Genomic DNA, 114,994 nt, shown 5'->3' with positions numbered 1-114,994 from the left:
CACAGTGACCCCCGCGACGACGACTCCTACTTGCCGCAGGGCCGCAGTGCCCGACGCACGCACCGTCACGCCGATCATGAAGAGTGCCGTGTACGGCGCCAGAAAGCTCTGCGGACTGCCTACCACCCGATCGGCCAGCCACCATGCCACCAGAGCCGCGATTGCCGACTTGGCTGCGGCCACCAGCCAGGGACCGCCGATCTTTCGCGCAACTGAACTACCCCGCATCCCGGTGTGCTACCCGCACAGTGGACCGGCAAAACCCATACGTCGATGTGTGAAGTCGCAACCTTCGGGTATCGCACACAACAGCAGAAATCGGTGCAGCCAAAGCCGTTTCGTCTGCTCTACCCTCCCGTGCCAGCGCATGAGTCGCCGACTCGTGCCCCACGGGTCTCGAAAGGCTCCCGATGTCTACAAGAAATACCGTTGTCCGCGCTCTCCACGACGTTGGCGGTGCGGCGTGGTTCGGCGGTTCGCTGATGGGCGCCATCGGCGTCAACGGTGCAGCAACCGCAGTGCACGATCCCCGCGACCGTGCACGTGTAGCCGCAGCAGGCTGGGCGAAGTGGTCGCCTGCAAATGCCGTCGCAGTCGGCGCGCATGTGATCGGTGGCACCGGAATTCTGCTCGCAAATCGCGAGAGGGCCAAGCACCAGCAGGGCGTCACCGCCAATACGACCGCGAAGATCGTCGTTACCGGTTATCTCTAGCGCCGCATCAGGATGAAGGCACGGTAGGCACGGCGTGTCGGTCGCCCTGTCCCTCATGGTTATCTAATAGCGTCTATGTCACAGGTGGGACAGCCATAGGAGTGGCGATGTCGTGTGCTGTAGAGAAGGTCATTTCACCGACGACGGGGCAGTCGGGTTGGGTGATCGTGGACGAAGAATCCATGCGCCCGGTCGCGGAGGCTTCCGAGTGGGTGCTGTTCATGCAAGGCGCCGGAAGGTCACCTCAAACAATCCGCGCATACGTTCCTCGGGTCTGTTGGTTCTTGAACTGGACTGCCGGTCGCGGACTGGATTGGCACGAGATTCGCGTAGGTGAACTCACTCGTTTCAAATTCGCCGTCGAACACACCCCAACCGTCCACTACCGGCTGCGCTCCGGCAGATCGGTCAACGCAGTGATGACCGCTGTCGTCGAATTCCTCAGGTTCTGCGGAATGCGTGGATTGGTCTCCGCAGATGTTGTTTCTGGGCTGTCCCAGCCCAAGTACCTGGCCTACGCACCCCGCGATTTCCACGAAGGTGAATCCGGTCAGCATCGGCTGATTCGTGCCAGAACCCTCAAAGCGCCGGAAGTCGTAAAGCCTCCGGAAATTATTACTGAAGAACAGTTTTCGCATGCTCTGAACTCCGCGAACACCGAACGAGACCGTTTTCTGGTGCTGTTGCTGGTTCGTTCCGGACTCCGAATCGGAGAGGCATTGGGTTCGCGCCGTAGCGACCTGCATTTCCTTCCGACCTCGGTTCATCTGGGATGCCAGGAACGTGGACCTCATGTTCATGTTGTTCGGCGTGAAGGCAATTCGAACGGTGCCCGCGCTAAAGGACAATCCCGAGTCGTACCGGTCAGCGACGAGGTGGTCACTCAGTATCGCGAGTACCTTCTCGAACGAGACAGCGTGCCCACCGCAATGACCTCGGACTTCGTGTTCGTCAACCTTCTCGGGCATCACGCCGGTTCGCCGATGTCGTATTCGAACGCAAAACAGATTGTGGAAAGGATCGGCAACCGTGCCGGTTTCCGATTGCGGCCCCACATGTTCCGGCATACGGCAGCCACAATCTGGACGCGCAACGGCACCGGTATCGACGTGGTTCAGTCGTTGCTCGGTCATGTGAGCCGAGCATCGACCGCGATCTATCAACACCCCGACGCGGAGGACCTGAGGGCGGCAGTGGAAAGAGTGGGCATATGAGCATCACCGCTCTACCCGTCGAGTCAAGAGCCCTCTCGACTGGAAACGAACAGACCTGGAAAGCGTGGTTGATCGAACGAATCGACCCGCAATGGCGAGTCGCGGAATGGGATTCACGCCGACAGGTATTCACCGGAGACGTCGACAACGAAATGACAGCGGTCTATCTGTGCCGAGTCGACCGATGCATGACGGTCGTGGAAATCTTCGACCGCCGTTGCAGGCGGTGCGAACGCCACCGCAAGCTCAACGGGACCTCACCTTCATTCTTCGACCGGACATTCGACCCCGATTCGGTTCCACGAAGAGACGAAAAAGCCTTTTCGAAAGTCGATTTCGAACTCAGTGAGGTGAACGGCACTGTTGCGGCGGAGATTATTTACGGAGTGCAGCAGCGTGACCGTGATCAGATCATCTTGGTTCCGATGCGGATCCGCAGCATAGTTTCCCACCTCCCACCGGATTGTCGCTCACTGCTCGATGTCGCCGGAAATCGCCAGTTCGAGAAGGCACTCGGAGCTGCAGCCGGTGGTGTGTTCCGGTCGTTGGTCACACATCTGCAGCGGGCGCACGTCGTGTACTCCGGTACTGATCCCACCATGGCCGACGTGTGGAAACCTGCCGTCGTGGGCCTGCAAGCTGCTCCGGACCGGCGATACAGTGCGGCCGGTGGCGTTGTGGACTTCCGAGAGATCAGACAGCGATGGCTTCGAGAGATCACCAAACAATTCGGCCGCGAGGTACGCCCACCCGTGACGACACTGCGGCACACCGTTCATGCCGCCGAAATCGCTTCACGGCAACTCTCGCTGCGCACGAACGGCGATCACCCCGAACTACTCGACCACGGTGACATGAGCGCTGTCGTCGAGGGTTTCCGCACCAGCGCCGATCGAGAGGGCAAGCCCCATTCCTTCACCCATCGACGATCATTGCTCGGGTGGTGGCGCCGACTTCTCGAGTTCTCACGCCGCACGGGCGCAATGGATGACATCCCCGGCTCCTTCGCACTCGATCTGCGTTCGCACACAATTGCCCAGGTCGAGACCAGCGAGGACGACTTCGGACGCACGATCCCCGAACATGTCATCGCACAACTCGATCAACACCTCGAGCTGCTGGGTAGGCACTCCACGTACTCCGCGCCGGGCTGGAACCCTGACGACTACGCCATGATGTATCAGACGGTCTACCAGATCATCCGGGACACCGGTCGACGCCCGAGTGAGATCGTCGGGCTCAAACGCTCATGCCTGGACTGGGTCGACGGCAAGCCCACACTCGTCTACGACAACCGTAAACGTCGCAGAATGGGGCGTAGATTGCCGATCAGCACTGCAACGGCAACCGTGATCGACCAATGGCTCGACCACCTTCAATCGCTGTCTGTTCCGGACACACTGTGCGACTGGCTCTTTCCCACGCCGGGAACCCGCAACAACATTCGCCGCGGGCACTTGAGCGGTGCGCAGTTCGGGTCCCGGGCCTTCGCCATCTGGATCGATGCAATCCCGGAACTTGTCGACGAAAGACTCGACGATGACGGAAACCCAGCTCTCTACGACAGATCAATGATCACTCCTTACGGATTGCGGCACTCCTACGCTCAGCGGCACGCTGACAACGGCACACCGGTGGACGTCCTACGCGAATTGATGGATCACCGCAGCGTCGACACGACCATGGGATATTTCTCCGTCACACTCAAACGTAAACGCCAAGCCACCGAGGAGATTTCGAAGTTCGCGATCGACAGGCACGGACGACCGGCGGGATTCACGTCGGTAACGGAGTACGAGCGACAGTCGGTGGCCGTGCCCTTCGGAAACTGCACCGAACCCTCGAACATCAAAGCCGGCGGCCAACACTGCCCGATCCGATTCCAGTGCGCAGGATGCTCCTTCTACCGACCGGACCCGTCCTACCGGCCCGCAATCGAGCAGCATCTCGCAGAGCTGCGCACAGACAAAGAAACTGCAATCGCCACCGACTCCGCGTCGTGGGTGATCACCAACTTCGACGCCCAAATTCACGCGTTCACGGACGTCATCTCGTCGATGGACGCAATGCTTGCCGACCTGCCCGCAGACCAACGCGCGGTCATCGACAACGCCTCCCGCGAACTGAGGAAAGCGAGGACCGCAGCTGCCTTCATACCGCTCGAGTCCGTAACCACCCACACGAACGAGGACGAACAACGATGACTGCCGATGACCGTGACATACGAACCCAACGGCTCATCGCCTCCCGTCGACGTGACAGCGCTGACAAACAACGCAGAACGCTGACAGTCATCGCCGACCTCTCATCCGCTGGCGAACGCATCAACATCAGCGAAATAGCGCGTCGCGCAGGCGTTTCTCCATGGTTCATCTACAACACCGCAGCAATTCGAACCGCCGTCGAACGCGCCACAGAAGAGCACTCCCACACCGCCACCAGAAGCAGCGCCGGACGCACGTCCGCTACGGCGGACAGTCTTCACGCCGAACTGTTGATGGCGCGTGAGGAAGTTCGGGCGCTACGAACGGACCGAACCAAGCTCGAGACCAAAGTGCAACTACTACTCGGCAACCAACTCGAACACCTGCCGCACGACACACTGCTCGCCCGTATCCACGAGCTCGAACAGATAGCAGCCGAGCTGCGCTCGGACCTCGACTCCGAACGCAGACGCGCCGACACCATGACAACACGAACCGAAGAACTCCAGGACGAGCTCACCGCCGCCCGCGCCTCACTCAAAAGGATGGTTCAAAGCGTTTCTCCAGCACGACGAATCGAAGCAATCGGCACATAAGAACACACCCCAGCAAGCATCGGAATCTACGCGGAACTGTGAATCAACACGCGGACAATACGGCAGACATCGCATCCTTCTCTGCTTGAGTCACCCACAGGCGGTAGACCGACTTCACCGTGATCTGCTTCGAGACGTAGGTGCATCGGTACGCCTTGTTCGGGGGAAGCCAGGATGCGGCATCGGAATCAGACTTCTTCGCGTTCGTCGGTCCATCCACCGGGATCAGATTTCGGGGATCGTTCGCCAGATTCGTGCGCTCCTGAAGACTCAATTGTTGCGCACCCTTCTGCCACGAATCGCTCAACGCGACCACATGGTCAATCTGAACCGCAGTCGAAGTATCCTGTCCCCGAACAAAATTGATCGTCTTTCCAGTGTAAGGATCAGCCAACGTGCCAGAGAGAACAACACATTGCTTCTTTCCTTCTTTGAAGACCACGTCAGTCAGCCGCGAAGCCAACAGATTATTGCGCGTATCGCACCCGTCATGCCCGAACTCCACATCGACATCATCAGACCATGCCTGACCGAACTGATCTCTGCTGTAACCAGTTTTCGGAGCACGCCCCTTCACCGGAAGCGTCTCCAACAGCGCAACGGAAGAAGCCACATCAACATCGTGCTGACCAGGGCTATCCACAGACAACGATCCTGCTGGGATCACATCCGCCAACGTCGTACTGCAACCGGAAATCGACAACCCGACCAAGGCAGTGACGGCAACCAGGAGGGAACGGGAACGCACCAAGCGACTATGCAACGTCAAACTCCTAAATCATATGCAGTGCAGAGGATCTGCACTCTTATCAACAAAACTCATGAGGATGATTGTCGGGAAATCCCGACATCAGACCAGGTGTGCTACACATCCACCGAACCCAATCAACCGGCCACGTGCGTGATTGAACATGCCATCGTCCCTATCCGTGCGGTCGAACCGGTCGACCGTCACACGAACTGACCATCGTCACTCACATAACTCACACCGTCGACATCGAACAATGGGGGCCTACCAGCAAGGTTTTGAGATATGTCAAAACTGCGTGCAGATAATTCGGGTGTCGCACTTGCAGCAACTGTCTACAGCGGTCTCCTCGGAGCGAAAACAGCCGAGGCCGGCGGCCGTCCGGTCGACTCGGCAACCGAGCCGGCAGCGGGTACACCGCCGGAAGCTGCTGCTGCACAGAAGCAACTGCAGTACCTGCAGTGGGCACTCCCGGTTCTGACCGGCGTGATCGTGATTCTGGGAGCACAACAGGGCGAGCAGCAGCGGCCCGCTCGGATTCTCTCCGGCGTCGCGGGCAAGATCGCGGCGCGCGCCAACTGACATGCTCCGCCGAAGCACCGGGCCGACATCTCCACTCGGGCAGGCGAATTACTTCGCCAGGTGGTCGGAACTGCACAGCAATATCGATCCGGCATCCACACGGTTCCTTGCACCCTGGCTACGGTCGATGTACTCGCTCGGTCGGCCCCTCGTCGCACGTGGAGTATCTCCTCACACCGTGACGTCGGTCGGCGTCGCGTTGGCCGTCTCGGCCATCGCGGCGTCGGCCGCCGGCTCTCGGTGGCCGTTGCTCGCCGGATTCATCATTCTGCTGTCGGCGGTGGCGGACGGTGTGGACGGCGCCGTTGCGGTCATCGGTCAATCCGAAAGCCGTTGGGGTTACGTACTGGACACGGTCGCGGACCGGTGCAGCGAATTGTGCTTTCTCGGATGCGCATACGTCCTGGGTGCGCCCCCGGCATTGGTGGTTGCAATTGCCGCACTGACGCTGCTTCACGAGTCCGCGCGCGCCCGCGCTGCTGCCGCCGGATTGGACGAGATCGGGATATTGACGGTGTGGGAGCGGCCATCACGAGTGATAGTGGCGTTGGTAGTCACCATCGGCTGTGGGCTCGCCCCCGGCGCAACGGTTCTCGTGACTCTGATGTCGAGCGTGGTCGGTGTCGGCCTCGCACTCATCGGTTTCGTTCAGTTGATGGTCGTTCTGCGTCGCCGGTTGCGCTGACTTGATCGTAGGAATAGATCGCCACCCAACCGACCAGCACCAAGACATGCAAGAGGAACATCCACAACGCAACTGCGATACCGCCGCCGATGACATCGAGGCCACCGAACGGCGCTCCCAAGTCGACCGGTATCGCGAGGAACAGCACGAAACCTTGCACGAAGCCCGCGATGAACGACGACGCCACCAATGACCCGACGATCAAGACCTGCCACCGAATTCGATGCGGTGCGATAGCCCCGTATACCCACCCCAGCGGCACTGCGAGCACCAGCCACAGGCACTGAAACCCCAACCAGACTCGCAGTGCGAGCTCCCCGGGTCCTCCGTCGGTCGTGAACTGTCTCAAGCCGGCCGAGGCCGCGAGGAGCACCGACAGTAGAACCGGCGCCAACAGCACGAACGGCAGCACCAGCACACGTCCGCGCCAGCCCAGAAACCGCTCGCTCACCGGAGTGAACTGGGTCAGCGCACGACGCAGACCCTCGCCGTAGAACGTGGCAGGAAACAGCGCGACCACGATACCCAGCGGACCCAGACCAATTCCGGCTTGGACCAGTGCGGACAGCGCTGCCCGAGCACCGAGGGTGTCCGGCAACAGCACTGCCATATCTGCGAATCGATCGACGACCCACTCGCTCGAGGTCAGCGCACTGGCCGCTCGAGTGGTCAACAGGAGCAGAGGGACGATTGCGATTGCGGCATAGAACGTCAATCCGCCGGCCACGAGTGCCGTGTCCTGACGACCCAGATCCGCGCGCGCCATTCGTGCCGCGACGATCAGGCGCACGGCGACCACCCTGGTTCCGGGCGCAGCACTACGGAGGACGTCGACCATGGTGCCTGCATGTCCGCAACGACGGTGCACGAAACGCCCTCAGCCCCGGGCGATCAGACCGGTAGGTCGGTTCGCCCGGCACGAGTCTGCACATTCGATTCGCAGGATGTCGGGGCTATGCTGGCTTCAGTCCCATCCGCTGAGACCCGAGGCAATCGACATATGAGCGTGATACTGCGCCGCACGAGTGCAGAACCACATCGCTTCGTGTCTCGGTTCGACACGCGTACCGCGATGGTGATCGTGAGCGCGTCGGGCGCGCTCCCGCTGCTGGGGATAGCGATGTTGTCCCCCACATTCCTCAAACCTGGCGCTTTCCCGCTGTTGTCCGCGATCGTCGCGTTCACGGCAGTCACCGTCTTGTCCGCAATCAAGATCGGCCGCCTGACCGATACGCAGTTCGCCATTCTTGGATCGGGTGGCATGGTCGGCGTCGCGGTCTCCGCTTATTTGATCGCGGACCCGTCCGGGACCCGCGCGGTCACATCGATGCTCGCGGTGGTGCCTGCAATTGCGGCCTCCGGGTCGCCGCCACGGGTGACCGCAGGGCTCACCACGGCGTCGGTGCTGCTCGCCACCTGGCTATCGGTGCTCACTCTGTCCGATTCCGGTCTTGCGGTGACGTTCGTCGCCGTCGGCGCAGCAGTGACTGCAGTTCTCGTCCCAGTCATCTTGATCGCGGCCTTGCGACGATCACTGCTCGCGGTCAACGGACGCCTCAGCGTGCTCGCCAACACAGATCCGCTGACCCGGTTGCTGAACCGTCGCGGAATGCTGTCCCAGGTCGAAGCACTCCTGGACAAGGCATGCAGCAGCCGGGGCCAACTATGGGCCTACGTTGTCGACATCGACCATTTCAAGGCGGTCAACGACAGCCTCGGTCACGCCGCGGGCGATCGAGTTCTGGTGACCATCGCCGATGCACTCAGGCACGCTACCGACCGGACGGGTTCACAGGAGGCCATCGTGTCCAGGATCGGCGGCGAGGAGTTTCTCATCCTGACCGAGCTGCAACCGAGGACCCCACTGGAAACTGCCATTCTCGAGCGCGTCAGATCGGAATGCGATGTCACGGTCAGTGTCGGTTCGGTGACCGTCGACGTCCGGGCATCGTTGGACCCGCGATTGAGCTTCGGCGCGGCGGGTGAGAGTCCACACGTAGAGCACGTCATCGACACGATCATGCATGCTGCCGACAACGCGCTCTACGACGCGAAGACAAGCGGGCGAGACCGAGCGTCCCACGCCGGTGCCGTCCTGGTGACGTGGGAGGCGCACACCCCCGAAGAACGCGGCGAGTTGGCCGCGGAGGTCGTACGTCGCGCAATGCCGTGATCGGGCGTCACGCGACCGCCGAGGACACCGCACGTCCGCACAGGGCCTGTGCGTCGACCACCATCGCCGCCCAGACCGCAGCTTGCGCTTCCCGGGCAAACGTCTCACGATCCCACCACATCAGTCGCGTGCGGTACTGATCACTGGGATATGCAGCTGCGGGAACGTTCACGTCGATGCGTCCGCCGGACGACTCCCACTGCCGAAGGACGTGGTCGGCGGCACTGGCGAACAGGTACCGGCTACCGGTCAGTTCAATGGTCGGCAGCGCAGTCCTGGCCAGCATCGCCGAGACCTCCCTCCCTGGGCTTCCCTTGCCGACCCATGCACTCTTCATCTCGACGATTCCATGTGGCAGCCTCGACCGAAGTTGCCCGGCAACCACGTCGAGACCGGGCGAGTGTTCCCATTCCGTCAGCACGTGGGACTGCTCGATCAAGGTATAAGGCCCCTGGGCACGGACCCCGCCGAGCATCTCACCGGCGCGGTCGAGGACCACGTAGAACAGAGTGGTGGTCGCCCCGGACGCCACTTCGTCGATGTCGAGGGCTCGGGTAACCCCATGACGTGAGTAGGACGCCCACGCACCGTCGACATAGCGATCCCACAGCTCGGGTGCAGCGGCGGGAGTTGCCGCGACGAGTGACATCTCACCGTCGGCGGACACACTCGTGCGCGGTCCGAACGACGCGTCGAGACGGCCATTGCCTACTCCCCGCCCCGGCCAGTTGGTTCGAACATCTCGGCCTTTGCGAAGAAGGGTCGACGGGAATCTGGGACTTGTCGCGTGTACAACCACGTTCTGCTCCTTGGTGACGGGAAACGGTTCCTTCTGGAACCGGTCGAGGACAACTGCCGTACGGCAGTACCCACATTCTTCCCGTTAGCCCCGGTATTTTTCCCGGCTAGACACTCTCGGAGGCCCCACGAGTAGGCAAAACTGATGAGATGGCACACAGCCGAACTGGTATGTACCCAGAACCCGCTGACGATATTTGTGTCAGGTCACGAGCAAGTTCGTGGCTCCGCTCGTGCGAGAAACTGTATTCGTCGACTACTTTGACGGCAGCAGGCCGAACCAGCGCCGCAACGAACGTGCAGAGGATGAACTTCGATGGTTGTGCCAGAGCATCACGTATTCGATCCAGCCAGCAGCGGCGAGCGCTCGAGATACGACCGATTGGTCGAACTCGGCGGAGTGCACCTGCACGACACGACGGCGACTCAGCTGCAGTCGCTTCGAGCGCTTCTCCCGACCCCGCCCGAGGATGTACTGGACGAGGAAGTTCGCTGGGTTCACTATCCCTGGCGTCGCGCGGTCGTGCGTGTCCTCGGGCCCAGAGGATTTCGACTTCTGAGGCTGGACCGGAACAGAAACAAGATCACTGCTGCAGAGCAGGCAGCGATGGCCCGGCTCCGCGTCGGTGTCGTGGGCCTCAGTGTGGGCCATGCCGTTGCGCACACACTTGCTATCGAAGGATTGTGTGGCGAGCTACGTCTCGCGGACTTCGACGATTTGGACCTGTCGAACCTCAATCGTGTCCCCGCCTCACTCTTCGATCTCGACATCAACAAGACCGTCGTGGCAGCGCGCCGAATCGCCGAACTCGATCCGTACATGTCCGTGGTGACGTTTCCCGATGGTTTGGTGGAGAGCACATTCGAGTCGTTCATGGACGGCCTCGACATCGTGATCGACGAATGTGATTCCCTCGACACGAAATTGGTGCTGCGCGAACACGCACGCCGACGCGGAATTCCAGTGGTGATGGAGACCAGTGACGGCGGGATTCTCGACGTCGAACGCTTCGATCTGGAACCCGAGCGGCCATTGCTGCACGGTCTGCTCGGAGACCTCGACGCGTCCGCCTTGAAGAACATAACTCCCGAGCAGAAGGCACCTCTCGCCGCCCGAATTCTCGACCCGTCGAAACTGACTCCGCGCATGCTCGCATCTGTCCCCGAGATCGGGCGAACACTCTCTACGTGGCCTCAGCTCGGCAGCGACGTCGCGCTCGGCGGGGCATCCGTCGCTGCCGTCGTCCGTGCGTTCGGACTCGGTACGCCACCGCCGTCCGGCCGGGTTCGAATCAATCTCGACGCCCATCTGGCAACAATCACGGAGGTCGAGCCCCCGGCGAGTGCCGACCCGATCAGCCCTGCCAACCAACCGCGGTGAAAGGCGCCCCGGTCGTGATCCGACCGACGATGCCTGCGTGCGCGAAGTCCTTCGCCGTCTTCACTGCGTCGGACACCGATGCGCCCTTTGCCAGTTCGGCCGTGATCGCCGCGGCAAAGATGCATCCAGCGCCGGACACTCTTTCGTTGCCGATCTTCGGAGCGCGCAACACCGTCACGTCCTCGCCGTCGAAGAACACGTCGACAGCGTCGTCGCCTCGCAGGCCAGCGCCTCCCTTCACTGCGACGTAGCGGGGACCGAGATCGGCAATCCTGCGTGCCGCCTCGACGAGATCGTCGACAGTCTCGAGTGCCTCCATGCCGGACAGCGTCTGCGCCTCGAACAGATTGGGCGTGATGACGGTGGCAAGCGGAAGTATGTCGCTGCGAAGTGCATTGTCGGTGTCCATGGCAGCGCCAGGTTCTTGTCCCTTGCAGATCAAGACCGGGTCGACGACGACGTGACGCCACGGCTGCTGCCTGAGTGAGTCGGCAACGGTACTGACGGTTTCGGGAGTGCCCAACATGCCGATCTTGACGACGTCGAGGGCGTGCGCCGACGTGGCGGCCTCGATCTGATCGGCGATCACAGGTCCGGCGATGGGGACGAAACGATGTCCCCAATCAGCCTTGGGATCGAAAGACACGATGCAGGTGATGGTCCCGACGCCGTAGACCCCAAGCTTTTCGAAGGTCTTGAGGTCGGCCTGCAAACCTGCCCCACCAGTGGCTTCGGAGCCTGCAATGACGTAAGCGATCTTCGACATGCGCCCATTATTGCCGAGTGCCATCGGACGGATGGAAGCGGACGCGGACAGATCGGACGGAAGGGGCACCGCGTCCGTTTCGTTACAATCGCTGCAATGACGAACGTTTCCACTGTCGCCGCCGCAGGTACCGAACTCGGCGGAGTCGCCGGATGGGCCGTAAGCCTCATGGAGGCCATCGGCGGTCCCGGGGCCGGCATCGCGGTTGCCGCCGAGAACTTCTTTCCGCCGCTGCCGAGTGAGATCATCCTCCCGCTCGCCGGCTTCACGGCGTCGCAAGGCGGAATGACCCTGTTCGAGGCGTTGTTCTGGACTACCGCAGGCTCCGTCGTCGGCGCCCTGGTGTTGTACTGGCTCGGAATGAAGCTGGGCCGGGATCGGATGTACGCGATCGTCGAGCGGATACCGTTCGTCGGAGCCGGTGACCTCGCCAAGGCCGAGGACTGGTTCGCCCGGCACGGCCGGTCGGCGGTGTTCTTCGGCCGGATGATCCCAGTCGTTCGGTCCGGCATCTCCATACCTGCGGGGGTCTCGCGAATGCCGGTCGTACAGTTCACGATCTACACGACACTCGGAAGTCTGCTCTGGAACTCGATTTTCGTGCTTGCCGGCTACCTCCTCGGCGAGAATTGGCACTATGTGGAGGACTACGCGTCCGTCTTCCAGTACATCGTCATCGGTGTGGTCGTAGTGGCGGCCGGGTTCTTCGTCACCAAGAAGATCAGGGCCGGTGTCTAGGGCGAGCCGAACCGCAGCAGCACTTTGCTCGACCGGGACGCGTCTCGCGCCAGCCCGAATGCGGCGAGCGCGTCCGCAGCAGCAAATTCACCGGTGATCACGGCGGACACGTCGAGGGAGCCGTCCGCGAGCGCTTCGACGACCGAGTCGATCTCGTCGTTGAACCGGAACGATCCGACGAGTTCCAGCTCGCGAGTGATCGCCAGTGAGATGGGGACCGGCTGATCACCGGTAGGTAGCAGGCCCACCATCACGAGCCGACCGCCACGAGTGGTGCCGGCAATTGCCGACGCCAATCCTCGGTGATTCCCGGAGCATTCGAACGTCACGTCGGCGTCGACATCCGCAATCGCGTCTGTGTTGCGCGCGTCCATGGTGTGCGTGGCCCCGAGTGCCCGCGCAACCTCGAGCGAATAGTCCTCGAGATCCACCGCGACGATCTCCGACGCGCCGTTGCGCTTGGCCACCGCGACCGTCAGCGCCCCGATCGGTCCGGTGCCGACGACAAGTACCGTCTTGCCTGCAACTTCGCCCGCGCGCGCGACCGCGTGCCAGGCGACGCTTGCCGGTTCGGCGAGTGACGCGATCCGAAGGTCGAGGCTGTCGGGCACCACGCGAAGCATCCGGGTCGGGATTGCCACATGTTCGACGAAGAGTCCGTCGTTGTGTGGAATCTGCGCGGCGCTCCCCATGTACCGGCAGCCGGGCGACAGGTTGGGACGGTCCGCCGGATATCGCACACTTCCAGGGGCAGGGGTCGCAGGATGGACGGTCACATGCGTACCGACCGCGGGCCCACTTCCATCGGCGGCCGCCACCGTGACAGTCCCCGAGGCCTCGTGGCCCAATCGCATGGGCGCCTTCAGAATGGACTCGCCCGCGGCGCCATGCTGCCAATAGTGCAGATCCGAACCGCAGATGCCGCCGTATGCGATGCTCACGAGCGCTTCGTTCTCGGCCGCAGCCGCAACGGCCACATCTTCCACACGGATGTCGTCGGCGCCGTGTGCGACGACGGCAATGGCTGTGGTGGGCATGGACACGGTGGGGAGGGTCATCGTCGTTCCGTTCTGTGGTGAGGTCATCGCGTCACCGCTTCCTCGGCGGTGAGCAAGTCCAGTTCTTCTCGTTTGGGCATTCCCTCCCAGTCACCGGCCACCGTGCACGCGAACGCGCCCACCTGCACGCCGACTGCGAGACGCTTCTGCGGCAGCGAGCCCGCGAGCCTTTCTGCGAGATAGCCTGCAACGAATCCATCACCGGCACCGACCGAATCGACGACGGTGACGGGAACGGCGGGCGCTCGATACAACTCGCCGTCTACGAGGGCAAGCGCACCTCGCTCGCCCAGCTTCATCACTGCCTCCTTCGGCCCCATGCTGCATATCCGACGAGCCATGTCGGTCGGCGTACCGTCTCCCACCGCTATGGCAGCTTCGTCGGTACCCGCGAAGACTATGTCCGACTGCTCGATGATCCGCCGGTACACGGGGGTTGCTTGCTCTTTCGACCACAACGCCTGTCGATAGTTGAGGTCGAACGAGACGGTGACTCCCTCGGCGTGCGCCAATTCGACATAGTGCAGAGTCGCCTTCAGCGCCGAGTCGGACAACGCCGGAGTGATGCCGGTGACATGAAGGTGAGATACGTTCGCCCACAGAGCTTCCGGAACATCGCCGATCTCGAATCGAGAGCCGGCGCTCCCTGCCCGGTAGTACCAGACCCGGGTTGCGGTCGAGGTTCGCCTTTCCTTGACCATGAGACCGGTCGGAGCCTCACTGTCACGGACCACGTGCACGTCGAGCCTCTCGGCATGCAGTTCCCGCTCGACGCGGTCGCCGAAGCTGTCCGAACCGACCCGGCCCACCCAGGCAACATCGACGCCCAAGCGGCGCAACGCGATTGCGAAGTTCGATTCCGAACCACCGATGCCGAGTTCCATTGTTGCCGTGTGGGCCAGCGGGCCGGTGCCGACCGCACCGACGAGCGCCATCGTCTCGCCGAAGGTCAGTACGGTCATCGTGCTGATCTCCCCTTGTTCACGGCGTCGACGAACTGAGCGCATCTGGCTGCCAGGGCGCCAAGATCGCCTCCGCGCAATGCGTCCCCCAGCAGGGGGCCTCCGACGCTCACGGACGACGCGCCCGCACGGATCCAGGCTTCGGCCTCGGCAAGTCCGACTCCTCCCGACGGGACCACCTCGATGTCGGGAAACGGTCCACGCAGGTGCGCAAGGTATTCCGGTCCGAACAGCGATGCGGGGAAGATCTTCACCGCGGTCGCGCCTGCGCTCCATCCGCTCCACAACTCGGTGGGCGTCAGGCCACCGGGATAGATCGGTATCCCGGCTTCGACGGCGGCCGCGATGATACCGGAATCGGTTGTAGGAGTAACGATGAAGTCCACTTCAACTGCGTCCGCTCGCCACACCTGTTCCACTGTCGTCACCGTACCGAGTCCGATCTGTGCACCCTCTGGCGCTTCGGACCGCACGTGCTCGAACTGATCGAAGGTGCCCGGCGTACTCATCGTCAGTTCGATGCCGCCGATTCCGTTGTCTACGAGGGTTCGGACGACCGGGCCGTACGCCGACGCATGCTCGGCTCGCAGAACCGCGATGATGGCGGGTGCGTGCTCGGTGACAGACATGTGATCAGACCTTCTCGAGGACAGGATCGGTTGCATTCGCGAGGTCGGTCAGATCGCGGTCACGCGTCTCGGGAGCGAACATCGACGCGACGAGCACCGATATCGCCATGATCATCATGTACACCGCGACCGGTACCCAGGATCCGGAGAAGGCGGTGATCAGTCCGGCGCAGATCAGTGGGGCGACGCCGCCACCGAACACCGATGCGAATTCACGACCGAGGGTCACGCCTGCGTAGCGGTAGCGCGCTCCGAAGATCTCCGGGAAATAGCTCATCGTGACGCCGACCGCACCCTGGCACGCCAGGATGAATCCGATGATCATCGCGACCGTGATCAACAGGTGCGAACCGGTGTTCAGCGCCATGAAGGTAGGAATGGGCAGAATCACCAACAAGCTGACGATACCGATGTAGACCGGCTTGCGCCCCACCGCATCCGACAGTCGACCGAAGCCGTACGCCGCGATGCCGCCGCAAATTGCTCCGACGAGAAGAACTTTGGGAATGAAGGTCGGGTCGATCGCAAGGTCGTTCTTCATGTACGAGGCCATGAACACCTGATACGTGTAGGACTGCGCGCTGATTCCGACAGTCATGAACATGACGATGAACAGTGGCTTCTTGCCGTTCTTGAAGACCTCCTTGACCGGTGCCTTCGGGCGCTCCTGCGCCGCCTTGAGTTCCTGGAAGACAGGAGACTCGGTCAGCTTGCGACGGATGATGAACGCTGCGATGGTCACCAGGATGCTGCTGAGGAAGACCAAGCGCCAACCCCACGACATCAGCTGCTCGTCCGGGAGCAGCTGCGCGAGGATCCAGGCGATCGCTCCCAAAGCGGTTCCCAGCGCCGCACCGGTCATGACGAGCGCGGCGAGTCGACCACGTCTACCGATCGCCGCAGTTTCGGTGAGTAGCGTTGCACCGCCGGATTGTTCGGCTCCGGCTCCGAATCCCTGCAGGAATCGACATGCGACAAGAAGAACAGGGGCCAACAGCCCAACTTGCTCGAACGTGGGAAGCATGCCGATTGCCATCGTGGCGCCACCCATGAGCATCAACGTGGCCACGAGTACCCATTTGCGGCCCAGTCGGTCACCGTATCTGGAAAAGAACAAGCCACCGAGCGGACGGGCCAGGAAGCCGACCGCGTACGCACTGAAGCTGGCGATGATGCCGGCCGCGGGCGAGATGTTGGGGAAGAAGAGCTTGTTGAAGATCAGTGCAGACGCCGTCCCGTAGATGACGAAGTCGTACTGCTCGAGGGTCGTACCGATGAGGCCGGCCCATGCGGCTCGGCGCACTGCCGAGGGATCGTGAGCCGGCCCGGATTCCTTGTGGGTCGGCGAAGCGCCTGTCGTTGTGTCCATGTCAATGTCCTCGTTCTGGCCGGGTCGACCGGCGGAAAAAGAGAGGGTGGGGGTATCGATCAGTGATGAGCTGCAGGAACGGTCGCGTGACGCGCGCTCGATGTCGCCGCTTCTACGGCGGCCGCGCGTGGACCGTGCCGTACGATCATATCCACGTATTCTGCTGTGCGTGATAGGAATTCGCCGAATTCACCGAGCTCGCTCGGGAAGATTTCTCCGTCGGTGAAGACACTCTCGACGAATTCTTCGATGGACGCTGCCGAATCGGCAAGTCCTGCCAGTCGCGGTCGTGCGGGGTCGGCCATGGCACGTGCGTGCGGACCAGGATCGAAATTCTGCGGCGGCGCGATACAGCACAGGTACGCCGCAACAGTGAGGGAGAGATGCTGTGGTACGACGCCGTTGCGCAGGTGCTCCAACGCCGGGGCAGGAATCCGCTGCGCCAACTTGACGGAGCCATCGGATCCTACCTGTGATGTCCTATGTCCCAGTGCCGAATTGGACCATCGCATGAAAAGTTGTGCGATGTAGTCGTCGATGTCGACTGACTCGGGAACGGGGACGGTCGGTAGGTACTCGTCGACCAGTACTGCCCTGGCCGCCGCCTCGACGAAGGGCTTGGCCGTCGAATCGGGAATGGTTCCTTGCCCGTCGAGTGCACCCAAATAGGCTATGAGCGAATGGGTTCCGTTGAGCAATCGAACCTTCATCAACTCGAACGGTTCGACGTCGGAGGTGAACCTCGCACCGGCGACCTCCCAGCTGGGACGTCCGGCCGCGAAGAGGTCCTCCAGGACCCACATCGTGAACGGCTCGGCGGGCACCGCGATGGAGTCGGTTGCCAGAAGCGCTGAACTCGACGCAGCGTTGTACAGCTCACCGCTCGCGGGGACGATGCGATCGACCATCGAGTTCGGAAACTGCACCGAGTGCGCCAGCCAGTCGAGAACGTCCGTCGCACCGGACCGTTCGAGAAATTCGTGAACGAGTGCGGCTGTTCGCCGACCGTTGGACAGCACGTTGTCGCAGCTGGCGATCGTGATCGGTGCGCCGTGAGTCCGTGCTCGGAGCGCAATCCCCCGCGCGATCTGTCCGATCGTCGTCGATGGGGCCGTCTCGTCGGCCAGATCACGCTGCACCGAGAGAGACTGGACGTCCAACGTCCCGGTTTCGGGTGAAAACGTGTAGCCGTGCTCGGTGACCGTGACGGTCACGATCTTGACCTGTGGGTCGGCGATTGCTGCGACAACCCCCTCGGGGTCCTCGGCGGCCACCATCACACCCGTGTGAGATCCAGGAACACCGACCCTCGACCCCGTCGGCGAAATCTCCACTACGCCGTAGAGCAAATCTTGCTCGAGCATGGCGTCGACGACCGAACGAGAGCGATGTGCAACCCCGAGAATGCCCCACGGACCGCCGTGCTCGGCGAGCGCGCGCGCCGTGTAGACGGCCTGATGCGCTCGATGAAAGTTACCGAGGCCGAGATGGACGATCGACGTCCCCTCGGGCCGATCGGGCATCGTGAGCAATTCTGCGGACACTGCACTGCGCGAAAGCTTTCGGATAGTCACCGTGCTCACCAATCTGTCATGGAGCCGTCGAGCCGACGCGCGACCGGAAGGTACGCGGGCTCGTAGGGGTACCGTGCGGCGAGTGCCTCGTCGAAGTCGACTCCGAGCCCTGGCGCCTCACCCGGCGTCAGGTAGCCGTCGGCGAACGACCACGCGTGCGGGAACACCTCGTCGACCAGGGGGCCGTAACCCATGAACTCCTGGATACCGAAGTTCGGAGTGGACATCCCCAGGTGAATACTGGCCGCCATCGTGATCGGCGAGACGTCGGACGGACCGTGCGGTCCGCAGCGGACCTGATGAATCTCGGCGAGCGCGAATATCTTTCGCACGTGACTGATTCCGCCGGCGTGGGCGATGGCCACGCGAATGAAGTCGATCAAGTTCTCCGAGATCAGCTGCTGGCAGTCCCAGATCGTGTTGAACACTTCGCCGATCGCGAGCGGCGTCGTGGTGTGATTGCGTACCAGACGAAGCGCATGCTGGTCCTCGGCTGGTGTCACGTCTTCGAGCCAGAAGAGATCGACCGCTTCGAGGGACTTCCCCAACCTGGCTGCCTGCTGCGGAGTGAGTCGGTGGTGGGCGTCGTGCAGCAACTTCAGTTCGGAGCCGACATGTTCACGTACGGCAGTCAATACCCCGGGAACATGGTTGAGGTACGCGTCGGTGTCCCAGACCTCTTCCACCGGGTGTGCCCCGCGCCCGGCAGGCTCGTACCCTGCCGCGCCTTTGTGTACGCCGTAGACCGACTCGAGCCCTGGCACTCCCGACTGGGCGCGAACCGCCCGAAAGCCCTGTTCACGCCGCCTGTCGACGGAGTCGAGCAGCTCCGGCACGTCCCAGCCGGTCGCGTGGGTGTACGACAGTATGCGGTCGCGAACCGCGCCGCCCAGCAGCTGGTACACCGGCTGCCCGAGTGCCTTTCCCTTGATGTCCCACAGCGCCAGGTCGACTGCGCCGATTGCAGACATGGTCACCGGTCCACGGCGCCAGTACACACCCCGATAGAGGTACTGCCAGGTGTCCTCGATACGCGCCGGATCGCGGCCGAGGAGAAGCGGGGCAACGTGGTCGCGTAGATACGACGCCACGGCCAACTCGCGGCCGTTGAGGGTTGCGTCGCCGTAGCCGACGACGCCGTCCGAGGTGGTCACCTTCAGCGTGACGAAGTTGCGCGTCGGGCTGCAGACGATGACCTCTGCGGCAACGATACGTTCACTCACGATGCGGACACCTTCGAGGTCGACAAGCGCGGTCCCGTAACGAGATTGGACAGCGGCTCCGCCCGAACGAGTCGACCGATGTTTGCGGTGATGTCGTCCACCCGACCTTCGAACGTCTCGCTGGTGATACCGGACGAATGCGGAGTCATGACGAGGTTGTCCAACGTGTGGAACGGATGAGCCGACGGTGCGCCGAGACCGTCCGAGTTCGGATAGTCGTACCAGACATCGATCGCAGCGCTGCCGAGCGCGCCCGAAACCAAAGCGTCGTACAGGGCTTCTTGCTGCACCAGCGGTCCGCGCCCGACATTGATGAGCACTCCGTGCGCGCCGAGCGCTGCAAGTTGCTCGGCACCGATCATCCCGGCCGTACCGTCGTTCAACGGCGCGGACACCACGACGATGTCGGCCTCCGTCATCAGATCATCCAGCCGATCGATCGCTCCGGCCCAGGAAAGCCCGTACGCATGCGCGTCGACGGATCCGGTGCCGGTGACGGCGATTCCGGTGCAACCGAATCCCTTTATCAGGGACCATGATTGCGCGCCGATGTGGCCGAATCCGACGAATCCGACGGTTGCAGAACCGAAGGTATCCGGCTGGTTCAGTGCCGTGTCGTACACGGGGGTCGCCCAACGTCCCTGTCGCAGTGCTCGGTCCTGCCCGAGAAATCCGCGTCGGAGTACAACCGCGGTCGACGTCACGTATTCGGCGATCGAGCGTTCGTGATGGAACGTGTTGGCAACGAGAGTGTCTCCGGCCAGTGCGTCGAATGCGACACCGTCGGTACCGGCACCTGCGACATGAACGAGGCGCAGCCTCTGGGCAGCCGACGCCAAAGCCGAGGTGAACTTGCCCCCGACGTATACCTCCGCGTCGGTAATGTCTGCAACAAGAGCCTGCTCGTCGAAGTTGCTGTGCCACATCACCTGACAGTTCGATTGAAGCTGACTCTCGAAGCGCTCCCGATGCGGGAGGAGATTGGAATCGGCCACGACGATCTTCATCTAAGACTCGTCCTTTCGTGTGAGTCCAGCGCGGTCACGGGGAGGCCCGGACGAAACGCGTACGACCAATTGAGTGGGAAGATGCACCACGCGAGGCTCCGAATCCGGTTCGGTAGCGCGCTGGAAGACAAGGTCGGAACTGACGAGCCCGGCCCGGCCCATCGGGACATTGATGCTTGTCAGCGCCGGATGTGCAAGCTCGGCCAGAGGTGAGTCGTCGATGCCGATGACGCTGAGATCATCCGGCACCGAGAAGCCCATCGAGCGAACGCCATTCATGACGCCGATCGCCATGGGGTCGTTGTGGGTCATAACCGCGGATGCTCCGGTCGCGATGACACTCGCCGCTGCCGCATGTCCACCCGCGAGAGTTTCCTGCTGCCAGCCGAGTATCTCGATTTCGATATCCCGCGCTGCACCGAACTTCTGGATTGCCTCGACCCGGCGGGAGTTGGACCAGGACAGCGGGGACCCTTGAACGTATGCGATGTGCGAATGCCCCAGCGCCACGAGATAGTCGACGGCCTGTCGGATCCCGTCCTCCGAATCAGCTACGACACAATCGCATTGGTCGGACAACCGGTTCACCAAGACCAGCGGTGTGTCCCCTGCCAACTGCACGATGTCCTCCGCCGGCAGTCGCGGTGCGCACACCACAAGAGCGTCGACACGCGACTGCAACTCGCCGATCACCTCGCGTTCGCGGTCGGCACTGCCGTCGGTGTCGGTCAGCACGACGGTCTGTCGACGATGCCAGCCCTGCGCCTGAGCCGACTTGACGAAGCTCGCGAAAACGGTATGACCGATGTCGGGTACCACGACCGCGACGGTGCTGGCCGCACGACGCACATCGGACGTGCGACCCGACGCCGCGCTGTAGCCGATCTCGTCGGCCGCGGCGATGATGCGCGCGAGCGTGTCGGCGCCGATTCGGTCGGGTGCGCTGAAGGCCCGCGACGCGGTGGAGAGCGAGACACCCGCTCTCTCCGCGACCTGAGTCAATGTCGGTGCCATGCCTCACCCTGTCTGCTCGTTGTGATTGCGAGCACAACATTGACATAGTTTGCGCAATATTGTCAACGAGTTGCGCAAACTTGCAGCGAGGCGGCTCCAAAAGTCAGTCGAGCAGCCCCGCAGTACGCAGGGCAGCACGGACATCTTCGTGGTGCCAGGCGTCCAGTTCGACGAGCGGCAGCCTGATGCCCCCTGGCATGAGTCCCATTTCTGCGAGCGCCCATTTCACCGGAATCGGGTTCGGCTCGGCGAACAGAGCGCTGTGCAGGCCCGCGAGAGTGGTATCGATCTCCGACGCCGTTTCCGCATCCCTGGCCAGCGCCGCTTCACACATTCGAGCCATGGCATCGGGCGCGACGTTGGCGGTCACCGAGATGTTCCCGTTGAATCCCGCCAGCATGCTGGCCCGAGCCGTGCTGTCGTCGCCGGAGTAGAGCGCGAAGCCCTCCAGTTCGAGCGCCACCAGTTCGCGAACTCGATCGAGGTCACCAAGCGCTTCCTTCAACCCGACGATGTTCGGAATTTCGGCCAGTCGTGCGACGGTCGACGGCAGCATGTCGCATCCGGTCCGTGCCGGGACGTTGTACAGGTATTGCGGAATGTCGACGGCTTCGGCGATCGCACGGAAATGTCGGTACAGACCCTCCTGTGGAGGCTTGACGTAGTACGGCGTGACGAGCAGGGCGCCATCCGCGCCCGCTTTCAACGCAGCTCGGGTCAGTTCGATGGCCTCGGATGTCGAGTTGGCACCTGTCCCGGCGATGACCGGAACCCGTCCTGCCACTGCGTCGATAGTGCGTCGGATGACCTCGGTGTGTTCGGTGACCGACAGGGTGGAGGACTCACCGCTGGTCCCGACGGACACGATCGCCGACGTACCTCCGATGACTTGGCGCTCCACCAGTCGGTCGAGGGCCTCGTAGTCGACCTCTCCCGTCTCGGCCATGGGGGTGACAATTGCAACGATGCTGCCGGTGATCACGCTTCTGACGCCTTCCGTCGTGAGGGTCGAAACTCCGTTCCGAATCGTAGACGACGTGCGCCACTGATCCGGCGCCGACAGACGACTGTGAGCTGATGCTCGGATCGGATAAAGTCTGTTGGCCGATCGAGGCACGATGGTCCCCGTGCGGAAGGACAGTGTGGATGCCGAAATCGTCGAATGGCTTTCGGCCGTCGGACACGACGGCACTACTCGCCGAGTTGGCTCGGACCCTGCGCGATTCCAGGCGCTCGATGCCGGAGACTCTGGACGAGATCCTTCGATCTGCTCTCATCTTGATCACGGGCGCAACCAGTGGGTGCATCACCACCGTGAACAAGGGCAAGCGAACCGTAATTGCCTCCACCGATCCGCGTGCAGAGCGGTTGTGCCTGCGTCAGTACGAACTCGACGAAGGACCCGCGGTCACCGAGGTGCGCCATCACGACGTCGTCGTTGCCGCGGATCTCGACGTGGAGAACCGGTGGCCACTGTTCGCCTCCAGTGCCGTCGACGAGGGCATCAAGTCGCTTGCCGCGTTCGAGCTCTACAGCAACGCCGACGATCTCGGTGTACTCGAGCTCTACAGCAATACCGCCGGAGCGTTCGATGCGGATGCAGTCACAACCGGTGAAGCACTCGCCGCGCACGCCGCCATCGCGATGCTCGCCGCCCGAGACGATCAACAGTTTCGTGCCAGCCTGGCCAGTCGGGACATCATCGGACAGGCCAAGGGGATGATCATGGAGCGTTACGACATCGACGCAGTGCAGGCTTTCGAGCTGCTGGCGAAGTTGTCACAGCAACAGAACACCCCACTACATCGCCTCGCCCGGGAACTGGTCGACATCGACCACCCGACCGTCTCCGAGTTCTGAGCAGCGAACCTCGGTTCGTCACCGGGGGTTTCGAGTTGGGCCCGTCGAGGCATGCGCACAAGGGTGCCGTTGCTCAGCAGCGATACCCGCGGACGGGTGCGTGGTTGAGCACACAGCTATGCAACCGTCCGTCGCGACATCCATCGCATCAGTCCGTCCGTACCTCGCAGAGCCGTCGAACGGCCGACTCGATCACACGGCATCGCCGATCCAGTTCAGCGTCGGACGAGACCGCCATCTGTCCCGGTGTGGTCAACCAGGCCGACACGATCCCGAACAAAAGGGTCATCAGGTCCTCGGCGGCGACATCCGCATTGAGCGTGCCGTTCCGCTGGGCCTGAGCCACCTCGGCCGCACGGGCGTCCAGGACGCCTCCGATCGTATCGTCGCCTTGAAGACACGACGCCTGTTGTAGCTGCGCCCACAACAGAATTCGATGCTCTTCGGGTTCCGAACACAGATGCCGGTACACGCGTGCAGCAAACTGCCCAAGATCATCGACGGTGAACGGCACTGCGTCGGCGAAGCGAGCGAAACCGTCGGCGACCGCTGCGGCGAACAGCGATTCCTTGTCCCCGAAGTACGCGTACAACCGTTCTTTGCTTGCGCTCGCGTTGGCAGATATCCGGTCGACGCGTGCGCCGGCGAGTCCGTACGCTGCGAATTCGGTTCGGGCAGCGGCAACGATCCGCGCCCGAGTCGCTCCTGCGTCAGCTCTCATGTGACCGACCTTACTACGTTCCAACCAACTAGTTCGTTTGACTGCAGCCTGACTGCCCCATAAGTTACGAGTGATACTTCTGCGCCCGAGACTCTCAGCGAACTTCAGTAGGGAAACGATCATGGACCAGCAACTCGACGGGCACGCGCCCGCCGCGAATCCGAACTACGAGCGCCGATGGCTGGTGCTGTGCATCGTCGCCATCACTCAGCTCACGATCGTGCTGGACGGCACCATCGTCAACATCGCCCTGCCACAGGCGCAGCTGGATCTCGGCATCAGCGACGGCGCCCGCGCCTGGGTCATCACCGCGTACGCACTGGCTTTCGGCGCATTGCTGCTACTCGGTGGGCGTATTGCCGACTACTGGGGTCGCAAGCGTTCGTTCATCGTCGGCATGGCAGGTTTTGCGGTCGCCTCCGCCGTCGGCGGTTTGGCGCAGGAGGGGTGGCAACTGTTCGTGGCACGCGCAGGCCAGGGCGTCTTCGCGGCCCTGCTCGCTCCCGCCGCACTGGCCATCCTGACCGTCACGTTCACCGAACCCAAGGAACGCGCAAAGGCATTCGGCGTGTTCGGTGCGATCGCCGGTGGCGGCGCAGCGGTCGGTCTTCTGCTCGGAGGCGTGCTCACCGAGTATGCGAACTGGCGTTGGTGCCTGCTCGTGAACATCCCAGTGGCCGTATTCGCCATCGCCGCCGCAGTGCCCTTCGTGAACGAGAGCAAGGCAGAAGGAAACACCCGCTACGACCTGCCCGGTGCCATTCTCGTCGCGCTCGGTCTTGCCTCACTGGTCTACGGCTTCACCGAGGCCGAAGACGGCTGGGCGACCGTGTCCACCATCTCGTTCATCGCCATCGGACTGCTGCTGCTGGCTGCCTTCGTCGTGGTGGAGGCGAAGTCGGATCATCCGCTGCTTCCACTCAGCGTCTTGCTCGACCGCGATCGAGGCGCGGCGTACATCGGTTCCGCTGTCATCGGCGCTGCGCTATTGGGTGGCACGTTGTACCTGACGTTCTACTTCCAGATCGTGCTGGAGATGAGTCCGGTAGTTGCCGGCGTCGCATCGTTGCCGATGACTGCGGGCATTCTGGTCACCGCTGCCGTTGCATCGGCGCTGATGCCGAGAATCGGACCGAAGCCGATGATGGCTGTGGGCCCACTGGTCTCGGCGATCGGCCTGGCATTGCTGACGCAGATCGGTGTGCACACCTCCTACTGGACTCACGTCCTGCCCGGCGTTGTCCTCCTCGGTCTCGGTCTGGGATTGCTGATGGTTCCCATGCAGAACGTGGCGCTGATCGGCGTGCCCGATCACGACGCAGGAGCGGCCAGCGCGCTGATCAATGCAACACTGCAGGTCGGTGGAGCGCTCGGCGCTGCCGTGTTCACCACCGTGTACACCTCCAGCAAGTCCTCGTACCTCGCCGACAATCCGGCCCCGACTCCCCCGGCGGGCGTCCCCGCGGAAGCGCTTGCAACGCAGGAAATTCCGTCCGACGAGGTTCTCGCATCACTGCCGGAGCCCATCAGGGAATTCGTCACGGCCACCATCGATCACGCATTCTCGGCCGAGGTCTCAGGCTACGCATGGGCCTTCGGCACGGCCGCGATCATGGTCGCCCTCGTCAGCCCGGTGGTGGTGTTGCTCGTCCGCGCGAAGAAGGACGACGTCAAGGTCAGCGATACCCCTGTGCACATCGGGTAGTAGTCCTGGGTCCTGCGATCGTCGAATTTGCCGACGCGTCGAGCCCGGATGTGAGATCTTAAGATCTCACGATCCAGGTCGGCGTGCGGCAACCGACTGTGCCCCACGATCGAGTACGGAGTAAGCGGATAGTTCGCCGTGAGGCGACTGCCGCGACTACTGGTAGCAAGTGAGTGTGTCCGGAACGCGAAGGCATCTTCGATGACCAACTCGGCAGAACGTGCAGCACAACTCGACCTCGTATCGCGTCTGAAATCGGCCTACCCCGAACTTCCCGACGCGCCCACCCCGGATCTGATCGACCATTCCCGATACGCGGCGTACCTGAAACCGTCCCATGATGTCGGCGGTGAACCCGACGCACCGATCAAGTACGAGAACAAGGAATACGAACACTGGGAACACCTGACCTACGTCATCTGCGAGGTTCTCGCGTGGCGAGGAGTGTGGGTTTCCGAGGAACGTCGGCGAATAGGGAACGTCGACGTGGGTCGAGCGGTCTATCTCGGCCTTCCCTACTACGGCCGATGGCTACTGGCCGTCGCTCGCATTCTCACGGAGAAGCGGTATATCAGTTCCGGTGAACTGAGCGACCGCATGGAGAAGGTCCAGCAGCGCTACGAGGGCGGGTTGAAGGGCGCGATGCCAGACGCTCACCCGGCGTTCGAAGGCGATGGGTCACAGATCGCGCGCAATTCTCATCACATTCATGCCCTCGGCAAGGGCGATCCGCAGGTATTCGCCGGGCGAGCAGGCACTCCGAAGTTCGCGGTCGGCGATTCCGTGGCGGTTCGAGACTTTCCCGTTCTCTTCTACACCCGCACTCCCGAATACGTGCGCGGCGCCACCGGCGAGATCGCCGCCGTGGCATACGAAAGTCCAGCCCCGGAGGACGAAACCTGGGACCGTCCAGATGCGACTCCGGAGTGGTTCTACGTCGTTCGATTCGACCTCGCACACCTGTGGGACGGCTACCGGGGACCGGCCTCGGACTCCCTGCAGACCGAACTCCCGGAGCGCTGGCTTCGATCGAGCTGAACGCACACGACATTCACGGTCCACACCCTCTGGAGGCAGCGTGTCCGATCACGATCACGACCACACCCGCACCGTGGCACCCATGGTCGACGAAATCACCGACTTCGAGGTGCTCGAAATCGCCCTTCGCGAATTGTGCATCGAAAAGGGCATTTTCACCGCCGAAGAGCATCGACACTTCACCGAATTCGCGGAGCAAATCGGTCCGACGCCCGCCGCCCGTCTGGTTGCTCGTGCGTGGCTCGACCCTGCCTTCCGGCAACTCGCTGTCACCGACGCGATGGCCGCAAGCCGCGAGGTCGGAGTGGATTGGATGGAGCCGACAGGTTTCGGAACGCCGAGCGACTTCACCGCCTTCGAGATTCTCGAAGACACACCCACCCTTCATCACGTCATCGTCTGCACCCTCTGCTCCTGCTATCCCCGGCCGATTCTCGGTAACTCACCGGAGTGGTACCGGACGCCGAACTACCGGCGCCGTCTGGTCCGATGGCCCCGGCAAGTTCTTGCCGAGTTCGGACTCGTGCTTCCCGAGGACATCGCCGTCCGAGTGCAGGACTCGAACCAGAAGCACCGATTCATGGTGATGCCGGTTCGCCCAGCCGGAACCGAGGGATGGAACGAGGATCGACTGGCGGAGATCATCACTCGCGACTGCTTGATCGGGGTTGCACTGCCCACCCCGGGAGTGACCACCAACGTGATCACCGGCACCAGGCCGGCCATCCATCCTGCGAGCAGAGCAACGGCCGAGGACGCGTCATGAGCTACACCGAGATAGCAGTACTGAACGACATAGTTGCCCGCGACCATGTCTGGCCTCGAATGGCAGCCAAACACGGCGTCAGCAACCCGCTACCGCCGTGGAAGTCGAGTCTGGATGCTCTGTGCGACGTCCTCGATCGAGCATCGTGCGACACCGACATTCCAGATTTCTCGCAGCGCCGGAACGAGGAGGACGACATGTCCGCGTCGACGTACGCCGACCTCCCCTATCCGGAGAACCAGCTGGTCGCGCTCGCGCACTCACTGATCGCACGCGGCGTCATCGACGAGGAAGAGTTGCGCCAACGCCTCGTTGTCGTACGCGAACGGCTGGAGATGCAGTAGGACCGACGTCATTCGTCACGGCTTCAGAATCACCTTCACCGCACCGTCCTGCTTCTTCTGAAAGATCTCGTACGCATGCGGCGCTTCATCGAGCGGAAGTTCATGGGTGGCGAAGGTATCGACTCCGAGAGGGTCCTCATCGGTGAGCAGGGGCATGATCTGCTCGACCCACTTCTTCACGTTCGCCTGACCCATGCGGAGCTGAATCTGCTTGTCGAACATCGTCAACATCGGAAGTGGATCGGCCATCCCTCCGTACACGCCGATCAGCGAGATGGTGCCGCCGCGGCGGACGATGTCGATCGCGGCGTAGAGCGCACCGAGCCTGTCGACCCCTGCCTTCTGCATCATCGGCTTGCCTATGAAGTCGGGCAACATCCCGGTGATCTGCTGAGCAGCTTTCGCTACAGGTGAGCCGTGGGCTTCCATGCCGACTGCGTCGATGACGGAATCGGTGCCCCGGCCGTCTGTCATGTCACGAATGACATCGCCGAGTTCGCCGGCATGCTGCCCGAGATCGACGATCTTGATCCCACGTGCCTGCGCGCGGGCCAGCCGCTCCGGAACTCGATCTACTGCGATGACGTCGTATCCGAGATGCGTTGCGATGCGGGCCGCCATGTCACCGATCGGACCGAGCCCGAGAACGGTGACGGAACCGCCGGCGGGAATCTCTGCGTACGCCACTGCCTGCCAGGCAGTAGGGAGGACGTCCGAGAGATACACGAACCGCGAGTCCGCGGGGCCATCCGGCACCTTGATATGAGTGAACTGGGCTTGCGGTATGCGAAGAAGTTCGGCCTGACCACCGGGGACGCTGCCGTACAGTTCGGAGAAGCCGAACAGTGCCGCACCCATTCCCTGATCTCGAACCTGAGTGGTCTCGCACTGGGTGTACAGCGCCTTGTCACACATATAGCAACTGCCGCAGGATATTTGGAACGGAACGACAACCCTGTCACCGATGGCTAGGTTTCCGACCTCGGCGCCGACCTCGCGGACGATTCCCATCGGCTCGTGTCCCAGAATGTCCCCCGGGTTCATGAACGCACCGAGCACCTCGTACAGGTGCAGATCCGATCCACAGATGTTCGTCGACGTCACCTCGATGATGGCATCGGTCGGCTTCTGGATGACCGGGTCGGGCACTGTGTCGACCCGAACGTCTCGCTTGCCGTGCCACGTTACTGCTCTCATGCGAAGTTCTCCTCGATGTGGGTACGGATGTGGGGTACGTCGGAAGTCCGTTCATCGCTTCACCGACCCGACCCATCTCGACTACCCCATTCGAGCCGACTCACACCAATGCCTGCGTATCGACGTCGTCCGGCCGTCGGTGTTCGAGCCTTCAGCGGTACGCATCGGCCAGAACGACGCGGGCAGCGTCGGCAAGGGCGTATCCATGACGATCTGCCCGAAGCCGCAGATCCTCGTCTGCGTCCTGCAGAACTGCACCCTGCGCAACCAAGACACCGAGAGCCTGATCGACAGTCCTCCGATCGTCGAGATCGATTGTCTCGCTGTATATCTCCGAGTCGTTTGCCCACAGGTGGACGTCGAGCTTCACCACGTCCGGATCCAGTCTGAGCACGAAGACTACGTCTGCGGCCATGTCCACGAACGCTCCCGGAGCGCCCGCCAACAGCAGAAGCTCCGAACCCACCGTCGCGTGCGACTCCGCAGGCAGTGGTATCCACACCGAAGCCTGCACGGAATCACTGCCACTTCCGGTCGTCGCGGCAACTGTGAACGGGTAGTCGTCGACCCACACCGTGAGAGTCACCGAGACCAACGACTCGACCGACTCCTCGGCAGCGGAAACCAATTGCTGCAGAAGGACGCCAAGATCGATGGCTGGATCGGCACACACCTCGGTCAGCGAGTCGAGGGCGAGAGCCAAATTCGAGGAAATCTCCACGAGAGCATCCGAGGCGACCCGACCGCCGGTCATTCTTCTGGACTGCACACGCTCGAACGAGAATGCGACGCGTCGACGCGAGCGACGGGTCGGGACCCGCCCCATAGATGTCGACACCTTGACCCTACGCGGACCGAGAGCACTTCGGTAGAGACCAAGTTCGGGACAGCTCGACAGTGCCCGCGCCCGCTTGACAGAACCGGACATCGGGTATCAAATTGAGGGGCTGAGCACACAGCCGAACCGGGATCGACGCCCTCGCCGCAAGGTCATGTCGTCGACAGATTTCTTCTTCGCCCGGGTTCTGACCGCAGCGCGGGCTATACACCGTCGCTTCGTGGCTTCCAGGGCTATCGCGCACCAATCGGGACATGCCGAAGGACAGCTGTCCACGAAACGCGCCTCAGCTCGGAAAGCGGGGACTCCTTGTCGACCGAATTCGCACACGCACCATCAGCATTCGCCCGAACCCTCGACCCGCTGACACAATTGGAGCCAGGTATGGTCCAAGGGGTCGACTCGGGCCCGGACCTCAACGGACGGACCGTTGGCGCCGATGCGCAGGCGTTGGCACAAGCTGCCCTGGATCTGTACACCCAACGCTCCAGCATTCAACTCACCTCCGAAGCTGTCACGACCGCCGCAGTGCGGTTGATCCACGGGGCCGACGGCGCGTCCGTAGCTCTACTAGCCGGCAACGGCACAGTGCGATCGAACGTATCTACCGACGCACTCGCAGCCGCCATGCAAGGTATCCAGGACGACGTCGGCGAAGGTCCTACCCGCCAATCGCTGCGCACCAGGGAAACAGTTCTGGTGTGCGACTTACGCGGCGAAACCCGTTGGACGAGATTCACTTCCGCGGCTGTCGACAATACGGAGGCCAGGTCGGTGCTCGCCCTGGCCTTGTGTGCGGGCACCGATGTACTCGGTGCACTGACCGTGCATTCCCGCGCGATCGGTGCGTTCTCGGCTCACGCGGTCGCCGGGGCCACCGCGCTGGCAGCGCACTGTGCCCTGGCTCTGATGACCTCCACCCACGAGGAACAGTTCGCCCGCGCGCTCGCATCTCGAGATGCGATCGGGCAGGCAAAGGGGATGATCATGGAGCGCTACAACATCGATGCACAGCAAGCCTTTGCGATGTTGTCGACCATCTCGCAGAACACGAATACCCCGGTCAAGGTTTTAGCCGAGCGCCTTACCTCCCGCAGATAGATCGACGACGGATAGTTCGACGACGCGCCTCGTCACGCTTTGCGGCGTGCCTGGGCGCGTCGCTGGGCGTCGTCGAAAATTGCCTGTGCAACCTCGGACAGCTTCATGTTGTCCTTCTGACTCATCACACGTAGCTTTGCGAATGCTTCGGTGCTGGAGCAGCCGCTTCGGCTGACGATAATGCCGATGGCATGGTCGATGACCTTGCGATTGGTCAGTGCCTTCTCGAGCTGGTGTGTCAGCAGCAAGGCGTTGGACAGCGTCCTGGCGTTCTGCACCGAGACGGCGGCGGGTACCGCGAACAACTCGCCTAGCGCAACAGCACGCTCGTCGAATGCGTTCTTGTCGTGCGCGTAGACGTTCATCGCCCCGAGCACGCCGTCGGCCGCGATGAGCGGCAGCGACAGGACACTGTGCACACCCAACCGTCCGACACGCGGTCCGAAACGTGGCCAGTTCCCGTCGCCGCCGAGCGAGTTGGATCGAACCGTCCTGCCCTCTGCGGCTGCCGTGATACACGGCCCCTCACCAAGGGTGTACTGGATGGTGTCGACCTCCACGACGAATTCGGCGGTAGCGACGATCGTGTCGCGACGGTCACCGTGCTGCAGGGTCAACCCGGCGCCGTCGGCACCCGGTATCGCATTGACTGCGAACTCTGCAATATGGGTGAGCATCTGCGGAAGCGTCAGGCTGTTCATTGCCAGCCCAGAGAGTGCGGTCAAGCTGTCTCGCAGGTCGTCGATCTCGTTGACTTCGGCTGAACGGACTCCGTTACCGTTCGTGCTCAGATCGATGTTCTGAGCACCGTAGTGGTTCGGGCTGTCTGCGAAGTCGTCGCGGGCCATGAGCGTCCTCTGATCGGTTTACGCACGCGCGCATCCGCGAGACGTGTGTTCTCAGTCCAGCGTAGCCCTGAGTATGGAGGCGCGGACGGGGAATTCTCGGCCACAGGCGGATAGGCGAATCGGCTGGCACCCGACGGCAAGCGGCAGATGGGATTCCTCGCCGACCCGCAACCCCTGGGCGACAATGCGTCTGCACCGGTACCTGACCCAAAGCTGTACTCCACCTACGACGGCCCTAAGGGCGATCCGAGGTCAGCGGCCCTCGGGACCGAGAAGGGCGTAATGGGCAAGATCAAGGACGCTCTGGACCCGGACGAAAGCTGATTCGATCGGACCCGCGTCCGTTCGGACGTCGGGTTCAGAAGAGGCCGAAAATGCGGCCGATCAGACCTGCCGCGATTACGACGGCGAGCAAACCCACCAGGCTGATGGCGATGATCGGCGCGGCCAGGGTGCGCTGCGGTGGTTCGTGTTGCGGGCCGCCGACGCTCGATTCTGCGGGAGGAGTGTCGCCCTGCACGACGCTGCCACCCGACTCCAGCCCTGCGGTGTTGTCCGGTTCGGGGTTTTGCGGTTCGACACTTGCGATCTCGGGCTCATGTTCGGTCATCGACTTCGGTTACCCCAGGTGACCGCACTCAACCACGATCGTGCGCGGAGTCTCTGCCTCCAACATTCCGTAGTGCGAATTGTTCCCCTGCTGTTCATGTTGCGGCCTGGTGGTCCACGATTCAATTCAAGGGTGAAGCTCATTCCACCGTCGTTGCGAGGGTATCGACGAAGTTGGCTCGGCCGTGACGTGCTCGCCGGGGGGACGCTGGCGGCGATCGCCATCCCGGAAGTGATGGGATACACCTCTATTGCCGAGACACCGATTGCGTCCGGGCTGTACACGATCATCTTCCCAACGATCGCGTTCGCGCTGTTCTGCTCGTCGCGTCTGTTGGTCGTCGGCGCGGACTCCGCTACCGCTGCGATCCTTGCCGCCGGGATCACCGGTCTCGGAGTCGCCGGACTGTCCCCGAATACCGAAGAATGGCTGGCCTGGGCCTCGCTCACTGCTCTCGCGTGCGCGCTGATGTTGTTGGTGGCTCGCATACTTCGACTCGGGTTCCTCGGCGACTTCCTCAGCACTGCCGTTCTGGTCGGGTTTCTCACCGGTGTCGGTGTGCAGGTACTGACCGAGCAAATCCCCACAATGTTGGGTCTGCCTGACGCACAAGGCCACTGGCTACGCCAACAATGGGCAACCCTGACCGATCTCGCCGACGTGAATTGGCGCGACGCGGCCTTCTCCTTCGGCACCCTCGCAGTGATCGTCGCATGTAAGCGGAGTGCCCCGTCGATTCCCGGTGCGATGGTCGCCGTGGTTCTCGCGATCGTCGCTTCGAACTACTTCGACGCCTCAGCTCATGGCGTCTCGGTAGTCGGCGCCATGACCGGCGGACTCCCTACACCAGGCTTACCGTCGTCCGTCAGCCTCGAACAAGGAATCGGCGTTCTGTCCATCGCATTTTCGTGCTTCATTCTCATCGTGTCCCAATCAGCCGCAACTTCACGCAGTTATGCCATGAAGCGCGGCGAGCGAGTGAACGTCAACCAGGACATCCTCGGGTTGTCGATGGCCAACCTGACCGCAGGGGCAACCGGAACCTTCGTCGTGAACGGCAGCCCGACCAAGACAGAGGTCCTCGCCGAACACCACGGCCGAACGCAGATCGCGAACATCACCATGGCCCTCTGCGCTCTCGGAGTTGCGCTGTTCGCCACCGGACTCCTCGAACAAATGCCGCTGTCGGTGCTCGCGACGGTTGTCTTCCTCATCGGCATCGGCCTGGTCAACGTCACCGGTCTTCGACGAATTCGAGCCTGGCGACGAAGCGAATTCTTGATCGCCGCCACAACAGCCGCTGTTGTCGTACTGGTCGGCGTCGAACAAGCGGTTATTCTCGGCATCGCATTGTCCATCGCCGAACTCGTCCGCCGTCAATATCAACCGGCACGTTTCGTCATGGATCGGGACGACTCGGGCAATGCACGCTATGTCCAGGCGAAGCTTGGACTTCAGAGCGCACCCGGATTGCTCGTCTTCCGGTACGGCGCTGACCTGTTCTATGCCAACGCAAGTCGTTTCACAACCGAAGTGGAAGCTCTCGTTGCTGCAACTCCCGACCCGCTGCACTGGATGGTGCTCGATTGCTCGTCGATCAACGACATCGACTACTCCGCGGGCGAAGCCCTGAGCGGCTTGGTCGACTACGTCCACGCTCACAACATTCACTTCGCGCTTACAGGCCTCGACCCGGCATTGACACGAGTACTCACCGAGTACGGCGTGTACGGCAAGATCCGACCCGACCGAATCTTCTCCTCTGCCGACGAGGTCTTCGCCGCATACCAGCAAGGCTCAGCAGACGGGAACCAGCCTCGCATGTGAACGGCAGGGTCAGCGGGCGCGCAGCGCAACTCGTGTCTGTGTCTGTGCGGCTCCACACTCGCTCTTGAGTCGGCGTAGCAGCAGATCCAACGCACCGGTATCGGGGACGTACGCCCGCAACAGGTAGTCGTACGGGCCGGTCATGTGGATTGCCTCGACGACCTGACGCACGAGCTCGATCCGCGTGGTGAAGGTGTCGTAGTCGATCGCTGGATCGAGGCGGACGTCGATGAATACCTCGAGGCCGCCACGAGGACCGCCTGCGCTCTGCCCTTCGAGAAGGGTGTAGCCGAGGATCACGCCCTCGTTCTCCAGCTTTCGAACCCGCGCAGCCGTGGCGTTGGTGCTGAGTCCGACCATACGGCCGAGCTCACTGAACGAACACCGGGCATTCTCCCGTAGAAGCCCGAGAATATGCTCGTCTACGCTATCCATAGCCAGTAGATTAACTGCTGGGCCGCGATTCCGTCGGCGCCCTCGAAGTCGACTCCGCACAGTGGTCACATGGTGAATGACATATGGACCCCGGCAGCCGCAGGCGTCCTTGCCGGTCTCGGCATTGCCATGCCGATGGGCGCAATCGCGGCGCTGTTACTGCGCGAGGGGCTGGTCAACGGGTTCCGGGTGGGGGCCTCGGCGGCGGCGGGAGTAGCAACGGTCGACGTCGCCTATTGCACCGTCGCTACGCTGACCGGCGCGACATTCAGTCGCGCAATCGATGATCATCGCGGAGCCTTTCTGCTCGCGTCGGGAGTGTTGATCGTTGCCATCGGAATCAGGCAGCTGCGTCAGGGGCTGAAGCAGCGTCAGCGAGCAGCTGAGGAGATCGACCGAGTCTCTGCGGCTAGGGCATTCGCCCGTTTCGTCGGACTCACCGCGATCAACCCGATCACCCTGGTGTATTTCGTCGCGCTCTCCGGCGCTGTGACGGTCTCCGGCGGTTCGTGGGTCGGGGCGGCCGTGTTCGTCGTCGCGGTCGGCGCGTCCTCCCTCTCCTGGCAACTCCTCCTGGCGGGGGTGGGTTCACTCTTCGGCGCATCGGTGAGCCTGAGGGCGACTCGCACCGTCGGCGTCATCGCTTCGCTTCTCGTCGTCACTTTGGGTGCTGTGGTCCTGGTCAACGGCGTCGACGCACTCGGACACTGATCCTCGAGGTTGCGCGCCTGCGGACTCCAGTTACATACTTGAGCTAATAGTTGTAGAACTACAAGCATTAGGATCGCCGTGGATGAGTTGACCAAGCACCGCCGCTATCTCGTGTTGGCGATCTGTTGCTCGAGCCTGTTCCTCGTCAGCATCGACAACACGATCGTCAATGTCGCGCTTCCCTCGATCCGCGCCGATCTGAACGCATCGGTCGCCGGCCTGCAGTGGATCATCGATGCGTACACACTCGTGCTCGCCGCGTTGTTGATGCTCGGCGGTTCGAGTGCGGATCGGTTCGGCCGCAAGCGCTTCTTCATGATCGGCACCGCAACGTTCGTGCTGGGATCGCTACTGTGCAGCGTTGCACCGTCGCTGGGATGGCTTGTTGCCTTCCGGACGCTGCAAGCCGTCGGCGGTTCGATGATGAACCCCGTCGCGATGTCGATCATCACCAATACCTTCACCGATCCCAAGGAGCGAGCCGGGGCCATCGGCGTCTGGGGCGGCGTCGTCGGCATCTCCATGGCCGGCGGTCCGCTGATAGGTGGGGCACTCGTCACCTCGGCAGGATGGCAGTCGATCTTCTGGGTGAACGTCCCGATCGGGCTGGTCGCGCTGTTCATGACCTGGAAGTTCGTGCCCGAGTCGAAAGCAGCGCACGCACGCCGCTTCGACCCGGTCGGCCAAGTCCTGATGATCGTGCTGCTCGCGAGCCTGGTTTTCACGATCATCGAGGCGCCTGCAGAGGGATGGTCGTCGACGGTGATCCTCGCGTCGGCCTCTATTGCTGTTCTGTCGCTTCTCGGGTTCCTCTACGTGGAATCACGACAGAAGGAGCCGCTGGTCGAACTGGGATTCTTCCGCTCCGTTCCGTTCTCCGGAGCAACGGTAATCGCTGTGTGCGCGTTCGCGTCTCTCGGCGGCTTCCTGTTCCTCAACACGCTGTATCTGCAAGATGTGCGCGGCTTTTCGCCGTTGCATGCCGGGCTGTACACCCTACCGATGGCATTGATGACACTCGTCTTCGCTCCGATCTCCGGGCGGATCACCGGCTCCCGCGGACCGCGGTTCTCGCTCGTGGTGGCAGGCGTCGGGTTGACCGTGTCGTCGATCATGTTGACGCAGTTGGGTCCCGACACCTCATTCATGTGGCTTGCGTTGTCGTACATCGTCTTCGGGATAGGCTTCGGCATGGTCAATGCTCCGATCACGAACACAGCCGTATCGGGAATGCCGCGCAGCCAGGCGGGAGTAGCGTCGGCGATCGCCTCGACGAGCCGACAGGTCGGGCAATCACTCGGCGTCGCGGTAGTGGGCTCGATCGTCACCGCCGGATTGGTAGGCAGCTTCGAGGACGGTTTCGTCGACGCGGCCCAACCTGCGTGGTTCGTGATGCTGGCCGCGGGTGTGACCGTGCTGGTACTCGCGGTGCTGACGACCGGCCATTGGGCACGGGGAACCGCACAGCGCGTCGCAGACCGGGCGCCGGAGTTGGTCTCGTGAGCGCAGAGGACATCTGGTCGGATATCCGGACCCTCGTGTTCGACAGAGCCGATCCGCACGGAGCTGTCGTGACTGCCACCGGCATCAGCTTCTTCAAGTGCAAAGTGTTGCGAAGACTGCAGACAGGCCCCCTGTCGGCGGGCGAACTCGCGAAACTGATCGGTTCGGATCCGCCGTACATCTCGATCATGCTGCGCGAGTTGGAATCTCAGGGCTACCTGCTGCGGACCGAGGACCCCCAGGACCGGCGTCGACGCCTCGTCGAGCTGACCGATCAGGGACGGGAGGTCGCCCAACGCGCAGACCGCGCTCTCGCGGCGCCACCGGCCTCGTTTTCGACGCTGTCCGCGGACGACCTGGCACACCTTCGGCGAATCGTTTCGACGCTGGTCGAGTGAGTCCAGTTCACGGAACCCTCTGATTTCACGGAGCCGTCTGGTTCAGAAACCAGCGGTGGCCGAACGGATCGACGAACACGGCCACCCGGCCGGCGGGCGGACTGTCCTCGGGGCCGCGCACCATTGTCGTCCCGGTCGCGGCTATTCGTGCTGCAGATGCGTCGACGTCGGCGACCATCAGATGTAGCGTCACCGCCGCCCCACGAGTCGGGTCGGGGGCGGCCACTCCAGCCGAGTCGAACTGATCGGACATCATCCAGCGCGCGTCGCCGATCGCAAGCTCGCAGTGGCCGATTCGACCGTCGTCCATCACGATCGGCTCGTAGGTGACCTCGGCGCCCAGCGCGGCGATGTACCAGTCGATCGCGGCTCGGCAGTCTGCGACGCAAAGGTAGGGAGTCAGCTGATTCACTTCGTTTCTCCTGTTCGTAGGTGCTGGCTACGACCCCTACGCTAGGGCCTCGTGGCACGTCGGGACCACGTCTCGGCCGAATACGACGGTGTCATCGTCTGGTCATGACCGGGAAGTGATTCTTCCGCACAACAAGATTCAGTGATTCACCAGCACCGGACACAGAGAGTGGTGGATCAGATTCTGACTGACCGAACCGAGCACTGAACCGAGCAATTTGGAGTGAGCGCCACTACCGACGACCACGAGACGAGCGTCTGCCGACAGCGCACAAAGATGCTTCGCAGCAGAACCCTCGACCGACCGCAGCGTGGTGTCCACGTCTGGAAACTTCTCGTGTAGCGGACCCACGAGTTCGCGAAGTGTCCGAATCCGTTCCGCACGAATCCGTTCCCAGTCGACGACGGCGCCACTGTAACCGAGTCCCACTTCTCCGACTATCTGCCACACGTTCACGGCAATGAGCGGTGCGTCGAACGCGCGAGCGTATTCGAACGCCGTCAACACTGCCTGCCTGGACTCCTCGGACTCGTCCACTCCAACCACGACCGGCCGCCGACCCTCGCTCCGGGACTCGTGCGGGTGCTTGCTCCGCCACACCAACACCGGTGACTTCGCGGCATTGCAGATCTTGATCGTATTGCCGCCGAGTACGAGATCGCTGATCGCATTGTGTTTGCTGCTGCCGAGTACCACCAAGGACGCGGTCTTCGACGCCGATGCCATGAAGGTAGCGATGGGTTTGCGAGTGATGACGGTGTCCACACTCACGGTTGGGGCATGCCGGCGTACGAGGGTTTCGGCAGCATTCAGCGCTTCGCGACCGATCGTGTTCAGCTGCCCGAGAAGGATATCTTCGCTCGCCACTGCTGCGGCGACGATGTACCACTCGACGTCCGGCAAACCGTGCACCAGAACGATGGGAATGTCAGTCATGGCAGCGTAGTCCGCAGCCCACGCGCACGCCTGCAGGGCATCGTCGGATCCATCGATCCCTACGTAGATCGCCATCTGCCGATCGTCCAGGTCGTTCATAGGTCGTTCCTTCCGTGGTCGAGGTGCTGAATCCGGCGCAGACCGCTCCGATCCACGGGTCGTTTCTCCGACGCTTCGCTTCACACCCAGTCTTCATCGAACTCTCCGTGCGCCGTCCACACGCCTGACTTACGTCCCCGATACAGGTGACCTAGGTCAGCTGTGCCCTCGGCTGGACCGTCGTAGCGTGTGCCAGCAACAGTCGGCGACCCCGTACGGAGGCTTTTCCATGACCGAACTCGACCAGCCAACTCCAGAGGGGACCGACTCCCACTACAAGGCAACAGGTTCGGCTGTCGTCCGCGAAACACATTCGGCATATGTGTTCCTACTCGACACAGTTGCGTACAAGAAGAAGAAGTCGGTTCGAACCGACTTTCTGGACTTCAGCTCCGTGGATTCTCGATGGTCGGCTCTCGATCGCGAGTACACCTTGAACTGTCGATTCGCGCCGGAGGTCTACATGGGTATCGCCGAACTGACCGATCCCGCCGGTGGCCCCGCTGAACCTCTTCTGAAGATGCGCAGACTCCCGGACAGCGCAAAATTGTCGACCCTTGCGGCCGCTGGGACCGACCTGACCGACTATCTGTCCGACATTGCACGCATCGTCGCCTCCGTCCATTTGCATAGCCCCCGCAACGAGACGATCAGTCATGAAGGCACCCGCGAAGCTCTTCGCGGTCGCTGGCATGCGAACCTGCACGAACTCCGGGCATTGTCCCCCGGCATCATCGATGACACTGTTCTCGACGCCATCGAGGTGCGAAGCGCGCGGTACATCGACGGCCGCGGCGCTCTCTTCGACGCTCGAATCGCTACTGGGCATGTGGTGGACGGCCACGGAGACCTTCTCGCCGACGACATATTCTGTATGCCCGACGGCCCTCGAATACTCGACTGCCTCGACTTCGACGATTCCCTGCGCTACCTGGACGGAATCGATGACGCTGCATGTCTTGCAATGGATCTCGAATACCATCATCGACCGGACGCAGCACACGCCTTCCTCGACGCCTACCTCGAGGCCGCGTGCGATGCTCCACCTGCGTCACTCGTGGATCACTACATCGCGTACCGAGCGACGATGCGAGCCAAAGTCGCATGCATCCGTGCACTGCAGGGTTGCTCCGAGTCGAAAGCCGACGCATCGGACCACGCCCAGCTGGCCCTGAAGCATCTGGAGGCGGCGACGGTGACGTTGACCTTGATCGGCGGGCTTCCGGGCACTGGAAAATCGACTCTCGCGACAGCACTGGCGGACAAAGTTGCCGCAGTTGTCCTTTCCAGTGACGTCGTCCGAAAGGAACTCGCCGGGTTCGAGCCGTCCGATCCACATCCCGCGGCAGTGGGACATGGTTTGTACACACCCAGCATGACCGACCATGCCTACGCCGAATTGCTGCAACGGGCACGGACCGAACTGGCAGCGGGCCGTTCGGTGATCGTCGACGCTTCGTGGTCCGACCCCAGCATGCGAGAGCGCGCGCGACTGGTTGCGGCGATGAGCTGCGCCGAACTTGTCGAACTGGAATGTTCAGCACCGGCAGCGACCTCTCTGCACCGGATCGAAACTCGGAAATCCCATGTGTCCGACGCAACCCGCGAGGTCTACGACGCAATGGCGCGGACCAGGAAAGCATGGCCCACCGCTGCCGGTATCGATTGCTCCCACACCGTCACGGAATCGGTGGAGGCTGCATACGCACAGTGGAGATCAGTGGTTCGTGGCCCACTGTCGTTGGAGGAGGGCGCGTCGGAGGAGGGCGCACAGCCTCGCACAACACCGTCCACCATGGAATCCGCTGTCCACTGAACGAGTGCATGTCGACAACATGAAAGCGTCGCCGCCCATGATCAGCCGGGCGGCGACGCAGTCGAAAGTTCGTGCTCTGTGCTCGCGATCTTCTCAGTCGACGATCGCATTCGATGTCCGACGGCCGTCCTCACCCAACAAGGCCGACACCTCACTCGATTGCACCTCATGTCGGCACCCATCTGCATCCAATTCGACGTAGAAGGGATCGTAGCCTCGCGGATCTGCACCCCGGTCGCCCGTACTCCGACGCTCGAACACGCGCGCTTGCGGCCACCGCGCGACCACTGCCGACCGCAGAGCGATTCCCTCGGGCGCAGTTCCTCCGACTGGGCCGTACTCCCCGATCACCGCAGCCTGCACCGTCCCGCGCACCGATGCCGTCGTCACCGGAAACACGACCGGTGACTCGCTGTCGGGAACATCGATCGTGATCGTCTCCGACTGAATCTGCACCCGAGAATCAGGGGCTTCGCCACCGATCACCCCACCACCGGTCCCGTGTGCCGATTCCTCGACATCGGTTGCATTGTCTTCATCATTTTCTTGGTCATCGATCGACGGCGGCAGCGGAGTACGCCGTCGGCCGAACACGAAGTATGCAAGCGGTCCGACGAAGTTGACGCAGATCACCAGTGCCCAGATTCGCTTGCTTCCCAGTATTTGATCGCGTCCACGTCGTGCGAGGTCGGCCCATGCCGCGGCGGCAAGCGCGAATTGGATCGCTGCCAGCACGAGGACCACGCTGCGATCGCGTCGACACATCTCGTTCCAGCTACCTGGGTTTCGTTGGAACATTCAACACTCCTTTTCCTCGACCTCTCCAGTGCAGCATTACCATTCGATATTTCGACCGTGTTGCTCGTCGAAAGTGGACCAATCGGTTTCCCACTGGCGCATTCGCTGACGGTTACCCAATCTCCACATCGCAACGACGCCCGCCCACGCAATCACCGATCCGGTGAACCACACGGCCAGCGCGACAACCACTCCGATACCCGCAGCCTCCACGCCGGTCGTCGGCGCCGGAAGCTGCTCGCCTCGAGAGTCGATCCAGATCAGCACAGTGTCACCGACCACGGCATCGGAATCGACTTGGACGCTCCCCGAGCGTTCGCCACCATCCGGCGCTGTCCACGTCGCAGGAGCCGACGCACGCACGGGCACGGCTGGTTCCTGCATCGAATCCCGCTGTAGCGGTAGGCCGGTCACAGTTGCCAGGGTTTGTGTCGCGGTCGCCCGTTCTTGCGCAGCACGCGTGTTCACATCGGAATACGTCACGGAGCCGAAGGTCGCTGCCATCGGAACAAGAAGCAGCGAAAAGACCACCGCGAGGACAGCGACAGCGCTGTCGCGACGGTCACTTCGCCGGACCAGTGGATGCTTACTCCACGGCGCGCGAGCCAACCAGAATTGCATGATCGCTCCGCTCATCGTCGCCACCCTCCTTCGTCTCCACACCGGCGCATATCAGCTGCTCAGATTCGTGGCGCGCGGCAAATCATGACCGGAACCTTCGCGTGGTAAAGAAGGTTCCGGCTGGTCGAACCAGCCAGTGCACCGAGAAGCCCGCTGTGGCCCCTACTGCCGACGACGATGAGCTGCGCGGCATCGGAGACGTGCATCAACGTTCCGGCTGGGTTGGCATCGCGCAGTATCCGTTGTACGGCCACCTCGGGATATTGTTCGCTCTTTCCAGCCAGACCTTCGGCCAGCACGGCTGCTTCTGCGGCCTTCACCGCGTCCCAGTCGAGCATCAACGGAATCTTGAATACTCCCGCCGTCAACACGCCGCTCCACGTGTGCACCGCAATGACAGGAGCTCCGAAGGCCGCTGCGAAGCCGAATGCCTCGTCGACAGCCTGGGTGCTCAGCTCGCTGCCGTCGACCCCGACGACGACCGGACCACGCCCTGGTTCGTCGCCCACCGCACCTCTCCACACGACGACAGGGCAACCCGCTTGGTCGACCACGTATTGGGTCGTGGATCCGACCAGGGCACCACCCACCGAACCCAGCCCTGATTGCCCCACGACCAGTAGCCGAGCGTGATCCGACGCGTTCAGCAGAGCACGGGCCACGAAGTCGCCCGATATCTCGGTGCTGACCTCGATATCGGGGCACCAGGCCAACGCAACCTTCTCCGCCTCGTTGGCGATCGCACCCGATGCGGCCAGCATCCGTCCGTCCCAGTCGCCGGCGCTCGACAAGTCGAATTCGCGGTATGCGGAGAGCGTGAATTCCATCGCGCACAGGATGTGCAGAGGCAAGTTCAGCCGTGAGGCCACCGAAGCGGCCCACTGAGTTGCACCGAGCGAATTCGCCGAACCGTCCACGCCCACTACGATCCTTCGATGATTGGCCAGCACCGTCATCGTCGTCCTCCCGTTCACGGTGGTGACCACTCGACAATGCTCACCGTGACTTCAGTGTCGCCCCCTCGCGAGTCGCACTACCAGAGGAGAAGTACTCGCAGCGCACCGGATTCGCGGTGACCTTCGACCCTGGTACCGGCGCCGAAACTCCCCGAGGCTGCACAGATGAAAGCCTGGCGTGTGACGCAGCCCTGTTCGGTGGATGACAGCCCGCTCATGCTGTCCGACGAACCCACTCCCCGACCCGACACCGGGGAACTGCTCCTTGCCGTCGACGCGTGCGCCGTGTGCCGTACCGACCTGCACGTGATCGAGGGCGACCTGCCGGTTCACCACCCCAATGTCGTGCCGGGACACGAGATAGTGGGCACCGTCGTTGCTGTCGGACCCGGAACCCTCACGCGTCACCGTGTGGGTGACGTAGTGGGCGCCGCGTGGCTGCGATCGACCTGCGGATCGTGCATCTACTGTTCGAGCGGACGTGAGAACCTATGTCGTGCTTCGTTGTACACCGGGTGGGACCGAGATGGGGGCTTTGCCGACTTCACCCTGGTTCCCGCCGACTACGCCCTGACACTGCCGCGCGGGTACAGCACGGTCGAACTGGCACCGTTGTTGTGCGCGGGCATCATCGGCTATCGCGCTCTCGCGGCCGCCGACGTCCCGCGTGGTGGCAGCCTCGGGTTGTACGGGTTCGGAGCGAGTGCACATATCGTTGCGCAGCTCGCCATGTCGGACGGTGCCCGCGTGCACGTCATGACCCGCGACCCCGCCGCACAGACCCTGGCAGAATCGTTGGGGGCGGCCTCCGTGCAGGGAGCATACGACGCACCACCCGAGCGCCTCGATTCGGCGATCGTGTTCGCGCCCGTCGGAACGCTGGTGCCTTGTGCGCTCGAAGCGCTCGAATCCGGCGGAACCGCAGTCTTGGCCGGAATTCACATGTCCGACATTCCTGCTCTGAACTACCAACAGCATCTCTTTCACGAGAAGCGACTACGTAGCGTCGAGTCGAACACCCGTGACGACGCCCGCGAATTCCTCGCGCGGTGCGAAAGAGACAGAATCCAGATCGCGACCACGTCGTACGCGTTCGACCAGATTCCCACCGCGCTTCGCGATCTTCGACACGGGCGGTTCGCCGGGGCAGCAGTTGTGACGATGTGAATCAACGCATCTAGGAGGAACCTGTTCGGCCGTGTCGTGCTGCCCGGAAGGTGACGACGGCGAGAACGAACATCGCAAGTGCGGACGCGCCTACAACTACACCCCACCCGGTCATTCCCGATGCGAAGACAGTGAGACAGATCCCGACGGCCGCGATGCCCGCCACGATCAGTATCTCGGTGAGCACGTTCTCGAGCTCGGTGATCGTGGATCTATGGGATGTGATGTTTCCATTCATGTCGATCCTCCTGTTGTCGAACGATGACTTCGACTGTGCACCGCGCCGTCGTGGTCGGTCAGTGCCAAAAGTCCCTATTCTCGGTCAGCACGGCACCGCACGATGGAGCCATGATCGATCCTGTTTCCGACCTCGAGTCCACGACTGTCGTCGGCGTAGACGGCTCGGCTTCCGCTCACAACGCAGTCAGGTGGGCAGCCACCGACGCTGCCGCCCGAAAGACGCCCATGCTGCTCGTCTATGCGGGTGTCGGGAAGAGTGGCACATCACTTTCTGCCGCAGTCAATCTTCGCGCCGGCACGACGACGAACGCACGCGCACACGCGCGAGAGGCTCTCGCGACCGCACGGGCCATCGCACGCTCCGCTGTGGATGACGACCTCGACGTCCGGATTGTCCTCGAGAGCGCACCCCCGGCCGAAACTCTCATCCGCTACTCCGAATCTGCGCGAATGCTCGTCCTGGGCTCGCGTCGACAGAGCGCGGTGGCTCGTGCAGTGCTCGGTTCGGTCAGCAGCGTCGTCGCCGCTCACGCCCGGTGCCCAATTGCAGTGATTCCGGAGAACTACGCGGTCCGATCACCCGGTCCTGGGGCAGGTCCGGTCGTCGTGGGCCTCGACCATTCATCGAACGACGATGCAGTGCTCGGAACGGCTTTCGATCAAGCATCACACCTGGGCGCATCTCTGCGCGCAGTGCATGCTTGCGAAAAAACGGACCCTGCAGCACTTTTCAGTGAATATGTCGAGTACGGTCCCCGCCTGGACCCCACAAGCGGACCGAAACGATGGATCGACCGACTCCTCGCGACGTGGGGAGAGAAGTACGCCTCAGTCGACTTCACGACACACATCGCGACAGAGCGCCCGTCCCAAGCCTTGTTGAACAACGCACGTGATGCCCAACTGGTCGTTGTCGGCGCCCGCAGCCGCGGAGCCATCCCACCACTGCGCATCGGATCGACCAGCCGCGCCGTGCTGCATCACGTCGACATACCCGTCATCGTGGTACCAGCCGTCATGGGTCGCGAATCATGATCAAAGATGTGGCGACCCGGATCGCGGAAACCCCGGTTGGGGTGATCGTGACAGCTGTCAGTGCAAGTGTCGTGGTCACAAGCCTCCTCGTGGGCAAGACCCTCGTGGACGAGTTCGCCGACCGCATCACGCGACGCCGCCGCGCGCGTGATCAACGAACGATCAACACCGCAGATTCAGCGTGATGCAGGAGATTCTGGCTCACCGACCCCAGCGCCGCACCGCGCAGGGTGCCACGGCCACGAGACCCGACCGCAACGATCAGGGCCTTGGACGACAGCGCCTGCAACCCTCGCGCTGGTGACGAACTCGCGCTCACGGTCGACAGCTTCACGTCCGGGAACTTGTCGCGCATCGCGGAGACGTGTGTGTCCAACCAGAGCTTTTCTTCGGTACGAACCTTGTCCCAGTCGATGTAACCGGCCGCGAATCCGATGCCGGCGAAACCGACGCCGGTCTGCGCGGCGAGCCCCCAGTAGTTTGCCCCGACAAGCGGCGCACCGAGCGTGTGCGCCATGTCGAGTGCGGTGGAAAATGCCCGATCTGACTCGCTGCTGCCGTCCACCCCGACCACGATGGGTCGCAGGTCGCTGCCCGACCCGGCAGCCGATCGCCAGACCAGCACTGGGCTCTGCACGTGGTTGACAACACGAATGGTGTTGCTGCCGAGAAGTAGGTCTCGAGCTGCATTCGTCCGCGGAGTACCGAGTACCACCAGTTTCGAGGGAATCGCCGCGAGGACTTCAGGCAAGGTTCCATCTGCGCTGACTTCCTCGACGACAACGCCGGGCGCGGCAGCCGTTGCCTCCGCTGACGCGCGTGCGAGATACTCGTGGCCGGCTCGTCGAAGATCGTCTTCCAGAGCCCCGCCATCGACGAATGCTGCCGAACCGTACCAATCTCCATCCGGGACAACGTGAACCAACCGGAGAGGAGCATCGATCAGTCGGGCATATGTTGCCGCCCAACACGCGGCTGCCCGCGATCCGTCGGAACTGTCGATGCCTACGACAACCGGTAGTACCCGTTCACCTGTATCGTTCATAGCTCTCTCTCAATGCGCATCGTGACGGCTCCGACCTCGCGACGCAGGGCGTCACCGAGTTCGATGTGATTGCTTTGAAAGGCTATGCCGGTCACCGCGCGTGAAGGAGGGCCATCCGTCTGCAATACAAGGACCAACGTCCCGCAATCGACGCTGCAGCCTCAGAGGTAGCGCTCTTCGACGGCGGTGAGGACATGGCGTCGTATTCGTTCGAGATCGGCTGCTCGGTGGGCCTGCAGTTGGTCCTCCCATTCGGCAACCTGCGATGCCAACTCGCGATCACCGATCGTGCCTTCGAGCCACCGCGAAAAATCTCGTCGCTCCAGGTGATACTCCAACACTTCGGAGTTCAGTCGGCTCAGGTGCATTCGGAATTGCGCGATGTTCTCGGCGACTGCGGGGCCGTCGCCGGTGTTCCGGAAGTAGAAGCAGCGGTCCCCTGGCAAGGAGGTGTCCTCGTACTTTCGGCGATGTCGCACATGGGTGGTGTGTCGACTGGCGACGAAGAACGATGTCGGTGCGGCCCAACCGAATTGTATGCTGGCTCGCCACGACGCCTTCGGCACCCGTTCGACGGGACGGGCTTGTGCCACACAGTTGATCAGAATGTCCGACTTCTCGACGTCGGCCGAGGGCATGAGTCCCGGACGCCACGACGACAGAAGATACCCTCCGCGTCTCATCCATGGCTCTTCGTCGTCTTCGCGGAGAAGGTGCGCTTCGTCGACCACGACCCAGTGCGGAAATCCTTTCTCCTCACGTTGCACCTCGGCGGCCACCCGCAGCCGTTGCATATACGACGGCTTCTGATCCTCCGGTAGCGCCGACAGATCGACGACAGCACTGGACCAAGGAGAAAGGAGGGTCTCGACCAGATCTCGGGGCTCGGGCAAGGCGCTGCGGGAGTCGACGACACGCACCTGATGCAGTTGATGCAAGGGCGCGTGATCACCCTCGGGGTCGATCACAAGTACACAGTATCCCGCCTCGATCCACCGTTCTGCCATGAGCCCGACGAGATAACTCTTCCCGCAACCACTCTCACCGGAAACGACTATTCGCGCTTGACTCCCAGGCACTTTCGTCGGAGTATCGTCGTCGTAGAAGCCGATCTCGATCCAACGACGAGGCGGACACCACCGTTCCGATCCGGTCATGAACGGACCGGCCACCAGACTTGCGATCCCGACCCCGTTCGCCACGCCCAGCACCATGTCTGCGTGGCGACGTACGGAGGGAACCGCGTTGGCGACCGCGATACCGACTTCGGCCACGTCGAACATCGCCATGTCGTTTTCAGCATCCCCGATTGCAATCGTGTTGTGCGAGGACAGGTTCATTTCCGACAGCACTGCGGCGAGACCTGTTCCTTTGGTGACCCCTGCGGGAAGCACCATCAGTTGCCCGCGATTGTGAATCATCTGCGTGTCCAATCCGCGACTGCCGATGATATCGAGAACGTCGCCGGCATGGACTGCGTCGGTTGCCAGCAACACTTCCCCACGCCGATTGGGGATGTGCTTCGCGTCGAGCGCGAGCGCAACTTCCCGGTCCACGGGTGGTGCCAACAATCTGGTTCGCCCACCCACCACTGTTACGGCCCCGTTCTCGAAGACCATTGCGTCGAAGGCCTTCTCGATGTCCGGAAAACCCGCGAGTAGTTCGACTCGAATTCGGCCGGTCACCAAGATTCGAACGACGCCGTCCTGACGAAGTCGATCGAGCGCGTGCAACACTGTCACCGACATTGCGCCACCGTCTGTCACGGTGCCGTCGAAGTCGGTGGCGACCACCCGGATGAAGCCCATTCGTTACTGCCCTTCACATCGATGACGGACTGCCCGGTCGGGCCATCCCGACAGCGGAGAATGTGCACATTCTCCGCCGCCCGATGGGGTGCCCGCAGGGTCGGTGGACCTTGATCGTGGAGAACTTTCGCCCTTCTCTCTGCCTGTTGTCTGCGAGGACGGCGCGCCCGGCGATGCAAGGACCTTGGACCCTTCAAGAAGGGACGTTCGGCGTCAGCCGCGACGACTACCCCGTATGTACGGTCGCAGTCGACACCACCACATACGACCGAGAGCCAACGGAGACGACCATGGCCAGTGCGCAAACGCCTTCCTCAGTAGTAGTCGGAACCGACGGCTCGACCGCAGCACTGGATGCTGTTCGGTGGGCAGTTCGGGAAGCTTCCGCGAGACGGGTACCGCTGAGAATCGTGCATGTCGCGCCGCGTCACGACCTGGATCCGGTCTTCGGCGCCCCGGACGTGGACCGCGACTACGGCAACGCAGCGTTGCTGGCAGCAGCGGCTGCTGCGGCCGAAGAACCCAATTCTCCCGTCGTGGAACCCGTCTACAGACAGGGCACCCCAGAATCCGTGCTGCGCCACGAAGCCGTGTCCGCGAGCCTGTTGGTGGTCGGCTCGGTAGGAATCGGCATGCTGGGCTCACTTGTCCTCGGATCGACAGCGGCCGAACTCGCAGCTACCGCGCCGTGTCCGGTAGCAATCATCAAGTCTTACCGCACCGCAGTCTCGACCGACGAGCACAACGCACTGCCCGTAGTTGCCGTGCTCGCCGGAACGGACGACGTATGGGAAGAGTGGGACTCGATAGTCGAGGCAGCAACCGCAGAAGCTCGGATTCGCAGAACTTCGATGATCATCGCGTCCTCCGACGAAGCAGGCGACACGGACGGCGGCCTGGAACGGCGCATCACTCGATGGCAAGCGCAGACGCCCGACGTCCGAATCGATTCCATCAGCCAAGACGGCGCACTCGCAACATTGGCTGTGTCACTGTCCAAGGCTGCCCAACTGACCGTAGTGGGCCCACCGGAACACGATCGGCTACCGCTCCTGGGAATCACCGGACGGACGGTGCATCAGCTTCTCTTCCACTCGGACAGCCCATTGATGATCTGTCGTTCTCATCCCGTCGGACCCGGTCTGGCTGCGAGCACGGCCCGGTCTACCGCAGGAGTGACCGCGGCCCATCAGTGAACACGACAGGGTGACCACTGCTGCGGTGTGAGGGACCAATGACCCTTGGAACCGAATGCGACGTGCCCGACCATCGGATCATGACGACAACACACATCAGCGACGCAGAAATCAAGGCCCGCGTCGAGCTGGAGCTGCATTGGGCCCCTGAGCTCGACACCACTCACATCGGGCTCGCCGTGACCGATGGCAGCGTGACGCTTTCCGGCGAGGTCGCGGACTTCTCGCAAATCGAGATTGCCGAACGCGCCGCGTGGAAAGTTTCCGGGGTCTCGGCAGTCGCCCGTGAAATGAATGTTCGAAACGAAGTCGGCCCTGTGAACGACACCGATATCGCCCGTGACGTAGCCACAGAGCTGGACAGAAATTCAGATGTACCGACGGACTCGGTGCACACCACAGTCACTCACGGATGTGTGTTCCTGACCGGAATCGTGCTCTGGGACTTCCAACGCGCCGCAGCCGAAAGTTCGGCTGCGAACGTGCACGGAGTTCGCAAGGTGAGCAACATGATCGAGGTCAGCCCCCGCGCCGCGGCGGAGCATGTCGCCCGACATGTCGAGGCAGTACTCGAGCACGCCGCGCGAGTGGCTGCCCAGCACATCTCTATCTCGACCGACGGCGGTGGAAATGTCATTCTCGAAGGCACTGCTCGCTCCATCGCCGAAAGCGACGAGATCTGCAGGGCAGCCCGAGAGGCGCGCGGCGTCGAGACAGTTCAGAACCGACTTCACGTCATCGATTGAAAGGCACACCATGAACACGTTGGTGATCTATGAATCCATGTACGGCAATACCAGACTCATCGCCGAAGCCATTGCCAGGGGATTGCAACACAGCGGCACTGTCGATGTCGTACCAGCATCCCATGCGCGAGAATGTGACATCGCTACGTACGCTCTTCTCGTCGTCGGTGGACCTACCCACGTGCACGGGATGAGTCGGTTGCGAACGCGCGATGCGGCGATCGTGGCCGCATCGCGACCGGACAGCACAGTGCACCTCGAAGCCGGAGCATCGAGTGCGGGCCTACGGGAATGGTTGTCCACGTTGGCTCCGTCGCCCAACGGACTGGCGGCCGCGTTCGACACTCGAATCGACAAGTCGCCGTTCCTGACCGGCCGCGCATCGAAGGTGATCGCTCGAAAGCTCCGTCGTGTTCATCTCGACATCGTCGCTCCTCCCGAGAGCTTTCTGGTCGATGCAGAATCGAATCTGAAGGCACACGAAGTCGAACGTGCCGAGCAGTGGGGGCAGTCGCTGGCTGCGAAAGCCGCCCAGCTCAGTACGAATTGAGGCGATAGTACGGTCACTTTCCTCGGCAGATCATCACCGGGCAGTGCGCGTGGTGAGCGAGGTTGCTGCTCGTCGAGCCCAGCAAAGCCTGTGCTGCCGACCCCCGTCCTCGACTGCCGACCACCACCAACTGCGACTGTCTCGACAGGTCGACCAGCAGGTGAGCGGCGCTCCCCTGCCTCAATACATGTTCGACAGCGACTTCGGGGTACTTCTGTGACCACCCCGCGAGGCTCTCCGACAACAGAGCGGACTCCTCGTTCTCCAACGTGGTCAAGTCGACCAAGCCGGGCAGTGCCACACCGCCACCGAGCGAGAACGCATTCCAGGTGTGCGCAGCGATGAGTGGGAGCCCAAGACCGGCCGCAAGTTCGAAGGCGTACTCGACCGCCGCGGCACTCGTGGCGCTTCCGTCGACACCGACCACGATCGGCGCGTCGACTGCTGCATCTCCTGCTCGCCACACGACCACTGGACAATCAGCCTTGTCGACCGTCCGTTTCGCTGTACTTCCGAGCAGGGTCGAGACCAACAGTCCGGTACCGGAGTTGCCGACCACCACCACGCGAGCCGTCCGCGAATGTTCGACCAGCATCACTGCTGCCGATGTTGTGTCCACCCCTGTTGTCACCGACAGAGACGGATGCGCCTCCTGAACGGCCGTGGACAAGTCCGCGACGAGCTTGTCGGCGGTGTGTCGTTGTTCCTCCCACACTTCGGCAGGAATGACCATTGCCGACTCGGCCATGTAGAACGTCGGCTCCTGAACGGCGCTGGCGATGTGCAGCGGGGCGTTCAAGCGCTCGGCCACGTTCGCTGCCCAGCGCGCGGCCGCGGCACTGTTCGGTGAACCGTCGACACCCACGACGACCCTCTGATGATTTGCCAGAATCATGATCTCTCCCTGTCTTCGGCGCAGGCAGGTGCCGACGCGATGTCGGCGTCCGCTGTTGCTGCATCCGGCGTGGATGCACCTTCATTGCACGCTGACGTAGGGAGACCGGCACAGAGCATTTCGTCACCGGTGTCAGGGACTCGGCACTACGGCATCCGGACCGGTGACCCTGGTCGGGTTACACGTGGCATCGAAAGGATGAAAGCATGACCCACACGGACAGTGCGTTCAGCGAGGACAGTGCACCGACAAAGCGGACAATCGTCGGCGTCGACGGCTCTGTGCCTTCGGAGGTCGCGGTGAGATGGGCTGCCGCCGACGCAGCTACACACGGGACAGCATTGACGCTCGTCTACGCAGGAGTTGCGTCAGGCGGAACACAATCGAACGCACCGCGTCTCAGCGGTGGCGCATCGAGCGCACACGCCCGTTCGGCACTGGCTACCGCCCAGGCGGTCGCCCAGTCCGTGGCCGGGGGCTCCCTGGCTATCGAGACCGTTCTCGTGTCGACTCCGCCGGCCGAGGCCCTCATCGGTTACGGCCCGGATGCTCGGCTGATCGCGCTCGGTACGCGCGGTCTGGGAGGGCTTGCCCGCGCGGTCCTCGGCTCGGTCAGCAGTGCCGTCGCCGCGCAGGCCGGCTGTCCGGTGGTCATCGTCCCGGAGCATTTCGACACCACCCAGGTGGACGCCGACTCCGCCCCCATAGTCGTCGGGCTCGACCATTCACCACACGACAATGCAGTTCTCGCTGTCGCTTTCGATCAGGCGGCACGGCGACACGTCAGCCTGAGGATGGTCCACGCCTTCACCGCTCTCCATCCAGGTACGTCCTTCGGCGAGTTCGTGCAGTGGGGCCCTCATCTGGATCCCGCAGGCGCAGCGAAACTCTGGATGGACGAGGTCGCCGGAGCGTGGGGCAACGAGTATCCGGCAGTACAGGTTTCGACGTGTGCGATCGAGGACTATCCATCACGCGTTGTTCTCGAGATGGCCGCCGATGCTCAATTGATCGTCGTCGGCTCTCGCAGCCGCGGTGCAATTTCGCCGCTGTTCATAGGGTCGACCAGTCGCGCGGTCCTTCATCGCGCCGAAATCCCGACCATCATCGTTCCGGCGATCTGATCGGCGAACGGCGATCACCTCTTGTTAATGGAGAGGACACTCGAGATCGGTCGTCGCGGAGTCTGTTTCGGCGCCCCGCCGGTCGGCGGGGTACCGATCCTCACCAAGACCTGCGGCACACCACCCTCGGGTGCAAGCGATTCGACCAGCGCCCGGCTGCCGGACTGTTCCGTCAAATGAGTCAGCGGACACGTCGCAAGTCCTCTTGCTGCGGATTCGAGCAGAAGCGGAGAGAGCGCTCGGCCAGCCTTCAACCAGTCGATACGGTGATCGCCCTCGGTACTGAGCAGAACGACACTGGAACGGTCGATCCAATCGACCGACCGGTCGTGAAGACCGACTCGGCGTGGTTCTGGAAATTGGCGCCCGATATCAACGTTCGCCGACTCGGACCGATCCGCGAGCGCACTCGGCGGTATCCCACGCGATGCCACCACATGCCCGGCCCACCAGCGGATCTCGGCTTGGTAGGTTGCGTCGTACTTTCGGATGCCCGCACTCAACCTGGATGCGGTGGCCAAAGTTTCCCTTGCATCGGGTGATAGGACAGTAAGCGTCGCGCCATGATTGTCCGCAGCCCGTTGCATTGTCGACGTGAGGACGCTGCCATCCGGAACAGGGCCGAATGGCCGGCGATCGGACCGCCTGCGGCTGATCGCGGTCAACAGGTCGAACTCGTGCGACTGTGGATGCGCACCATGGACGAAGTGAACACGCGCGAGATGATCAGGAGAACCGGGAAATGGCAGTTCGCCCACCTCGGTGGACCATCGAAATGTCGCCGCCGCGGTAGTCAGATGATCCAGGGCGGCCCCGCAACTGATCACCATCTGGCGGCCCAGCGGATCGATCGACTCCAGCAGACGCGACCGGTCCGTATGCAGATTGAGATAGCCGTCGGAGTACACCCACTTCCAAGGCTGACTATTGTGAACCGACGGCGCACGGCACGCAAGTTCCACCAGCATCTCCACTACCGCCGACTCCGGCTGAACGCTCATCATCACTCCTATACATCCCCACTGCGAGAGCAATGGCCCACTGCGAGAGCAATGGCAGAGGCCAGTGTTGTCGCCGATCTCACATAGGCGAAAGGGCCGTACGTCATCCGAAACACGAGCACTTCGGCAACAGTGTCCCAGCAACGGAAAACCGTATGCTGGCAAGACGAGCGCATGGAAGGAGTCGCGGTGATCACTGTCTTTCTGGTCGACGACCACGAGATCGTCCGTCGGGGTCTTATCGATCTCATCGAGTCCGACCCCGAACTGTCCATAGTCGGAGAAGCGGGCACGGTCAGCAATGCCCTCGCTCGCATACCTGCCTTGCGCCCTGACGTTGCGGTCTTGGACGTGCAGCTACCCGACGGCAATGGCGTAGAACTGTGTCGCGAATTGATGTCGAGCATGCCTGAGCTGCGGTGCCTGATGCTGACTTCGTTCACCGAGGACCAAGCCATGCTCGACGCCATTCTTGCCGGCGCGATGGGTTACATCGTCAAGGACATCAAGGGCATGGACCTGACCAAGGCGATCAAGGACGTCGGACTCGGACGGTCCTTGCTCGACAATCGTGCAGCCGCGGCGCTGATGCGGAAGCTGCGGGCCTCCGAGGACACGTCCGTCACGGGCCCACTGGCTTCGCTCACCGACCAAGAGCGCAAACTGCTTGCGCTGCTCGGGGAAGGGTTGACCAATCGGCAGATCGCCGAGCGGATGTTTCTCGCCGAGAAGACGGTAAAGAACTATGTGTCGCGACTGCTGGCCAAGCTCGGTATGGAAAGGCGGACGCAAGCTGCTGTGTACGCATCCAAACTGGAGGGATGACGTAGATACGTCGCATCGGAGCGGCGACTCGGCCATACTGTTGCTGTGGTCGGAAACCATGGCGACACCGGGAAGACATTCACCGGCGAACTGAGCGGAACACTGTCTCAGCTACGCCTCCGGGAACTATTGGGAGAGGTCCAGGAGCGGCTGGGAAAGATCGTAGATGCGCGTGAGCAGCTCGACAGTCTGCTTCACTCGATGCTTGCCATCTCCGAGGGGTTGGACCTCGAGGAAACTCTGCGGTCGATCGTTGTCTCGGCCGTCGAGCTCGTCGACGCTCGCTACGGAGCTTTGGGTGTACGCGGCCACAACCGTGAGCTGAGCGCTTTCATATTTCACGGCATCGAAAGCGAGACGGCCGAAATAATTGGACCGTTGCCTACCGGCGGCGGTGTACTGGGATTGCTGATCGACCAGCCGCAAGCCCTCCGTCTCGACCGGCTCTCCGATCATCCGTCGTCGATCGGTTTTCCACCTGGACACCCACCGATGAATACGTTCCTCGGTGTTCCGATTCGAGTTCGCGACGAAGTATTCGGAAATCTGTATCTGACCGAAAAGAACAACGGAAAGTCGTTCACCGAGGACGACGAGGCGGTGATGCAAGCGCTCGCATCCGCTGCAGGTGTCGCTATCGAGAACGCCCGGTTGTACAGCCAAGCGCGCACACAACAATCCTGGCTGGAGGCTACCCGCGATATCGCGACCGATCTGTTGAGTGGCACCGCCACCGATCAGGTTCTTCGAAAGGTCGCCGAGCAGGCCTTGCGACTTACTGCCGCCGATCTCGCGTTCATTGCCATCCCGGGTGAAGCAGACGCACCCGCAGAAGACGTCACCGAACTGGTAGTGAACGTTGTAGCCGGGGAACCGGCCGACGGGCCGCACAGCGTGATGGGGAACGTTCTGCCGGTGTTCGGATCGACTTCGGGCACCTCGTTCCGGAGCCGGACACCGATCCGAGCCGAGCATCTCGAATTCGACGCTACCGAAGGATCAGGTGTCGAATACGGCCCCGCACTCATCTCTCCGCTTCGCGCTTCGGATCGAGTCGCAGGGGTTCTGGTTGTCCTGCGCCGGATCGACGGCAAGCCCTTCGACGACACTCAACTCGAACTTGTGTCATCGTTCGCCGATCAGGCCGCCGTGACCGTACAAATGGCGAATTCCGCACGCAGACTTCGCGAACTGGATGTGCTGGCCGAGCGTGACAGGATCGCCCGAGATCTGCACGACCGAGTGATCCAACGGATATTCGCTGCCGGGCTGTCTCTCCAGAGCACGGTGCAGCGTGCAACAGCCCCGGAAGTCAAGACGCGGCTCGCAACCACGATCGATGACCTCCAGGACACGGTCCAGGATATTCGCAGTGCAATATTCGACCTGCACTCTCGTGATACCACAACCGTCGGTCTACGACGGCGTGTCGATGACATCGTCGACGAGATGACCGGGAACTCCGGATTGCGAACGACATTGCGGGTCTCGGGGCCTTTGTCGGTGGTGGATCCGCCACTTGCCTCACACGCACTGGCGGTGCTTCGCGAGGGAATCAGCAACTGTGTGCGCCACGCTCACGCCACTACCGTCACCATCGCGATCAGCGTCGCGGACGATCTCACCGTTGTCATCACCGACGACGGTGTCGGAATGCCCGCCGATGTATCGGCCAGCGGACTCGACAATTTGCGATCGAGAGCTCGGGAATGCGGCGGACACATGATTATCGAACCCGCTACCGAGGCGGGCGGCACTGTTCTGACGTGGTCTGCGCCCCTCCCCTGATGTGCACAGCTGTCCCATTCACAAGTTCATCGTGACTGGTTCGTGGACAACCTTTTCCAAGTCCTGTGCGCTGCACTCGAGCAATTGATGCGCCAGGTCCGACAACGCTCGTGCGGTGGCGAGTTCGTCGCCGATCTCGGGCACATTCGGGTCCGCGGGACTCTTTCGAGCGTGTCCCACACCGGTCAAATGGGTGTCGTCGCGCGTTCGAAGTCGCGCCACGGCCCGCGTTTTGTTGTCGTGCTCATCGATGGTCACCTCGACCGACCACTGGTGTTGTTCCATTGTTCTCGTCCTTTCATAGGCGAACCGGAACGTCGAAACCACGGCATTCCTCGCTAGGTCTACAGCAGGTCCTCGTTCCGTCACAGAGCATTTCGACCTCGGTGCCTGGGACCTTCGGGCCACGTCCAGTAATCGGGACCTTCGGCTCTATCTCGACGACCTACGCCCGGCGTTGACTCGAGACAGCTGCAAGATCAGACCCTCGATCTCCCGAATCGACGCGAGGTAGTTTCCATGACAACGTCCACGGCAGACACCGCACCCGCACCCGCACCCGATGAAGCTCCTGACGTCGGTGGACGCATCACGACGATCAGTGTCGGACTCGATCAGAGCCCCCACTCGTGGGGAGCGCTCGAGTGGGCCACGGACATCGCACATCGGGCCGGAGCAAAGATTCGAATCGTTCATGCTCTTCCACAGCACCGATTGGAAGACATCCGGTCCGAAAATCCTCGATCTCGCGTGATCGGAAAACGGTTGTTGCGGTCTGCAGCGCGCTCCGTTCACAAGAAAGACCCAGCTCTGACCGTCGACACGGTGCTGACTGACGATCCGATCGCTTCATACCTGACCACGCTGACCCGCACCGCTGACCTTGCCGTCATCGGTAGTCGCCCGTCCGGGCCGGTGAGAGATACGCTGTTCGGACACCACGCAACTCGAATCGTCGCCAAGTCGAGTTGTCCGGTCGTGGTCTGGCGTGGGCAGTCGGAAGCTCGCAGCGATGCTGGAGCTGTCGTGCTGGGCATCGACGATTCCGAGTCTTCCTCTCGCGCAATCACGCTCGCCTTTTACCTTGCCGATATTCTCGCAACCCCGTTGACAGCAATGCACACGGAGGCGCCCGTCCACGGCAGCGCAGTACACAGTGGGGCCGCACCCGAAGATGATCGTCTCGATTGGCTGCGCGCACGCACGGCGACGGCCGCCCAACACCACCCATCAGTCGATGTGCACCTGCATTGCCTCGGTTCGACACCCGAACATGAGCTCCGGCGGGCATCCTCGACGGCCCAACTCGTTGTGATCGGAAGTCACGGTTGCGGTCTGCTCAAGGGAACCCTATGTAGGTCCACGGTGCAACAACTGATCCACTCTGCCGGTGGACCGCTTCTTGTGGTTCCCTGACGCCGCAATTATGCCCGCCCCGATAGAGGAGCTCATCATGTCCCTGCCTGATACCGTTCCGAGCGCCTTCGAGGGCTGGCCGATCGAACGCACAGTGCCCGCCCTTGCCAGCGTCGTCACAGCCGCAGGGCTCGTCCTCGGCGAAGTGGCCTCACCGCGCTGGCGACTGCTCAGCGCATTCGCGGCAACCAACCTCGCCCTCTACGCTGCGGTCGGTTGGTGCCCGGCAAGCATCCTTCTCGCCAAGATCGGAGCACCGAGTCTCCGCCCACCTCGAAATAGCTAGTGCGCGAGTCACTCTGCGCGGAGATGTCAATGCACAACGAGCACAGGGCATTCGGCGTGGTGGACGAGATTCTGGCTCACCGAACCCAACACTGCCCCGGACAACCGGCCACGGCCACGACTGCCGACCACCAATACCTGGGCCGTCCCCGACAGTGCGCGCAGTTCACGAGCCGCGGAAGCGCCGACGGCCAACACTCGGACGGAGACGGACGGATAGCGGTCACGGTACGTCTCGACCATGGACTGCAACCACTTGTGCTCCGCTTCGCGCAAGGGCTTCCACTCCACCGACGTCGCATAGTGCAACTCGTCGGCTTCGCTGACGGCGCCGACATGCACTGCAAGCAATTCGACACCCAGAATGTTCGCGAGGTCGAATGCCGCCCCCAGCGCGCGTTTCGACGGGTCCGAGCCGTCCACACCCACCACGACGGGTCTCTGTTCGTTCAGCTCGCTGTCTCGCCGAGCCCGCCACACCAGCGTCGGACAGGTAGCCGAGTTCACCACTGTCGTCGTGGGACGACCGAAGACGATGTCTCGAACAGGTCCCGATTCCGGTGCGCCGAGGACGAGCATCGTCGAGTCGGCCGAAACAGATGCCGCCATTTCCGACGCGGACAGTTCGACGATCCTGCTGTCCACTTCGATGCCGGGTTCGATGTCGCGCGCGGACTGGACCGCGTCCTGTAACCGCTGCTCTGCCTCGTGCCGTAGCCGGGAGGGATAGTCGCTCGTTTCCATCGATGCCGCCATCGCTGCACTCCACTCGGGGGCCGGCAGCAAATAGATCAGTCGCAGGCTCGAGTGGGCACGACGGGCGAGCCTCGCCGCCCACTCGACTATGCCTGCATCGGTTCGCCCACCGTCGAGAATGACGGCGAAACGCCCGTCGGTGGCGAACGGAGCGGTGAAGTGGGACATGTGGACGCCTCTCGTCAGCGGTCGGTCTCGAACGTCAAGCAGAAAGGCAACCGAGTTTCGGCTCACCTACTGATGACCACCTTCAGGGATCCTGAGTCAGCGGCACCACTGAAAACGTCGTACGCCTCGGTGAATTCGTTCATCCTGAATCGATGGGTGATCAGACCAGACGGATCGAGCGTGCCGCCGGCCGCCAGTGTGGCCAACGTCGGTGTCGAAAACGTATCGACAAGTCCTGTGGTGATGGTGAGATCTCGAATCCAAATTGTTTCCAGATGTAGGGCGGCAGAGGCGCCGTGCACACCGATGTTGGCCACATGTCCCCCCGGACGCACTACATCGACTGCCAGTTCGAAAGTGGCAGGTAGTCCGACGGCTTCCATGGCCACATCCGCTCCCAACCCCTCAGTGAGAGCGCGGACCACCTCGACTACATCCTCCGTCGTGTTGTCGATGACCGTGTCGGCGCCTACTTTCAAGGCAGCCTGTAGCCTCCCCGAATCCCTGTCCACCACCACGATACGGCTGGGAGAGAACAGTTTCGAGGTCATGACTGCGGCCAGACCGATCGGACCCGCACCGATGATCACCACCACATCCCCAGGTTTGACCTGCCCGTTGAGGACACCGACCTCATAGCTGGTCGGAAAGATATCCGCCAGCATGAGCATCTGCTCGTCGCTCAATCCGGAGGGGACAGGATGAGTAGAGTTGTCTGCGAATGGAACTCGAACGAGTTCGGCTTGAGTTCCGTCGATGGTGTGCCCGAGGATCCACCCTCCCCCACCCGTGCACTGGCCGTACCGTTGCTCGCGGCAGAACCTGCAGGAACCACACGACGAGATACAGGACACGAGCACACGATCCCCGACCTCGACTCTGGCCACCCCGCTTCCTACCTCGACTACAGTGCCAACGGCCTCGTGGCCGAGGACTCGGCCTGGCGTCGTCTCCGGGACGTCACCTTTCAAGATGTGCAGATCAGTGCCGCAGATCGTGACCGCGTCGACTCGAACGACTGCATCGGTCGGGCACTCGATTGTGGGGTCGGCGACCTCGTCCCAAGACTTCTGGCCAGGCCCGTGAAAGATCATGGCGTGCATTGCTTCTCCTTGTCACTGTGAGGCCGGTCGACAACGAAAGTTCACGCGACGGCCCCGACCGCGGCTTCGTTCGTAGTCGGTGATTGTCACGAGGCTATGACTGCGAGCGTGTGTCGAAGCAGAGCACTCGGTCCACAAGGCGAGGACCAAGGTCACCCGAGCGAGCACCGGCCCGTTGGGATGCACAGGGGCCAGCCGGCCCACATGGTGGAGACCTTTGTCCCTGTGCAATCGATCGGCCCGCTGCAACCATCGAATCGTTCGGCAGGAGGTCGATCGAATGCGAGGACATGGCGGGACTCGGAGGACGGCGTGGTGCTACACCCGGAGAAATCGAACCGCTCGGCGCCGACCGAGCCCACAAAGCTCATCGACCCCCAAGAATCCATCGCACGGTTGCTGGAAGACCTCAAGACCAGTCCAGCAGGCTTGTCCGACCGCGAGGTTGCGCGCCGGGCACTCGTTCACGGCCCTAACCGAATAGTCCGCCGACCGGGTAGTCATTGGACTCGGCAGTTGATGCGGCAGCTCACACACCCTCTCGCACTGCTGCTGTGGATTGCAGCCATACTGGCCTGGCTCAGTACGTCCCGACCGCTCGCGGTTGCAATCGTGGTCGTTATTCTCATCAACGCAGCGTTCGCCTTCGTTCAGGAGCGTCACGCGGAACAGGCGGTGGAGGCGCTGTCAGCGTTCATCCCCACCACTGCACGGGTAGTCCGACAAGGGCCTGAGCGTACGGTCGAGGCATCACAGTTGGTCCCGGGCGATGTCATGGTGCTCGCCGAGGGCGACAAGGTGTCCGCCGACGCTCGACTCCTCGACGGTGCGCTGGAAACCGATCTGTCGAGTCTGACCGGTGAATCCGATGCAGTTCATATCGAGACCCGAACCGGTGCAGCGTCGGGACCGATCATCGAAGCGTCGGACGTCGTTTTCAGCGGAACGACGATCGTGGGTGGGCATGCCCGCGCGGTCGTCTTCGCGACCGGCATGCACACCGAACTCGGACGCATTGCAGCGTTGTCCCAACGGGTCGCTCCCGAAGAGAGCCCGCTCGAACGACAGGTCAAACGCGTTGCCTGGCTCATCGCTGCCGTAGCGGCCTGCTTGGGCCTGGCGTTCTTGCCGCTCGGCACCTTGGTCGCGGGTTTGTCGGTGCAGGACTCGGCGACCTTTGCGATCGGCCTCCTCGTGGCCAACGTGCCCGAGGGTTTGCTGCCTACCATCACTCTCGCGCTTGCGGTCGGCGTCCGGGCGCTCGCCCGACGCGGTGCATTGGTGAAGAAGATATCGGCGGTCGAGACCTTGGGGTCCACCTCCGTCATCTGTACTGACAAGACAGGAACACTCACCCAGAATCGGATGACCGCGACCGCGGTGTGGACACCGCAAGGGGTCATCTCGCCGCCGTTCACGGGCGTCGGAACTGCGCGGGCCGCACTGGTGGCAGCACATTGCTGTTCGGCCACCATGAAGGTCGACGACACCGGCGCCATCGTCGAGGAGGGGGATCCCACCGAGCTCGCCCTACTCCGTGTCGCAGCCGAATCGGGTGTCGTCCAGGACACCGATACGCGATCTCGGATGCGCGAGTTCAGCTTCTCCTCCGACCTCCGCCGAATGTCGACCGTGACTCGGATCTTCGGTGGCCAGGCCCGAATCGACGTCAAAGGCGCACCGGAGGAGATCGTCGATCTCTGCACGAGAATCGCCGACTCCGACGACCGACCCCTGACTTCCGACGACCGTGCCGACATAGCCACGTTGATCACCGACTGGGCCGCTCGGGGGCTTCGGCTGATCGCTGTCGCCGAGCGCGTCGTCGACGAGCAACAAGTGGCGCACCTCAGTCGGGAAGACGCTGAGCAGGGATTGACACTCGTAGCGATCTACGCCCTCGTGGATCCGCCGCGGCCCGAGGCGGCCGAGGCCGTCAAACGCTGCCATTCGGCTGGAATACGCATCGTCGTGGTCACCGGCGATCACGCACTGACCGCACGCGGAATTGCCGAGGCTGTCGGGATAGGAGCGACCACCGGCCTGCGAACGGTCACCGGCGCAGAACTGGAGTCCATGTCGGAGACCGCCCTCGACGAACTGCTCTCCTCACCCGAAGAAATCGTGTTCGCTCGCAGCTCACCAGAAGTCAAACTGAGAATCACCGATGCATTTCGTAGCCTCGGGAACGTCGTGGCCATGACCGGTGACGGAGTGAACGACGCACCGGCACTGCGTCGTGCCGACATCGGCATCGCGATGGGCAAATCGGGAACGGACGTTGCCCGCGAGGCAGCAACCATGGTTCTCACCGACGACAATTTCGCGACCGTAGTGACGGCCGTCGAAGCCGGGCGCAGGGTGTACGACAACGTCCGCAAGTTCATCGTGTACATCTTCGCGCACGCTACACCCGAGGTTGTGCCGTTCTTGCTGTACGCATTGTCGGGAGGCAACATCCCACTCCCCCTGACAGTCATGCAGATTCTCGCAATCGATCTCGGAACCGAAACACTGCCCGCCCTTGCCCTCGGACGCGAACCTGCAGAACCCGGATTGATGGACAGACCTCCGCGCCAACGCAGCGAGAATGTGGTGAGCCGGGACATGCTGCTTCGCGCATGGGGCATCCTCGGCGGGGTATCGGCGGTCCTGGTCATGGCGTTGTTTCTCGGCACACTGCTCACCAACGGCTGGCGGTTCGGCGACTCCGTGTCGAGCGGGCCGATGCACGAAGCATGGCAAACGGCGACCACGATGACCTTTCTGGGGATCGTGGCATGTCAGATCGGGACTGCGACAGCTGCACGTACCGAACACGCGTCACTACGGCAGATCGGACTCGGGACCAACCGACTCCTGTTGTACGGCATCATGTTCGAAGTAGTATTCGCAGCTCTTGTGGTGACCGTGCCGTTCATGCAGGACATCTTCGGGACCGTACGACCGCCACTCCATCTCGTGCTGTGGTTGCTACCTTTCCCCTTCGTCGTATGGGGTTGCGACGAGATCTATCGATCGATACGACGACGACGCGCCGGCGATGGCATTCCCCCCGCATCTGTCGTGCCGGCTGCTAGAGGTCGGAAGTCACACGGATCGAGTCTCAATGCTCTCGATAACGACACACAACGGTGGCAGCGTCGTGAGCCGACAGATCGGAGACTTCGATGAACAACACACTTCCGGATTCGGCGACCATCAAGTCGGCAATAGAGCTGGCCCTGCACGCACCGTCAGTACACAACTCACAACCATGGCTCTGGCGGATCGACGCGGGAGTACTTCACCTGCACGCAGACCCGAGTCGCCAATTGCACAGCACCGATCCAAGCGGCCGCGAGATGTACATCAGTTGCGGCATAGCGTTGCAGCACACGAGGATCGCACTGGCGTCCCTCGGATGGAGTTCGGACGTCCACAGACTCCCCTCATCCGACGATCCGTACCACGTTGCCTCGATTCGCGTCCGCCCACAATCACCACTCGAGCATGCGGTTGCCCTTGCAGCCGCAATTCCCCTGCGACGCTCCGATCGCCGTTGGTACAGCTCTTGGCCGGTGCCTGCGGCGCACCTTGCGGCGCTGACGAGAGCGGCTGCAAGCGAGGGCGTCGTCGTCGAGCGTGCGCCCATGTCTGCGTTCTTTCGGCGAGCTGCTGTGACAGCCGCCGAAGCCCACTCGCACGACCGTCAATACCAGGCGGAGTTGGCAGCTTGGAGTGGGGACGATTGTGCAGTGGACGGCGTTCCCTCCGCCAATGTGCCAGCTGCAGAGTCCCCCTCGCCAGCACACGTGCCGATGCCCAACAGAACCTTCCCCGCGTCAGGGCTCGGACAAACCCGTCATGCCGACCCGAGCGATGATGCTGGCACCCTCCTGGTCTTCGGTACACCCGGTGACGATCGAGCAAGCCAGATCAGGGCCGGGGAAGCTGCCGGAAACGTGCTTCTCGAAGCCACGGTGATGGGACTGGCAACCTGCACGTTCACCGAGCCGCTCGAACTCGACGATACGCGGGACCTTGTTCGACAACGAGTGTCGACCACTCAGTGCTTCCCTCAACTGATCGTGCGTACAGGATGGGCGCCTGTCGGTGCCGAGCCCGTTCCTCCGACGCCTCGACGGCCACTGTCCGCCGTCCTGGAGGGTCTCGACTCGGAGTACGCGACAACGGGAGCCGAGTAACACCGCTTCGACCACACCCGACGACCCTCGGTCAGCAATCGCGGAGGACCTGTGTCTGTAATTACCACTCTCACAATGAATCCAGCGCTCGACATCTACACAACGGTGCCCCACTTGATGCACACGGAGAAGATGCGGTGCAGCGCCCCCAGGCGCGACGCCGGCGGAGGGGGTGTAAATGTCGCGCGCGCAATTCTCGCGCTGGGCGGGGCCGCAACCGCGGTCGTGACGACGGGTGACGACGCGGGTGCGCGTCTTCTCCGTCTGATCGAACGCGATGAGATACCGGTACGCGCAGTCGACATCGAGAACCCGACACGAGAGAGTCTCGTCGTCACCGACGAATCGACCCGCCTTCAGTACCGATTCGTCCTGCCTGGACCGGCACTGACTGCCCGCGACGAAAGCCGGTGTCTGTCGGTCCTCGAGCAGAATGTGGCCGACAATGGCTATCTGGTGGTCAGTGGAAGCCTTCCTCCCGGCTGTTCCGAAGAATTCTTCTCCTCGATGGACACACTCGCGAGAAGCCATCAGTGCAGGCTGATAGTCGACACTTCCGGTTCTGCTTTGTCATGGGTGAAGGGCGCCTACCTCATCAAGCCGAGCATCCGCGAATTGCGGGATTGTGTCGGCGCGGCGCTCCCCGACGTGCCCTCGCAAGCTGCTGCGGCACGAGACCTTATCAGCGCGAACGTCAGCGAAGTTGTGGTGATTTCCCTGGGGAGTGCCGGTGCCCTGCTCGTCACCACTGACGAGATCGTCCCGGTACCGAGTACTCCGGTTTCACCCGGCAACGGTGTCGGCGCGGGCGACAACATGGTCGCGGGCATCACTGTTGCGCTCGATCAAGGGTGGGGTCTTGTGGAGGCGGTGCGGTTCGGGTCAGCGGCCGGAGCAGCCGCAACACTCACACCCGGATCCCAGCCGTGCGTCAGAGTCGAAGCCGACCGTCTGTACAAGCTGCTGTCGACAGCGGCCTAGTGTGGCCGCACGGTGGAAACGTGACCGGCGGGGTGCGAATCGACAGCAGCGAAAACCGATTCACCACCGTTCATCGTGAAGAGCTTGCCATCGATGTTGATCCGGACTGCCCGGGCACCGCTCGGGCGCGTCGTGACGGTCGTCGAGGTGCGGTCACATCGAATGTTGATCCAGTGGTCGCGATAGCAGAGGTCGAGTTCGAGCGATCGGATTTCGACCGGTAGCTGTGGATGCAACCACAAAGTGTCACCTCGGACGTCGATACCTGTGTAGCAGCGTTGCAGGATATCCACGCTTCCCGCCATGGCCCCGAGGTGGATACCCTCACGAGTACTTCCGTGCTGGGTATCTTCGAGGTCGGCCGAACATGCCTGACGCAGCATCTCCCAGGAGTCTCGGCGACGTCCTCGCGCAAGGACCCATGCGTGTGCAACTTTGCTCAGGGTCGACCCATGGCTCGTCCTGGAGAGGTAGTAGTCGACGGTAGCCGGAATGGTTTTCGGATCGAAGTCGTATCCCATTCCCGCCAAGATATCGACCAGTTCTTCCGCACTGAACAGGTAGAGCAGCATCAGGACGTCGGCTTGTTTCGAAACCTTGTAGTTCACACAGGAGTCTCCCTCGGCTTCGAGGATCAGATCGAGCCGACCGATGTTGCCGTACCTCGCGCGATAGTCCTCGAGATCGAGTTCACGCAGTTCGGCGTAGCCGTGAAACTGAGTGAGGAGTCCATTGTCGAGAAACTCCACGCGCAACTGGCACGCCAGGTCGTGCCACCTGTCGAGCTCGGAGGCATCCACATCCAACCGGCCGAACACTCCGAATTCGCGCCCGTCGCGTCCGAGAATCCTGCACGCGTCCAACGTCCGATTGATACACCAGGAAACCATCACGTTCACGTACGTGCAGTTGTCGATCCCCTCGCCCGGACGCCCCGGGTATCCATCGTGGAACTCGTCGGGACCCATGACACCCAGAAGGTCGTATCGCCGGTCTTCCGCATCCCACGTTGCCCAACTCGCCCAGAATCGGGCGATCTCGACCAGCATCTCGATGCCGTACGAGGACAGGAAAGCGAAGTCCGCGGTCACCTCCCAGTATTGCCACACGTTGTATGCCACCGCGAGTCCGACGTGGAACTGCCGATTCGAGTGGTCGGGCATCCAGCGCCCAGAACGCGGATTGAGCAACACCCGTGGCGTCACGTCGCGTCCGTCGCTTCCGCTCTGCCACGGAAACAGCGCTCCACGACAACCCACTTCCTCGGCGCGGCGCCGCGCGGCAGGAAGTCTCCGATAGCGATACAGCAGCAGCGATCTCGACAACCCCGGCGCGCGCAAGTTCAGCAGTGGGAGAACGAACACTTCGTCCCAGAAGACGTGGCCTCGGTACGCCTCACCGTGGAGACCTCGAGCAGGAACTCCGACGTCGAGATCCATCGTATGGGGTGACAGGCTTTGAAGCACGTGAAAGAGCTGCAGATTGACCGCTCGAACGGTCGACTCGACACTGCACTCGACCTCGATGTTGTATCGGTGCCACAACCGACGCCACAGCCCCCGGTGCTCGTCGACGAGCTCTGCAAAAGACCGGCGTTCGCCAAGCATGGCCAGTGCCGCGCCGAGCGGATCTGCTATAGCGCGATCGCGCGAACTGTAGAGTGCCACAGTTGTGGTGACGCGCATGCCCGCCGTCGGCGTGACGCGTGCAGTGGATTCATGAAGTGCATTCGCGGGCCCGTCCGCTTCCGTGCGAACCGGGGTGAGCGACTCCAAGCGCGAGGCCAGAACACACTCTGCGCGCGAATTCACGGTACGACAACGCAGCCAAGCCGCGCCGTCGACCGTTGCGCCCGACTCGTGGCCAGTCAGATGAGAGTTGCTCAGACCCCTGAATTCCGCGACATTGTCGTTGCGTACGTCGCCGTCCAACGCCGCACGTACGGTAACGGTTGCGCTGTAGTTCTCCGGCTCGATTCTTGTCTCCATCGCTGCGAGGTGCGGCTCGGCCATGGACACGATTCGCCGCTGCCGTAGCCGTGTCCGTCGGCCCGAAGCATCCTGATACAGGCTTTCCCGATGGAGTACTCCCCCCTTCATATCCAACATGTGGTGGTGATGACGCAAGTCTTCGTTGTCGGGCTTCAACCATTCGCCGCCGTCGATGGAGAACGTCGTCGGAAGCCAATTCGGCCACGCGACAATCGATTCGTCTTCGTATTCCACGTCGCCGATTGTCGATCGCAGCCTGTCGTAGCATCCGGCGACGTAGGTCCCCGGGTAATACACCCCACCCGAGAGTGCCTCCGGCAGGGCACCGCGGGTGGCGAAATACCCGTTTCCCAGTGTGCACAGACTCTCTCTGATTCCTTCGTTCCAAGCTGAGAATCCGACGTAGTGAAGCATCCAAGTCGAATCGGCGTCGACTGCGCACAACTCGCAATCGTCGTCGGCGGCCGCGGGACTGGTGGTGACCTCGATTTCGAGATCGGTAAGGTCGTCGACGACGACGTCTGCGTCCGTCGACAATGCGGCATTCGATTCACCGAGTCCGACGACCAGCCCGAACCCCCCTGCCCGTGCACCCTGAATACCTGCGACGGAATCCTCTACGACAGCACAGAGTCCCGGGGGGAATCCGAGCCGTCGGGCTGCCTCGAAATACAGATCGGGCTGCGGCTTTCCTGCGAGCCCTTGGTGGTCCGCGTCGAGGCCGTCGACGCGAACGTCGAACAGTCCACCGACGCCCGCCAACGCCATGACCTTTCCTGCATTTCGGCTTCCCGAGACAACGGCCGTCGGTATCCCCGCTATCCGAAGCCGTTTCACTACGTCGAGAGTGCCTTCGATGATTCGAACGCCCTCCGCGGCAAGAGTATCGAGGTAGGTGCTGTTCTTTCGTTCAGCCCATTCACGAACGCTCCCGCGCACCTTCTCATCCCCCTCTTCGTCAGGGAGGCTGAGCGAACGCGCGCGAACGAAAGTGCGGATCGCATCGAATCGGTCGCGACCGTCGATGTAGGCCTTGTAGTCGTCAGATGTGAAAGGGCGATCTCCCTGCCCAGCCTCACCGAGCAGGGCGTCGAATGTGTCCTTCCACGCACTTTCGTGGATCGCGGCGGTATCGGTGACCACTCCATCCAGATCGAACAACACAGCCGCAATCTCGCGGCCCTGAACCCTCACGATTTTTCGATGTCGGAGGAAACGCGTCCGCTCGTGCGGTCAAGATTTGCCTGCCCGCGCGGGGGTGGTTCCTGCGCGACGCCGAACACGATCCCCTCCCACCATGGCTGCAGTGGACTGGGGTCCCGCCACACGACAGTGTCCGGTCCAGGCGGCGAGTGCGGGAACATCGATTTCACCTCACCGATTTGTCAGCTGTAAAAGCCGCCGCAATACGATCCGCCCACGAGTCGATATCCGACCAATCTCGCGCGTCACCGTACCGGCCACCCATCAACCGAAATACGACTCTCCCGATTCCTGCCCAGTCGCCAGGTGAGACCTTGCCCGCAAACCATCGGTGGTCTCGCACATCGACAGACCCACGCAGATCGTGAACGGCGCGCGGGTCAGGATTTCGGGGGCGGATCACTGCGGCCAGTCGATTCGACAGCACGGTCGACGACGCACCGATCGAGGACACCGAGAATGTCCACACCTGGGTTCCGTCGTGCAACCGTGGAACAAGCTCGAGCAGAGCATCTTCCATGTCCGGCAGCCATTGTCCACCATGAATCGCGCTGCCCACCACGAGAGCGCTGCAGCGATCCACGACGCCGTCCCGCACGGTTTCGAGCTCGGTCGCGGTGTGGACCGCAACGATCACACCCTTGGACCGCAGACGTGCGGCGATACGCGCCGCGACCCCGGCCGTCGACCCTCGGCCGGTGGAATACAGCACCAAGATTTCGACGGGTGACCGTTCTGTCACTGGACCCTCCGCCACCGGAGCGAGGTCGGCGTGACCTCGACGAGCCTGCACGAAGGACTGCCGCGGAACTGCGGTTCCGGTAGCAGCCGAAGAACCGGCTTCGGCACTTCGCTGTTCACCGGACGAGCTACACCGTGGACAACTATGCTCGCGCCTCTGCCCGAACGTGCACCTACGTCATCGATCTCGATGACGATCGAGGTGTCCACGGAGGTCCGTGCAAGCAGAGACCTACCCTGTGCGTAGAAGTACATACGGTTGTCGTCGTCGAGGACATAGCGCACGTAGTCGACAGTGGGACCGGAGTGATCGACACCGATGACCCGTGCAACGACAGCATTCCGAAACAGTCGCTCCATCTCGGCTTCCCCGGACGGCTCGTCGTGCTCGGCGCAATCGACCACGAAGCAGCCGAGATCGCGTCGACGGTCAACGGTGGTCACGACGGCTGCTCTTCCCACGCCGCTGGACGTGGAAGTCACTCGCGTTCTCGAGCAGCAGTCGCTTCTCTGCGCGCGCGATTGTTCGCCGCGTGGCGGCTACCGCATCCGGAGGAACCGAGACAGAAGTGATTCCGCGATCAACCACGTGCATCGCCAGTGTCTCGTCTGTCGACACCTGTTGTCCGCACATCGAAGTGGTCATCCCAGCAGCGGTTGCGCGGGCGATGATCGTGTCGATTGCGTCGAGCACTGCAGGGTCCGTGGCATCGAACAGCGGCTTGCACAACTCCGAGTCTCGATCGACTCCCAGTACCAACTGAGTCAGATCGTTCGTTCCTATCGAGATCCCATCGATTCCCAGTCGGGCGTAGGCCGGCAGGTAGAACGCAACGGATGGAACTTCGGCCATGATCCAACGCTTCAACGTCCGGTCGCTTCCGAGGGCGTGGGCATGTACACGCTCGAGCAGTGTGCGCAGCTCCCACTCGGTCCGAACGAACGGAATCATCAAGTGCACGTTGTCATAAGTCTTGCGAACCGTCGCCAGCACGTCGAGATCCAATGCGAACAACTCGGGTTCTCCGAGGTACCGGAAGCATCCGCGGTACCCGATCATCGGATTGTCCTCGCGCGGTTCGATATCTCCGCCCTCCAACGCGGCGAATTCGTTGCTTCGAAGGTCGATCGCGCGGTAGATCACGGGCCGGGGTGCGAACGCACGTGCAATGCGTGAGACGCCGGCGGCCATCTTCGACACATACGAGTCGCGTAGTCCTGCCTCGATCATTGCGGAGGGGTGTACCCCACCGAGCGCTTCGACTGCCATGAACTCGGCACGGAGAAGTCCGACGCCATCGACATTCTGTGCAGCAGCAGCTTCTGCCGAATCGGGCGTGGAGAGATTTACGTAGATCGCGGTGGCAGTCACGTCCTCCACGGGTGTGCGTGGTAGGCGAGTGTCGGCCGAACCGGACGCAGTACGGCTCGTAGGGGCGGCCTCGCCACCGAGGACGACAGTTCCGTTGGTTCCGTCGACGGTAACCATCGATCCCTCGGTGAGAACCGATGTCGCGTTGCCTGTTCCGACAATAACCGGCTTACCCAGTTCTCGCCCCACGATGGCGGCGTGGCATGTGATGCCGCCCCGGTCGGTGACGATGGCCGACGCCCGACGCAGTACCGGAAGCCAGTCCGGGCGGGTCATCGACGCGACAAGGACTTCCCCTTCGAGGAGCCGCGATCCCTCGGACACCTCCCTCAGGATTCTGACCCGGCCGGACACGGTTCCGGGACCAGCTCCGAGTCCGGTAACTTGAACGGTTGGCGGCGCCTGCTCCGTCGGAGTCTGCTTGTCGGAACGGGAGTCGCTCGTCTGGGGCGGGGTGTGGGTAGTCAGGGGACGCGCCTGAACAAGCCAGAGCTTGTCGGCATCGAACGCGAACTCGATGTCTTGAGGACTTCCGTAGTGGTCTTCGACGGCCACTGCCATCATCGCCACTCGTCGAGCCTGTTCGTCGGTGAGCACGCGATGCCCTCGCAAGGCGACGGCAACCTCACTCGTCGTTTCGGTGCCGTTGTCGACGGTTGTAGCAAGCTGTTGCGATCCGAGACGCACGTCGACCGCATCGAAGCAACCCTTGTCCACGATGTAGAGATCGGGTTCGACCAAACCACCTACCACGACATCTCCGAATCCGACCGCAGCTTCGATCACCACGTGATCGGCGGATCCGGTGCGTGGATCCTGCGTGAACGCGACCCCGGAAGCATCGGCGTCCACCATCTTCTGGACCACCACAGCGATCGACGGTGTCCCCACATCACCTATCGTGGATCTGTACGAGATTGCGCGAGCCGACCACAACGACCCCCAACAGCGTCGAATCGCATCGATTAGCTCGTCTTCGCCCTCGATGTTGGTGAAGCTGTCGTGTATGCCTGCATAGGAGTTCGAGCTCGAGTCCTCGGCGGGTGCCGACGACCGCACTGCAACCCGGGCGTTGTCACCGAGCTCCCGGTACGCACGGAGAATGTCGGCGCGGAGCGCAGCAGGAATGTCGGAATTCTCGACGGCGCTGCGCCAGCCCGGTGCACGCTCGATCGCTCGGGATGCGTCGAGTCCTGCACCCGCAAGTGTCTCCACTATTCCGGCGTCCGTCATCGCACGCTCGTACGCGTCCGTCGTCAACACGAAGCCGGCGGGCACAGCAAACCGCGCCCGTCGAAGTTCTCCGAGGTTGGCTGCCTTTCCTCCCACCGAGGCGGCGTCGTCCAAACCGACCGTGTCGATGATTCGTACCCACGAGACGGGCGTCGTGGTCTGCTCTGCAGTCATCAGATCTCCACCATTCGGCCACTCAGCATGAATTTGCTGCACCCATTTCACTTCTCCCCGGCTCTCGCGGGTAGAGAAGTTCGTCCTCATCGGACCGGGACCAATGACCGTCGGGAAGCGACGTCGAACGCAGGACACAGCGAGTTCGAACCGCGGCTATCTTCCGCGGGCTGGCTCGGAAGCTACGCCGGCTCTCGCATGACACCAGCGTGGCGCACAATCCCGGACACGCCTGGAAGCTCTTGCGGGGCGGACCAGGTGTTGAGCCCATCCGTGCTGTCGGAGTAGAAGTACTTGCCTTCGGTGTAGGCGTCGTAATAGATCCGCCAGGTACCGTCCGGCAACTCGACGACGGCCGGGCCTTCGCGCAGCGTGCCCCAATCGCCGGGCGGAACGAACGAGTACGGTCCGAGCAGCGTCGGCGCAACTGCATGCTCGATAACCTTCTTGGTCTCGTTCTTGGTGAATGCGTGATACGTCGCGCCGACCTTGACCACGGTGGTGTCGATTCGGTCGGCGCCGATCCCTGCGAGCGGAACCGGCATGCTCCACCTGGTGAGACCCGGGTCGAGCGCCGTCATCAGGTACGGGACGAATCCACCACCTGTCGACATCGACAGAATGACGTTGACGCTGTTGCCGTCCACGAACCACTCGGGCGCCCACGCTTTGGTTGTGAACGGCGAGAGCGACGGTCCGTCCTGGAACCCGGCCGAACCCGAGAACAGCGGGTTCACAGGACCCTTCCCATCCCCCGTACCGGGCATCAAGAAGCAGCAGAACGGAACCGGCCAGGACCCCATCGGCGTCCAGTTCACGAGGTCGCTGCTGCGCGCGAAGCCGATCTCTGCCCCGCCACCGGTTGTGTAGGTGATGTAGTACGAACCGTCGGTGTGCCGAAAAATGCTCGGGTCACGCACAAGGCCGGACGGAGGCTGGTACGCCGACAACTGGACGGCGTCGAAATTCGTGGCATCCGCGGACTGGTACACGTCCATATTGGGATCGCTGTCGTTGCTGAACGCCACCATTGTGTATTTCCACGCCGGATCGGCGCCGCTACTCCCTGGTGCTGCGACCGACAAAGCTGCGACAGCGAGCATCACCATCGAGATCGAGGAAAGGCGGGACCGACTCGGCAGCGTCACCGATGCAGTATCTACGAACCAGGCGCACCATGCACAACTTCGGTCACATGGTCGACGGAATCGTTACCGACTGCGGCCGAGAGCTCACCGATGGCCTGGACCTACTGGTAGAACCCGTCTCGCAAATTGATTCCGTGCTCGACCCAGACCTTGAGCGCCGCGAGCATCCCAGTCCAACCCTCGCAGTTTCCGAAGGCGTTGGTCGCCCCGTCAGGGGTAGCCCTCCATGACGACTCGGTGATCGTCACCAGGGTGCGAGCTCCGTCGTCGATGGATTCGAATTCGAACGTCGTCGTGGTCATACCGTCCTCGGACGCTGATGCTTCGCCGGCCCAACGGATGACAAGACGGTTAGGCGGCTGAGCGTCGACCACGTACACCGGGAAAGCTCCCGGGAAGTCATGAAAATCCCAGGTCACCTCGCTGCCCGTTTCAAGCCGACCGCGCGCGCCACCGGTAGTGAAGTACTTGGAGAGCTGCTGCGGATCGGCGACGGCTTCGTAGACAGCGGCGATGGGGCGTGCGATCCGACCCGACACGGTGAAAGAGAGTTCTTTCAATTCGTCATTCATGTTGTATTTTTACAACATGAAGGACGAATTGCGCAAGAGCGGTGACGACGATGACCGGGTGTTCAAAGCTCTCGCGTCGCCGATTCGTCGGCGCATGCTCGACCTACTGAAGGAGGCCCCTCGAACGACCGGAGAACTGTGCGCGCAGCTTTCGGAGATCGATAGGACCACGGTGCTGCAGCATCTGCGGGTGCTCGAAGCCGCAGAGCTCGTGACGGGCCGAAAGGTGGGTCGCGAGCGTCATCTGGCCCTCGCACCTCTACCCATCAAGCGCATCTCGGACCGCTGGATCGGGCAGTACGCCCGAGCTGCGGTCGACATGCTCGATCGCTTGGACAGCGCGGATGTCGTCGGCCGCGAGACCTAAGTCCTCTATTTCAGGGACATTCGATGCCAGCGCGATCCCCTGTCTAGGCAATACGATGATGCGCACCGGCCAGAAGTCCCCCACCACAGCGGCAATCACGGCAGCGGCAATCAGGGCAGCGGCAATCAGGGCAGCGGCTCTCACCGTGGGAGGGGCAATCACGTGAGTTTCGCGGCGTTGGCTCTGATCACGACGGTCGGCCTGCTCGGTCCGCTACTGGCACTGCCGAGCCGCCTCAGTCTGCCGGTGATACTCGGCGAACTCGCCGCCGGAGTCGCCGTCGGGCACTCGGGAGTCAGCCTGGTCTCCGCAGACGATCCCACAGTCACATTCCTCGCCGAGATCGGTTTCGCGCTGGTGATGTTCGTAGCGGGAAGCCACGTGCCGGTCCGCGATCCGCGTCTGAAGTCCGGGCTCCGGATCGGCGCAGCCCGGGCCGTGTCGGTCGGTGTTGTCTCCACCGGCTTGGCGTGGCTGATCTGTACGACGTTCGACGTCGATCGGGTGGGTCTGTACGCGGTATTGATGGCGTCGTCATCGGCCGCAATCATCATGCCGATAGTCGAATCGGAAAAGTTGACCGGTCCTTCGGTTCTACCCTTGTTTCCGCAGATCGCCCTCGCCGACGCCGTGTGCATCGTGGCGGTGCCACTGGCGATCGACCCGCCCCACGCAGGACGCGCAGCGCTCGGTGCGGCCGCCGTGATCGCTGCCGCACTCGTGGTATTCCTGATCCTTCGACACTACGACGCAACTGGTGTTCGGCGGCGAATCCATCGACTGTCGACGAAGAGGAAGTTCGCTCTCGAGCTACGAATCAACCTGGCCATCCTCTTCGCCCTCAGCGCGATCGCCGTCTACACACATGTATCGATCATGTTGGCCGGCTTCAGTTTCGGTTTGGCTGTGGCCGCCATCGGAGAACCACGTCGCCTCGCTCACCAACTATTTGCCATCACCGAAGGATTTCTCGGACCCTTGTACTTCGTGTGGCTGGGTATGTCGCTCGATTTGCGGGCACTCGGCGCGCACCCCTCGATGATCGGATTGGGACTTGTATTGGGACTCGGCGCCGTTGCCGTACATGCCGCGATGCGAGTCACGAAGCAGCGAGCCGCGCTGGGCATTCTGGCCGCAGCTCAATTGGGCGTACCTGTCTCCGCCGTGACATTGGGTACGCAACTCGACCTGCTGTTACCGGGAGAAGCCCCGGCGATAGTCCTCGGGGCTCTGATCACGGTCGCATTCGCAGCCTTCGCCGGATCCCGGCTGGGTCGGTCACCCACTGTGCCCGACCCTCCTTCGTAAGCGCCGTCCGACGCTGGGAGTATTTCTGTTCGGAGCGTGACCGAGCGCGGGCACGAAGTACCAGGTACAGGCGCCGAGAACACATCCGGCGACCGCTCCAGTGAGCGCGCCGGCGGCGGCGACGGCCGCGAACGACCAGTCGGCTTCCGGCAGGCCTGCACCGACGAATATCACCGCCATCGCGGGGGCCCATCCAGCAGCGCTCGCCACTATCCAACGCCGAGCGCGGTCCACCACCGGATCGAGCACCCACGCCTGCGCGCTGCCGAGGAGAATTCCCATCACTGCTCCGAGCGCAAGAGCCCCGAGGACGATCAGGGCGATCGGAGGAGCGCTCGATTCACTGTCCGACGACATCGCCGACGGCAACGACGCACCGGCCCAACCAACGCCCGCGATCACGGTGGTGACCCACACCCACCGCCGGACATTCAGCCGCCGGAAGAGGCGGACCAACACGATTGCTTGCGCTGTACCCAACGCGGCGCCCTCGACGATGCCACCGACGACAGCGAGGGCAATTGCCATGCCAAGGTTGACGCCGATTCGATCGGACAACAATTGCGTCGACTTCGCGGCTGTCGCTGCAGCGGTCATTCCAATTGCTTCTGCAACACCGCAGGCAACAATCCACCGATCAGTCAGGCCACGGGCGTCGACTTCGGTTGCACTGTCGCTCACGGTAGCGACCTCCCTACGATCTCAACAACCGAGCCAAATACGTTTCCGTGCAACCCGTTTCATCTCCTCCAACTCGGATGGATCGAATGCGGTCGCCGGTACATGATCGAGGTGGCCCAGCAGCACGCCGAAGAAGCTCGAGGCGTCGATCCCGAAGCGGGCGATAATCTCTGCTGGTGGCCCACCGCCATGCCGATACCAGCGATGCGCGAACGCGAGCATCTCGTCAACGGGCATCGAATGATGGGCCGAAGATCGTCGGCCCGCACCCTGCGACGCGGACGACACCATTACGGCATGATTGTCGTTCACACTGGCCACCCGGAGGTCATGCTCAACAGGACGATGAAACCCTGCGTTCCTGCCACGAGACCGACCACAGCCAACATCAGCAATGGTGCACCGACGAACACACAGGCGATGAGCGAACCCGTCGTGACGGCCAAACTCAGCGGCGATGGTCTCACGATGAATCCCCGATCTCGACAATAGGCCCTGACCCGACAACGATGCTCGCATTTCCACACCTCCCCGCCGAGGGCACAAGGTCCTCACTGTTGGCATCCAAATGGGCAAAGGCGCCCGGCCACCACCGCTTGAAAGGTCCATCCATACGACCCAAACGGATGGATGGACCTTTCAAGCGGTCTGGGGCGAGCCGGGATCACACGATTCGGGCGAGGCGTCAGCAACGAAGAATCGGTAGTTTTGATCGCTACCCACCGATTATCGGAAGAGGACCCATGGCGCAGCCGACCGGCGTGGACACAGCGAACACCACTCGCGGACCGATCGAGTACGCAATCCGTGGAACAGGTACGCCGGTATTGGTACTACACGGTTCGCCCGGCGGAATCGATGCGGCCGAAGCAATGTCTCGTCTTCTCCCGACCGATGAATTTCAGGCGATCTTGCTCTCGCGCCCCGGGTATCTCGGCACCGAACTCGGTGACCGCCGAACCCCTGACGACCAGGCGGATTTGTATGCTGCCTTGTTGGACGAACTCGGCATCGGCAAGGTCGGCGTCCTGGCCTGGTCGGGGGGTGGGCCGTCGGCGTACAGGTTCGTAGCACTGCATCCGCAGAGAGCGGGCGCGTTGGTGGCGATCGCGTGTTTGAGTGAGCAGTGGGTGAATCCGACGCCCGACTTGTCGTCGCGGATCTTCCAGACAACCAGAATCGGTGACTGGCTGATGAAGAAACTCGTCGCGCATCAGCCGTTGCAGGTGATCCAGGGTGCCGTGTCCGATGAAAGCTCGCTGAGCGGTGACGAATTCGACGAGCACGTGAAGTACATCGCCTCCGACGAAACGAAGAAGCAATTCGTGCTCGATATGGCGCTGACCGCCTCTCAGGCTGGTAGCCGGAAAGCGGGCTGGGACAACGACCTGGTCCAGTTCGCCAAGAGCAGCGACCCGGGGTGGGATTCGATCAGCATCCCAACACTGCTGGTGCAGGGCAGTGCCGATTCGGACGTACTTCCGGAGAACAGCGCAAACGCGCACGCAGGGATCGCCGGTTCCGAATTGCTCACTTTGGATCGGGGTACACATTTCGCGTTCTACACCCACCCGGAGTCCGATCGAGCACAGGCGAAGGCGATCGAATATCTACGGCGTGTCGACTGATCCCTCAGGTCAGTCGACAGTGCAGGCCGTGACCGGAACATCGGCGAACCGATCCATCAAGAATCGGCTCGCTTCCCCGCCGTAGCCGTCGATCAGTTGCGGTCCGAAATGGTTCGGCAGGACGGCACCCGGGAGAATTGGGGGCAGTGGATTCGTTCGAAACTCCACAGACGCTCCCCGTTCGCACCAGTCCGTCGCCAACTGCCTGGCCTGCCCGTACGGCACAGTGTCATCGTTCAGTCCGCTGGTGATCATCACCGGCGCGGATGGAGTGCCACGGCCGATGCGCTGTTCTTCTAGAATCAGCCCGACCTCGGGAATCGACTCCAGATTGTCGAGCATCGACTTGCCGTCTGCGGTCAACGATTCGGTGCGCAGGAACGGGTGCGAGAGGATGGTGTCACCGATGCACTGTGTCGACAACTCGTCGAGGATTGCCCGGCCGCGGTCATTCAACCGTTCGTTCACGGGGGCCCTCAGTTCGGGGCTACGCTCGAGGAATCCGTTCAAGGCATAGCCGATGACGCCGCCGATCAGGTTCCCGTCGACGGTACCCAACACATCGAGTAGATTCGCGGTAGGCGCACCCGCCCACGTGCCCTTGATGTCGAGTTCCGGCGCATACGTCTCGGCCATCTCGGCTGCAGCGGCAGCGCCACCACCGCCCTGGGAGTATCCCCAAATCCCGATCGGCGCACCGGGATTACCCGAGAGCTCATTGGCTGCACGGGCGCCGTCGAGAACCGCGTGAGCCTCCTCCACCCTGTTCACATATGTGTGCACCCCGGGCGTCCCCAGTCCGATGTAGTCGGTCACGAACACGTTCGCGCCCATCGAACCCCACAGGGTCGACGACAGCAACTCCTGATTGAACGAAGCCGAAAGTGGCTGCGCTACAATGTTTGCCGAAGTCGGGAATGCCCTCGATGGAGCACATTGATCTCCCTGCCCGACTGTTCCCGGTGCGACGACGATCGTCGGACGAGGGCCGGCTCCACTCCACGGCACGTCGGTGGCGATGTACGTTCCCGTCACCCCGACAGGTACACCATCCTCGGTCTGCGAGGTGTACATGACCCGCTCGGCGTTCGCCGGGTAGGCCCCGTTCGTGCCCGGCAAAGATACGAACAACGACATCGGCTGCGTGCGAACAACTGTCCCCGGGGCGTCGGCAATCGACGCCGGCGGAATGTAGAAGTCGTCGACTGGGTCGGCGCTCGCTGTTCCCGCACCCAGGGCCGAGGTCGAAACGATCACAAGAAGACCGCCGACGAGAGCCGGCAACCTTCGTCCGTACCGATGCATGTTCTTCTCGTCCTTCATCGTCGAATTTCGGAGAGTGGCAATCTCAAATAATGGTGCCGATGTCGCGAGCGACGATGTTGCCCATCGCGCGTTCGGCGACTGCGGCAATGGTCATGGATGGGTTGCAGGCTGCAGTGTTGCCGGGCATCAACGCGCCATCGAGCACGTACAACCCACGTTGTCCGTGTACACGGCCGTCGAGATCGCAGACCGACCCCATGTTCGCTCCGCCCAACGGATGCCAGGTCGAGGGAAACAGCGCATTCGTATCGGTGAGGACGCTGCCCGATCCGGCGATCCGTCGAACCGTCGGATCGATCGAACCGTTCTGAATGACCGAATCGCCATCTGCCGGCCATTGCAGCACGGCCTCGTCTCGTGCGGAATCGTATCGAAAGTGGCCGCGCCCGTTGCTGACTCCGTAGCCCACGAGCATGGTGCTACGTGCATCGAACGACACGGGAGGTAGCGACGCTTGGATGACCGTGTGCGCCGAACGAGGGTCGTCCCAGTTCAGGCTGCCGAACACCACAGGACCACCTTGCGGTGCACCGAACTCCTGCTCGAAACTCGTCCACACGTAGATGCGGTCGGCGTTGGTTCCCCAGCCATGCCCCACATCGTCGGGTAGATCGGGAATGGAACCGTTGGCGGCAGCGCGCACCAGCATTTTGGTGGTGTTCAGGCTACCTGCTGCCATGATGAGTGCGCTCGTGGTCAGTATCTTGTTCTCCAGAACCGTTCCGTCGGAATCGATCCTGTCCACCGATACGATCCAGCGACCGTCGGCGGCACGTTCGATACCGGTGACGTTGTGCTGGGTCGCCACGGTCGCCAGGCCCGTCGCCTCTGCGGCCGCAATGTAGGTGACGTCGACGGAATGCTTGCCGCCGTTGTTGACCCCCATGGCACCGTCGCCGTTGGTGTACGACGGTTTCATCAGACCCCGGGTCTCGTCCAAGGCGAAGTTCCAGTCGATCGGCATCGGGATCTTCGATACCGGCAGTCCAGCCCGTCGTGCGTTGTCCGCGAACACCCGTGCGGCTTTGTAGTTGGGTGTGTCGACCAAGGCGTCGGGCGCTTGCTGCAGCTGCAGCATCCGAGCCACCCGCGGGTAGTGAACTCGGTTCATCATCGCCCAGTCGAGCGCGGACGGAAAGTGTTCCTCGAACACCGCCTGAGTCGGCTGAAGGGTCATCCCCTGATACACCAGGGATCCGCCACCCACACCCGCCGCACACAGCGCGGTCATGTTCTCGCCCGCAACAGCCTCGATCAATCCGACGTACGGGTCGAACGGAATGGGCCGACCGAAGAGGTTGGGGCTCGACGAATGCCACAGGAGTCGCTTGTCCGGAGCTGTTGCGCGCGGAAACGTCTCGGAATTCGGCCCTGTCGGCCAGCGCTTCCCGCGCTCCAGAACAAGAACAGGAACGCCGGCCTCTGCACAACGCAACGCTGCGACACCTCCGCCGAACCCCGACCCGATGACGATCACTCGGTGGTCCTCGCGGGTAAGAGGGATCGGCGCACGGCGCCCGCCCGGCTTCGCTTGCGCGGCACCTGCGACGGAGACCGTCACACCAGCAGCAGCGACTGCGGACAGAAAAGTACGGCGGTTGATAGTTGACACGTTCCCCCCACGTTTCCAAGCTCGGGCAAGCACGGAGACGTGAATCACTTCCCCGGAGGGAAAACTAGACACTATCCGGCACAAGTGTCAACTTTTGGGGATTCTGGGTTGCGAATCGAACGGTAGAACAGGCACCAACCAACGGGCGAGATAGCGGCGGAGATCATCGTCCTCGTGGATCGACGGGTCGTCGAACAACACCACCGACAGGGCCGCCCGTACGACGATGTCGGAAACGTCGTCGAGTTCCGCCGCAGTCAAGCCCGGATCGCGCTCGACAAGCACGTCGAGGAAGCGCCGCACGACGGGTCTGGCGCGGCCCATCATGCCCGGATCGAACAGAGGGTTGCCCTCTCGTAAGTGCAGCAACGAACGCAGAACCGGGTCCCGATGAAGCACGTCACGACCGGCGACGATCAGTTCGACGATGAACTCGGACGACGTTTCTGCCTTGCCGACGCGTGCTTCGATGCCGCCGACCAAGTCGACGAGCACACCGGTCATCGCTTGAGAAACCAGGTCTTCGCGAGTTCGAAATATCGTGTAGACGGTCTGCCTGGAGACGCCCGCTGCACGTGCAGCCGCCGCAATCGTGACCGCTTCGAAGCCCGACTCGGCAATCAGCCCCAGCGTGGCATCGATGATCTTCCCTCGCGAGCGCATGGTCGATTATCCCCCAGGTCCGGTGGGCGCCGAAACACCGATTCCGCTAGGCGGTCCACACGCCCGATGCGCGCATCGCATCCTCGGCCGGGTGCGGTGCGCGCATCGAACGGCAACGCGCTACTGGACCGACTTCTGCTTACCGCCGGTGACGAAACCATCGGATCGGAACGGCTGGAGACGAACGACGGGCTCTGCTGCTTCGCCTTTCTGGTCGTGGACGATGCGGTATTCCGCGCTCAGCTGCCGCAAGCTGGCGATGGAGAGTTGCTTCACGTGTTCAGCGGTCTCGGCGTCGGGTCGTTGCTGAGATCGAAGTTCCACATCGAGGGTCAGCGTCTGACGTTGGTCACTGTCGACCTCGCATCGGGCAATGAACCGTCCAGTCAACCTCGTGGTCAATGAGATGTGTTCGACGGCCGGCCGGAAGTAGTCAGGGTAGATGTTGACTGCACTGTAGATCGCGGCGACATCGGTGCGCCCATGGACGAGCAGATACGACCCGTTCGGATCGATGCCGTCAGCGAGCGCAGCGTATCCGGCGTGCGCGAGTCGTTCGCGAATGTCATTGCCGGTGAGGGTTTCTCCGCGGTCGTTCACGCGGTAGCGCACCAGCGGCAACACTCCCCCGACGGTGAAGAGGAGGTAGCCGTCGGAATCGACTTCGATGTAGGTGAATTCCGGCTCGTACTGTACGAACGCGGGTTGCTGCACGAGCTCCCCTGCGGTGTAGTCGCTCCCGAACATCACTGTGTTCAGAGCCTTGTCGCCCGCTGCACTCGCGCGAACAGCGATCGTGGCTGCTGTTTCGTATCCCACGAATCCGACGTCGGTCGCCCCGTACACCACGCGAACACGGTCGCCGTCCGGGTCGTCGAGCATGACGTGGACGAGCGAGCGCCATGCTTCGCTGACCGGTTCACCGCCGACGATGACTACGACGTTGTGTCGCCGGAGAAGATCACCGTAGGTGTCGAGGAGGTCCCGTGCGATCGGCGGGTAGGCGAAGATGAGAATCTGCTCGTAGCCGTCACCGGCCTCGGATATCACGTCGGCGACGGCCTCGGGATCCATTCCCGGTGTCGCGATCGACAGCCGATGTCCACGCCTGCGGAGTTCGAGCAGCATGGCGTACATGAACGCACCACCGACGTAGGGCCCCAGAGGAAACGTCACGAGTGCGAGGGTCGATCGGTGTTCGGTATCGGCGCACTCCCGCAGAACGTATCCGAACATCGCTGCACCGTGGTCCGTACTGCGCTGACCACGCGACCAGAACGTCGGCTTGCCGGAAGAACCGGCGCTGCTCGCGATCGTTTCGACATCTTCCGGACGTCCGGACTGCAGATCGGCCAGGCCGTTGATCCGCCGGTAGGTGTCCTTCGACGTCGGGGGCAGTTGCGCCAAGTCGGTCATCGTGGTGATCGAATCGATCTCGATGCCGTGCTCGCGGAGCAGACGGCGATACGCGGGCACCTCGAGCGCAATCGAGCGGACGAGCTGCAACGCTGCATGTACGGGGGCGTGTGGATCGGCCGTGTTCATGCCGGGACCACCTTTCGATCGTGCCCGCTGCCGTGGAGGGCGGTGGACGGGACTCACGGATGGGAACCCGTTGATCCGATCGCGGACCGCCATTGTTCGAATGCTCGAGAAACGCAGAACACTGGGCGAACATCGCCGAACGCGTTCCGACGTCGCGGAAGTTCAGGTCAGTCCCGGGCATGCCGGGCATCGTCTTCTTCCTGCAGCGCAGCGGCGTAGGCCTGCTGCCGCGCCGTGAGATCGAAGGGTTTCTCGCCCATAGCCTTTCCTTGGGCATCGATCGCGGCACACAGATCCGGTCCGGGTGGCTCCCAGCTCGACCCGGACTTCAGGCGATAGAAACCGGAACGGGAGATTCCGAACAGCGCTTGCCCGAGATGGGCATCGTTCTTACTGTCGGCACGCCGGCGGATTGCGTGATAAGCGGCATCGGTAGCTCGTTCGAAGTCTCGGCGCCGGTCTTCCAGGTCCTGTCGCGCGCGAATTCGGCGTAGATCGTTCTCGGTGACGGTCGGTAGCCCGGTGGTTTCGGGAGGCCCTGTGGGTCCCGATCGGGTCGGTTCCGGCCAGGGTGTGCTGTCGAGGTGGGTGAGTATCTCGTGAAACGTGCCGGCACCGATGACCCGAGGGATGACGTTGAGTTGGTGGCCGAATTCTCTAGCGCGCTCGGCGAACAACGCAGAATCGAGCAGTCCGTGGATCAGTTGTGCAGATGTCTGCGGTGGAGCAATGCGCACGAGGTATGCCAGCTGCGCGTAGTGTCGGTCATCGGCGCGGCGAAGGATTGCAGTGACTGCTCCTTTGAGTTTGTTGGAAGCCTTGACACGGAGGTTCTTGTCGAGCGGCTCCAACGATTCGCACGTAATACGGAGGTGGTCGATTGCCCCGTCGATCTGCCCGGTCTCCGCTTCGATGCGCAGGAATCGAGCGAGGTGCCGAACACCGGCGACATCGGTCTCGTAGGTTCCGGTGAGTCGCGGCGCGAACGTCAGCACGTGGACTGTCGGCCACTGCTCGACGAACGACGTCGGTTGGTGTGCAATGGTTTCGAGGAGGGCATTTCTTGCTGCCTCGACGACCACCGGCTGAGATGGCACCTCCGGGTGGGACGCGATCACCGGCCCGGGGGCGTTGCTCGTCGTGACGAACCGTGAAAGCAACGTGATCGCTGATGCGGTCGATCCCGCGTGCCGTGCGCTGATGCCGATGGTAGTGAGCAGGTTCGCCTTGCCTTCTGGATTGCTCGACTGCTCGAACCACGAGATGAGTTCGTCGATCGTGGGGTTGATGATGTCGCGTTGCATGAGCAACCGGAGCATGTCGGCGCCCGCTTGCTGGCTGCTGTCTTTGCCTGTGATCATCTGTTCGGTCCAGTGCCGCAGCAGAGTCGCGTGTGCCCGCAGACTCGCGTGGTTGCCTTCCCGGAGGAGAAGATCTTTGACCGTGCCGGGCCGGTCGACACGGTGAGCGATGGTCAATGCAGCGGCGACGAGTCGATCCGGTAGTTCGTGGGCACGATCGAGGGCGTGGTCCAGAAAGATATTCGCTGCCTGGCGGTCCCGCTTCACACTCACATCGATGCGAGAGAGGGCATCGGCAGCGCTGGCTGCGGCGGGTTCCTCCCAGACGATCGCTGCCGGGGCGAGCGCGACCAGGTAGTTGCCGGTGGTGAACAAGCGAGGATCGTGGCCATAGGTGCGGATCGAGGCGGAGAGGATGTCGTGGACGACGTCCACGGGAATGACTGGATCCATCAACACCTGTCGCGTGACGGCCGCCCACAATCCGGCACCTGGGGTGAAGTTCTGATGCTCGGCGGGCAGGTGGCCGTCGAGTTGCGACGACAGGACTGCGATCAGCGAGGTTCGGGCTGGGGACTCACTGACGAGGATTTGCGACAGGCAGCCCCGGGCGAGTTGTCGCGGTGCAGCGCCTCCGGACAACGCGAACAACCTGGTGAGCGTCGAGTCGATAGCTCGGCCGTGGTGGGAATCGTGAAGGCGCCGAAGAACAAGACCGACTGCGATCAAGCGTGCGCCGACGATCGGATCGCGATCTCCGCCCTCGTGTTCGAGCCGCGTGCACAGCTCGTTCACCCAGACGAGCCAGGCGCGTTCCCAGTCCGGCGTGAGGTGTCCGCGATAGACGTCGGCAGCTATGACGGCTGCGAGGGCATCCCGAACGACTTCTGCGTCACTGTCCCCGGATCGGTCCTGCACAGCTTTGACCAGATCTTGGAGATGTTCGAGAAACTCGTTGTCTTGCAGTGTGTCCCACGAATCGGCAACCATGTACAGATAGCGAGCGACGGTATGCTTACCCCGACGTGTCGACTTCTTCTTGGCCTGCGTCGCGGGGTCGGTGAGACCGTTGATCACCGCGATGACCCCGTCACGGACGAGATCCGGCGCGACCGGGACGAGGCTCCGAAGAAGGGCTCGGGGTTCGCTACTCGAACGGAGGTAAGACTGCTGCGCCTCGGCGAGTTCGGCATACATTGCGGTGCGGTGGACCAAGGAGGCGATCGCGTCCGATCCGCGTCCGACAAGGTATGCGGCAGTGGTGGCAATGGCGGTGCGCAGCTCGGCCCGCTGAATCCACAGCTGGTGGAGATGCTCGGCGACCAACACAGTGTGGCTGTGGACGCGGGGCAAGGTCCGCAGGAACCGGCGGAGCTGATCGTCGGTGACGGCTACGACGACGTCGGCGGTGAGTTCGAGCACTGCGGGGTGATGCGCCCAGACGGTCATGGCGATCGAGATCAGGTGCGGATGTCTCGTGTCGATGAGCGCCCGACAACTCGTGTGCACGGCGGGTCGTGCGATCAGGTCGGCCCAGAGAATGATCAGGGTCTGTTCGACAACAGCGCCGAGGAACAGATCATCCGGCGCCTCGGCCAGTCGCGAGATCAACCGGGGCAGTTCGCTGTCGGCGCCCCGAGCGGCGAGCCCCTTGGCTGCAGCGAACTCGAAGAACGTTTGATGAAGAAACCGAACACGATCGTCGGTAATGATGAGGACACCGCGCCGGGCCAACGTCCGAACGTGCCCATGAAGTTCGGCCTCATCGAGTGCGTGCGCACTCGAAGCCGCGGCCTGAGCGGCTCGCCGGACAAGGACGTCGACGGGCGGTTCGGGAGTTCCCAAGGCCAGCATGGCGATTGCCAGGAAGCCGGCAGTGCCGGACAGATCGTCCGCAGCGTCAGGAGGCACGTCAGGTCCGGAGCGCTGATCGGTGACTATTCGACGCGACCAGAACAGGTTGTACAGGCCGGTGACATCGAGCTCGAGGTGCGGGAACTGCGGTGCGGCCAAGGAGAACAGCAGTCGCAGCAGCAATGGGCTGGTGCAGACGTCGTCGACGAGAGTGCCGCGAGCGCGAGCGGACTGGATCGCCGCGACGGGGTGCGCGGGCACCACCGAGCCATCGGTGGAGAACTCGGCGATCAAGGCCTCGATCGCGGTGGGAAGTTCGGAATCCGAGGAATACGGGCCGAGGGTGCCCCTGTGCCCCAGGTCCGATGGAAGGCTCAGTCCCTCCAACGGTCTCGTGGTCAGAACTACCGGGACTCCCCTCCGTGCGAGCGTCTTGATCAGGTCGATGATGTCGTAGCGAGCAGACGGACTGTGCAGCAACAGATCTGCGGTGTCGAGAAGCAGGATCGCGTCGGCACGAGATGTGACCGCCGACATGATGTCCTCGGTCGAGGTGATGCGGGTGCCGTCATCGGCGCGTTGTAGCCATGTCGCCGAGACGAGCAGCGGATACCGATCGTGCTGTCGGAGCGCTCGGTGCAGGGACCACAACAGGGTCGACTTCCCGTGCCCGGCTTCACCGACGACGATCTGCGGCTCGGATCCGTCCCGGAGGGTACGGTTCAACAGGGCGTCTTCGATGTCGCGGCGCACGTACCAGTCTTCGGTATCGCTGCCACCGACCCCGCGGACGCCGATATCGTCGAGCAGGTGCTGCGACAGGCGATTCAATCGATCCCAGTGCACAGAGCCTGCAGCGGGGACACTCATTCAACCGCACCACGATTGTGGCTGCGCTGTCGCTTCGGGGTCATTGCGCCCGCGTCGCGACACCGGGCATCAACACACGCAGCACACCGTCGACGACGTCGACAGCTGTCTCGGTCGGTCGCGTCAAACACCGGAAGAGCACATTGTTGGTGAGCAAGACGGCAACCTCGGCCACCGGCGCCTCGTCACCGAATACCCCGGCTTCGCGTCCGCGCTCGAGAATCGGGACGACCGCCGACGGCAGGTACAAGTTCTCCAGCACAGTGGTGACCGTGCTCGGCTGCTGGAACTGTTCGAAACTCAAGGCCAACAACATTCCCGAGCTCATTTCCCTGTTTCCCACCACGAATTCGGCCAACGCAACCAGTGTGCGCTGCAACGCGATAGCAGGCTCCACGCCCAGACGTTCGTCGGCTCGGCGCAAACGGAGAACCCGATCGAACTCCGGCTTCAGCGCGGCGACGATGATATCGACTTTGCTCGGGAACAGACGGCGGAGATCCTCGACTCGAATCCGCGCCGACGCGGCGATGTCGGCCAGGGTGACCAAGAAGTACCCGTTGTCGACGAACAACGCCTGAGTGGCTGCGATGACGTCCGCCTCCAGATCGCGGCTGAGAGTGTCGGGGACCGCGGTCGGTTCGCCGGGTTCTGATATAGGGCCGTTCCGGTCCGAGTGCAGTGGGTCGATCGCCCACCGCAGGATCGATTCGGTCGCGGAAGCGACATCCCGGGCTGTTACCGAACCCGGGGTCAGCATCTCGCGGAGCGCCAGTCCGTCGAGGAGTGCGCTGAGAACCGTGGACAGGGCGGTCAGCGACAGGGGTTGACGCACCGATCCTCCCTGAGACTGGATCACCTGGCCCACCACGGTCCGGAAGTCAGCGTCGAAGCGTTCGAATTCCGGAGTGACTGCCTTGCGGGCCCCGTCGTGGTCGGCGGCAAGCAGTATTGCGACGAGGCGACGCCTCATCAGCCCGGAGGTCAGGTCTTCGAACAGATCGGTCAGTGGAGTGGCCGCGTCCCGCGATCCGGTCTTCGGATGGGCGGCGGCGTCGAGTGCGGTGTAGTCGACGGTGAGGTTGTCCAGCAGGTCTGCGACGAACGCCTCCTTGCCGCCCGAACCGCCCGCGCGGGAGTTGCCGGGGTAGGTGTTGTGGAAAGTCTGATGCGACAGACCGGCATCGTCGACGACGGCAGAGATGGACAGCGATCGCGCGAGATCGGTCATATCGACTTCACCCAGAAGCCGGAAACCAGCCCGAAGGAAGTGCTCGCGCGGGGTCGGCTTGAAGTTCAACGACAACCGCCTTTACAGGACTTGAACGAAGCGAATTGGACGCCGAACTATATCAACCGTAGAGATCCTTCCGCTCGCTTTACTTCAAACTAAAGACACTTGTTGGAGACACTCCATTATCGAGACCTGTCTCGAAATTGTTTGTGTTGCAGTGCCTTCGCGGCCGTGTTCAAATTGCAACAAGTTCAACAACCCGCGTATCAGGCGGCTGCACAACGGTCACAGACGGTAGTTCCGATTGCATCCGGGGCAGTGTCACCGGTGCGCACCGGCATCCGAGGGGTGTGCCGGTGGCAAAGAAGGCAACGCCGTCAACTGGGTCGACACGCCTGCCGGGGTGACGGTACGACCACGCCGCACCGGAACGCGTGCATATCTCGAGGAGACACAGATGGTGCTGACCACTCATCGACCCCACGTACAGCCGAGAATCTTGCCGCCCGACAGTGCGCCCACTCTGCGATCCCCGCTCGGCCCGAGGCCGCGCTCGGCCGTCGCGCCGACGCACGCTCCTCGAACACCGACAGGAGCAGCGCCGGTAGGAACTCCTGCACCGACATACGCCAAGCCCGGGTTGACCGAGCGTGAAATTACCGTCCTCGAGGCGTGGTTGGATTGTGACTCCAAGACCGACGTCGCGGCCCGTCTCCACATTGCGCTAGGAACGGTCAACACTCATCTGACGCGGATTCGCGGCAAGTACACCCGAGTCGGCCGACCGGCGCCGACCAAAGCGGCGCTCGTAGCCCGGGCCCTGCAGGACGGCATCGTCACCCTCGACGACCTCTGACCGAGGTCGGAAGCGAGATGTCTCGAGTGACGGGCTAGTCCGTCAACGTCGTGCGCGTCGACCAATCATCAGTGCGCGCTGTTCCGGCAAGGTCCAGCCGAACTTCACCGCGCACAAACGAATGGTCGTCGTCACCACTGTGCATGCAATCGCACCCGACACGACGGACCCCCCTCCCGCGACAACCACCAGCAACGAGCCAGTCCCCAGCAGTGCCGCGATCGCGTACAAAGACCCGACCTGCATCAGTGCGATGGGCAGGCCCAAGAAGATATCCCGTAGCGCCGAGCCACCCACCGCTGCAGCGACCCCGATGAAGGTGGACGGTATGACGGGTAGCCCGTTCCCCAGTGCTTTCGTCATACCGATTGCCGCATACAAACCGACGGTCAGGGCGTCGAGAGCGATAACCACGGGATCGATTCTCGAGATGATTCTCTCGAGGAACATGCCAGTCAGGGCCGCCACAAGTGCGCTGGTCAAGTACCAATTGTTGGTCAATGCGGCCAGCGTCACATTCAGGAAACCATCGCGTATGAGACTGCCGCCGAGTCCGGTGAACGTCCCTACGAGCACTATCCCGAGGAGGTCGATACGGCGATCATGGAATTTGGCGGCGAACATCGCGCCCTGCAGCGCCCCGATCGACACTGCCGCGAGGTCCGCCCAGAGCGGAATGGAAAACTGCGCAATACTCAGTGGAATTCCTTGTGAAGCGTCGATCTACAGTGTGTCGTTGCGTTCGGACAGATGCTTGGAACGACGGAGGACGAGGCCGGCCACGAACGCCACAACCGGCACCAGCGCCAGACCGACGCTGATCATGACCGACTGCCCGGTCACCAGGGTGAAGTTCGAGAGCACGAGACCAAGACTCCCCAGCAAGCCCAAGACCGCCAATGCAGGGAAAACGACAGTCGACACAACGCGCCCTCGCTGTGCGTCCGGGTTCTTTCGGAAGAACACCAGGACGGCAACCGAGGTCAACAGAAGCAGGATGACCATGCCGACTGTGGCCACCCCTGCCATGGATCCGAAGACCCCGACCAACGGTTCGAGTCCCACTGCTGCGAACGCGACGACGAAGAGCAATGCGGTGACGCTTTGCACGACGGACGACACATACGGTGAGTGCTGCGCATGATGGACGCGGCCAAGAGGCTCGGGCAGAACGCCCTTGCGCGCCAATGCGAACTGGTAGCGGGCGATCACATTGTGGAACGAGAGCACACACGCGATCAAGCTCGTGACCAGCAGCACCTGTATCAGGTCACGTACCACTGCTCCGACGTAGATGCCTGCGGTGTCGAGCAGCATGTTGTCGCCACTGTCGAGAGCGGCCCGAGCAACATCTGCCACCTGACTCGGCCCCCACGCCTCCACCAGCGCCCAGCACGAGATTGCGTAGAACACCCCGATGATGACGACAGCCAGGTAGGTGGCGCGGGGAATCGTTCGCTCGGGATCTCGTGCTTCGTCCCGGAACACTGCGGTTGCTTCGAAGCCGATGAATCCGGTGAGTGCGAACAACACCGCTATTCCTATAGGCCCGGAGGAAACAGCGTCCATTGTGAACGACGTCGCACCGATCCCTTCGGGTCCTCCCTGAACGACGATGGCCACGTCGAGGACGATTACCACGAGGATTTCGAGAACCAGCGCGACTCCCAGAATTTTCGAGCTGAGTTCGATATGGCGATAACCCAGTACGGCGACGAAGGCCAAGACCGCTACCGACCACACCCACCACGGTGCCGACGGGCCGCCGTAATGCTGAACCAGATCATCGATCGCCCAGCCCAGATAGCCGTAGATTCCGACTTGAATTGCCGTGTACGCCACTAGGGCGACGAAGGCTGCACTCAGCCCGAGACGGGCGCCTAGTCCTTTGGTGACGTAGGAAAAGAATGCCCCGGCCTCTGCCACGAAGGGCGTCATCGTAACGAACCCCACTGCGAACACCAGTAGCACCAGTGCGGCAATGACGAAGCCGACCGGGGCGCCGGCGCCGGGGCCGAGTCCGACCGCGATCGGAACGTTGCCGGCAATAACTGTCAGAGGCGCTGCAGCCGCGATCACCATGAACACGATGCTGGTCACGCCCAGCTGACCTTTCAGATGCCGGCGCGACGCAGAGGACGACCCCTGTTCGACGACAGGTGGCGTCGTATTGGATTCCGGTGCGTTCATGTGAGGTCCTCCGTGGATTCTGCGACCCGATGTGGATCGAGTGACGGGCGTAGGTCGGTCAGATAGGGATTGAGCTGCTGCGCCTCGCGGACTACGGCTGTATCGATTTCCGCAAATATCAGTCCGTTGCCGTCGACCAGGGAATCCAGGACGGTCGCGTCCGGCGCGACGATGCTGCTGCGGCCGACGTAGACCGTGTTCGATTCGACGCCGTCGTGGTTGATGTATGCGACGTAGATTTGGTTTTCCCAAGCCCTCGCCCGAATTATGGACTCGGCGACGAATTCGTAGGGCTGCATCTGTGCCGTGGGAACCGCGACGAGGTCGGCGCCGGCGAGCGCTGCCATCCGGACGCTTTCAGCGAATTCGACGTCGTAACAGATCATTACGCCGATTCGAACACCTTTGTAGTCGACAACGGTCGGTGCGTTGGCTCCAGCGGCGAAGTACTTCTTGTCGAGCTCGCCGAACAAGTGCGTCTTTCGGTGACAGCCCAGAATGTCACCCGTCGGTGCAACGAACACTGCGCTGTTGTACAGCGTTCCGTCGCGGTCCAGCTCCGGAAACCCTGCAAGTACCGCTATGCCGTGACGGGTGGCGATCCGAGCCACCGGTGACACGAGATCGCCTTGCGCAAGCTCTTTCACTCGATCACCGATGTCGTAACCGGTGATGAACAATTCCGGGGTGATCAGCAGCTCTGCACCCCGCGAGCTCGCGGCGAGCGCAGCCGCGTCGAGCTCAGCGAGATTGGCCTCGATGTCGGCCGGGGTACCCGCGGTCTGAAGGCCTGCGACGTGCAATTTCATAAGGCTACTTTCGAAAAAGTCCGGGGAGAGCAACTGACACGCCCGCTATCGGTGCGACGTGACCTCGCTAACATTGCTCCGGGACAGCGTCGTTGTCCACCGACGCACTGTAAGAAAGTCGACCGCAAGATTTACACATCGCATAGATCATGCGATGCCAGGGCGACTAGCGATTCAGGCCGACGGGCGGTACGTCGAGAACGAGCATTGCAGCGTGCAGCGACGTCCGCGACTCGGCATCCTCCAGATCGACGGCGAGGATCCGCTGAATCGACGCCAACTTGGCGTACAGCGTCGGCCGCGACAGGTGCATCTTCCGAGCCAGAACCGTCTTGTTCCCCGCGGTATCGAGGAATTGTCGCAACACCTCGAACAAGTCGTCACCGTGGCGTGCTCGGTGGTCGAGCAACCCACGCAGCTCCGACTCGGCGAACGCCTGCACACGCGGATCGTCGCGAAGGGCCGCCAACAGACCACGCAACCTGATGTCCGTCGCTCGGTAGTAGCTTCTGCCGCTCGGCGCCATAGACAGGGCGACACTCGCGACATGAGCGGAGTCGGTCAACCCGACAGCCGCGTCGATGACCCGGACGGAAGCGGCTCCGGCTCCGATCGCGCACTTGGTGACGCCGTCGAGACGAAGAATCGTCGACTCGATTGCAGCGCACGCGCTCTGGAGGGCGTCGTCGATCTGCTGTTGTTTCGACGGCGCGAGAATGAGGTCGATCTCCCCGGGTCTTCGGCTCGCGGTGAGCGCAGTATTTCGCGTAGATGCCACCGCATGTCGGATGGCATCGCTCATGGCGACCTGCTGACGCTGGGCCTGGACTTGATCGTTGTTGGGCGCCGCGACCGCGACGCGCACGGTGAGCGGTACGTACAGCAAGGACTGATACAGGCCGAGTGCACGGGCACGGGTCGTCGCCTCGGCTTCGTCGTGGATACGACCGCGTCTCAGCTCGTCGATCAAACCGCTTTGGGCTTGCTGCTCGAACGCTGTCCTGTCCTGTTCGACCATCCTGTGCAGTGCCAGAGCTTGCGCCGCTCGTTCGAGCGCCATGATCATCCGGGCCTTCGGCGTCGCCGCGGCCATCGGCACGATCAAGCGACCCCATTCGCCCCGGTACTGACCCACCTGCGAAATCAGCCAGTCCTCCGGGCCGGCAACAGTGGTCACTGCGCCCGACGGCGCCAGCCTCGAACGACGTTCCCAGTCCGCGAGCAGCGTCGACGCGGGCGTACCCATCGCCGCGAAGGCCAGCACCTGCTTGTTGAGACCCTCCAACACGACGGGGACGCCGAGCAGATCGGCAACCGCGTCCGTGATGTCGCTCAGCGTTGCGCGGTTCATGCTCAGCGCGGTGAACACCTCGTGGACGTGCCGGGCAAATGCGGCTTCCTCGTATTGTTCGGCGACGATCGATCGGTGGACGTGTTCGGTGACCTCGACGAACTTGATGGGTCGGTGCAGCACAATCAGCGTGAAACCGAGTGCATCGGCCAATTCGGCCATATCGTCCGGTAACGAGCTCAGACGCGCATTGAGTTCGACGATCAAGCCGATGGCCCCAGCCGCAGCCAGGCCTCGCAGGTATCGGTGGGACAGGCTCGGGTCGGTCAGCGGTTGGCCTGTGGTGAGTACGAGCTCGCCGCCCTGCAGCAATTCCGATAGATCGAACACGTCCGACACGTGCACCCACCGGACGAGGCTGTCCAGCGGTCCGCCGAGCACCTGAGGATCACCCGCCTGCAGGACCGGGAGCGCCAGTATTTCCGCCAGGCTGGGTTGCACCTACATATCGTAAAGCAACAGGCTCAAACCCTTACGCATTGCGGCAGAAATGTTCGGGGCACGAACCGCAGGCTTAGGGGGTCGTTCGAACGCGGCGGCCGTCAGCCGCCAGCCGTAACTTGTAAGGACCTACAGCCAATGCCACAGAGCACCATGACACAGAGCACCACGCGATCGATCTCGCATTGGATCGACAACAAGGAGTTTGCCGGCACCTCCGGCAAGACCTCCCCCGTCACCAACCCCGCTACCGGCGAAGTGACCGGACAACTGGCGCTGGCCAACTCGGGCGACGCGAAAGCCGTCATCGACGCCGCCGCAGCAGCGTTCCCGATGTGGCGCGACACCTCGCTCGCCAAGCGCACTCAAATTCTCTTCAACTTCCGCGAACTGCTGAACAAGAAGAAGGGCGAGCTGGCGGAGATCATCACCGCCGAACACGGCAAAGTCCTCTCCGACGCCCTCGGCGAGATCAGCCGCGGCCAGGAAGTCGTCGAATTCGCCTGCGGCATACCCCACCTGCTCAAAGGCGGCTACACCGAAAATGCCTCGACAGGCGTCGACGTGTTTTCCATCCGGCAACCCCTCGGACCCGTCGCCATCATCTCCCCCTTCAACTTCCCGGCCATGGTCCCCATGTGGTTCTTCCCCGTTGCCATCGCGACCGGCAACACCGTCGTACTCAAACCATCGGAAAAGGACCCCACCGCCAGCATCTGGCTCGCCGAACTATGGGAAGAAGCCGGACTCCCCCCTGGCGTCTTCAACGTCCTGCAAGGCGACAAACTCGCCGTCGACGAACTGCTCGAGAACAACAAGATCAAGGCCATTTCTTTCGTCGGCTCCACCCCCATCGCGCAATACGTCTACTCCACCGGAACGGCACACGGCAAACGCGTGCAGGCCCTCGGCGGCGCGAAGAACCACGCCATCGTCCTACCCGACGCCGACCTCGACCTCGCCGCCGACGCAATGGTCAACGCCGGCTTCGGCAGCGCAGGCGAACGCTGCATGGCCATCTCCGCCCTCGTCGCCGTCGGCGACATCGCCGACACCCTCGTCGCCAAGATCACCGAACGCACCACACCACTGGTCACCGGCGACGGCACCACCGGCTCCGACATGGGACCACTGGTCACCAAAGCCCACCGCGACAAGGTCGCCTCCTACGTCGACGCCGGTGAGAAAGACGGCGCCACCATCGTCGTCGACGGCCGCGGTGTCACAGCAGACGGCGAAGCAGATGGTTTCTGGCTCGGACCGACGCTGATCGACAACGTCACCACCGACATGAGCATCTACACCGACGAGATCTTCGGACCTGTCCTGTCCGTCGTACGGGTCGACACCTACGACCAAGCCCTCCAACTGATCAACGACAACCCCTACGGCAACGGCACCGCCATCTTCACCAACGACGGCGGCGCAGCACGCAGGTTCCAGAACGAAGTCGAAGTAGGCATGGTCGGCATAAACGTCCCGATTCCAGTTCCCATGGCGTACTACAGCTTCGGCGGCTGGAAGAACTCCCTCTTCGGCGACACCCACGCCCACGGCACCGAAGGCGTCCACTTCTTCACCCGCGGTAAAGCCGTCACCAGCCGCTGGCTCGACCCCAGCCACGGCGGTATCAACCTCGGCTTCCCCGAAAACAGCTGACGGAAGGACGAGACCATGACAATGACCTCGGAGACAATGACCTCGCACTCAGTATTGCCGCGCGGGTTGAATCTCGACGCGGAATTGGAGCGGGGCCGCAGGGCCTACGAACTCGACCGCAGCCATGTCTTCCACTCCTGGTCCGCGCAGGGGCTGATCGACCCGATGACCATCGTGGCGTCGGAAGGATCCTACGTCTGGGACGGCACCGGCACACGCTTGCTCGATTTCTCCAGCCAGTTGGTCAATACCAATGTCGGACACCAGCATCCGCGCATTGTCGAAGCAATTCGCGAGCAGGCCGCGAAGCTGTGTACCGTCGCACCGCAATACGTCAACGATGCACGATCCGAGGCGGCCCGCCTGATCGCCGAACGCACCCCTGGTGATCTCGACAAGATCTTCTTCACCAACGGCGGCGCGGATGCGAACGAACATGCTGTCCGTATGGCCCGTCTGCACACCGGACGGTACAAGGTGCTTGCCCGCTACCGCTCGTACCACGGCGGCACGGACACCGCTATCAACCTCACGGGCGATCCTCGGCGCTGGCCCAACGACTACGGCAACAGCGGGGTCGTCCACTTCGCCGGGCCGTTCCTCTACCGGTCGCAGTTCCATGCCACGACCGAGGAGCAGGAGTGCCAACGCGCACTCGAATCACTCGAGCGCACGGTCCAGCTCGAGGGGCCGACCTCGATCGCGACGATCGTCCTCGAATCGGTTCCGGGGACAGCAGGAATCATGGTTCCCCCCGCCGGATACATGCAGGGTGTAAGGGAAATCTGCGATCGATACGGCATCGTTTTCATCGCCGACGAAGTGATGGCAGGGTTCGGCCGAACCGGTCGATGGTTCGCCATCGATCACTTCGGAGTCACACCTGACCTCATCACCTTCGCCAAGGGTGTGAACTCCGGCTACGTCCCTCTCGGCGGTGTTGCCATCAGCGAGAAGATCGCAGGCACCTTCTCCGAGCGGGCATACCCCGGTGGCCTCACCTACTCGGGACACCCACTGGCGACCGCAGCGGCCGTGGCAACGATCAATGCAATGACCGACGAGAAGATCGTCGAGAACGCCGCACGGATCGGAGCCGATGTTCTGGGCCCAGGCTTGCGAGACCTCGCAGCGAAGCATCCATCGGTCGGCGAGGTACGAGGCCTCGGAGTGTTCTGGGCAATCGAACTGGTCACCGATCGGACGACGCGAGAGCCGTTGGCACCCTACGGCACCAGCAGTCCGGCAATGGGCGAGGTCATTGCGGCATGCAAGCAGCACGGCATTCTCCCGTTCGCCAACTTCAATCGGATCCACGCCGTGCCTCCGTGCACGGTCAGCGACACCGAGGTAGCCGAAGGCCTCGCAGCTCTCGATGGCGCACTCGACGTAGCGGATTCACACATCGTGTCCTGACCGAAATCGGTCAGGACGACGATTCGTCCCGCGGTCGACGATGCCCGCGGGGCGAATCCGTTCCACCGATTCTCGCCCCACCCACCCAGCACGCGTTCGGATCTCAATGGAGAGACCAATGAAGACGACCACCCATGCCGCAGCCACAACACTCGACGACTACGTCGAAATCCCCGACGAACAGCCGAAGGTCAACACGTCCAGGGTCATCGCGCTGGGTGAGAACTCCGTCGAGATCGACGTCGATGCCTCGAGTGCGAGCGCACCGAAGATCACGTTCTACAGCAGCGACGGTCCAGTCTCCTTGGAACGCGTCTTGCAATTGGTGGACAGCTTCGATCTGAGCATCACCGACCAGCGAACCGTGACGCTGGCCCGCCGCGACGGGCTGATCTGCTTCGTCCACCAATTCAGCACTTCCGCGCGAATCATCGACGGCGACAACGTACATGATCATATCGAGTCCAGGCTGGCCGATGCCGTCCGCGCGATGTGGGCGGGCTGGACCGAGCTGGACCGATTCGCAGTGCTGGTGCTGACCGCCGGGCTCGATTGGCGCGATGTGTTCGTCCTGCGTGCATACGGACGCTATCTCAAGCAGACCAATCTGCCGCACAGCCTCTACCGGATTCAAGCCATCCTCCTCGATAACCCGGCGACCGCCCGCGCTCTCATCGACCTCTTCCATGCGCAGTTCGATCCCACCTCGACCAGGGACCCGGAACGCCGTCGTCGGCTCGTCGAAGATTGCCTCGCCCGAGTCGATTCGCTGCTCGATCTCATTCGAAATCTGGATGCCGACAAAGTCATTCGCGCATACCGGGGACTGATCACAGCCACCGTGCGGACGAACTTCCACCGTGACGGCGGCCTTGGTCTGCAGCGACGCCACCTGTCGTTCAAGCTCGTCCCCGCGTTGATCGACGAGCTCCCGCAACCGCGACCACTGCACGAAATCTACGTCTGCTCCCCCGATGTCGAAGGAGTTCACCTCCGATTCGGATCGGTGGCCAGAGGAGGGCTTCGCTGGTCCGATCGGCTCGACGACTTCCGCACAGAAATACTCGGGTTGGCCAAAGCGCAGTCTGTGAAGAACGCAGTCATCGTGCCGGCTGGAGCAAAAGGCGGGTTCGTCGTCCGCAATCCCCCTCCCTCCACAGGAGATCGCGCAGCGGATCGACAGCTGCTACTCGACGAAGCCCGCCGCTGCTACCGGCAGTTCATCGCCGGTCTGCTCGACGTCACCGACAACCTCGATTCGCAGCGCACAGTCATCCACCCACCGTCGGTGATCTGCCGTGACGGCGACGACCCGTACCTCGTTGTCGCAGCGGACAAAGGGACGGCGACGTTCTCCGATCTCGCGAACCAGGTAGCGAGCGACTACCACTTCTGGCTCGATGACGCGTTCGCGTCGGGCGGTTCTGTCGGCTACGACCACAAGAAGATGGGGATCACCGCCGCGGGAGCCTGGGTCAGCGCAACCCGGCACCTCGCCGAAAACGGCATCGACGCACAGCGCGACCGCTTCACCGTCGCGGCGATCGGGGACATGAGCGGAGACGTGTTCGGCAACGGAATGCTGTCCAGCACAACGCTTGCACTCGTCGCCGCTTTCGACCACCGCCACATCTTCATCGATCCGAATCCCGACACCGCTGCCTCCTACCTCGAACGTCGACGTCTGTTCGAGCTCCCGAACTCATCGTGGAACGACTACGACGAACACCTGATCAGCCCCGGCGGTGGGGTCTTCTCACGCGAGACGAAGTCGATTCCGATCTCACCTCAGATGAGGGACGCACTCGACATCGCCGACGACGTAATGAGTCTCGATCCGAACGAGCTCATCCGCGCGGTGTTGAAGGCACCGGTCGACCTGCTGTTCAACGGTGGCGTCGGAACGTACGTCAAAGCGCACAGCGAGTCGGACTCGCATGCCGGCGACAAAGCCAACGACGGAGTCCGCGTCGATGCCGACGAGTTGCGGTGCGGCGCCGTCGTAGAGGGCGGAAACCTCGGCGTCACCGCACGTGGACGCGTCGAGTTCGCGCGGGCGGGCGGGAAGATCAACTCCGATGCGATGGACAACTCGGCCGGGGTCGACTGCTCGGATCACGAAGTCAACATCAAAGTGCTGCTCGATACGGTGGCACCCGAAGACCGGTTGTCCGCTGCCGACCGCGCCCACCTGCTGGCGTCCTTCACCGATCAGGTCGGCGAATTGGTTCTCGAGAACAACCGCGCACAGAACCGAGTGCTCGGCGACGCGCGTTCGACATCGGCCCGTCATGCCGAGATCCACGCGCGAATGATCGCCGATCTCGAAACACGCCGCGGTCTCGATCGCGAACTCGAGACGCTTCCGACCGCCCGCGAGTTCGAGCAGCTCGTCGCCCGAGGCGAGGGCCTGACGTCTCCGCAGTTGGCCACCCTGCTGGCCCACGCCAAGACGGATCTTTCGGACGCACTCGCCAGCGCCCAGGTACTCGACGATCCGCACTTGGTCGACCGGCTGGACAACTACTTCCCCACAGGATTGCGCGACAACAGCAATATCGCGCAGCACCCCCTCCGCAGCGAGATCCTCTCGACGACCCTGGTGAACGAGATCTTCGCGGTCGGTGGATTGACCTTCTGCTTTCGGCTGCGCGAGGACACCGGCGCAACGGACGAGGACGTGCTGCGGGCTTACCTGGTGGCAAACGAGGTCTTCGGAGTGTCGACGCTGGTGGACGACATCGTCGATGCCCATCTGGCCCCGGACGCCGAGTATCGACTTGTGGTGGAGAGCAGGCGGCTTCTCGATCGCGGTGCTCGGTGGTTTCTCGCGCACGCTCGACAACCACTCGACATCGATACCGAGATCAGCCGCTTCGGTCCGGCGGTTCGCTCCCTGAGCGACTCGGTCCACGAATTCCTGCGGGGCGAGGAGGCACGCAGGATGCAAGAACTGCACGACGACTTCACCGCAATCGGAGCCGGTCACTCGATTGCGCGAGGCGTTGCGGTCGCCCTCTACAAGTTCAGCCTGCTCGACATCGTGGAAGTAGCCGACGAATGCATCGTCGACGTCTCGGTGATTGCCCGAGTTTACTTCGCTCTGTCGGACCGACTTCGCGTCGATCGATGGCTCGTGGCGGTATCGGCGCTGGAGCCGGTCGACAACTGGCACACGCTCGCGCGCATGACGTTACGTGAGGACCTGTATCAGTCACTTCGCTTGCTCGTCCACGGCATCGCTCGGCACGGATTGAGCGAAGACCCGGACGAGTCGATCGACATTTGGGCCCGCGCGAACCGATCTCTTGTCGACCGTGCCAACCGCCAACTGAACGAACTCGATGATGCGCGCTCGCACAGCGTTGCATCCCTCGTTGTGGCAGCTCGGCAACTGAGAGGAATGACCGGCTAGCTCGTCGGCCTCCGCGATTGTCTAGCGTACAGCAGACAACTGTCGTTCCAGCCAGTCCGCGGTCAGCTGATCCTTGTCGACGGGGTTTCCGTTGGCGATGATGGCGCGGACCTGTCGGATGTCCTTGGGGAATCCGATCCCTATGGCTCCCACGAGCAGGTCGCCGCGCACTGCACAGACCGTGAACCGGCGATCCTCGATGGAACCGCGGACCAGGACGTAGTCGTCGTCCGCATTGGTCCACCCTGCGAACTGCAGGTTGACCCCATGCTGGTTGGACCAACCCCACGGCACATCGAGATCGCCGACCTCCGCGCCGAGCATCGAGCGTGCAGCCCTCGTCGCCTGGTCGACAGCGCCGTTCCAGTGCTCGCTTCGGTAAGTGCCGCCGAGTAGGCGATTGGGAACCTCGGCAACGTCGCCGGCTGCATAGATGTTCGGCGCTGACGTCCTCATGTTCGCGTCCACCAGGACCCCGGAACGGGTGGCGAGACCGAATTCAACGGCTAGTTCGGTATTCGGCACCGAACCGACCGCCAACAGAACCGTTCCGGCAGACCAGGTGCGGCCGTCCTGCGCCGTGACAAGGGCGGTGCCGTCGTCTTGCCTCTCGATCTGGGAGACGGCAACATCGGTATGAATGGTGATGCCGTTGTCTGCGTGCATATCGACGTACATGCGCGAGATCGATTCAGGGGCAATCCTGTTCAGGGGCGCCTTCGCTGCTTCCAGAACCGTGACCTCGGCGCCGAGGGTGCGAGCGGTCGCGGCGGCTTCGCACCCGATCAGCCCGCCGCCGATCACCAGCAGCGAACCGGTGCGCGCGATGTCCTTGCGCAGCGGTTCCACATCTGCGGCCGTGCGGAGAGTGAAGACCGAACCGGAGCCGAGATCGTCGAGTTGCCGTGCGCGCGAACCTGTCGCCAGAAGCAAGGCGTCGTAGGAGATCGGATCGCCGTTGTCGACGATGACTGAATCATCGGAGATCGACACTGCGGTGACACCGGGGTAGACGTCCACATCGACGACAGGCTCCCCCAGCAGTACCTGCTCCACCGACTTGCTCCCTGCCAAGAGCTCCTTGGACACTGCCGGTCGCCGGTAGGTTGCCGACCGGTCGCTACCGATCATCGAAATGCATCCGGTGAATCCCTCGGCGCGCAGAACTTTGGCCGCTGTGTACCCAGCCGCACCATCGCCGACGATCGCTATCGAACGTGGTGTCGAAACACTCAGGTCACGCTCGCGCCACGACTCGACAGACGCCTGCACCCTGGGTTCGACATCCGATGTCGTCATCGCCACTCCTCTGTAAGTCCGATCACTGCGACATGGACAATACACGTATTTTGTAAGAAGAATAGACAAATTAGTGAATTTGTAACCCGAAGCTGAGCGAGCAAACCTCGCTACCGAGTTTCGACGGCGGGCCGGGCGAGTGTGTGCGACGTGTCGATGCAGTAGCCGCCGGTCCGGCCGAGTTCCGCCCAGATGGGCACCGAGAGTGCCGCGAACGCCTCAGCTGTCGTCGGCCGCCTTCACCAGCATCTCACCGATCCGCCTGTGCACTTCATCCGTATCATCCTCTGTTGCAACGACACTAAGGAAGAGCGATGCACCGGCCGCCAGCGCGATCAATGCGCGCGCATCGAGCTGTGCGTCCGCTGGGTCTCGGGATGATCCCGCCGAGAACAGTTCGGCCGGCGGGCCACTGAAGCTCTGCCACAGCTGACTCCGCAGGCCCTCGTTGCGGGTGAATGTGCTGAGCAACCCCGGAACGGCAGCACGAACTTCGGGCATCGCGAAAATCTCGCGACTTCCCGACGCAACCCACCGCACCCACCCATCTGTATCGGCGCCTTCGAAGGGCGCGAGATCAGGGGTGGAACCGAGAATTGCGTGGAGCACCAGTTCCGCTTTCGACGACCACCGTCTGTCGATCGTGCTGCGGCCGACTCCCGCACGCGCGGCGATCCCGCGCAAGCTCAGCTCGTCCCAGCCGAGCTCCACCAGCAACTCTCGGGTAGCACCGAGCACCCTGTCGTCGATGCTGGCGTCGCGTGGCCGACCCGGCTTCGCTGCGTCGGCGCGGTCGGGTTTCGTCGATTCAGTCACTCTGCTCGCCCGTTCCCCCTATTGTGATGCCACTGGCATCGAAATCCTGGGCATGGGAGACAGTGCATGGTCGAACAGAACACACCCGCGGCACTGTCACGCCGCCGCTTCTTCGGTGCGGCAGCGGCCTTTGCGGTTTCCGCAACCGTGTCGTCCGCGTGGACTCCAGCAGCGGCTGTGCCCGCTGATGACGCCCCGCTCCGAGTTCCGCACGAGTTCCCGCCCGGCATCGATCTCTACCAACAGAGCTACGAGAACTGGTCCAAAGAAATTCAGTTCGACAGCGTCTGGACGTGCGCACCGCGCGACGAACAACAGGTGGTGAACCTGGCCAACTGGGCTGCGGGGCACGGGTACACCCTACGTGCACGCGGGTCGATGCACGGGTGGAGTCCGCTGACCGTTGTACCCGGCCACCCCGTCGAGACGGTGATCCTCTTGGATACCACCAGACATCTGACCGGCGTGAGCGTCGACCCAGCTGGAACTCCGGCCACCGTGACCGCGCAGGGCGGCGCAAGCCTGATGACCATCCTGACCGCCCTCGAAGCCGTCGGACTCGGCTGGGCAAGCATCCCCGCCATCGGCGACATCACCATCGGTGGTGCTCTCGCGATCGACGCACACGGCGCCACCGCCCCGGCTAACGGTCAGACCGCGACGCCGGGACTGAGCTTCGGATCTGTGAGCAACCTCGTCACCGCGCTCACTGCCGTCGTCTGGGACGAGTCCTCCGGCGAATACACCGGCCGAACCTTCGCGCGATCCGACCCGGGCATCCTTCCGCTTCTCACCCATCTCGGACGAACGTTCATCACCTCCGTGACGCTTCAGGCAGGCGCCGACCGGCGTGTGCGGTGTCAGAGCATCCTCGACATCGGGTGGCGAGAACTGTTCGCACCCGCTGCTGCGCCGGGGCGGACCTTCGAAAGGTTGCTCGCCGCGTCGGGAAGCGTCGAAGCGATCTGGTTCCCGTTCACCGACACACCGTGGGTCAAGGTGTGGACCGACGAACCGCAGCGCCCGATCGGCTCGAGGGAAGTCGCCGGCCCCTACAACTACGCCTTCTCCGACATGCTTCCCGAGCCATTCACCGACGGACTCGGTTCCGTTGCACCGCTTCTCGGGGCGGCCACGCCAGCCTTCTCCGCGTCGCAGTTGGGTGCCGTCACGGCAGGGCTCGCACTCACCGGTACCGCCGATATCTGGGGCACGTCGAAGAACGTCCGGTTCTACCTGCGGGCAGACACGCTGCGTGTCACCGCGGGCGGTGGTGTCGTGCTCGCCCGTCGCTCCGACGTCGGCACGATCATCAACGACATGACGACCTGGCTCTTCGAACGCCTTCGGCACTACAGCTCGCTTGGCCGATATCCGGTCAACGGCCCGTTCGAGGTACGACTGTGCGGTCTGGACGACGTCGTCGATGTCGACAGCGCCGGGCCGCCGTCCTTGTCTGCACTATCCCCGGTGGTCGAGCACCCGGAATGGGACACTGCGATTTGGATGAACGTCGTCTCCATCCCTGGCACACCGGGAATGTACGCATTCTTCCGCGAAATGGAACAGTGGATGCATCAACACTATTCGGGGTCACGCTGGACGATACGGCCGGAGTATTCCAAGGGCTGGGCATTCACGGAAGACCGCTCGCATGCCGATGGGCAATTTCTGACCGATACTCTCCCCTCCCGCTACAGCGAGTGGGACACTGCATCCGAGACGCTCGATGCCTACGACCCACACCGCATCTTCCGAAACCCGTTCCTCGACAGAGTGATGCCATGAAGATCTTCGAACCCGCAGCCATCGGCCCGGTCTCGCTGCGCAATCGCGTCGTCAAGGCAGCCACATTCGAGGGGCGGACGCCGGACGCGCTCGTCACCGAGGAGCTGATCGACTTCCACCGCGGGTTCGCCGCAGGCGGCGTCGGCATGACCACTGTCGCCTACTGCGCATCCTCGCCCGAGGGCAGAACCGATCGCCACCAGATGTGGATGCGTGAGGAAGCAATGCCGGGACTCGTGCGTCTGACCGACGCCGTGCACTCCGAAGGTGCGGCAATTTCAGCCCAGATCGGGCATGCGGGACCCGTCGCGAATTCGAAATCCAACCGCGCCACCGCCCTCGCGCCGACGTGGCAGATCAGCCCGTTGAGCCTTCGTTTGACGAGGTCTGCCACGAAGTCCGACATCGATCGCATCGTCGCCGATCACGCGAGGGCCGCCCGGATCGCTGTCACAGCAGGGTTCGATGCGGTCGAATTGCATTTCGGCCACAACTATTTCGTCAGTGCATTTCTCAGCCCGGCCCTGAATCGGCGATCCGACCAATTCGGTGGAAGCCTCGACAATCGGGCTCGCGTCGCGCGCGCCGTGGCGTCGGCCGTTCGAGTGGAGGTCGGTTCCGAGATCGCGGTGACGGCGAAGCTCAACATGGACGACGGTGTGCCCGGTGGGTTCTGGCTCGACGAGAGCCTGGCGGTCGCGCAGTGGCTCGAGGCCGACGGTTCGCTCGATGCTCTCGAACTCACCGCGGGCAGTTCGCTGAAGAATCCGATGTATCTTTTCCGTGGAGATGCACCACTGCGCGATTTCGCAGCGTCGTTCCCGCAGCCGCAACGCGCCGGAATTCGCCTGGTCGGCAGCAAGTTTCTGCGGAGTTACCCGTACCGCGAGGCGTATCTCCTCGATCAGGCTCGACAGTTCCGCAGCGTGGTGAAACTTCCGCTGATATTGCTGGGCGGCATCTCTACACGGGCGACGATGGACCTGGCGATGGCCGAGGGATTCGAATTCGTCGCCATGGCGCGCGCACTCCTTCGCGAACCCGATCTGATCAACCGAATGCAGAACGACGAGCGCTCCACCTCCCTGTGCATTCACTGCAACCGATGCATGCCGACGATCTACAGCGGCACTCGGTGCGTGCTGGCCCACGAAGGAGACCGAAGATGAATCGATTGAGCGGACGAGTTGCGCTCGTCAGCGGCGCCGCGCGCGGTATGGGACTGAGCCACTGCCGCGCCATGGTGGCCGAGGGCGCGCAGGTAGTGCTGGGCGACATTCTCGACGACGAAGGACGCGCTGCGGCCGAGTCGCTGGGCGACGCCGCACGGTATGTCCACCTCGATGTGACGTCCCCGGAAAGTTGGGAAGAAACGGTACGGTTGACCACCGAAACATTCGGGCCTCCAACGGTACTCGTGAACAACGCGGGGATTGTCAACGGCAATCTCATCACAGCGTTCGAACCAGACGAGTGGCGCCGGATCGTGGACATCAACTTGACCGGAACGTTTCTCGGCATCCGCGCGTGCGCTCAGACGATGATCGACGCCGGTGGCGGCTCCATCGTCAACATCTCCTCGGTCGAAGGGTTCAGGGGAAGCCCCGGTCTGCACGGCTACACCGCCACGAAATTCGCCGTTCGCGGACTCACCAAATCGGTCGCATTGGAACTCGCTCCGCACAAGATCCGCGTGAACTCGGTCCACCCCGGGTTCGTCAGGACCCCCATGACCGATGGCATCCCCGAGGACTTCCTGCAGATCCCGCTGGGCCGCGGAGCCGACGCGTCCGAGGTGGCTGCGATGGTCGTCTTCCTCGCCAGCGACGAATCCTCCTACTCCACCGGCTCCGAGTTCATCGTCGACGGCGGCCTGATGGCGGGGGTTCCGCATCGGACGTTCGAGTAGCTGGCGGACAGATTCCACAACCTGGGCCTTGCTCGCTCGGTCGTTCGCTGGTCTCGTCGAGTTCCTCTCCCTTCACACAGAACCTCACTTTTGCCTTCGATGTTGTTCCGATCCCGAACACTCGAACTGGCGTCGCCTGACCGACTATGAGTGAGGTCACATCGGAGTCGGTGTGACGCACATCGAAGGAGAAATTCAATGAGCGTTGAATCCGCGCAGCGAGCGCTAGTCGATACCGAGTTCGTCATGACCATCGATGGCCGTGCTGCTACCACGAGCGCCACCGCTCCAGTCTTCAATCCTGCAACGAAAGAGGTCGTGGCTAGCGTTCCCGTTGCCGGCCGTGACGACCTCGACCGTGCCGTCTCCGCGGCACAGGAGGCGTTCGTCGGATGGTCGAACACTCCCCTGACGGAGCGACAAGCCGCGGTATCAGCGATCGGCGATCTTCTCGAAGCACGCGCCGAGGAATTCATGGCACTGCTCACTACCGAGCAGGGCAAGCCGCGGCCGATGGCCGAGTGGGAAGTCCTCGGGTCCGTTGCCTGGTTTCGTGAGATCGCACAGCAGTCGCTGCCCGAAGAGGTTCTGGAAGACGGGCCCGACCGCAAGGTCATCACTCGCCACACGCCGCTCGGAGTCGTCGGTGCGATCGTTCCATGGAACTTCCCAATCCTGCTGATGGTGTGGAAAATTGCGCCAGCTCTGGTCGCCGGCGACACGATGATCGTCAAGCCGTCCCCATTCACGCCCCTGTGCGACCTGAAGCTGATCGAACTCGTGCAGGAAGTCCTGCCGCCTGGCGTATTGAGTGCACTCAGCGGGGACGACGAGCTGGGCAAATGGATCACCTCCCACCCAGGTATTTCCAAGATCGCGTTCACCGGCAGCACCGACACAGGCCGGCACGTCATGCGTTCAGCCGCCGAAACACTCAAGCGAGTCACTCTCGAGCTCGGCGGCAACGACCCGGCCATCGTGCTTCCCGACGTCGACCCGAAGAAGGTTGCATCGCAAATCTTCTGGGCTGCATTCCAGAACAATGCCCAGTTCTGCAACGCCGCAAAACGAATCTATATCCACGACGACGTTTACGAGGCCGTCCGCGATGAGCTTGTCGAGTTCGCGAAGACTGTGACGGTCGGAAACGGCGCGGACTCGTCGACCGATCTCGGCCCGATTCAGAACGAACCGCAGTACCACAAGGTGCAGGAGTACTTCGACGACTGCGCGGCGCAGGGTTACACCTTCGCACTCGGCGGACACATCGATACGGACCAAGACGGTTGGTTCGTGCCGGTCACGTTGGTGGACAACCCGCCTGAGAACTCGCGCTTGGTTGTCGAGGAGCCGTTCGGACCGATACTTCCGCTACTGCGTTGGTCGGACGAGGACGATGTCATTCGGCGCGCGAACGACACGATCTGGGGGCTCGGCGCCACAGTGTGGGGTGCTGACCTCGAAGCAATCGAACGAATCGGCAAGCAGCTCGAGGCCGGAACGGTATGGCTGAACGAGGTGCATCAGTATTCGCCGCATCAGGTTTTCGGCGGCCACAAGCAATCCGGAATCGGCGCGGAGAACTCGCTACACGGCCTCGCCGAATACACCAACCACCAGACCATCACCATCAACAAGACCTCAGGCGCGGTGTCATGAAAATCCAAGCGGCGGTACTCAACAAAGCAAATGCACCACTCGACTTCGAAGAACTCGACACAACGGATCTCCGACCCGGAGAAATCATCGTCAAACTCGCGGGCACCGGAGTGTGCCATACTGATCTGGGCTTGATCGCAGCGCCCGGCGAAGGCCAGACCCCGATCGTCCTAGGACACGAAGGCGCCGGCACAGTCGTCGAAATCGGCAGCGGCGTCGAGACCGTCGCGGTCGGAGACAGTGTCGTTCTGTCGTATGCGCATTGCGGCCGTTGCGACAACTGCACGTCCGGCGTTCCACAGCATTGCAGGGATTTCATTCCACTCAACCTGGTCGGCGCACGCGTCGATGGTTCTACCCCGCTGCGTCGGGGCGACGATCCGGTGCTGGGCGCGTGGTTCGGTCAGTCCTCCTGGGCTGACCATGCAGTGGTCGCCGCGCACAATGCCGTCAAAGTCGACGACGACCTCCCGCTCGAGCTACTGGGGCCACTGGGGTGCGGAATTCAGACTGGTGCAGGAGCTGTCCTGAACACTCTGCAGCCCGAAGCCGGATCGTCGATCGCGATCTTCGGTTGCGGGTCGGTCGGCATGGCCGCCCTGCTCGGCGCAGTCGTAGCGGAATGTTCGACCATCATCGCAGTCGACATCAACGACGCACGCCTGGCCAAAGCGTCCGAGCTGGGGGCGACTCACACGATCAACTCCGCTGATGTCGATGCAGCTGAATCCATTCGGGAGATTACGGGCGGTCTGGGCGCTCGGTACTCAGTGGACTGCATCGGTTTTCCCGCGGTTGTCCGAAGCGCCCTCGAGTGTCTGCAGACGCCGGGCGTGTGCGCCACCGTCGGGTTTCAGGGAATTCCTAACGAGATAGTCATCGACCAAGGTCTGCTTCTCTTCGGGAAATCATTGGTGGGTGTCATCGAGGGTGATGCCATTCCGTCCGAGTTCATTCCCCTGATGATCAGCTTGTACAAGCAAGGTCGTTTTCCGTTCGACAAGCTGATCGAGACGTTCCCGTTCGCCCAGATCAACGATGCAATCGACGCCGCACATCATGGGACAGTGGCCAAGGCAGTGGTGGTCTTCGGCGACGAGCGCCACACCGATGTCTGAGTTGAATCTCCGGCCGCAGGTAGGTCCCGGAGAAATACTCCCGTACGCGGCCGCCAGGTTTCCCGACAAGGTGGGGCTGGTGGTGGGTTCGCGCCGATTGACATACCGAGAGCTCGATTCGTACGCCCGCAATGTTGCAACGTCGCTGTGCAAGTTGGGGATCGGTGAGGGCGACGTCGTATCGCTGTACGGTCAGAACAGTTGGCAATGGATAGTCAGTTACCACGGTGCACTTCGCGCCGGTGCCATCGTGAACCCAGTGAACGTGATGCTCACCGGTCCCGAGTTGGAATTCGTCTTGAACGATTGTCGATCCAAAGCGCTGCTGGCCGGAGCGCAGCAGGCTGAGGTCGCGGCAAATGCCGCGCAGCGAACCGGCTCGGTCGAGTTGGTCGTCACGTTCGGTGACCAACCACTATCGGGTGCAAGGACATTCGAATCCCTATTGTCGGACGGTGCCGACCAAGACTTGTCGGCCACCGATTGGGCGGGCACAGAAGCCCTCTGTTCCATCGGGTACACCTCCGGGACCACCGGCCACCCCAAGGGCGCCATGCAATCGCAGCAGGCAGTTCTGCTCAATTGCGCGTACACGGCCACAATGCACGGCCGCACTGCGGATGATGTAGTGGTGACAGCACTGCCCGCACCACACGTGTACGGCAATGTCGCGATCAATTCGGCGTTTCTCGCAGGCGGGACCGTGGTGCTCATGGAACGCTTCGACGCTGGGTCGGCGCTGCGCCTCATCGAAGCGGAACAGGCCACCATCTTCGAGGGCGTCCCGGCAATGTATTCGATGATGATCGCAGATGCGGCGTACGACACCGCAGACTTGTCCAGCTTGCGAATTTCGACAGTCGGAGGACAAACGTTTCCGCCTAGCCTGCTCGAACGATGGGAGAACCGGACGAAGAAGCCTCTTCTCGAGCTGTGGGGAATGACAGAAGTAGCAGGTTTGGGAGCAACACATACACCGTTCGCGCCCAGCAGTCCGGGATCGATCGGGATCGCCCTGCCAGGCACCGAACTTCGTGTACGCGCCCTAGACGGAGAGGGCGAGGCACAGGTCGGTGAACCGGGCGAGCTCATGGTTCGAGGCCCTCTGGTGATGCTCGGCTACTACGGCAATCCGGATGCCACCGCCGAAGCGCTGCAATCCGACGGTTGGCTTCGAACCGGAGACATTGCGACGTGCGACAGTACCGGTCACTTCTTTGTGGTCGACAGAATGAAGGACATGCTGGTGACCGCGGGGTACAACGTGTATCCCGCGGAAATCGAACGGGTTGTCGGCGGACATCCCGATGTTGCGATGGTCGCCGTCGGGCGTCGTGCAGACGACGTTCGCGGTGAAATCGCTGTGGCCTACGTAGTCGCACGACCCGGAACCGATCCGACAGCAGAATCGATCTTGGAATTCTGCCGTGCAGGTCTCGCCGCGTACAAACGACCGCGCGATGTCATCTTCGTGCCGGACCTACCCAAAACCTCATCCGGAAAGCTGATGCGTCGCAAGCTGGCCGACTTGGAACTCCCTCGTCGCGGAGGTGCAGACCGCCTCCATCCCAGTCCTGCTGGCTGACGTCTTTACACCCGCCACCTCTTGGAAGGCAGACATGACAACTACCGAAGCGCGATCGAGCCAACAGCACGATGTGCTGACCGACGAACAACTTGGCCACCTCCGTCACATCGACAACTTGTCACGGCAGCTGCCGAATGATTGGTCGATGATGCAAGGCAAGGATGGTAGCCAAGATGACTTTGGCGGCTATCGATTTCAACTTTCATATATGACATACGCGATGGCGCTGGCGCACCGACATCGACTCCCGAACGCGCCTGGAGTCTTCAAACCTGTCTTCGAGCGGATGATCGAAAAAATGCTGTTGCCCGAAGTGTGGATGTACTGGCGGAACACCAGCAGAGGCGGAGCAATTCTGAATGCGCATCTGTCCCAGGGGTATTCCGAGGAGTGGAACCCTGTCGTCAAGGACAACATCATGTACAGCGCCTACGTGCAGTCCATGTCACTCATGTACGACTATCTGTTCGACGACGCGCGCTACTCCGCCCCGGGTGCTCTCTCTTTCGATCACTGGTCCTTCTTCTGGGGTGGCGAGGGCCACCGCTTCGAGTACGACCAGAACTCGCTGAACGAGCACATCTATTGGCAGATGGTAGAGAGCGGCTACATCGGCGTCGCCTGCGAACCGAACTGTGTATTCCAGATCTGTAACCAGCCAGCGATCCTCGGCTTTCGAATGCACGATCTACTGACCGGTGGAAACACTGCAGAAGAAGTAACGAGAAGCTACGACAAAGTCTGGAGTGAACTCGGTCGCCTCGACGCCTCCGGTCACTACACCATGATGCTGGTGGAAGATGCCAAGATCGTTGTCCCAGCCGCTGAGCCGACGCCGTGGGTCGACGCGTGGGCCGGCTCATTGATGAACATGTGGAAGCGGGATTTCGTTCACGCTCGATATCCGGAGCAGATCCAGGATCTGTTGGTGCGCGGCACCGACGGTGCGTTGAGCGTCCGTCCTTCCGCCCCGTTGTCGGCGATGGGACGGGTTGGCAATTACGATTCCGGCGACTTCGGGTGGACGACGGTGTGGGCATCCGAAATGGGTGACCAGGAGACCCTGCGCGGACTTCTCACACACGCGGATCGGTATATGAACCCGACCTGGAAGGACGGCGGACTGTATTACCCGCGCAACGACACGCCTACCGACGCCGATGGAAACTCGACCGTCGTCGAGCCGATCACCGGCAACGCCTTGCTCGCGTACGCACGGCTGAACGTTCCCGACGGGCTGTGGGCGCTGTACAACGAACCCTGGGATGCGTCACACCATACCGAACCTTCGCTTGTCGAGGTATCGGGTGACGTCGCCGTCAGCCAAGCTCGCTTCGATCGCGAATCGAACTGTCTGAACTTCCGTGTTCAGCGACACGGCGATCGACAAGGCGATGGCCGCGTGATGATCTCGAATGTTCCCGACGACACGACATGGACAATGCGAGAGAACGGAACGGCAATAGCATCCGGCGGGTCCACCAGCAGCGCACGCACCTCGGCTTCGATTCGTGTCGTGGGCAACGACGAGGGCCTGTCATTTCAGCTTCCGGTCGGAGGGCCGCTCACGTTGCAACTGGAACTAGGTGCGTCGTGACTACTGCGACCGTCGGCGACGACATGCCTACAGGCCAGCCGTACGTCACCGGCGAGTTTCATCTGACCGACCACGACGGTGAGGACGTCAGCGACGCGACCTATCTCGGCCAGTGGGTGATCGTCTTCTTCGGCTTCACGCACTGCAAGATGGTGTGCCCCCGCGCACTCGCGCGTCTGTCCGCCGTCATCGAGAGAATCGGGCCTGCCGCCGAACAAATCCAGCCGCTGTACATCACGGTCGATCCCGATCGCGACACACCAGAGGTGATGAAGAGCTTCCTGGAGATCGACTACCCCCGCTTCACAGGCCTGTCGGGCAGCGAAAGCCAAGTCGAGGACGCGAAACGATCCTTCCGGGTGTTCTCGACCAAGGTCGCGGACCCGGATGACCCCGATAGCTACCAAACACCGCACTCTGCTTTCACTTTCGTTCTCGGTCCCGACGGACGGTATCGAGCTCATTTCACCGATGCGGTCGACGAAGACGAGATGGTCGAGAGACTCGAGGCGCTGCTGGCTTCGGGAAGGCAGGGGGCAGACATCCGAGATTCGTTCTCGAAAGAACAATGTGAACGATCCCCATAGTGGAGTCCTGTCTTACGGCATCGTCCTTGCTGGCATGGGTGGAGCTTTGCTCCCCCTTGCCGGGTCGGTGCGTTGTCGCCCTCGGGTCGCTCTCGGCCACATAGCGATGGCCATCGCTATGGCGGGGATGCTGGTTCCGGGAGATGCGTACGTGTGGGGATGTTGGGTGGGAGGAATTGCCCTCGTCGGGATGTCTGTCTGGGTTACCGACGAATGTGCCGAACCCACGCACGATTTGAGGTGCGCGCTGGACCTCGTGGCAATGGGATTGCTCATGCTGTTCGTTGTGCCTTCGCATTCGACTCCAAACGGTGTGGCGACGCACCAGGTAGCGCCTTCTCCGCGTGTGCATCAACACATGGCCGAGTTCGTCCCCGGGGCATCGTCGTGGCTGGGGCCTTCGATGCTTGCCCTGTGGGGAGCAATCGTGGTGGCGCTGGTAGTTGCACCTCGGCGGGGAAAAACGCGTCACGGACATGCCATGGCGTTCACATCTACGGCAGTGATGATTGCGGCGATGGTGCCGATGGCCGCATGATTGAACGGTGACTTGGCCCACAGTGCGGGTCGACGTGACGGCAGGAGGATACGAAGTGACCGCAACTGGTCGCGACACAAGCGAAGCTCTGCACAGACGTCCAGAGATCGAACTTGCATGGCACCGCGCTGCCATGAGCGGCCTGGACCCGGGAATGGACGTCCGTGAAAGGACCATCGCGGATGTCGACACGCGAAGCAGCCTGACGTTGGCCGCTGGGCCGGTCCTGGACAAGATGGTCGACGATCTCGCCGATACTCGATTTTCGATACTCCTGGCCGACCGGACGTCGAGGATTGTCGATCGGCGAGTCGGAGACCGGACTGTCGGTCAAGCTCTCGACCGTGTTCTCGCAGTCCCGGGCTTCCAGTACCTGGAAGAAGTAAGCGGAACGAATTCGCTCGCTACCGCATTCGAGCTCCGAAAGCCGATTGCTGTCACAGGAGATGAACACTTTCTCGAAGCCCTGAAGCTCTTCGCCTGCTATGGCGCTCCGATCATCCATCCGATCACGCACAGGATCGAAGGCGTCATCGATGTCTCCGGTCCGGTCTCCGACGCAACGACGCTTCTGGGCCCGTTCCTGATGCGTGCGACACGCGACATCGAGCAGCGCCTCCTGGAGGGATCACGAATAGCCGAAAAGCAACTACTGGCCGAGTTCCAGTCCCATTCGAACAAGGTGCGGCACGCCGTGGTGGCGCTCGGTGAGAACCTCGTGCTTGCCAATACTGCCGCGGCCGACCTGGTGAGAGGAGTCGACCATGTTGCGTTGCGAGCGATTGCATCCGAGTTGACGACAAGGTCGGACTACGAAGGATCTCTCGTCCTCGCTTCCGGTCTGCCCGTCGCGGTCCGCGCGAGTTCGGTCGCGGGGAGCAACGGCGGTGTCCTGTTCGAGATCACCGAAAAAAGCGCCCCTCAGCCGGAACGACTTACCGCGGGTTTCCGAGCGACTCCGACAACCGCGTCTGCTGCAGCGGCCCCGCCGCTCTCTCGCGTAGTTCTGGTGACAGGCGAGCCGGGAACGGGCAAGACAACAACGGCGCTCAAGATTGCAGGAGAAGCAAGAGCATCGTTCGACAGTTTCGACTCCATCGGCACCAAGACGCAGTGGTTCGCCGACGTTCGATCGGCTCTGTCACATCCCGAAGCCTCCGTAGTGATCGACAATATCGACGCGTTGGAGATCAAGTTGGTACGACAGCTTTCAGCGGTAGTGTCAGAGAGCGCCTGTTCCGTGGTGCTCACGAGCATTCCGATTGCCGAGCTGAGCAACCCCCACCGCGCTCTGGCATCCCAGGCGTTGACCCGCCGCGAACTTCAACCGCTCCGTTCGTACCCGCACAAGCTGGTGTCGATCGTGAAGTCGGTCGTCTCGGAAGTCGCCCCCGGTTCTGCGATCGAATTTGCACCGTCGGTGTTTCGATCTCTTGCGCAACACGATTGGCCCGGCAACCTTCGTGAATTGCGCGCAGTGATCGACTTCGCGGTGCGAGGCCGTGATAGCGGTGTGGTCACGGAGTTGGATCTGCCGCAGGTCATTCGACCGCAACCACGAGCCGGCCGTGCGCTCACGTTGATGGAAGCGGCCGAGCGCGACGCCATCGTTGCCGCGCTCCGCGCATCGCGAGGGAACAAGACCATCGCGGCCGACGCTCTCGGGATCGGGCGGACGACCTTGTACTCACGCATACAGCGCTACAAGATAGTCGGGCCGTGACACGGACTTACTCGTCGAACGGGCGCTGTACCTCCATCCACCCCTGCGGTGGCGCAGGACAGTCGGTGTGGTTGGGTCCCCAGGTAGAAGTCCAGTGTCTGTGTGAGTTTCGTGTCCGAGAA

104 protein-coding genes and 1 pseudogene (1 of these 105 cut by a window edge) are annotated in these 114,994 nt (G+C 62.4%); 51 read left to right on the top strand and 54 right to left on the bottom strand.

The window, feature by feature from the left end:
- Positions 1–228, bottom strand: the start of a protein-coding gene (locus ACODSO_RS14620) for an FUSC family protein (protein WP_489037472.1). It extends 849 nt beyond the left edge of the window; only the first 228 of its 1,077 coding nucleotides appear in the window; its start codon is at positions 226–228; its stop codon lies beyond the left edge, outside the window.
- A gap of 182 nt (positions 229–410) precedes the next feature.
- Here ACODSO_RS14620 and ACODSO_RS14615 point away from each other — a divergent pair, with 182 nt between their 5' ends.
- The 4 genes from ACODSO_RS14615 (at position 411) to ACODSO_RS14600 (ending at position 4,727) form a co-directional block, all read left to right on the top strand.
- Positions 411–713 (top strand): hypothetical protein, encoded by a 303-nt coding sequence (locus tag ACODSO_RS14615; protein ID WP_489037471.1) that lies wholly within the window; start codon positions 411–413, stop codon positions 711–713.
- 107 nt (positions 714–820) lie between these two features.
- Complete coding sequence (locus ACODSO_RS14610; protein ID WP_047269064.1) at positions 821–1,927, top strand: tyrosine-type recombinase/integrase; 1,107 nt, start codon at positions 821–823, stop codon at positions 1,925–1,927.
- Positions 1,924–4,131, top strand: a complete 2,208-nt coding sequence (locus tag ACODSO_RS14605) for a tyrosine-type recombinase/integrase (protein WP_058037609.1) — start codon at positions 1,924–1,926, stop codon at positions 4,129–4,131. The genes ACODSO_RS14610 and ACODSO_RS14605 overlap by 4 nt, the downstream gene beginning before the upstream one ends.
- On the top strand, positions 4,128–4,727 hold the full coding sequence (locus ACODSO_RS14600) for a DUF6262 family protein (RefSeq protein WP_047269065.1): 600 nt from the start codon (positions 4,128–4,130) through the stop codon (positions 4,725–4,727). The genes ACODSO_RS14605 and ACODSO_RS14600 overlap by 4 nt, the downstream gene beginning before the upstream one ends.
- 43 nt (positions 4,728–4,770) lie before the next feature.
- Here the strand turns inward: ACODSO_RS14600 and ACODSO_RS14595 are convergent, their stop codons facing one another.
- Entirely contained in the window at positions 4,771–5,475 is a 705-nt protein-coding gene (locus tag ACODSO_RS14595; RefSeq protein ID WP_174519535.1) for an HNH endonuclease family protein, read from the bottom strand.
- Between the two features lie 285 nt (positions 5,476–5,760).
- On the opposite strand from ACODSO_RS14595, the gene ACODSO_RS14590 reads away from it, so the two are divergent.
- Together ACODSO_RS14590 and ACODSO_RS14585 are read left to right on the top strand one after the other, a co-directional pair.
- Positions 5,761–6,057, top strand: coding sequence for a hypothetical protein (locus ACODSO_RS14590; protein WP_489037470.1), 297 nt, complete (start codon positions 5,761–5,763; stop codon positions 6,055–6,057).
- A 1-nt stretch (position 6,058) separates the two neighbouring features.
- Entirely contained in the window at positions 6,059–6,742 is a 684-nt protein-coding gene (locus ACODSO_RS14585; RefSeq protein WP_489037469.1) for a CDP-alcohol phosphatidyltransferase family protein, read from the top strand.
- Here ACODSO_RS14585 and ACODSO_RS14580 read toward each other — a convergent pair.
- Positions 6,693–7,580 carry a YihY/virulence factor BrkB family protein gene (locus tag ACODSO_RS14580; RefSeq protein ID WP_489037468.1) on the bottom strand — a complete coding sequence of 296 codons (888 nt, stop codon included), beginning with the start codon at positions 7,578–7,580 and terminating at the stop codon, positions 6,693–6,695. The genes ACODSO_RS14585 and ACODSO_RS14580 overlap by 50 nt on opposite strands.
- Positions 7,581–7,742: 162 nt before the next feature.
- Between ACODSO_RS14580 and ACODSO_RS14575 the strand changes: the two genes are divergently transcribed.
- Positions 7,743–8,915, top strand: coding sequence for a GGDEF domain-containing protein (locus ACODSO_RS14575; RefSeq protein ID WP_489037467.1), 1,173 nt, complete (start codon positions 7,743–7,745; stop codon positions 8,913–8,915).
- A gap of 7 nt (positions 8,916–8,922) precedes the next feature.
- On the opposite strand, the gene ACODSO_RS14570 is transcribed toward ACODSO_RS14575, so the two are convergent.
- Positions 8,923–9,714 (bottom strand): hypothetical protein, encoded by a 792-nt coding sequence (locus ACODSO_RS14570; RefSeq protein WP_489037466.1) that lies wholly within the window; start codon positions 9,712–9,714, stop codon positions 8,923–8,925.
- A gap of 315 nt (positions 9,715–10,029) precedes the next feature.
- Between ACODSO_RS14570 and ACODSO_RS14565 the strand changes: the two genes are divergently transcribed.
- Entirely contained in the window at positions 10,030–11,094 is a 1,065-nt protein-coding gene (locus tag ACODSO_RS14565; RefSeq protein ID WP_489037465.1) for an Rv1355c family protein, read from the top strand.
- On the opposite strand, the gene thiD is transcribed toward ACODSO_RS14565, so the two are convergent.
- Positions 11,069–11,860, bottom strand: coding sequence for a bifunctional hydroxymethylpyrimidine kinase/phosphomethylpyrimidine kinase (thiD, locus tag ACODSO_RS14560; RefSeq protein ID WP_489037464.1), 792 nt, complete (start codon positions 11,858–11,860; stop codon positions 11,069–11,071). The genes ACODSO_RS14565 and thiD overlap by 26 nt on opposite strands.
- A 96-nt stretch (positions 11,861–11,956) precedes the next feature.
- Here thiD and ACODSO_RS14555 point away from each other — a divergent pair, with 96 nt between their 5' ends.
- Positions 11,957–12,598 (top strand): DedA family protein, encoded by a 642-nt coding sequence (locus ACODSO_RS14555; protein ID WP_489037463.1) that lies wholly within the window; start codon positions 11,957–11,959, stop codon positions 12,596–12,598.
- Here the strand turns inward: ACODSO_RS14555 and ACODSO_RS14550 are convergent.
- The 9 genes from ACODSO_RS14550 to dapA all read right to left on the bottom strand — a co-directional run bounded on the left by ACODSO_RS14550 (position 12,595) and on the right by dapA (position 22,416).
- A complete protein-coding gene (locus ACODSO_RS14550) occupies positions 12,595–13,683 on the bottom strand; it encodes an L-idonate 5-dehydrogenase (RefSeq protein WP_489037462.1) in 1,089 nt (362 codons plus the stop codon). The two genes, ACODSO_RS14555 and ACODSO_RS14550, sit on opposite strands and share 4 nt — an antisense overlap.
- Positions 13,680–14,618, bottom strand: a complete 939-nt coding sequence (locus ACODSO_RS14545; RefSeq protein WP_489037461.1) for a sugar kinase — start codon at positions 14,616–14,618, stop codon at positions 13,680–13,682. The genes ACODSO_RS14550 and ACODSO_RS14545 overlap by 4 nt, the downstream gene beginning before the upstream one ends.
- Positions 14,615–15,247: a bifunctional 4-hydroxy-2-oxoglutarate aldolase/2-dehydro-3-deoxy-phosphogluconate aldolase gene (locus tag ACODSO_RS14540; RefSeq protein WP_489037460.1), complete on the bottom strand. Its 633-nt coding sequence runs from the start codon at positions 15,245–15,247 to the stop codon at positions 14,615–14,617. The genes ACODSO_RS14545 and ACODSO_RS14540 overlap by 4 nt, the downstream gene beginning before the upstream one ends.
- Before the next feature lie 4 nt (positions 15,248–15,251).
- On the bottom strand, positions 15,252–16,616 hold the full coding sequence (locus ACODSO_RS14535; RefSeq protein WP_068370766.1) for an MFS transporter: 1,365 nt from the start codon (positions 16,614–16,616) through the stop codon (positions 15,252–15,254).
- Between the two features lie 59 nt (positions 16,617–16,675).
- Positions 16,676–18,190, bottom strand: a complete 1,515-nt coding sequence (locus tag ACODSO_RS14530; protein ID WP_489037459.1) for a mannitol dehydrogenase family protein — start codon at positions 18,188–18,190, stop codon at positions 16,676–16,678.
- 5 nt (positions 18,191–18,195) lie between these two features.
- Positions 18,196–19,413 carry a D-mannonate dehydratase ManD gene (gene manD / locus ACODSO_RS14525; protein ID WP_489037458.1) on the bottom strand — a complete coding sequence of 406 codons (1,218 nt, stop codon included), beginning with the start codon at positions 19,411–19,413 and terminating at the stop codon, positions 18,196–18,198.
- Entirely contained in the window at positions 19,410–20,420 is a 1,011-nt protein-coding gene (locus tag ACODSO_RS14520; protein ID WP_489037457.1) for a 2-hydroxyacid dehydrogenase, read from the bottom strand. The genes manD and ACODSO_RS14520 overlap by 4 nt, the downstream gene beginning before the upstream one ends.
- Positions 20,421–21,434, bottom strand: a complete 1,014-nt coding sequence (locus ACODSO_RS14515; protein WP_489037455.1) for a LacI family DNA-binding transcriptional regulator — start codon at positions 21,432–21,434, stop codon at positions 20,421–20,423.
- Positions 21,435–21,537: 103 nt separating this feature from the next.
- Positions 21,538–22,416 carry a 4-hydroxy-tetrahydrodipicolinate synthase gene (gene dapA / locus ACODSO_RS14510; protein WP_489037454.1) on the bottom strand — a complete coding sequence of 293 codons (879 nt, stop codon included), beginning with the start codon at positions 22,414–22,416 and terminating at the stop codon, positions 21,538–21,540.
- 164 nt (positions 22,417–22,580) lie between these two features.
- Between dapA and ACODSO_RS14505 the strand changes: the two genes are divergently transcribed.
- A complete protein-coding gene (locus ACODSO_RS14505; RefSeq protein WP_489037453.1) occupies positions 22,581–23,294 on the top strand; it encodes a GAF and ANTAR domain-containing protein in 714 nt (237 codons plus the stop codon).
- 148 nt (positions 23,295–23,442) lie between these two features.
- Here ACODSO_RS14505 and ACODSO_RS14500 read toward each other — a convergent pair whose 3' ends face one another.
- A complete protein-coding gene (locus ACODSO_RS14500) occupies positions 23,443–24,015 on the bottom strand; it encodes a TetR/AcrR family transcriptional regulator (RefSeq protein ID WP_489037452.1) in 573 nt (190 codons plus the stop codon).
- A 121-nt stretch (positions 24,016–24,136) separates the two neighbouring features.
- On the opposite strand from ACODSO_RS14500, the gene ACODSO_RS14495 reads away from it, so the two are divergent.
- The 4 genes from ACODSO_RS14495 to ACODSO_RS14480 all read left to right on the top strand — a co-directional run bounded on the left by ACODSO_RS14495 (position 24,137) and on the right by ACODSO_RS14480 (position 27,868).
- On the top strand, positions 24,137–25,720 hold the full coding sequence (locus ACODSO_RS14495; RefSeq protein ID WP_489037451.1) for an MFS transporter: 1,584 nt from the start codon (positions 24,137–24,139) through the stop codon (positions 25,718–25,720).
- A 201-nt stretch (positions 25,721–25,921) separates the two neighbouring features.
- Complete coding sequence (locus tag ACODSO_RS14490; protein ID WP_489037450.1) at positions 25,922–26,758, top strand: SH3-like domain-containing protein; 837 nt, start codon at positions 25,922–25,924, stop codon at positions 26,756–26,758.
- 82 nt (positions 26,759–26,840) lie between these two features.
- Positions 26,841–27,524 (top strand): thiocyanate hydrolase subunit gamma, encoded by a 684-nt coding sequence (scnC, locus tag ACODSO_RS14485; RefSeq protein WP_489037489.1) that lies wholly within the window; start codon positions 26,841–26,843, stop codon positions 27,522–27,524.
- Positions 27,521–27,868: a thiocyanate hydrolase gene (locus ACODSO_RS14480; RefSeq protein WP_489037449.1), complete on the top strand. Its 348-nt coding sequence runs from the start codon at positions 27,521–27,523 to the stop codon at positions 27,866–27,868. Before scnC ends, ACODSO_RS14480 begins: the two co-directional genes overlap by 4 nt.
- Positions 27,869–27,883: 15 nt before the next feature.
- Here ACODSO_RS14480 and ACODSO_RS14475 read toward each other — a convergent pair whose 3' ends face one another.
- The gene (locus tag ACODSO_RS14475) at positions 27,884–29,065 is read right to left on the bottom strand and encodes a zinc-dependent alcohol dehydrogenase (RefSeq protein ID WP_489037448.1); all 1,182 of its coding nucleotides are present in this window, start codon (positions 29,063–29,065) and stop codon (positions 27,884–27,886) included.
- Positions 29,066–29,216: 151 nt separating this feature from the next.
- A complete protein-coding gene (locus ACODSO_RS14470) occupies positions 29,217–29,891 on the bottom strand; it encodes a hypothetical protein (RefSeq protein ID WP_489037447.1) in 675 nt (224 codons plus the stop codon).
- Between the two features lie 396 nt (positions 29,892–30,287).
- Here ACODSO_RS14470 and ACODSO_RS14465 point away from each other — a divergent pair, with 396 nt between their 5' ends.
- Positions 30,288–31,004, top strand: a complete 717-nt coding sequence (locus ACODSO_RS14465) for a GAF and ANTAR domain-containing protein (protein ID WP_489037446.1) — start codon at positions 30,288–30,290, stop codon at positions 31,002–31,004.
- 32 nt (positions 31,005–31,036) lie between these two features.
- Here the strand turns inward: ACODSO_RS14465 and ACODSO_RS14460 are convergent, their stop codons facing one another.
- A complete protein-coding gene (locus ACODSO_RS14460) occupies positions 31,037–31,852 on the bottom strand; it encodes a GAF and ANTAR domain-containing protein (RefSeq protein ID WP_489037445.1) in 816 nt (271 codons plus the stop codon).
- Between the two features lie 114 nt (positions 31,853–31,966).
- Between ACODSO_RS14460 and ACODSO_RS14455 the strand changes: the two are divergent.
- Positions 31,967–32,176, top strand: a pseudogene (locus ACODSO_RS14455) (manganese catalase); the annotation flags it as partial.
- 34 nt (positions 32,177–32,210) lie between these two features.
- Here ACODSO_RS14455 and ACODSO_RS14450 read toward each other — a convergent pair.
- Complete coding sequence (locus ACODSO_RS14450; protein WP_068370802.1) at positions 32,211–32,462, bottom strand: DUF6480 family protein; 252 nt, start codon at positions 32,460–32,462, stop codon at positions 32,211–32,213.
- A 132-nt stretch (positions 32,463–32,594) separates the two neighbouring features.
- Between ACODSO_RS14450 and ACODSO_RS14445 the strand changes: the two genes are divergently transcribed.
- On the top strand, positions 32,595–34,289 hold the full coding sequence (locus ACODSO_RS14445) for a SulP family inorganic anion transporter (RefSeq protein WP_489037443.1): 1,695 nt from the start codon (positions 32,595–32,597) through the stop codon (positions 34,287–34,289).
- Positions 34,290–34,298: 9 nt separating this feature from the next.
- On the opposite strand, the gene ACODSO_RS14440 is transcribed toward ACODSO_RS14445, so the two are convergent.
- Positions 34,299–34,724, bottom strand: a complete 426-nt coding sequence (locus tag ACODSO_RS14440; protein WP_068370805.1) for an Lrp/AsnC family transcriptional regulator — start codon at positions 34,722–34,724, stop codon at positions 34,299–34,301.
- A 69-nt stretch (positions 34,725–34,793) separates the two neighbouring features.
- On the opposite strand from ACODSO_RS14440, the gene ACODSO_RS14435 reads away from it, so the two are divergent.
- The 3 genes from ACODSO_RS14435 (at position 34,794) to ACODSO_RS14425 (ending at position 37,336) form a co-directional block, all read left to right on the top strand.
- Positions 34,794–35,435, top strand: a complete 642-nt coding sequence (locus tag ACODSO_RS14435; protein WP_068370808.1) for a LysE family transporter — start codon at positions 34,794–34,796, stop codon at positions 35,433–35,435.
- Positions 35,436–35,513: 78 nt separating this feature from the next.
- Complete coding sequence (locus ACODSO_RS14430) at positions 35,514–36,938, top strand: MFS transporter (RefSeq protein ID WP_489037442.1); 1,425 nt, start codon at positions 35,514–35,516, stop codon at positions 36,936–36,938.
- Positions 36,935–37,336, top strand: coding sequence for a MarR family winged helix-turn-helix transcriptional regulator (locus ACODSO_RS14425; protein ID WP_068370813.1), 402 nt, complete (start codon positions 36,935–36,937; stop codon positions 37,334–37,336). Before ACODSO_RS14430 ends, ACODSO_RS14425 begins: the two co-directional genes overlap by 4 nt.
- A 25-nt stretch (positions 37,337–37,361) precedes the next feature.
- Here ACODSO_RS14425 and ACODSO_RS14420 read toward each other — a convergent pair whose 3' ends face one another.
- Positions 37,362–37,748 (bottom strand): VOC family protein, encoded by a 387-nt coding sequence (locus ACODSO_RS14420; RefSeq protein WP_068370816.1) that lies wholly within the window; start codon positions 37,746–37,748, stop codon positions 37,362–37,364.
- A 138-nt stretch (positions 37,749–37,886) separates the two neighbouring features.
- Positions 37,887–38,783 carry a universal stress protein gene (locus ACODSO_RS14415; RefSeq protein WP_082897635.1) on the bottom strand — a complete coding sequence of 299 codons (897 nt, stop codon included), beginning with the start codon at positions 38,781–38,783 and terminating at the stop codon, positions 37,887–37,889.
- A gap of 229 nt (positions 38,784–39,012) precedes the next feature.
- On the opposite strand from ACODSO_RS14415, the gene ACODSO_RS14410 reads away from it, so the two are divergent.
- Complete coding sequence (locus ACODSO_RS14410; RefSeq protein ID WP_068370819.1) at positions 39,013–40,599, top strand: bifunctional aminoglycoside phosphotransferase/ATP-binding protein; 1,587 nt, start codon at positions 39,013–39,015, stop codon at positions 40,597–40,599.
- A 93-nt stretch (positions 40,600–40,692) separates the two neighbouring features.
- Here ACODSO_RS14410 and ACODSO_RS14405 read toward each other — a convergent pair whose 3' ends face one another.
- The 3 genes from ACODSO_RS14405 to ACODSO_RS14395 are packed head-to-tail and all read right to left on the bottom strand — an operon-like array spanning position 40,693 to position 43,004.
- Positions 40,693–41,397, bottom strand: coding sequence for a PLD nuclease N-terminal domain-containing protein (locus ACODSO_RS14405; protein ID WP_082897636.1), 705 nt, complete (start codon positions 41,395–41,397; stop codon positions 40,693–40,695).
- Between the two features lie 36 nt (positions 41,398–41,433).
- Positions 41,434–42,033: an Rv1733c family protein gene (locus tag ACODSO_RS14400; RefSeq protein WP_068370825.1), complete on the bottom strand. Its 600-nt coding sequence runs from the start codon at positions 42,031–42,033 to the stop codon at positions 41,434–41,436.
- A gap of 44 nt (positions 42,034–42,077) precedes the next feature.
- Positions 42,078–43,004 carry a universal stress protein gene (locus tag ACODSO_RS14395; RefSeq protein ID WP_156520231.1) on the bottom strand — a complete coding sequence of 309 codons (927 nt, stop codon included), beginning with the start codon at positions 43,002–43,004 and terminating at the stop codon, positions 42,078–42,080.
- 135 nt (positions 43,005–43,139) lie between these two features.
- Between ACODSO_RS14395 and ACODSO_RS14390 the strand changes: the two genes are divergently transcribed.
- Positions 43,140–44,141 carry a zinc-dependent alcohol dehydrogenase family protein gene (locus ACODSO_RS14390; protein ID WP_068370831.1) on the top strand — a complete coding sequence of 334 codons (1,002 nt, stop codon included), beginning with the start codon at positions 43,140–43,142 and terminating at the stop codon, positions 44,139–44,141.
- Between the two features lie 10 nt (positions 44,142–44,151).
- Here the strand turns inward: ACODSO_RS14390 and ACODSO_RS14385 are convergent, their stop codons facing one another.
- Entirely contained in the window at positions 44,152–44,379 is a 228-nt protein-coding gene (locus tag ACODSO_RS14385) for a hypothetical protein (RefSeq protein ID WP_068370833.1), read from the bottom strand.
- 110 nt (positions 44,380–44,489) lie between these two features.
- Here ACODSO_RS14385 and ACODSO_RS14380 point away from each other — a divergent pair, with 110 nt between their 5' ends.
- Positions 44,490–45,416 (top strand): universal stress protein, encoded by a 927-nt coding sequence (locus ACODSO_RS14380; RefSeq protein ID WP_068370874.1) that lies wholly within the window; start codon positions 44,490–44,492, stop codon positions 45,414–45,416.
- A gap of 151 nt (positions 45,417–45,567) precedes the next feature.
- On the opposite strand, the gene ACODSO_RS14375 is transcribed toward ACODSO_RS14380, so the two are convergent.
- Both ACODSO_RS14375 and ACODSO_RS14370 read right to left on the bottom strand, forming a co-directional pair.
- Positions 45,568–46,461, bottom strand: coding sequence for a universal stress protein (locus ACODSO_RS14375; RefSeq protein ID WP_068370839.1), 894 nt, complete (start codon positions 46,459–46,461; stop codon positions 45,568–45,570).
- 161 nt (positions 46,462–46,622) lie between these two features.
- Positions 46,623–48,269 (bottom strand): HAD family hydrolase, encoded by a 1,647-nt coding sequence (locus ACODSO_RS14370; RefSeq protein ID WP_489037441.1) that lies wholly within the window; start codon positions 48,267–48,269, stop codon positions 46,623–46,625.
- Between the two features lie 290 nt (positions 48,270–48,559).
- On the opposite strand from ACODSO_RS14370, the gene ACODSO_RS14365 reads away from it, so the two are divergent.
- The 3 genes from ACODSO_RS14365 to ACODSO_RS14355 all read left to right on the top strand — a co-directional run bounded on the left by ACODSO_RS14365 (position 48,560) and on the right by ACODSO_RS14355 (position 50,761).
- On the top strand, positions 48,560–49,465 hold the full coding sequence (locus ACODSO_RS14365) for a universal stress protein (protein WP_197480637.1): 906 nt from the start codon (positions 48,560–48,562) through the stop codon (positions 49,463–49,465).
- Between the two features lie 80 nt (positions 49,466–49,545).
- On the top strand, positions 49,546–50,211 hold the full coding sequence (locus tag ACODSO_RS14360) for a BON domain-containing protein (protein ID WP_197480638.1): 666 nt from the start codon (positions 49,546–49,548) through the stop codon (positions 50,209–50,211).
- 10 nt (positions 50,212–50,221) lie between these two features.
- On the top strand, positions 50,222–50,761 hold the full coding sequence (locus ACODSO_RS14355; protein ID WP_068370850.1) for a flavodoxin family protein: 540 nt from the start codon (positions 50,222–50,224) through the stop codon (positions 50,759–50,761).
- Positions 50,762–50,774: 13 nt separating this feature from the next.
- Here the strand turns inward: ACODSO_RS14355 and ACODSO_RS14350 are convergent, their stop codons facing one another.
- Positions 50,775–51,656 carry a universal stress protein gene (locus ACODSO_RS14350; protein ID WP_068370853.1) on the bottom strand — a complete coding sequence of 294 codons (882 nt, stop codon included), beginning with the start codon at positions 51,654–51,656 and terminating at the stop codon, positions 50,775–50,777.
- 206 nt (positions 51,657–51,862) lie between these two features.
- On the opposite strand from ACODSO_RS14350, the gene ACODSO_RS14345 reads away from it, so the two are divergent.
- Complete coding sequence (locus ACODSO_RS14345; protein WP_068370856.1) at positions 51,863–52,780, top strand: universal stress protein; 918 nt, start codon at positions 51,863–51,865, stop codon at positions 52,778–52,780.
- Between the two features lie 14 nt (positions 52,781–52,794).
- Here ACODSO_RS14345 and ACODSO_RS14340 read toward each other — a convergent pair whose 3' ends face one another.
- On the bottom strand, positions 52,795–53,781 hold the full coding sequence (locus ACODSO_RS14340) for an Acg family FMN-binding oxidoreductase (protein ID WP_331712359.1): 987 nt from the start codon (positions 53,779–53,781) through the stop codon (positions 52,795–52,797).
- A gap of 189 nt (positions 53,782–53,970) precedes the next feature.
- Here ACODSO_RS14340 and ACODSO_RS14335 point away from each other — a divergent pair, with 189 nt between their 5' ends.
- Positions 53,971–54,606: a response regulator gene (locus ACODSO_RS14335; protein ID WP_068370881.1), complete on the top strand. Its 636-nt coding sequence runs from the start codon at positions 53,971–53,973 to the stop codon at positions 54,604–54,606.
- A 45-nt stretch (positions 54,607–54,651) separates the two neighbouring features.
- Positions 54,652–56,394, top strand: a complete 1,743-nt coding sequence (locus ACODSO_RS14330; RefSeq protein ID WP_489037440.1) for a sensor histidine kinase — start codon at positions 54,652–54,654, stop codon at positions 56,392–56,394.
- Between the two features lie 18 nt (positions 56,395–56,412).
- Here ACODSO_RS14330 and ACODSO_RS14325 read toward each other — a convergent pair whose 3' ends face one another.
- A complete protein-coding gene (locus ACODSO_RS14325) occupies positions 56,413–56,679 on the bottom strand; it encodes a DUF1876 domain-containing protein (RefSeq protein ID WP_068370886.1) in 267 nt (88 codons plus the stop codon).
- Positions 56,680–56,913: 234 nt separating this feature from the next.
- Between ACODSO_RS14325 and ACODSO_RS14320 the strand changes: the two genes are divergently transcribed.
- Together ACODSO_RS14320 and ACODSO_RS14315 are read left to right on the top strand one after the other, a co-directional pair.
- A complete protein-coding gene (locus tag ACODSO_RS14320; RefSeq protein WP_068370890.1) occupies positions 56,914–57,810 on the top strand; it encodes a universal stress protein in 897 nt (298 codons plus the stop codon).
- 37 nt (positions 57,811–57,847) lie between these two features.
- Positions 57,848–58,096 carry a YgaP family membrane protein gene (locus tag ACODSO_RS14315; protein ID WP_068370893.1) on the top strand — a complete coding sequence of 83 codons (249 nt, stop codon included), beginning with the start codon at positions 57,848–57,850 and terminating at the stop codon, positions 58,094–58,096.
- 26 nt (positions 58,097–58,122) lie between these two features.
- On the opposite strand, the gene ACODSO_RS14310 is transcribed toward ACODSO_RS14315, so the two are convergent.
- Both ACODSO_RS14310 and ACODSO_RS14305 read right to left on the bottom strand, forming a co-directional pair.
- On the bottom strand, positions 58,123–59,019 hold the full coding sequence (locus ACODSO_RS14310) for a universal stress protein (RefSeq protein ID WP_068370896.1): 897 nt from the start codon (positions 59,017–59,019) through the stop codon (positions 58,123–58,125).
- A gap of 62 nt (positions 59,020–59,081) precedes the next feature.
- Entirely contained in the window at positions 59,082–60,122 is a 1,041-nt protein-coding gene (locus ACODSO_RS14305) for a zinc-dependent alcohol dehydrogenase family protein (RefSeq protein WP_068370899.1), read from the bottom strand.
- 312 nt (positions 60,123–60,434) lie between these two features.
- On the opposite strand from ACODSO_RS14305, the gene ACODSO_RS14300 reads away from it, so the two are divergent.
- The 3 genes from ACODSO_RS14300 to ACODSO_RS14290 are packed head-to-tail and all read left to right on the top strand — an operon-like array spanning position 60,435 to position 65,290.
- A complete protein-coding gene (locus ACODSO_RS14300) occupies positions 60,435–63,296 on the top strand; it encodes a cation-translocating P-type ATPase (protein WP_489037439.1) in 2,862 nt (953 codons plus the stop codon).
- Positions 63,293–64,309, top strand: coding sequence for an Acg family FMN-binding oxidoreductase (locus ACODSO_RS14295; protein ID WP_068370632.1), 1,017 nt, complete (start codon positions 63,293–63,295; stop codon positions 64,307–64,309). Before ACODSO_RS14300 ends, ACODSO_RS14295 begins: the two co-directional genes overlap by 4 nt.
- Positions 64,310–64,360: 51 nt before the next feature.
- The gene (locus ACODSO_RS14290) at positions 64,361–65,290 is read left to right on the top strand and encodes a 1-phosphofructokinase family hexose kinase (protein WP_269455175.1); all 930 of its coding nucleotides are present in this window, start codon (positions 64,361–64,363) and stop codon (positions 65,288–65,290) included.
- On the opposite strand, the gene ACODSO_RS14285 is transcribed toward ACODSO_RS14290, so the two are convergent.
- The 6 genes from ACODSO_RS14285 to ACODSO_RS14260 form a co-directional block, all read right to left on the bottom strand.
- A complete protein-coding gene (locus ACODSO_RS14285) occupies positions 65,287–68,475 on the bottom strand; it encodes an HAD-IA family hydrolase (protein WP_489037438.1) in 3,189 nt (1,062 codons plus the stop codon). The two genes, ACODSO_RS14290 and ACODSO_RS14285, sit on opposite strands and share 4 nt — an antisense overlap.
- A 175-nt stretch (positions 68,476–68,650) precedes the next feature.
- Entirely contained in the window at positions 68,651–69,226 is a 576-nt protein-coding gene (locus tag ACODSO_RS14280; protein WP_231912388.1) for a flavodoxin domain-containing protein, read from the bottom strand.
- Entirely contained in the window at positions 69,223–69,669 is a 447-nt protein-coding gene (locus tag ACODSO_RS14275; RefSeq protein ID WP_156520222.1) for a PNPOx family protein, read from the bottom strand. The genes ACODSO_RS14280 and ACODSO_RS14275 overlap by 4 nt, the downstream gene beginning before the upstream one ends.
- A complete protein-coding gene (ppsA, locus tag ACODSO_RS14270) occupies positions 69,656–72,004 on the bottom strand; it encodes a phosphoenolpyruvate synthase (protein ID WP_068370655.1) in 2,349 nt (782 codons plus the stop codon). Before ppsA ends, ACODSO_RS14275 begins: the two co-directional genes overlap by 14 nt.
- Before the next feature lie 182 nt (positions 72,005–72,186).
- Positions 72,187–73,113, bottom strand: coding sequence for a glycoside hydrolase family 43 protein (locus ACODSO_RS14265; RefSeq protein WP_068370658.1), 927 nt, complete (start codon positions 73,111–73,113; stop codon positions 72,187–72,189).
- Positions 73,114–73,253: 140 nt separating this feature from the next.
- A complete protein-coding gene (locus ACODSO_RS14260) occupies positions 73,254–73,724 on the bottom strand; it encodes an SRPBCC family protein (protein ID WP_068370663.1) in 471 nt (156 codons plus the stop codon).
- A 16-nt stretch (positions 73,725–73,740) separates the two neighbouring features.
- Here ACODSO_RS14260 and ACODSO_RS14255 point away from each other — a divergent pair, with 16 nt between their 5' ends.
- Complete coding sequence (locus tag ACODSO_RS14255; protein WP_442971325.1) at positions 73,741–74,091, top strand: ArsR/SmtB family transcription factor; 351 nt, start codon at positions 73,741–73,743, stop codon at positions 74,089–74,091.
- 162 nt (positions 74,092–74,253) lie between these two features.
- Complete coding sequence (locus ACODSO_RS14250; protein ID WP_068370667.1) at positions 74,254–75,399, top strand: cation:proton antiporter; 1,146 nt, start codon at positions 74,254–74,256, stop codon at positions 75,397–75,399.
- Here the strand turns inward: ACODSO_RS14250 and ACODSO_RS14245 are convergent.
- From ACODSO_RS14245 to ACODSO_RS14235, 3 genes are all read right to left on the bottom strand, one after another.
- Positions 75,370–76,080, bottom strand: a complete 711-nt coding sequence (locus ACODSO_RS14245; protein ID WP_156520223.1) for a hypothetical protein — start codon at positions 76,078–76,080, stop codon at positions 75,370–75,372. The genes ACODSO_RS14250 and ACODSO_RS14245 overlap by 30 nt on opposite strands.
- 21 nt (positions 76,081–76,101) lie before the next feature.
- A complete protein-coding gene (locus ACODSO_RS14240) occupies positions 76,102–76,317 on the bottom strand; it encodes a DUF3263 domain-containing protein (protein WP_082897623.1) in 216 nt (71 codons plus the stop codon).
- Positions 76,318–76,388: 71 nt separating this feature from the next.
- A complete protein-coding gene (locus tag ACODSO_RS14235) occupies positions 76,389–76,547 on the bottom strand; it encodes a hypothetical protein (protein ID WP_156520224.1) in 159 nt (52 codons plus the stop codon).
- Between the two features lie 276 nt (positions 76,548–76,823).
- On the opposite strand from ACODSO_RS14235, the gene ACODSO_RS14230 reads away from it, so the two are divergent.
- The gene (locus tag ACODSO_RS14230) at positions 76,824–77,708 is read left to right on the top strand and encodes an alpha/beta fold hydrolase (RefSeq protein WP_489037437.1); all 885 of its coding nucleotides are present in this window, start codon (positions 76,824–76,826) and stop codon (positions 77,706–77,708) included.
- Positions 77,709–77,717: 9 nt separating this feature from the next.
- On the opposite strand, the gene ACODSO_RS14225 is transcribed toward ACODSO_RS14230, so the two are convergent.
- The 6 genes from ACODSO_RS14225 to ACODSO_RS14200 form a co-directional block, all read right to left on the bottom strand.
- Positions 77,718–79,031 (bottom strand): lipase family protein, encoded by a 1,314-nt coding sequence (locus tag ACODSO_RS14225; RefSeq protein WP_082897621.1) that lies wholly within the window; start codon positions 79,029–79,031, stop codon positions 77,718–77,720.
- Between the two features lie 25 nt (positions 79,032–79,056).
- Complete coding sequence (locus ACODSO_RS14220; RefSeq protein WP_489037436.1) at positions 79,057–80,646, bottom strand: GMC oxidoreductase; 1,590 nt, start codon at positions 80,644–80,646, stop codon at positions 79,057–79,059.
- 87 nt (positions 80,647–80,733) lie between these two features.
- Complete coding sequence (locus tag ACODSO_RS14215) at positions 80,734–81,309, bottom strand: TetR/AcrR family transcriptional regulator (protein ID WP_068370678.1); 576 nt, start codon at positions 81,307–81,309, stop codon at positions 80,734–80,736.
- Between the two features lie 120 nt (positions 81,310–81,429).
- Positions 81,430–82,854, bottom strand: a complete 1,425-nt coding sequence (locus tag ACODSO_RS14210; protein WP_068370680.1) for a phenylacetate--CoA ligase family protein — start codon at positions 82,852–82,854, stop codon at positions 81,430–81,432.
- Positions 82,855–83,021: 167 nt separating this feature from the next.
- Positions 83,022–86,879, bottom strand: coding sequence for an NACHT domain-containing protein (locus ACODSO_RS14205; RefSeq protein WP_068370684.1), 3,858 nt, complete (start codon positions 86,877–86,879; stop codon positions 83,022–83,024).
- Positions 86,880–86,919: 40 nt separating this feature from the next.
- A complete protein-coding gene (locus tag ACODSO_RS14200) occupies positions 86,920–88,179 on the bottom strand; it encodes a hypothetical protein (protein WP_489037435.1) in 1,260 nt (419 codons plus the stop codon).
- Positions 88,180–88,570: 391 nt separating this feature from the next.
- Here ACODSO_RS14200 and ACODSO_RS14195 point away from each other — a divergent pair, with 391 nt between their 5' ends.
- Complete coding sequence (locus ACODSO_RS14195) at positions 88,571–88,969, top strand: helix-turn-helix domain-containing protein (protein ID WP_489037434.1); 399 nt, start codon at positions 88,571–88,573, stop codon at positions 88,967–88,969.
- 42 nt (positions 88,970–89,011) lie between these two features.
- On the opposite strand, the gene ACODSO_RS14190 is transcribed toward ACODSO_RS14195, so the two are convergent.
- The 4 genes from ACODSO_RS14190 to ACODSO_RS14175 form a co-directional block, all read right to left on the bottom strand.
- The gene (locus ACODSO_RS14190) at positions 89,012–89,647 is read right to left on the bottom strand and encodes a trimeric intracellular cation channel family protein (RefSeq protein WP_489037487.1); all 636 of its coding nucleotides are present in this window, start codon (positions 89,645–89,647) and stop codon (positions 89,012–89,014) included.
- Positions 89,648–89,692: 45 nt separating this feature from the next.
- Entirely contained in the window at positions 89,693–91,159 is a 1,467-nt protein-coding gene (locus ACODSO_RS14185) for an APC family permease (protein ID WP_231912389.1), read from the bottom strand.
- On the bottom strand, positions 91,156–91,968 hold the full coding sequence (locus tag ACODSO_RS14180) for a carbon-nitrogen hydrolase family protein (protein WP_068370702.1): 813 nt from the start codon (positions 91,966–91,968) through the stop codon (positions 91,156–91,158). Before ACODSO_RS14180 ends, ACODSO_RS14185 begins: the two co-directional genes overlap by 4 nt.
- 166 nt (positions 91,969–92,134) lie before the next feature.
- Positions 92,135–93,760 carry a PucR family transcriptional regulator gene (locus ACODSO_RS14175; protein WP_489037433.1) on the bottom strand — a complete coding sequence of 542 codons (1,626 nt, stop codon included), beginning with the start codon at positions 93,758–93,760 and terminating at the stop codon, positions 92,135–92,137.
- 153 nt (positions 93,761–93,913) lie between these two features.
- On the opposite strand from ACODSO_RS14175, the gene ACODSO_RS14170 reads away from it, so the two are divergent.
- The 3 genes from ACODSO_RS14170 to ACODSO_RS14160 all read left to right on the top strand — a co-directional run bounded on the left by ACODSO_RS14170 (position 93,914) and on the right by ACODSO_RS14160 (position 100,250).
- Positions 93,914–95,419: a CoA-acylating methylmalonate-semialdehyde dehydrogenase gene (locus ACODSO_RS14170; protein ID WP_489037486.1), complete on the top strand. Its 1,506-nt coding sequence runs from the start codon at positions 93,914–93,916 to the stop codon at positions 95,417–95,419.
- A gap of 15 nt (positions 95,420–95,434) precedes the next feature.
- Positions 95,435–96,835, top strand: coding sequence for an aspartate aminotransferase family protein (locus ACODSO_RS14165; RefSeq protein ID WP_489037432.1), 1,401 nt, complete (start codon positions 95,435–95,437; stop codon positions 96,833–96,835).
- A gap of 118 nt (positions 96,836–96,953) precedes the next feature.
- Positions 96,954–100,250, top strand: a complete 3,297-nt coding sequence (locus ACODSO_RS14160; RefSeq protein ID WP_068377167.1) for an NAD-glutamate dehydrogenase domain-containing protein — start codon at positions 96,954–96,956, stop codon at positions 100,248–100,250.
- 21 nt (positions 100,251–100,271) lie between these two features.
- On the opposite strand, the gene ACODSO_RS14155 is transcribed toward ACODSO_RS14160, so the two are convergent.
- Positions 100,272–101,549: an NAD(P)/FAD-dependent oxidoreductase gene (locus tag ACODSO_RS14155; protein ID WP_082897944.1), complete on the bottom strand. Its 1,278-nt coding sequence runs from the start codon at positions 101,547–101,549 to the stop codon at positions 100,272–100,274.
- Positions 101,550–101,768: 219 nt separating this feature from the next.
- Positions 101,769–102,365 carry a TetR/AcrR family transcriptional regulator gene (locus ACODSO_RS14150; RefSeq protein WP_068377164.1) on the bottom strand — a complete coding sequence of 199 codons (597 nt, stop codon included), beginning with the start codon at positions 102,363–102,365 and terminating at the stop codon, positions 101,769–101,771.
- A 66-nt stretch (positions 102,366–102,431) separates the two neighbouring features.
- Between ACODSO_RS14150 and ACODSO_RS14145 the strand changes: the two genes are divergently transcribed.
- From ACODSO_RS14145 to ACODSO_RS14100, 10 genes are all read left to right on the top strand, one after another.
- Positions 102,432–104,153: a cholesterol oxidase substrate-binding domain-containing protein gene (locus tag ACODSO_RS14145; RefSeq protein ID WP_489037431.1), complete on the top strand. Its 1,722-nt coding sequence runs from the start codon at positions 102,432–102,434 to the stop codon at positions 104,151–104,153.
- Positions 104,150–105,322, top strand: a complete 1,173-nt coding sequence (locus ACODSO_RS14140) for an NADH:flavin oxidoreductase (RefSeq protein WP_489037430.1) — start codon at positions 104,150–104,152, stop codon at positions 105,320–105,322. The genes ACODSO_RS14145 and ACODSO_RS14140 overlap by 4 nt, the downstream gene beginning before the upstream one ends.
- Complete coding sequence (locus ACODSO_RS14135; RefSeq protein ID WP_068377158.1) at positions 105,319–106,062, top strand: glucose 1-dehydrogenase; 744 nt, start codon at positions 105,319–105,321, stop codon at positions 106,060–106,062. Before ACODSO_RS14140 ends, ACODSO_RS14135 begins: the two co-directional genes overlap by 4 nt.
- Positions 106,063–106,260: 198 nt before the next feature.
- Entirely contained in the window at positions 106,261–107,721 is a 1,461-nt protein-coding gene (locus tag ACODSO_RS14130; protein ID WP_068377157.1) for an aldehyde dehydrogenase family protein, read from the top strand.
- On the top strand, positions 107,718–108,839 hold the full coding sequence (locus ACODSO_RS14125) for an NAD(P)-dependent alcohol dehydrogenase (RefSeq protein ID WP_489037429.1): 1,122 nt from the start codon (positions 107,718–107,720) through the stop codon (positions 108,837–108,839). The genes ACODSO_RS14130 and ACODSO_RS14125 overlap by 4 nt, the downstream gene beginning before the upstream one ends.
- Positions 108,832–110,424, top strand: a complete 1,593-nt coding sequence (locus ACODSO_RS14120) for a class I adenylate-forming enzyme family protein (RefSeq protein WP_489037428.1) — start codon at positions 108,832–108,834, stop codon at positions 110,422–110,424. Before ACODSO_RS14125 ends, ACODSO_RS14120 begins: the two co-directional genes overlap by 8 nt.
- Before the next feature lie 34 nt (positions 110,425–110,458).
- Complete coding sequence (locus tag ACODSO_RS14115) at positions 110,459–112,024, top strand: linalool dehydratase/isomerase domain-containing protein (protein ID WP_082897945.1); 1,566 nt, start codon at positions 110,459–110,461, stop codon at positions 112,022–112,024.
- Complete coding sequence (locus tag ACODSO_RS14110; protein WP_197480861.1) at positions 112,021–112,611, top strand: SCO family protein; 591 nt, start codon at positions 112,021–112,023, stop codon at positions 112,609–112,611. Before ACODSO_RS14115 ends, ACODSO_RS14110 begins: the two co-directional genes overlap by 4 nt.
- On the top strand, positions 112,595–113,149 hold the full coding sequence (locus tag ACODSO_RS14105; protein ID WP_068377145.1) for a hypothetical protein: 555 nt from the start codon (positions 112,595–112,597) through the stop codon (positions 113,147–113,149). The genes ACODSO_RS14110 and ACODSO_RS14105 overlap by 17 nt, the downstream gene beginning before the upstream one ends.
- A 55-nt stretch (positions 113,150–113,204) precedes the next feature.
- A complete protein-coding gene (locus tag ACODSO_RS14100; protein WP_489037427.1) occupies positions 113,205–114,872 on the top strand; it encodes a sigma-54-dependent Fis family transcriptional regulator in 1,668 nt (555 codons plus the stop codon).
- Positions 114,873–114,994: the final 122 nt, after the last annotated feature.

This window comes from Rhodococcus sp. FG69 (assembly GCF_057808915.1).
This window is presented reverse-complemented; position numbering and strand designations above follow the sequence as displayed.

What these genes read in the sequence shown, in the direction of transcription:
- ACODSO_RS14295 (WP_068370632.1), top strand. Translation starts at nt 63,293, where the DNA reads ATGAACAACACACTTCCGGATTCGGCGACCATCAAGTCGGCAATAGAG.
- ACODSO_RS14440 (WP_068370805.1), bottom strand. Translation starts at nt 34,724, where the DNA reads ATGGATAGCGTAGACGAGCATATTCTCGGGCTTCTACGGGAGAATGCC.
- ACODSO_RS14180 (WP_068370702.1), bottom strand. Translation starts at nt 91,968, where the DNA reads ATGAAATTGCACGTCGCAGGCCTTCAGACCGCGGGTACCCCGGCCGAC.
- ACODSO_RS14565 (WP_489037465.1), top strand. Translation starts at nt 10,030, where the DNA reads ATGGTTGTGCCAGAGCATCACGTATTCGATCCAGCCAGCAGCGGCGAG.
- scnC (WP_489037489.1), top strand. Translation starts at nt 26,841, where the DNA reads ATGGTCGACGAAATCACCGACTTCGAGGTGCTCGAAATCGCCCTTCGC.
- ACODSO_RS14550 (WP_489037462.1), bottom strand. Translation starts at nt 13,683, where the DNA reads ATGACCTCACCACAGAACGGAACGACGATGACCCTCCCCACCGTGTCC.
- ACODSO_RS14380 (WP_068370874.1), top strand. Translation starts at nt 44,490, where the DNA reads ATGATCGATCCTGTTTCCGACCTCGAGTCCACGACTGTCGTCGGCGTA.
- ACODSO_RS14340 (WP_331712359.1), bottom strand. Translation starts at nt 53,781, where the DNA reads ATGAGCGTTCAGCCGGAGTCGGCGGTAGTGGAGATGCTGGTGGAACTT.
- ACODSO_RS14410 (WP_068370819.1), top strand. Translation starts at nt 39,013, where the DNA reads ATGACCGAACTCGACCAGCCAACTCCAGAGGGGACCGACTCCCACTAC.
- ACODSO_RS14155 (WP_082897944.1), bottom strand. Translation starts at nt 101,549, where the DNA reads ATGACGACATCGGATGTCGAACCCAGGGTGCAGGCGTCTGTCGAGTCG.
- ACODSO_RS14515 (WP_489037455.1), bottom strand. Translation starts at nt 21,434, where the DNA reads ATGGCACCGACATTGACTCAGGTCGCGGAGAGAGCGGGTGTCTCGCTC.
- ACODSO_RS14130 (WP_068377157.1), top strand. Translation starts at nt 106,261, where the DNA reads ATGAGCGTTGAATCCGCGCAGCGAGCGCTAGTCGATACCGAGTTCGTC.
- ACODSO_RS14345 (WP_068370856.1), top strand. Translation starts at nt 51,863, where the DNA reads ATGACCCACACGGACAGTGCGTTCAGCGAGGACAGTGCACCGACAAAG.
- ACODSO_RS14450 (WP_068370802.1), bottom strand. Translation starts at nt 32,462, where the DNA reads ATGACCGAACATGAGCCCGAGATCGCAAGTGTCGAACCGCAAAACCCC.
- ACODSO_RS14385 (WP_068370833.1), bottom strand. Translation starts at nt 44,379, where the DNA reads ATGAATGGAAACATCACATCCCATAGATCCACGATCACCGAGCTCGAG.
- ACODSO_RS14215 (WP_068370678.1), bottom strand. Translation starts at nt 81,309, where the DNA reads ATGCGCTCGCGAGGGAAGATCATCGATGCCACGCTGGGGCTGATTGCC.
- ACODSO_RS14505 (WP_489037453.1), top strand. Translation starts at nt 22,581, where the DNA reads ATGCCGAAATCGTCGAATGGCTTTCGGCCGTCGGACACGACGGCACTA.
- ACODSO_RS14205 (WP_068370684.1), bottom strand. Translation starts at nt 86,879, where the DNA reads ATGAGTGTCCCCGCTGCAGGCTCTGTGCACTGGGATCGATTGAATCGC.
- ACODSO_RS14265 (WP_068370658.1), bottom strand. Translation starts at nt 73,113, where the DNA reads ATGGTGATGCTCGCTGTCGCAGCTTTGTCGGTCGCAGCACCAGGGAGT.
- ACODSO_RS14575 (WP_489037467.1), top strand. Translation starts at nt 7,743, where the DNA reads ATGAGCGTGATACTGCGCCGCACGAGTGCAGAACCACATCGCTTCGTG.
- ACODSO_RS14520 (WP_489037457.1), bottom strand. Translation starts at nt 20,420, where the DNA reads ATGAAGATCGTCGTGGCCGATTCCAATCTCCTCCCGCATCGGGAGCGC.
- ACODSO_RS14495 (WP_489037451.1), top strand. Translation starts at nt 24,137, where the DNA reads ATGGACCAGCAACTCGACGGGCACGCGCCCGCCGCGAATCCGAACTAC.
- ACODSO_RS14365 (WP_197480637.1), top strand. Translation starts at nt 48,560, where the DNA reads ATGGCCAGTGCGCAAACGCCTTCCTCAGTAGTAGTCGGAACCGACGGC.
- ACODSO_RS14600 (WP_047269065.1), top strand. Translation starts at nt 4,128, where the DNA reads ATGACTGCCGATGACCGTGACATACGAACCCAACGGCTCATCGCCTCC.
- ACODSO_RS14315 (WP_068370893.1), top strand. Translation starts at nt 57,848, where the DNA reads ATGTCCCTGCCTGATACCGTTCCGAGCGCCTTCGAGGGCTGGCCGATC.
- ACODSO_RS14350 (WP_068370853.1), bottom strand. Translation starts at nt 51,656, where the DNA reads ATGATTCTGGCAAATCATCAGAGGGTCGTCGTGGGTGTCGACGGTTCA.
- ACODSO_RS14580 (WP_489037468.1), bottom strand. Translation starts at nt 7,580, where the DNA reads ATGGTCGACGTCCTCCGTAGTGCTGCGCCCGGAACCAGGGTGGTCGCC.
- ACODSO_RS14355 (WP_068370850.1), top strand. Translation starts at nt 50,222, where the DNA reads ATGAACACGTTGGTGATCTATGAATCCATGTACGGCAATACCAGACTC.
- ACODSO_RS14140 (WP_489037430.1), top strand. Translation starts at nt 104,150, where the DNA reads ATGAAGATCTTCGAACCCGCAGCCATCGGCCCGGTCTCGCTGCGCAAT.
- ACODSO_RS14585 (WP_489037469.1), top strand. Translation starts at nt 6,059, where the DNA reads ATGCTCCGCCGAAGCACCGGGCCGACATCTCCACTCGGGCAGGCGAAT.
- ACODSO_RS14465 (WP_489037446.1), top strand. Translation starts at nt 30,288, where the DNA reads ATGGTCCAAGGGGTCGACTCGGGCCCGGACCTCAACGGACGGACCGTT.
- ACODSO_RS14210 (WP_068370680.1), bottom strand. Translation starts at nt 82,854, where the DNA reads ATGAACACGGCCGATCCACACGCCCCCGTACATGCAGCGTTGCAGCTC.
- ACODSO_RS14195 (WP_489037434.1), top strand. Translation starts at nt 88,571, where the DNA reads ATGGTGCTGACCACTCATCGACCCCACGTACAGCCGAGAATCTTGCCG.
- ACODSO_RS14470 (WP_489037447.1), bottom strand. Translation starts at nt 29,891, where the DNA reads ATGGGGCGGGTCCCGACCCGTCGCTCGCGTCGACGCGTCGCATTCTCG.
- ACODSO_RS14535 (WP_068370766.1), bottom strand. Translation starts at nt 16,616, where the DNA reads ATGGACACAACGACAGGCGCTTCGCCGACCCACAAGGAATCCGGGCCG.
- ACODSO_RS14125 (WP_489037429.1), top strand. Translation starts at nt 107,718, where the DNA reads ATGAAAATCCAAGCGGCGGTACTCAACAAAGCAAATGCACCACTCGAC.
- ACODSO_RS14400 (WP_068370825.1), bottom strand. Translation starts at nt 42,033, where the DNA reads ATGAGCGGAGCGATCATGCAATTCTGGTTGGCTCGCGCGCCGTGGAGT.
- ACODSO_RS14405 (WP_082897636.1), bottom strand. Translation starts at nt 41,397, where the DNA reads ATGTTCCAACGAAACCCAGGTAGCTGGAACGAGATGTGTCGACGCGAT.
- ACODSO_RS14325 (WP_068370886.1), bottom strand. Translation starts at nt 56,679, where the DNA reads ATGGAACAACACCAGTGGTCGGTCGAGGTGACCATCGATGAGCACGAC.
- ACODSO_RS14170 (WP_489037486.1), top strand. Translation starts at nt 93,914, where the DNA reads ATGACACAGAGCACCACGCGATCGATCTCGCATTGGATCGACAACAAG.
- ACODSO_RS14360 (WP_197480638.1), top strand. Translation starts at nt 49,546, where the DNA reads ATGACGACAACACACATCAGCGACGCAGAAATCAAGGCCCGCGTCGAG.
- ppsA (WP_068370655.1), bottom strand. Translation starts at nt 72,004, where the DNA reads ATGACTGCAGAGCAGACCACGACGCCCGTCTCGTGGGTACGAATCATC.
- ACODSO_RS14460 (WP_489037445.1), bottom strand. Translation starts at nt 31,852, where the DNA reads ATGGCCCGCGACGACTTCGCAGACAGCCCGAACCACTACGGTGCTCAG.
- thiD (WP_489037464.1), bottom strand. Translation starts at nt 11,860, where the DNA reads ATGTCGAAGATCGCTTACGTCATTGCAGGCTCCGAAGCCACTGGTGGG.
- ACODSO_RS14115 (WP_082897945.1), top strand. Translation starts at nt 110,459, where the DNA reads ATGACAACTACCGAAGCGCGATCGAGCCAACAGCACGATGTGCTGACC.
- ACODSO_RS14310 (WP_068370896.1), bottom strand. Translation starts at nt 59,019, where the DNA reads ATGTCCCACTTCACCGCTCCGTTCGCCACCGACGGGCGTTTCGCCGTC.
- ACODSO_RS14370 (WP_489037441.1), bottom strand. Translation starts at nt 48,269, where the DNA reads ATGGGCTTCATCCGGGTGGTCGCCACCGACTTCGACGGCACCGTGACA.
- ACODSO_RS14225 (WP_082897621.1), bottom strand. Translation starts at nt 79,031, where the DNA reads ATGAAGGACGAGAAGAACATGCATCGGTACGGACGAAGGTTGCCGGCT.
- ACODSO_RS14135 (WP_068377158.1), top strand. Translation starts at nt 105,319, where the DNA reads ATGAATCGATTGAGCGGACGAGTTGCGCTCGTCAGCGGCGCCGCGCGC.
- ACODSO_RS14480 (WP_489037449.1), top strand. Translation starts at nt 27,521, where the DNA reads ATGAGCTACACCGAGATAGCAGTACTGAACGACATAGTTGCCCGCGAC.
- ACODSO_RS14260 (WP_068370663.1), bottom strand. Translation starts at nt 73,724, where the DNA reads ATGAATGACGAATTGAAAGAACTCTCTTTCACCGTGTCGGGTCGGATC.
- ACODSO_RS14555 (WP_489037463.1), top strand. Translation starts at nt 11,957, where the DNA reads ATGACGAACGTTTCCACTGTCGCCGCCGCAGGTACCGAACTCGGCGGA.
- ACODSO_RS14540 (WP_489037460.1), bottom strand. Translation starts at nt 15,247, where the DNA reads ATGTCTGTCACCGAGCACGCACCCGCCATCATCGCGGTTCTGCGAGCC.
- ACODSO_RS14610 (WP_047269064.1), top strand. Translation starts at nt 821, where the DNA reads ATGTCGTGTGCTGTAGAGAAGGTCATTTCACCGACGACGGGGCAGTCG.
- ACODSO_RS14390 (WP_068370831.1), top strand. Translation starts at nt 43,140, where the DNA reads ATGAAAGCCTGGCGTGTGACGCAGCCCTGTTCGGTGGATGACAGCCCG.
- ACODSO_RS14185 (WP_231912389.1), bottom strand. Translation starts at nt 91,159, where the DNA reads ATGAACGCACCGGAATCCAATACGACGCCACCTGTCGTCGAACAGGGG.
- ACODSO_RS14320 (WP_068370890.1), top strand. Translation starts at nt 56,914, where the DNA reads ATGACAACGTCCACGGCAGACACCGCACCCGCACCCGCACCCGATGAA.
- ACODSO_RS14475 (WP_489037448.1), bottom strand. Translation starts at nt 29,065, where the DNA reads ATGAGAGCAGTAACGTGGCACGGCAAGCGAGACGTTCGGGTCGACACA.
- ACODSO_RS14590 (WP_489037470.1), top strand. Translation starts at nt 5,761, where the DNA reads ATGTCAAAACTGCGTGCAGATAATTCGGGTGTCGCACTTGCAGCAACT.
- ACODSO_RS14230 (WP_489037437.1), top strand. Translation starts at nt 76,824, where the DNA reads ATGGCGCAGCCGACCGGCGTGGACACAGCGAACACCACTCGCGGACCG.
- ACODSO_RS14545 (WP_489037461.1), bottom strand. Translation starts at nt 14,618, where the DNA reads ATGACCGTACTGACCTTCGGCGAGACGATGGCGCTCGTCGGTGCGGTC.
- ACODSO_RS14490 (WP_489037450.1), top strand. Translation starts at nt 25,922, where the DNA reads ATGACCAACTCGGCAGAACGTGCAGCACAACTCGACCTCGTATCGCGT.
- ACODSO_RS14375 (WP_068370839.1), bottom strand. Translation starts at nt 46,461, where the DNA reads ATGAACGATACAGGTGAACGGGTACTACCGGTTGTCGTAGGCATCGAC.
- ACODSO_RS14255 (WP_442971325.1), top strand. Translation starts at nt 73,741, where the DNA reads ATGAAGGACGAATTGCGCAAGAGCGGTGACGACGATGACCGGGTGTTC.
- ACODSO_RS14120 (WP_489037428.1), top strand. Translation starts at nt 108,832, where the DNA reads ATGTCTGAGTTGAATCTCCGGCCGCAGGTAGGTCCCGGAGAAATACTC.
- ACODSO_RS14435 (WP_068370808.1), top strand. Translation starts at nt 34,794, where the DNA reads ATGGTGAATGACATATGGACCCCGGCAGCCGCAGGCGTCCTTGCCGGT.
- ACODSO_RS14160 (WP_068377167.1), top strand. Translation starts at nt 96,954, where the DNA reads ATGAAGACGACCACCCATGCCGCAGCCACAACACTCGACGACTACGTC.
- ACODSO_RS14415 (WP_082897635.1), bottom strand. Translation starts at nt 38,783, where the DNA reads ATGAACGACCTGGACGATCGGCAGATGGCGATCTACGTAGGGATCGAT.
- ACODSO_RS14305 (WP_068370899.1), bottom strand. Translation starts at nt 60,122, where the DNA reads ATGCACGCCATGATCTTTCACGGGCCTGGCCAGAAGTCTTGGGACGAG.
- ACODSO_RS14605 (WP_058037609.1), top strand. Translation starts at nt 1,924, where the DNA reads ATGAGCATCACCGCTCTACCCGTCGAGTCAAGAGCCCTCTCGACTGGA.
- ACODSO_RS14145 (WP_489037431.1), top strand. Translation starts at nt 102,432, where the DNA reads ATGGTCGAACAGAACACACCCGCGGCACTGTCACGCCGCCGCTTCTTC.
- ACODSO_RS14240 (WP_082897623.1), bottom strand. Translation starts at nt 76,317, where the DNA reads ATGCCCGTTGACGAGATGCTCGCGTTCGCGCATCGCTGGTATCGGCAT.
- ACODSO_RS14500 (WP_489037452.1), bottom strand. Translation starts at nt 24,015, where the DNA reads ATGAGAGCTGACGCAGGAGCGACTCGGGCGCGGATCGTTGCCGCTGCC.
- ACODSO_RS14165 (WP_489037432.1), top strand. Translation starts at nt 95,435, where the DNA reads ATGACAATGACCTCGGAGACAATGACCTCGCACTCAGTATTGCCGCGC.
- ACODSO_RS14615 (WP_489037471.1), top strand. Translation starts at nt 411, where the DNA reads ATGTCTACAAGAAATACCGTTGTCCGCGCTCTCCACGACGTTGGCGGT.